This window comes from Enterobacter sp. C6 (assembly GCF_008122455.1).
GTDB classification, from domain to species: Bacteria; Pseudomonadota; Gammaproteobacteria; order Enterobacterales; family Enterobacteriaceae; genus Enterobacter; species Enterobacter pseudoroggenkampii.
In genome coordinates, this window is record NZ_QPFW01000246.1 from 1 (window position 1) to 94,665 (window position 94,665).

A 94,665-nucleotide genomic window follows, 5' to 3' on the forward strand; every position below is an offset into this window, starting at 1 on the left:
AAACAACCTGCGGATCGGCAGATTCAATTTTGATTACCGTTGGGGCCGGCGCGGGCGTTGCTGCTGTGGTTGTCGTTGTCTCGGTGGTGCTGGTTTTCGCTGGTGCCGGTTTTGTCACGGTGGTGACCGTCTGCTGAGGCGTGGATTGTAAAGCGCCGGTCTTCTGTGCCAGCGCGCGCAGGCGTTGAACGGAATCCATTACGTCCTTCGGCTGCGCGAGAAACGCATCGCCCAGATTTTGTACCCACGGCGGGTTTTCACCCATCAGGGACATGAGCTGAGGAAACGCGACCAGCGATTTTACGCTGGGATCCCAGGGCTGGCTGGCAACGGCCTGAATCGCGGCGTCCCCTTCCATTTTAGGGTTGTCTTTTGACCACTGCGCCGCCTGGATCACGTTGGCCGGGTAAGTCGAGGCCATCAGGATTTGCGACAGCAGGGCATCCGGGTAGAGCGCGATGGGGGCAACCCACTGATCGATTTGCGCGGCAGTATAGGTTGGTGCGGCGACAGGGGCGGGCGTTGGTGCTACCGGTACCGCCGGTGCCGCTGGTTGTTGTGCGACGGGGGCCGGCGCAACGGGTTCCGTTGCACGACTTTTGACAAACATGACGCCTGAGGCGGCAAGCAGCCCGGCACTGCACAGAAGGACGAGCAGATGTGGCTTAAAGGGCAACTTCATAAAATGACTCCAACGAGACAAGCGCTGTGCCGTGAGGCGTTACGGTTGGCGTGAGTATTATTCACCCGTCTTTTACTGTTTTGACTTTTATTGGGAAGCGTCCGGTACGTCCGGATAAAGATTGTGAGTATTTATTACACAATTATATGCGATGCGGGAAAAACCGAAGGGAATTCAGAAGGCCGCTCTTACGAGCGGCCAGCAGCTAGTTGCCGAGGTTGACGACAAACAGCACCGTGATGTCGGATATGTTCCAGCCACCGTGCAGCGCGGTTAGCAGTAAACCGGTCACAACGATCAGCGCAGTGATTCGCATCTCCATTGCGTGCGTTCCTGTAAAGGCTACGCGGGTTCATTCTTCACCGGGAAAGGCAGAACCAGGCAAGTTGGGATTGCCGCGTAGGTTACGGAACTGCTCCCGGGCCCGGTGACTGGTTGCTACACCAGCGAAGCAGGCCGAGAGGAAGAGTAATCGACTCAGTAGTCATTCTGAAGGCGAAAAATGAAGTGAAACGAATTTTCATTCGAAACAGGAAGGCGCTACGCAAAATTGACATAATGGCTTGCAAGCCAGCGGGGCGTGATGCAAAATTCATTGCGTTGGGGTTGCCGCAAATCTGCCAACACGGTGTGCTACCATCGCAAGGCAACAAATAAACCGCTATCAGGCGGTTTTTTTGTACCCAAAATTCGTCTTGTCTCCCCGCTACACCATGCTTAACGATTCAGCAAATTTTTTAATGTTGCTTTTTTGTAAACGGATTAACACTGTGCAGAAATCCTGCTATGCTGCCCGACGCGGTATCGGGCATTTACCCTACAAACTGCTGTCTCACAGGAGCGTGAAGAGAACGCCCGCCGCATATGACAATGAGAGCGAGGAGAACCGTCGTGCTAGAAGAATACCGTAAGCACGTAGCAGAACGTGCCGCCGAGGGAATTGTACCCAAACCTTTAGATGCAACCCAAATGGCCGCGCTCGTCGAGCTGCTGAAGAACCCGCCTAAGGGCGAAGAAGAATTCCTGTTAGATCTGCTGATCAACCGCGTACCGCCTGGCGTAGATGAAGCTGCCTACGTAAAAGCCGGATTCCTTGCTGCTATCGCCAAAGGCGAAGCCACCTCCCCACTGGTTACTCCTGAAAAAGCCATTGAACTGCTCGGCACCATGCAGGGTGGTTACAACATACATCCGCTGATTGACGCGCTGGATAACGACAAGCTGGCACCGATTGCCGCTAAAGCGCTCTCTTCCACGCTGCTGATGTTCGATAACTTCTACGATGTAGAAGAAAAAGCCAAAGCAGGCAACGTCTATGCGAAGCAGGTGATGCAGTCCTGGGCGGATGCCGAATGGTTCCTGAACCGTCCTGCGCTGGCTGAAAAAATCACCGTTACCGTCTTTAAAGTGACCGGTGAAACCAACACCGATGACCTCTCTCCGGCACCGGACGCGTGGTCTCGCCCGGATATTCCTCTGCACGCCCTGGCAATGCTGAAAAACGCCCGTGAAGGCATTGAGCCGGATCAGCCTGGCAGCGTTGGCCCGATCAAACAGATCGAAGCCCTGCAGAAAAAAGGGTTCCCGCTGGCCTACGTGGGTGACGTTGTAGGTACCGGTTCTTCCCGTAAGTCCGCCACTAACTCCGTGCTGTGGTTCATGGGTGATGACATCCCTCATGTGCCAAACAAACGCGGCGGCGGCCTGTGCCTTGGCGGCAAAATTGCACCGATCTTCTTCAACACCATGGAAGATGCGGGCGCCCTGCCGATCGAAGTGGATGTTTCTAACCTGAATATGGGCGACGTGATTGACGTTTACCCGTACAAAGGTGAAGTGCGTAACCATGAAACCAACGAGCTGCTGGCGAGCTTTGAGCTGAAAACCGACGTGCTGATCGACGAAGTGCGTGCCGGTGGCCGTATTCCGCTGATCATCGGCCGTGGCCTGACCACCAAAGCGCGTGAAGCGCTGGGTCTGCCGCACAGTGATGTATTCCGTCACGCGAAAGACGTGGCGGAAAGCAATCGCGGTTACTCTCTGGCGCAGAAAATGGTCGGTCGCGCCTGCGGCGTCGCCGGTGTTCGTCCTGGCGCATACTGCGAGCCGAAGATGACCTCCGTAGGTTCTCAGGACACCACTGGCCCAATGACCCGTGACGAACTGAAAGACCTGGCGTGCCTGGGCTTCTCTTCTGACCTGGTGATGCAGTCCTTCTGCCACACGGCGGCGTATCCGAAGCCGGTTGACGTGACCACGCACCACACGCTGCCAGACTTCATCATGAACCGCGGCGGCGTTTCCCTGCGTCCGGGCGACGGCGTAATTCACTCCTGGCTGAACCGCATGCTGCTGCCGGATACCGTGGGTACCGGCGGTGACTCCCATACCCGTTTCCCAATCGGTATCTCTTTCCCGGCGGGCTCCGGTCTGGTGGCGTTTGCTGCGGCGACGGGCGTGATGCCGCTGGATATGCCGGAATCGGTGCTGGTGCGCTTCAAGGGTAAAATGCAGCCGGGTATCACCCTGCGCGACCTGGTTCACGCGATCCCGCTGTATGCGATTAAACAGGGTCTGCTGACCGTTGAGAAGAAAGGGAAGAAAAACATCTTCTCTGGCCGTATCCTGGAAATCGAAGGTCTGCCGGATCTGAAGGTTGAGCAGGCGTTCGAGCTGACCGATGCCTCCGCTGAGCGTTCAGCTGCGGGCTGTACCATCAAGCTGAACAAAGAGCCGATTATTGAGTATCTGAACTCTAACATCGTGCTGCTGAAGTGGATGATCGCAGAAGGCTACGGCGACCGTCGTACGCTGGAGCGTCGTATCCAGGGCATGGAGAAATGGCTGGCCGATCCGCAGCTGCTGGAAGCTGATGCTGATGCAGAGTACGCGGCGGTGATCGACATCGATCTGGCGGATATCAAAGAGCCAATCCTGTGTGCACCGAACGATCCGGACGACGCGCGTCCGCTGTCTGAGGTTCAGGGCGAGAAGATCGACGAAGTGTTCATCGGATCCTGCATGACCAACATCGGCCACTTCCGTGCGGCCGGCAAGCTGCTGGATACCCACAAAGGCCAGCTGCCAACCCGTCTGTGGGTGGCGCCGCCAACCCGTATGGATGCGGCTCAGCTGACCGAAGAGGGCTACTACAGCGTGTTTGGTAAGAGCGGTGCGCGTATCGAAATTCCTGGCTGCTCCCTGTGCATGGGCAACCAGGCGCGCGTAGCCGACGGTGCGACGGTGGTTTCCACCTCTACCCGTAACTTCCCGAACCGTTTAGGTACCGGTGCGAACGTCTTCCTGGCCTCTGCGGAGCTGGCGGCGGTTGCGGCGCTGATTGGCAAACTGCCAACGCCGGAAGAGTACCAGACCTTTGTGGCTCAGGTGGATAAGACCGCGGTGGATACCTATCGCTACCTGAACTTCGACCAGCTCTCTCAGTATACCGAGAAGGCTGACGGGGTTATCTTCCAGACGGCGGTATAAACAGCAAAACCGTCTCTACGAGACGGTTTTTAGTGTTTGCACCCTCTCCCACGGGAGAGGGACGGGGTGAGGGCATCAGGCCGCAGGGTCTTGCTCTCACCTTTTTATTTTCATTCCTCCCACCTCTCACGCTTTTTTTCTTCCTCGCTGCTGCGATAATTACCTTAATGGCTTTGCAGAGGAAAACACTATGGATTACGAATTTCTGCGCGACATCACCGGAGTGGTGAAAGTGCGTATGTCGATGGGCCACGAAGCCGTTGGACACTGGTTTAACGAAGAGGTGAAAGAAAATCTCGCACTTCTTGATGAGGTTGAACAGGCGGCAAATACGGTGAAAGGCAGTGAACGCTCCTGGCAGCGCGCCGGTCATGAATACACGCTGTGGATGGACGGTGAAGAGGTCATGGTGCGCGCCAACCAGCTCGAGTTTTCAGGTGACGAGATGGAAGAGGGGATGAGCTACTACGACGAAGAGAGCCTGTCGATGTGCGGCGTAGAAGACTTCCTTCAGGTGGTGAATGCCTACCGCGAGTTTATGAAACAGCGGTAACTTCCCGAAGCGTCCCTGCTCCGGGCAACACTTACACGGCCGGAATATTACGGCCGTAGTAGATCTCGCGCATCTCTTTCCAGAGCAGGTCGGTAATCGCCTTACGCTCTTCTTCGCTCAAATCTTCCGGCTTCGTGTGGAACATATAGTGCTTAAGGTCGAATTCCTTAAGTAACATCTTGGTATGGAAGATGTTTTCCTGATACACGTTCACGTCCATCATGTCGTACAGCGATTTCATGTCTTCGGACATGAAGTTCTGAATAGAGTTGATTTCGTGGTCAATGAAGTGCTTCATGCCGTTGATATCACGAGTAAAACCGCGCACGCGGTAATCAATCGTGACGATATCCGATTCCAGCTGATGGATGAGATAGTTCAGCGCGTTGAGCGGGGAAATCACGCCGCAGGTCGACACTTCAATATCGGCGCGGAACGTACACAGCCCACCTTCCGGGTGACTCTCCGGGTAGGTATGGACGCAGATATGGCTTTTATCCAGGTGGGCAACAACCACTTCCGGCAGCGGGCCCGGATGTTCTGTTTTATCGATAAGCTTGGGATCGACCGGCTCTTCGCTGACCAGGATGGTCACGCTGGCGCCCTGGGGTTCATAATCCTGTCGGGCGATGTTCAGGATGTTGGCGCCGATAATGGAACAGGTTTCTGACAGGATCTCGGTCAGACGGTTGGCGTTGTAGAGTTCGTCGATATAGGCGATGTAACCATCGCGTTCTTCCGCTGTTTTGGCATAGCAGATATCGTAAATACAAAAACTCAGGCTTTTCGTCAGGTTGTTAAAGCCATGCAGTTTAAGCTTTTTCAATTAGTTCACCCCCTTAGTGGATAATGCGTCTTGCAGGTACTGCGGCAGAGCAAACGCTGCGGTATGAATAGCCGGATTGTAGTATCGGCACTGAAGACCGGCCTGGTGGAAGCGGGCCTGAATAATTTCGGTGGAGAGATGACGTAATACGTCGTTATCCGTCGCCCAGGCAAAGGTCATGATCCCGCCGTAGTACGTCGGAATAGCGGCCTGATAGAAGCTGACATCATCGAAATAGGTGCTGAGCTTACGATGGCTATCCAGCGCTTCATCCTGCTGCAGGAAGCAGACGCCATTTTGGGCGACGAAGATCCCGCCCGGGTTCAGGCAGCGCTTGCAGCCCTCGTAGAAGGAGGAGGTAAACAGTGACGCGCCGGGGCCGATAGGGTCGGTGCAGTCGGAGATGATCACGTCAAAGGTCTGCGAGGTCTGGTTAACGAAGTTAACGCCGTCGTCAATCACCAGGCTAAAGCGCGGATCGTCGTAGCTGCCGGCATTGTGGTTGGGCAGGTACTGGCGGCAGAAAGAGACGACGCCCGCATCGATTTCCACCATGGTGATGGTTTCAATGGAACGATGGCGGGAAACTTCACGCAGCATTGCGCCGTCGCCACCGCCGATAATCAGAACATGCTTCGCGTGGCCGTGCGCCAGCAGCGGGACGTGGGTCATCATCTCATGATAGATAAACTCATCTCGCTCGGTAGTTTGCACGACGCCGTCCAGCGCCATCACGCGGCCAAAGGCAGCATTCTCGAAGATGATCAGATCCTGGTGATCGGTTTTCTCATGATAGAGCACGTTATCAACGGCAAAGTACTGACCAAACTGGTCATGCAAGGTTTCATGCCACAACGTGTGGTCGGCCATAGCGAACTCCTCCTGTGTAAACATCCGTTACGCTCACAAAAATGAGCGAAACATGATAGCTAACTCTAACCGCGGTTGCACGGTCAGAGGTTCAACAGGGGGCGTCGGGAAGGTTATTTGACGTAGGCGAGCAGGCTGAGTGAGTCGCGAGCCAGCGCTTTGCATTTTTTGGCAGTGGGAATACCAATACCGCTTAGGTCGCGGTAGCTGTCTTCACCGAGCGCCTTCATGTCGAAGCTGTCGTAGTTGCTGAGATCCCACTGGTTCTGCTGGGCAAAAAAAACCAGCGCGCGGCGAATTTGCCCGTTGGGTAAATTCTGGTAGCCGCAATCATTTTTCAGGAATACAAAAACCGCCGTTAAATCGGCCATATCTTCCGCTTCATTTTCACTTAGCGCATAGCTGTTCGCACACATTGCCATCAGGCTACCGAACAAAATTGTCCTGAAAAACGTCTTCATTGCTTCTACCACTTCTTCACGGAAAATTAACGTTAGCATACTTGATGCCAGTGCGACGATCTTTATTATTGCCGCTTGACTTGACCTTCCGGTAAGGGGAGGGTTTATGCTCAAAAGATCGCCTGCTGGAAATAAGGAAATGAACATGCAACGTCGTGATTTTTTAAAATATTCCGTGGCGCTGGGTGCTGCCAGCGCATTGCCTCTCTGGAGCCGCGCGGTTTTCGCGGCTGACAGGCCTGCCTTACCCATCCCTGACTTGCTGACCGCGGATGCCCGTAGCCGTATCAAACTTGTTGTTCAGTCCGGCAACACGCTGTTCGGTGCGGACAACGCGACGACCTGGGGCTATAACGGCAATCTGCTCGGCCCGGCGCTACAGCTGCGCAAAGGGAAAGCGGTGACGGTGGATATCCACAACACGCTTGCCGAAGAGACGACGCTGCACTGGCACGGGCTGGAAGTGCCGGGTGAGGTAGACGGCGGGCCGCAGGGCGTCATCAAAGCGGGCGGCACGCGCAGCGTCACCTTTACGCCCGACCAGCGCGCGGCAACCTGCTGGTTCCATCCGCATCAGCATGGCAAAACGGGCCATCAGGTGGCGATGGGGCTGGCGGGACTGGTGCTGATTGAAGACGACGAGAGTCGCCTGCTGCGCCTGCCGAAACAGTGGGGCATCGACGACGTGCCGGTGATTGTGCAGGACAAGAAATTCACCGCGGACGGGCAAATTGACTACCAGCTGGACGTGATGAGCGCGGCGGTAGGCTGGTTTGGCGACACGCTGTTGACCAACGGCGCCATTTATCCTCAGCATGCCGCGCCGAAAGGCTGGCTGCGCCTGCGTCTGCTGAACGGCTGTAACGCGCGTTCACTCAACTTCGCCACCAGCGATAAGCGTCCGCTGTACGTAGTGGCAAGCGACGGTGGACTTCTGCCGGAGCCGGAAAAAGTAAGCGAACTGCCGATGCTGATGGGAGAACGCTTTGAGGTGCTGGTGGATATCAGCGACGGCAAGGCGTTTGATCTTGTGACCCTGCCGGTTAGCCAGATGGGGATGGCGGTCGCGCCGTTTGACAAGCCGCATCCGGTGCTGCGTATTCAGCCGTTACTGGTGACCGCTTCCGGCACGCTGCCTGATACGTTAACCACTCTGCCAGCACTCCCGTCGCTTGATGGGCTTACGCAGCGTAAGCTGCAGCTCTCCATGAACCCGATGCTCGATATGATGGGCATGCAGGCGCTGATGGCGAAATATGGCGATAAGGCGATGGCGGGGATGCATCACGGGCAGATGATGGGTCATATGAATATGGACCACGGCAAAATGGGCGGCATGGGGAACATGGATCACGGCGACCATGGCTTTGATTTCCACAACGCCAATATGATTAACGGCAAAGCGTTCGACATGAACACGCCGATGTTTGCTGCGACAAAGGGTCAGTTTGAGCGCTGGGTGATTTCGGGCGAAGGGGACATGATGCTGCATCCGTTCCACATTCACGGTACGCAGTTCCGCATTCTCTCAGAAAACGGTAAAGCGCCGGATGCGCATCGCGCGGGCTGGAAAGATACGGTGAGAGTGGAAGGCGGCGTCAGCGAGGTGCTGGTGAAGTTTGACCACGATGCGCCGAAGGAGTTTGCCTATATGGCGCACTGCCATCTGCTGGAGCATGAAGATACGGGGATGATGCTGGGCTTTACCGTATAAAAAAAGCCGGGTGGCGGCTTCGCCTTACCCGGCCTACATAAGGCACCCGTAGGCCCGGTAAGCGTAGCGCCACCGGGCTTTTCAGTTACTTGTTTTCGTCAGGCAGTGCATACGCGACAATATAGTCGCCCATCTTCGTGCCAAACGAACCGTGACCGCCCGCGGAGATGACAACGTACTGCTTGCCATTCACTTCATAGGTCATCGGGGTAGCCTGTCCGCCAGCCGGCAGACGGCCTTGCCACAGTTTCTCACCGTTGGTCATGTTGTACGCGCGCAGGTAGTTATCTGCGGTTGCCGCGATGAACAGCACGTTACCGGCGGTGGAAATTGGGCCACCCAGCATTGGCATACCCATATTGAACGGCACCGGAACCGGCATCGGGAACGGCATGCTGTCCTGCGGGGTACCAATACGTTTTTTCCACACGATCTGATTGGTTTTCAGATCCAGGCCGGAGATATAACCCCAGGCAGGCTGTTTACACGGCAGACCAAATGGTGACAGGAACGGGTTCAGCGTTACGCCGAACGGTACGCCATACTGCGGCTGAATACCGGCTTCGGTACCGCTCCCTTTCGCGTCTTTCGGCTGCTCCATTGGGTTGCCCGGACCGCGTGGGATCAGACGGGAAACGAACGGCAGCGCCATTGGGTTGGCAATCGCGACCTGACGGTTCGGGTCAACGGAGATCCCGCCCCACTCGAACATCCCCAGGTTACCCGGGAAGACCAGCGTGCCCTGCTCAGAAGGCGGCGTGAAGATGCCTTCATAGCGCAGCTGATGGAACATCACGCGGCACACCAGCTGGTCAAACATGGTGGCACCCCACATGTCTGCCCCGCTGAGGTCTTTCTTCGGACGGAAGCTCAGATCGGAGAACGGCTGGGTTTTGCTAACGTAATCGCCTTTCGCCGCGCCCTGCGGAACCGGTTTTTCCGGTGCCGGCACAACCAGCTTGCCGTTGCTGCGATCCAGAACGAAGATGTTGCCGGTCTTGGCCGGGGCGTAAATCACCGGAACGGTTTTGCCGTCAACGGTAATGTCCGCCAGCGTCGGCTGGGACGGCATATCCATATCCCACAGATCGTGGTGTACGGTCTGATAGCTCCAGGCCAGCTTACCGGTGGTCGCGTTCAGCGCCACGATAGCGCTGGCATAACGTTCCTGCTCCGGCGTGCGGTTACCGCCCCAGATATCTGGCGTAGTAACGCCCATCGGCAGGTAGACCAGGTCCAGCTTCGCGTCATACGCAGCCGGGGCCCAGGAGTTTGGCGAGTTAAAGGTAAAGGTGTGCTCGTCTGACGGGATCGCGTTTGGATCTTTCGCGCCCGGGTCGAAGGCCCACAGCAGTTTACCGGTATTCACGTCGAAACCGCGGATAACGCCGGAGGTTTCACGCGTGGAGAAGTTATCCGTTACCGAACCGGCAATCACGATGGTTTTATCGGTGATGATGGGCGGCGAGGTTGGCTCGTACAGACCCGGCGTGGTGTCCGGCATATTGGTCTGCAGATTCAGGATACCTTTGTTGGCAAAGGTTTCACACAGCTTGCCCGTTTCGGCATTGATGGCGAACAGACGACCATCGTTGACCGGCAGCATGATGCGGCGTGGACAGTCGGCAACCACTTCCGGGCTCGCGTTATCGGCGCGCGCTTCGTGATAAGAGACGCCGCGGCAGGTCACGTGCTGGAAGGACGGGTTGGAGTTCAGCTGCGGATCGAAGTGCCATTTCTCTTTACCGGTGGCCGCGTCGAGCGCGAACAGACGCTGGTGCGCCGTACACAGATAAAGCATATCGCCGACTTTAATTGGCGTCACTTCGTTGGTCAGTTCACCCGGATCGTTCGGCATCTTCAGGTCGCCGGTACGGAATACCCAGGCTTCTTTCAGGTTCTTAACGTTGTCCGCGTTGATCTGCTTCAGCGGAGAGTAACGCTGGCCTTCCTGATTACGACCATAGGCAGGCCAGTCGCCGTCCGCCACCTGCGAGATAGCCGCCGCAGGCGTCGATTCTGCGTTCAGCGTACCGTTGATCTCCTGCGGGTCGTTAAAACCGGCCCAGGTCAGAATGCCGCCGGTAATCAGCAGGGCAACAACCAGGCCCGCCACAGCACCGCTGGAAGGCACAATCAGGCGACGCCACACGAACGGCAGGATCAGCCAGATACCGAAGAAGACCAGGATGTCGCTGCGCGGCGTCAGCGCCCAGAAGTCAAAGCCGACTTCCCAGACGCCCCAGATCATGGTGGCAAGAAGGAGTGCGGCATACAGCCACAGTGCAGATTGTTTTCTACGCCAGAGCAGGACGGTTACGCCAAGCATAACCAGGCCCGCAATCGGGTAGTACCAGGAGCCGCCGATCGCGACCAGCCAGACGCCACCGATTAACAGATACAGCGCGCAGAAGGCTGCGAACGCCGCTGTTAATGTCACCAGTAGACGCGGCTGTTTAGAGTTTGTTTCAGCCATAGAAAGTGTACTCGTCAGTTTTTGTTAATAATTTGCTAGCAACTAATTATAGGTATTAACAAGTGTGATCGGAATCACAATATTTGCTTTTTATAACTCATACGCCAGGGTTATCCATTTGCTGATATAATAGCTGGCTTGCGTATCAGTGCTGGATATTAACTCATCCGTATTGAGAGATTTTCATCAAAATCATTTGGTTAGTAATATGAAACATACTGTTGAAGTGATGATCCCGGAAGCCGAGATCAAAGCGCGTATCGCCGAACTGGGTCGTCAAATCACCGAACATTACAAGGACAGCGGCAGCGAAATGGTGCTGGTCGGTCTGTTGCGCGGCTCTTTCATGTTCATGGCCGACCTGTGCCGTGAAGTGCATGTGCCCCATGAGGTCGATTTTATGACCGCCTCCAGCTACGGCAGCGGCATGTCCACCACCCGTGATGTGAAAATCCTGAAAGATCTGGATGAAGATATTCGTGGCAAAGATGTGTTGATCGTGGAAGACATCATCGACTCCGGCAACACGCTGTCAAAAGTGCGCGAGATCCTGAGCCTGCGTGAGCCAAAATCGCTGGCGATTTGCACCCTGCTGGATAAGCCTGACCGCCGTGAAGTGCAGGTGCCGGTAGAGTTTGTCGGTTTCTCTATCCCGGACGAGTTCGTCGTCGGTTACGGCATTGACTATGCGCAGCGCTATCGCCATCTGCCGTATGTTGGGAAAGTGGTATTGCTGGACGAGTAATTGCGGCCTGATGCCCTCACCCCGGCCCTCTCCCACAGGGAGAGGGAGAAAATCCCCGGCTTTATTTATGGTTCACATGCTTAAGCTGAAGGTTGGCAATTCCCGAACGGTAACGCTGCTCCAGCGTTTCCCGGTTGGTGGCGGTCACTTCCAGATTGCGCAGCAGACCGTCGTGAATGCCGTACGCCCAGCCGTGGATCGAGACCTTCTGCCCGCGTTTCCACGCCGATTGCATGATCGTTGAGTGGCCCAGGTTATACACCTGCTCCATCACGTTGAGTTCGCACAGGGTATCCATGCGACGCTCCTGCGGCATTTCGCCCAGCAGTGAGCTATGTTTGAACCAGATATCGCGGATGTGCAGCAGCCAGTTATCAATGAGCCCCAGTTCCGTGTTTTCAACCGCCGCCTGCACGCCGCCGCAGCCGTAGTGGCCGCAAATGATGATGTGCTCGACTTGCAGAACGTCAACGGCATACTGAACAACAGAAAGACAGTTGAGATCGGTGTGAATCACCAGGTTGGCAACGTTGCGGTGAACAAACAGTTCGCCGGGCTCGAGGCCGGTCAGGCGCTCCGCCGGTACGCGGCTGTCGGAGCATCCAATCCAGAGAAAGCGTGGGTTTTGCGCCTGCGCGAGTTTTCCAAAAAATCCGGGGTCTTCCTCCACCAGCATTTTTGACCATAGTGCATTGTTGCTGATGAGTGTATCTATGTTGTTCATGGAGGTTAGCGACCTGTAACCGAGTAATTGCGTTGCGCTACTATAGGGTAACCCGACTTTTAATGAAACCACACAACGTGTGTCAGAACGGAAGGTAAGTTAATTTCATGGCAATTGCACTGGAGCTTGAGCAGCTTAAAAAAACCTATCCGGGCGGCGTTCAGGCGCTGCGCGGAATAGATCTAAAAGTAGAGGCCGGTGATTTTTATGCGCTTCTGGGGCCGAACGGGGCGGGGAAATCGACCACCATTGGGATTATCAGCTCACTGGTCAATAAAACATCCGGCCGGGTGAGCGTCTTTGGTTACGACCTGCAAAAAGATGTGGTGAACGCCAAGCGCCAGCTGGGTCTGGTGCCGCAGGAGTTCAACTTCAACCCGTTTGAGACGGTGCAGCAGATCGTTGTTAACCAGGCGGGTTATTACGGCGTCGAGCGTAAAGAGGCCCTGGAGCGGAGCGAAAAGTACCTCAAGCAGCTCGACCTGTGGGAAAAGCGTAACGAACGCGCGCGGATGTTGTCCGGCGGGATGAAGCGCCGCCTGATGATTGCCCGCGCTCTGATGCACGAGCCAAAGCTGCTGATCCTCGATGAACCGACGGCGGGCGTCGATATTGAACTGCGTCGTTCTATGTGGGGCTTCCTGAAAGATCTCAACGACAAGGGAACCACCATTATTCTGACCACCCACTACCTTGAAGAGGCTGAAATGCTGTGCCGCAACATCGGCATCATTCAGCACGGCGAGCTGGTGGAAAACACCTCGATGAAGAACCTGCTCTCCAAGCTGAAATCAGAAACCTTCATTCTCGATCTGGCGGCAAAAAGTCCGCTGCCGAAGCTGGAAGGGTATCAGTATCGTCTTGTCGATACCTCGACGCTGGAAGTGGAAGTGCTGCGCGAGCAGGGCATCAACAGCGTGTTCTCACAGCTGAGCGCGCAGGGTATTCAGGTCTTAAGTATGCGTAACAAAGCGAATCGACTGGAAGAGCTGTTTGTCTCTCTGGTGCAGGATAAACAAGGAGACAAGGCATGACGCATCTTTACTGGGTCGCGCTGAAAAGCATCTGGGCGAAAGAGATTAACCGCTTCATGCGCATCTGGGTGCAAACCCTGGTGCCGCCGGTCATCACGATGACGCTCTATTTCATCATCTTCGGTAACCTGATTGGTTCCCGGATTGGTGAGATGCACGGCTTTACCTATATGCAGTTTATCGTGCCGGGCCTGATTATGATGGCGGTGATCACCAACGCCTATGCCAACGTGGCGTCGTCATTCTTCAGCGCCAAGTTCCAGCGCAACATCGAAGAGCTGCTGGTGGCGCCGGTACCGACGCACGTCATTATCGCCGGCTATGTCGGCGGCGGCGTGGCGCGCGGGCTGTGCGTGGGGATCTTGGTCACGGCGATTTCGCTGTTCTTCGTGCCGTTCCAGGTGCACTCCTGGCTGTTCGTCGCGCTGACGCTGCTCCTGACGGCGATCCTGTTCTCGCTGGCCGGTCTGCTGAACGCCGTGTTCGCCAAAACGTTTGACGACATCAGCCTGATCCCGACCTTCGTGCTGACGCCGCTGACCTATCTTGGCGGGGTGTTCTACTCCCTGACGCTGCTGCCACCGTTCTGGCAGGCGCTGTCGCACCTGAACCCGATTGTCTACATGATCAGCGGATTCCGCTTTGGCTTCCTCGGTATCACTGACGTGCCGCTGTTTACCACGGTGGCGGTGCTGGTGGTGTTCATCATCGCCTTCTACCTGCTGTGCTGGTATCTGATCCAGCGCGGACGCGGTCTGCGCAGCTAGCCCTCAGCCCGGCGACATTCTGTCTGCCGGGCACTTTCTTTGACAGTTATCACCGAAAGCTAACCTTCACTCCGCTAAACTACTTGCCTGCTAAGGAGAGAGTTATGCTGGGATGGGTTATCACCTGCCACGATGAACGGGCGCAGGACATGCTGGACAAGCTTGCAGCCAGATTTGGCCCGCTGGCACAGTGCCGGGCGGTAAATTACTGGCGCGGGTTGAGCACCAATATGCTGAGCCGCATGATGTGCGATGCCCTGCATGAAACGGACACCGGTGATGGCGTCATTTTTTTGACCGATAAATCGGGCGCGGCGCCTTACCGCGCAGCCGCTTTGCTGAGCCATAAGCATGATTGCTGTGAGGTGATCTCGGGCATCAGCCTTCCATTACTTGAAGCGATGTATCCGCAGCGTCAAACGTTAACCAGTGCCGGGTTCCGTAACGCTATCGTCGAGCAGGGCGCGCCGGACGTCAGCAGCTTGTGGCATCAGCAGCAAAAAAATCCTCCTTTCGTCCTGCTCCATGATCTGTATAAGAATTAAACGTTGGTATTGATGTCGCTTTTGCTACAATGGCATAAGTATTTCCGCTTCGAATAAGACCCCTCATGTTCACGCGTATTGTTTTTCTGTTGTTGATGTTCGTGTCCGGCACTTCTTCTGCCAGTTTATTAAGTCAGCAAAGAATGCCTGCTCAATATATGCAAACCACCGAAGATGCGGCGATTTGGGCGCAGGTCGGCAACAGCGTCATTAACGTCGGCAATGTGCGGGCAGGGCAGATCCTTGCGGTGGTACCTGCGGCGGCGGACTACTATGAATTCCGCTTCGGATTTGGCACGGGATTTATCGACAAGGGACACCTGGAGCCGGTGCAGGGTAAACAGCGCGTCGAGGATGGGCTGGGAGATCTAAATAAACCGCTGAGCAATCAAAACCTGATAACGTGGAAAGACACGCCCGTTTATAATGCCCCGAACAACGGTAGCGCACCCTTCGGCACCCTGAGCAGCAATCTGCGCTATCCGATCCTGAACAAGCTTAAAGACCGGCTGAATCAGACCTGGTTCCAGATCCGCATCGGCAACCGCCTGGCGTGGATCAGCAGCCTGGACGCGCAGGAAGATAATGGTATTCCGGTCATTACCTATCACCATATTTTGCGCGACGAGGAGAACACCCGTTTCCGCCATACCTCCACGACCACCAGCGTGCGGGCATTCAGCAACCAGATGACCTGGCTGCGCGATCAGGGCTATACCACACTGACGATGTACCAGCTGGAAGGGTATGTGCGTAACAAAATGAACCTGCCGGCGAAATCGGTGGTAATTACCTTCGACGACGGCCTGAAGTCCGTTAACCGCTATGCTTACCCGATCCTCAAAGCGTATGGCTTTAAGGCGACGGCGTTTATTATCTCCTCGCGCATCAAGCGCCATCCGCAAAAATGGGCGCCGAAATCCCTGCAGTTTATGAGCGTGTCGGAACTGGAGCAGATGCATGACGTTTTCGACTATCAGTCCCACACGCACTTCCTGCACCGCGTTGACGACAACCATCAGCCCATTCTACTGAGCCGCAGCTACCACAATATTTTATTTGATTTTAAGCGCTCGCGACGGGATCTGGCGCAGTTTAACCCGCACGTGCTTTACCTCTCGTATCCGTTCGGCGGCTACGACGATAAGGCGATTAAAGCTGCGAATGACGCCGGGTTTCATCTGGCGGTGACGACGGTACGAGGGAAGGTCAAACCGGGGGATAATCCGTTCTTACTGAAGCGACTGTATATCTTAAGAACGGATTCGCTGGAGACGATGTCGCGGCTGATCAGCAATCAGCCGCAGGGGTAGTTACAGGTAGTTGATCGTAAAGGTGGCGACAGCCCTAAAATTACCTGCCTTTAGCGGCGTGCCGTCTTTATACAAGTACGCCAAAAACGGCAGCGCATTACTTGCGCTGGTGCCAGCGTTAGGCAAGGGCACAAAGATGTAATCGGGTGAATTGGTAAAGGGGAGCGTGCCGCCCGACGGATTAGCATGAAACTCCTGTATAATTTCCACCCCAATACCTGCCGCCGCATTGGAGGTGAGCGTATTGAGTAGCAGAGGGTCCTGGCTACCGCTGCTCACCTTATTGGATGACATTTTGTACTCAATTGCCACCACGTTGCTACAGTTAAGCTCGAGATTGAACTCTTTATAGGGATAATAACCATCCCTCATGGTGGAGTACATGATTTCACCAAAATCCACGTTGTTCGTGCCGTTGTTCGCCGTGATGGCCTGGCAGGTGGCGCTGGCAATGGGGATGCTAAACGTCGACGGGGTTACTTCGAACCACCACGGCTGGTTATCACTGTCAGTATGGTTTCCGATGGCCATCCCACCAATTTTTTTCGCTTCCTTCGGCGTGATGAACGCGGCGTTATTAACGTTACCCACAAATCCAGCTGTCTGAACCAGCTTTATCTGCGCTTTCCAGTCTTGCTTCGGGGTGGATGCGTCTGTTGACAAATTTGCCCACTGTCCGAATGTCGCCTGAAACCATGCGCCTTCATTACCGGATGGGCTGTAAATCCTGACCGCGTAATAGATACCGGGGACGTTGGTCTCCCACATGGCGCCGTCAACGCCGCCGATGGCGTCATAGGTAATGTTGGACATATATTCTCCGTCATTACCTGCATCACATGCGGACCACAGCCCTGGAGAAAGGGTGGCCTCGTAAGGGCCGCCAATCTCTATCCCATCCGAGGGAAACTGGCCCTGAGGTACCGGATGAAAGTAGACTGGCACACCGGCCTGGGTATTGACGATAGTGGAGGTGCCGCCTTCGCCGCGAGAACCAAAATGGCATTCCCCCCAGGCATACCCCTGCGTCAGCAGCAGCGCGGCGGCTAAAAGTCCTTTAAAACGCATTAACGTATTCTCCCTGTTTCATTCAGTTATATGTCGCATTCACGACGACCCGGCTGGTGACTTTCCCTGCCGTTACCGGACCCGTGTTCTGCAGGCGGGCATAGAACGCGTAATCTTTTGCCAGGCTCCCTGCATCAACACTTATTGCTACTCTTGAGGAACCGTCAGATTCCAGCACGTTGGTATTAAACGCTTTTGAAAAAATAACCACGCCCGTATTTTCTGCCCCGTCTCCGCCTGCTGCAGTCGACGGGGTTTCATTAATAAATACCTGACGCGAACCAGCAGGCCACTGCTGGGTTTGCGGCTGGAAGCTGAAAATGACGGTGTTGATTGCCTCCTGATCGCCAGAGCAACCCTCTACTCTGACGTTGAATACCGTTCCGCTTGCGGCGTCCGTGGGTTGTAACCGTGTGCTACCATCCGGGGTGTAAAACCAACTTTTGCCGACCGTTGGAAGGTGAACTTTCCCGCCGTCGGGAATGGATACCTGACAGGTATTGTCAACAATGTTGGCATTAAACGTAACATCCATACCTGTCTCTTCAGACAGGCATGGGGCAGACCAGCTTCCGCTTATGAGTCCTGCCAGAATCAGTAACTTTCTCAGGACGTTAAGGTTTGTTTTTTTCATCATGGCGGTACTGCCCCTGCACGTAATTACTGATAGGTCACAACAAAGGTAACGGGAGCGCTGGCGTCGCCGGTTGTCACGTCTGCAATGGCTTTACCGCTGGCGATCACAATGCGCGCCGCCATATCGACATTGGTTGTTGCGCCGCTGATGGTAACGGTTTGTACCGGTTTGGTATTACAGCTCATCAGCGTTCCGTTTCCGGCCGTACCTTTCCAGACTTCAAAGCCTGTTGCATGTCCGGCGTCGAATGAATCGCCGGTTTTAGCATCGCCGGAACAGTTTCCACCTGCGCCTGCCGTCGCTTCTACGGTGGCGGATTTCACGCCGGCACAACCGCTAAAGACGATTTTGAACGGTTCGCTACGCGTCTGGGCAACGAGGTCGGATTTAAACACGTCGCCAAATGCCAGGGTGCTGATTGGCTGGCCGCCCGCGTTTTGGATCTGCGCGGTGCAGGTGCCTGCGCCGACGGTAGTGACGAAGGTTGCCGATACGCTTGGCGTGCCGGTAATGGCGTTAGCCCCCGCAGACCAGAGGCCAGCGGACACCGCCAGGGCAATGAATGCGGAATTCCAGTTAGTTTTCATGTTTGCGTTTCCTTTCGCTTATTCGTAGGTGAAGTTAAAAGTGGCAGTCGCACTGAACGCTCCGGTAGTGCCTAAGCCTGCCCGTGTTTCCCGCAGTTGGGCGACCAGCGCAACCTCGTGGGCGTTAATTTCACCAGGTGTCCAGACCAGACGCTCGCTATCGGTTTGTGAGTTGATAACGAACAGAGCGTCCGGCGCAGAAGCGCGTGCGATAGAGATGCCCGTATAGTCAGCACCACCGCTTGACTTTGCCACGGAGTTTTTAATCTGCGTAGGCGTATTACCTGACGGATCACCGGTAACAGTGGTTTTCAGCGCACTGAGGCTGGCCGGACACTCGGTAATTTTCAGTTTAAAATTCGTTGCTGCCTTGTCATTGGCGGCGGCGATGTCCGCCAGCGACGTTGTACCAGCCGCGCCAATCGTAATGGTATTGTTCAGATTGTCGCCGGTACCGCCTTCAATTTGCATATCGCAGGTGGTTTCACGCAACACCGCGGTAAAGGTAATGTCAAGGTTTGTACCTGCCGCCATTGCCTGTGAGCTCAGCGCCAGCGCCAGCAGCGCACCGGGGCGCAAAAGTGACTTAGCATATTTCATTAAAATAACTCCCTGTTATAAAAAGGTATTACATATGGCAAATCTGATTGTTCAGCAGGGTCGTCAGGCCGACCTTCTGAGCGGATGGCAGGATGCGATACGTTACGGTACAGGATGAATTGGCTTCATTGCCCCATACCACGCGCAGCGTACCGGTCTCTTCAATGCCACGAACGTAGGCTTGTCCAGCTTGGCCCACCGAGCCGACGGACAGCCCTTTTTCGTTCACGACATCGGCACCCAGCGGGATAAAACCGTTATCGGAGCGATGGAGATCGAGCAGCAGCGAGCGGCCCTGATCGGTTTCGAAATCGACGCGCACAATCGAACCGCTGCGCGGAACGGTGACGGTGCTGGTGTTTTTAACCTCTACGTCGGATTCCAGTTTCGAAATATCTATTCCAACGGTGTTTTCACGGTAGGCAGACAGGTAAGGCATGATGGCGTAGCCGGAGCTGCCGATCACCCCGTCACCCACGGACAGGCGCGCGCCTTTTGCTCCCGGCGCGCTGACCAGCGCCAGCGTGTCGGTATCTCCGATACTGCCCGGTGCCAGCGTAATGCCGCCGGAATGCATGAGCATCCCGCCGCTGTAGCTCAGGGAGTATTGCTGGCTGTTGTCGTCAGTGGCGGAGGCCGACAGGCTGAGCGGGCCGTAGGCGCTGTTATAGCTGCCGTAGCCGCCAATCTGACTGAGATCGCCCGTCTCTGAATGCGTGACGCCCGCATTGACGCTGTAGCTGAAGCGGTAATCATCTGTGTTGCCGTTCGCACTGGTGTTGTACGCGGTGTTATTTTTGAAGTCCGAGTTCACGCTCATGTTGACGCTATTGAAGCCGGCAGGGCGGTTGTTGCGCCCGAGCAGGTTTTCCAGCGGGATGTTCAGGTTCAGATAGATGCTGTCATCTTTCTCGCCGTATTCATCATAGCTACGCTGCAGCGAAATGCTGTAGCTTCCCAGCCAGAACGAGTTGTTATAACCCACGGAATATTGAGAAGTTGAGTCTGATTCTGTCCAGTAGTCCTGCCAGCTGCCGGTGACATACAGTGAGCCGTAGTCCTCTTTTCCGGAGGTGAGTGGCTGACTGATGTTAACCTGGATCTGGTTTTTCATACGCTGGAAGCTGTTATAGACATCTTCGCCGGTATGGTTCGGGTTACGCTCTCTGTCGCGGTATTTCACATCTTCCGCCAGCGAAGCGGCGTCGTTCAGCGTCAGGTAGTCCTCCGTGGAGAAGCGGTAGGCTGCAACGTTAAAGGAGGTACTGGTATCCTCAATGAGCTTATTCCATGAGAGACGGTAACTCTGCCCGGTCAGCGTGCCCAGACCATCCACATCGGCGTTGGAATGGGTGACATCCAGCGCGAATGCGCCGATGCCGGTATTCATGGCAATACCCAGCAGGCCAGACACGTAGCCAGTGTCCATATACTGGAAGCCTGCATAGCCGGTGAAAGCGTTGCTCAGACCATAATAGCCTGTGGCGTAGCCGACACGTGGCTTATCGCGCAGGCCGTTGTCATGCAGTTCACCCGCGCCGATATCCCAGCGGCTGTAGCCGGGACGCAGCAGTTGGCTTACCGAGGAGTAGGGAACGGAAAACGTTCGGGTGCTGCCGTCTGACTCTTCAATTGTGACCACCAGATCGCTACCGTAACCGGTCGTGCTCAGATCGTTGATTTCGAAAGCACCCGGCGGAACGGTGCTCTCATAAATTTTGTTACCGCTTTGGGTAATCGTCACTTTGGCGTTGCTTTTGGCGACGCCACGAATGGTTGGTGCATAAGTGGAAATACCGCCAGGCAACATGCGGTCATCGTTGTACATGCGCAGGCCGCGCAGGCTGAACGAGTTAAACGTATCGCCGCGCGTATACGAGTCGCCCATCAGCAACTGGGCGCGTAACGGGGTAATATCGCGCTGTAAATAGATATCCTGGCTGGAGTAGTCTGTACCATCGTCCTGATTCCAGTTAAGCGTGCCGCGCGAACGCAGACGCCATGGCCCCAGGTTCAGGCCATACTTCAGACCCGCATAGGCTGTGTCGCTTGAACCGTCATTGCCATCGGTGTGCCAGGCGTTGAGATCGTAGGAGACGATCCCCGCGTTGATCCCCTCTTCCCACAGGGAAGGGTCGACATAGCCGTTAGGGCGACGTTCAATAAAGATCTGCGGGACAACAAGCGCCAGCTCCTGTTTCCCCATGTCAAATTCCCATGATGAGCCCTGGAGCGCGCGGTTGATATCAATGCAGGTTTCCGCTTTTTCGTCATCGGCGTTTTCATCGGATGGCGTTTTAATGGCGTCGGCTTTAATGCCAATCTGCATTAATACCTTGGGTGTAAAGCAGGGCGTAGCCCGCGGTGTACCGTTATCTTTAAACGTGAACTCCGTGAGCAACTTTCTCTGACCATTCAGAATAATTTGCGTTTTAAAGGTACCCGCTACAACGGGGTTGCCTCTGGAAAAGCGGCTAACGTCGATATTGCTTCCTGTATTAAACAGGAATTGATCGTTGAATTCGACCTCCTGGCTTCCAGAGGCTGGCGCAGCGTTTTTTTCCTCTGCAAACGCAGAAGAAGTTTGAATGGCTGCACATATTGCAAGACAAAGCATTGAGCGGCGAAATAACATTGCTATCACTAATCCATTAGCTGCTAATAATCAAAATTTATTAAGCTTTAATTATTTTGTGGCTTAATTAACCGTAGCGTCGTGAACATCTGAACCACCGAAATCATTGATTGCGGTATAGGTGACTTTACTGACGCGCGCTGAACCGCTCTGTTTCAGGGGGTATGTCTGGCTGGCGAACGGTTCAACGTAGTGCGGTTCAACTTCAACTTTTTTGCCGTTAACCGTGGCGCTGATTTTGGCGACCGACACAAAGAATGGGGTGTCATTATGGGCAACCAGCGTGCTGTCCTTCTGGGACCATTTCAGCTGGCTTGCGGCAACTGCGGGATCGCCTTTCAGACCATCAGGGCGGAAGAACATTTTGATACGTGTGCGGAAGGCCAACTGGAGTACGTTATCGCTTTCCGTACCTTTGGCTTTCGGCGGCACTTCGAGCACGTTAAACCAGTACATGGTCTCTTTGTCCTGCGTCATGGCCTGACCAAGCCAGGTTATGCGGACTGTCTGCCCTTTTGACGGGTCGACGCGGGAGACAGGTGGCGTCACGATGAACGGCAGCTTCAGCTCCTGCGGGTTTGTTGAGTCGCGACCATCATCCAGCCATGTTTGCACCAGCAATGGCTTATTGCCACGGTTCTCCATATTTACCGTGACGTCTTTGGCAGACTGCGGATAGATGACGCGCGTGCCGGAGATGACGATATCCGCTAGCGCAGAGTGGGAAACAGAAAAAGCCGCACTGAAAAGAAGTGCGGATATACCGAGTTTAGAAAGGCGCATTTTATTCATCCATTAAAAAAAGGCGCCCACTCATCCGTGAGCGCATGCTATTAACTACGCGATTACTCGTAGCTCATGGTAAAGGTTGCGTTGCTGCTGACTTTACCAGCAGTGACTGGGTTAGTACCTGCAACCCAGTTCGCAGAAGGAACATAGGCAACACGGTATGCCAGAACGCCTTCACCGGCAGTCAGCGTCGCTTCCTGGGTGTTGTTGCCAGGCTGGCCTACTTTGATACGGTCAGAGTTGGTGGTGGAGTTGTTGAACAGCGCCAGAGAAACGTTGCTCGCGTGGCCTGCAACGGTGACATCTGCTTTCAGAGTACCGTTAGACAGTTCAGCGAACTGCTGAGAGGTAAAGGTTGCGGAGGCTTTGGTCAGCGTATCCGGGCACTGGCTCAGGTGCAGTTCGAACTCTTTAGCGCCAACACCTGCATCAATGGTGGTACCTTCAACGTCTGCTTTTTTCACCACTGGCATGGTGATAGTAACGTTGTTCGCGTCAACGCCGTTGTTGGAGGTGATCACACAGGTGGTATCAGTGACCGCACCGTCGAAGGTGATCAGACCAACGTCTTCAGCCATTGCAGAAACAGAACCCATTGCCATTACAGCAACTGCTGTAGCCAGAATTGTTTTCTTGAACATATTTAAAATATCCATTTATTAAATAAAATTATTCGTTATGTTTATGGTCATCTTCCATAAAGCTTGGATAATTTAATATTGTTTTTTTGATTGTGAGTAATTAATAATAATGAATGATGTTTTTAGGCGGAGTTAATTGACTTAATCTTTATTTTAATGATTTGCATGAGGGCATGCGACATTAGCGCTGTAAGAAAGACTTAAGCGATAATTTAATAATATTAAATTAACGTGTAAAAGATAATACGTTTATGTTTAACAGGCTTATCTTGTGAAATCAATGGTCGTTATAATAAAACACGGGGTAGCCCACAAAAGGCTACCCCGTGAATCATCAGGCCACCTGCACCGGAATCGCTTTCGCGAGGCGTTTCATCTCGTTGTCGCCTTCAAAGTAGGCCACTTTCGGCTGCCAGCGACGCGCTTCTTCGTCAGACATCATCACGAAGCTGGCGATGATCACGATATCGCCCACGTCAGCGCAGTGCGCCGCCGCCCCGTTGACGGAGATGATTTTAGACCCGCGCTCGGCGGCAATGGCGTAGGTTGAGAAACGCTTGCCGTTGTTCACGTTCCAGATATCAATCGCTTCGTTTTCGAGGATGCCCGCTGCGTCGAGAAAATCCTGATCGATGGCGCAGGAGCCTTCATAGTGCAGGTCGGCCTGGGTGACTTTCACACGGTGAAGCTTACCTTGCAGCATTTTGCGAATCATTACGTTTACCTTTAATTATCAAGGGCGAGAACTACGCCAGCTCAACCACTTTATTATCAATCAGACGAGCCTGGCCAAGCCATGCCGCTACCAGGATCACCGCACGTTTGCTGGTTTCCGTAAATTCCAGCAGCGTATCAGCATCACGAATTTGTACGTCGTCAGCGCGAAGACCTTTATCGTTCAGCGCCTGTTCGGCGAGGGCGACGATCTCTTCGACGGTCAACTCTTTTGCCAGAACCTGCTCCGCCATGGTGTTCATGACCTTGCTTAAGCCCGGCGCGATTTTACGCTGTTCGGCGGTCAGGTAGCCATTACGCGAGCTGAGCGCCAGTCCGTCTTTGGCACGTACAATCGGTACGCCGACAATCTCGATATCGTAACCCATATCCGCGACCATCTTGCGGATCAGCGCCAGCTGCTGGAAATCTTTCTCACCAAAACAGGCAACGTCCGGCTGCACCAGGTTGAACAACTTGCTGACGATGGTGGACACGCCGCGGAAATGACCCGGGCGGCTGGCGCCTTCGAGCATGGTGGAAATGCCCGGGACGTCAACGTAGGTTGCCTCTTCGGTACCCTGCGGATAAACATCCGCCGGTGCAGGTGAGAAGACGATATCCGCGTGGCGTTTTTTGAGCTTCTCGCAATCTTCCTGCAGGGTACGCGGGTAGCGCGCCAGATCGTCGGCGCGGTCAAACTGCATGGGGTTCACGAAGATACTGACCACCACGATATCTGCCCGCGCGCGGGCTTCGTCGACGAGCTTCATGTGGCCGTCATGCAGATTGCCCATGGTCGGGACCAGTGCGATACGTTTACCTTCCTGACGCGCGCGGCGGATATGCTGGCGCAGCAGCGGCAGGGTTTCAATGATTAGCACAACGAGACTCCTTAATGGAAACTGTGTTCTTCACCCGGGTAAACACCGGATTCAACGTCGGCAATATACTGCCTGACCGCAGCGCGCATGTCGCCCGCTTCGGCGAGGAAATTTTTAGCAAATTTCGGGATGTGTCCGCCGGTGATACCGAAGGCGTCGTGCATCACCAGAATCTGACCGTCGGTGACGTTGCCTGCACCAATACCAATCACCGGAATGGACAGCGCGTCGGTGATGCGTTTCGCCAGCTCAACCGGCACGCACTCCAGCACCAGCAGCTGGGCACCTGCGGCTTCCAGCGCCAGGGCATCATCCAGCAGCGTCTGAGCTGCATCGCCTCGGCCCTGCACCTTATAGCCGCCGAAGATATTCACGGATTGCGGCGTCAGGCCTAAATGACCACAGACCGGCACGGCGCGCTCGGTGAGCATCTTCACTGTATCAACCAGCCAGGCGCCGCCTTCAATTTTGACCATATTGGCACCGGCACGCATCACTGCCGCCGCGTTTTCGAATGCCTGTTCCGGCGTGGCATAGGCCATAAACGGCAGATCGGAAAGCAGCAGGCAGGCTGGGGCGCCACGGCGCACGGCGCGGGTATGGTAAGCGATATCCTCAACCGTCACCGGCAGGGTGGAATCATGTCCTTGTACCGTCATCCCTAACGAATCTCCGACCAGCATGACGTTGATCCCCTCTTCGGCAAACAGTTTGGCGAAGCTGTAGTCATACGCGGTGATGGTGGCGAAGCGTTTTTTTTCCTGTTTGCATTTCTGCAGTAAGGAGATGGTGGTTGGTTTCATACTGTTTCCTGATAGCCCAAAAGCGAATCTTTGCGCATTCTAACAGTAACATTCGAGGGAACAATGATTTTAGGTAAACGATTAGCCACAATTATTTTGAGGCTAACTGACAGGGGAACCCGATCACCAGCGAGCGGGTTTTTCCGCGTTGAGGTTGTCCAGAATGGACTTAAGTGAGGTGCCATCCGGGAAGATGAGATTGGGGGCGACTTCAAACAGCGGCCAGAGCATAAACCCGCGATTTTTCATATCGTAATGCGGAACGGTGAGACGTTCAGTGTTAATCGTCTCGTGACCAAACAGCATAATGTCGAGGTCCAGCGTGCGCGGTCCCCAACGTTCGGCTTTGCGTACGCGGCCCTGCTGCAGTTCGATGCGCTGGGTATTGTCCAGCAGCGCTTCTGGACCCAGTTCAGTCTCAAGCACCACGGCAGCGTTGAGATAATCGGGCTGATCCTGCGGCCCCAGCGGCGGCGTGCGGTAGAACGAGGAGACCGCCACGATCTTGCTTTGCGGAATCTCGCCCAGCGCCTGTACGGCAGCATTCACCTGCTCCAGCGGAGAGGCTAAATTGCTGCCGATGGCGATATACGCGAGGGTCATGCTGTCCCTTCACGACGCGGCGCGCGTTTGCGCGGACGACGATGACGGCGACGTGGTTCCGGCTCTTCATCCAGCCCGGTAAGCATATCTTTCTGCTCCGGCGGGGCGGAGACCTGGAATTCAGCCCACCACTGCGCCAGACGCTGCAGCTCCTGATTGCGTTCAATTTCTGCACGCAGCGACAGCAGATCGAAAGCGGCGCGGAATTTAGGATGCTCCATCAGCTTCCAGGCGCGTTTGCCCTGACGACGGGACATGCGCAGCTGAAGCTGCCAGATGTCGCGCACCAGGGTGGTAATACGTTTCGGAATGGCGAGCGTGCGGCAGCCTTCGTCCAGCACGTCGTTGGCAGCCAGCGCGAACGCATCGTAATAGGCGAGCCCGCTCTCCTGGGTAATACGCTGTGCCGTTTCCAGCAGCGGATACCAGAACATCGCGGCAAACAGGAACGCCGGATTGACGCGCATGTCGTTGCGAATGCGGGTATCGGTATTTTTCAGCACCTGCGCAATCATCCGCTCCATTGGGCTGTCACCGTTTTCGGTGAAGTAGCGGGTAATGGTCGGGAACAGCGGCTGGAACAGGTTGTATTCGCGCAGCAGATTATAGGTTTCAAAGCCGTGGCCGGCCTGCAGCAGCTTCAGCGCCTCTTCAAACAGGCGAGCAGGCGGCACGTCGTTAATCAGCGTTGCCAGACGCGGGATCGGCTCTGCCGTTTCCGGGCTGATGCGCATATCCAGCTTGGCGGCGAAACGCACGGCGCGCAGCATACGCACGGGATCTTCACGGTAGCGCGTTTCCGGCGTGCCGATCAGACGGATCAGACCTTCTTTCAGGTCCTGCATGCCGCCGACGTAATCGCGCACGGTGAAATCCGCCACGCTGTAATAAAGGCTATTGATGGTGAAGTCGCGACGCTGGGCATCTTCTTCGATTGATCCGAAGATATTGTCGCGCAGCAGCATACCGTTCTGGCCGCGCTGTGACGTCGTGCGATCGGACGCGCCCGCTTCATGGTGCCCGCGGAAGGTCGCCACTTCGATAATTTCCGGCCCAAACATCACGTGGGCAAGACGGAAACGGCGGCCAACGAGACGACAGTTACGGAATAATTTGCGCACCTGCTCAGGCGTGGCGCTGGTCGTCACGTCGAAATCTTTTGGTTTTTTGCCCAGCAGTAAATCACGCACTCCACCGCCCACGAGATAGGCCTCGTAGCCCGCTTTATTCAGACGATAGAGCACCTTGAGGGCATTTTCACTGATATCTTTGCGGGAAATAGTGTGCTGCTCACGCGGAATAACCGACATGTGTGGCTGTGCAATAGCATCGTTCGCCATGCTCTCTTCGCGGCTTAGCACTTTACGGCAAAAATTAGCGACTCGGGTAAAAATAGTACACCTCGTAGTGTGTTTTGTTATGAAAAAAGCGGCTAATCATAGCTCAGCGCAACGCATTTGAGAATGCTGGATTTTTGGCACTGCCGCGAGCGTCCAGTTGGCAACGGCCATTTTCAGCAGTTCGTCAATACGCAGATCCTGCCATTCGTTGGTTACATTCTGGTTGAGAAATCGCAGCGCGTCGATCAAAACAGGACGCGGATCGCCGTCTGGCAGGGCCGGGGCGTGGTTCTGCTTTGACAATTTAAAGCCTTGCGCATTGACCGCCAGCGGCAGATGAATGTAGTCCGGCGCCGTCCAGCCAAACTGGTGATACAGCGAGATTTGTCGCACGGTCGGCTCGACCAGATCCGCCCCGCGCACAATTTCCGTCACGCCCTGGAAATGATCGTCCACCACCACGGCCAGGTTATAGGCGAACAGGCCATCGCGACGGTGAATAATAAAATCCTCACGCGCCAGACGTTCATCGGCATGAATCTCACCGGAGAGTAAATCGGTAAAGCGCGTCACCGGGGAGCGCTGACTGATACGCACGGCGGCATTTTCCGGAGGAAGATTAAGCGTGCGGCAGTGGCCGTCATAGACGCCGCCTGCGCTCTGGATACGCGCGCGGGTGCAGGTGCAGTTATAGGAAAGCCCCTGTGCGCGAAGCCAGGCCAGACGTTCCCGATACGCCTCGTGACGTTTTGACTGCCACAGAACCTCATCATCCCAGTGAAGACCGTAATGTTCCAGCTGACGCAGAATCGTCTCTGCAGCACCGGGAACTTCACGCGGAGGGTCAATATCTTCAATGCGGACGAGCCATTTTCCCTGGCGGGCGTGAGCCTGCAGGTAGCTGCCGAGCGCGGCAATTAATGAGCCGAAGTGTAATTCACCGGAAGGAGATGGCGCGAAGCGCCCAATATAGTGTGATTCAGACATATCAACAGTAACAAGGCGGGAGAGACTCCCGCCTTTAGAGTGTGTAAACAGCGCTGGTATTAACCGGCCATCTGTTTTTCGCGGATTTCGGCCAGCGTTTTACAGTCGATGCACAGATCGGCGGTTGGACGCGCTTCCAGGCGACGAATACCGATTTCAACACCGCAGGATTCGCAGTAGCCAAAATCTTCGTCTTCGACTTTTTTCAGCGTTTTCTCGATCTTTTTGATCAGTTTGCGTTCGCGGTCACGGTTACGCAGTTCGAGGCTGAACTCTTCTTCCTGAGCGGCACGGTCTACCGGATCCGGGAAGTTAGCAGCTTCATCCTGCATATGAGTAACGGTGCGATCGACTTCATCCCTGAGTTGATTACGCCATGCTTCAAGAATACGCTTGAAGTGCGACAGCTGGGCTTCGTTCATATACTCTTCGCCCGGCTTCTCTTGATACGGCTCCACCCCAGCGATGGCGAGAATACTCAGGGACGATGTTTTACGGTTTTGCCCTTCTTGCATGTTGCTTCTCCTTAACACGCACTATCGATCCCCGTGTTGGGGGAAAAATCAGGTCGCTATAAATAGCAGATGCTTTTCCGGATGGCAATTATCTAAACGTAACACTTGACAAGCCTGTGAGGAAAAGCGTATTTGCGCACGCGGCCAGAACACTTAATCGTCAATCGTCTAATCCCTTATAAGACAATGGGAAGAGAGGATCTCAGAGTCATATTATCGGCAGAAAGTTCCGCTTTATAAGCGAAAACCTCTACCCCCTGCTTTTGTGCCTCATTCAACAATTGCGCGTATTTAGGATCAATATGGCGGGCAGGGGAGAAACGCTCAATGGCTGAATGCAACACCGCAAACAGCAATACGGCGCGTTTGCCCGCCGCCGCAACACTCATTAGCTCTCGCAGATGCTTCTGGCCACGTAGCGTTACCGCATCCGGGAAGTAGCCATTTTCCTGCTCCGCTAACGTCACTGATTTCACTTCAATATAGCACTCCGGCCTGTCTTCCGCCTGTAACATGAAGTCAATTCTGCTGCTTTCATCGCCATATTTCACTTCACTTTTATGCGTGCCATAACCGACCAGTTCAGGAATGGTGCCATGGGTCAGCGCTTCCTTAACCAGTTGATTTGCGCGCAGGGTGTTAACGCAAATAAATGCCCCATTTTGGGTTTCGGTCATTTCCCAGGTATGGGCATATTTGCGTTTAGTATTTTCTGATGTGGAATACCAGACCCTGTCACCCGGCGTCGCACAGCCCGTCATGGCTCCGGTATTGGGGCAGTGCAGGGTGAGCTGTACCCCTTCGGGGGTGATCACGTCGGCGAGGAAGCGTTTGTAGCGTTGGATAAGCGTAGCGTGCTGCAGGGGGGGACTAAACTTCATCAGAATTCCTTTCGGTGTTGCCCAGCGTCCAGCGCTGTAGCGGCGTATAGCGGGTGCGTCCCTGAGCAAAGACGGATTCGTAAAGCGCGAATCCGTTGACCGGAAAGGCCCAGTGAAAACCCGGCGGCGGGATAGCAACGGCCTGACCGGCATTGCGCAGCAGCGTGATATGTGGATGAAACGGCTGTGGGCTCTGATAACAGCCGCTGCGCGCCGCCTGCGCGCGCAGCATGTTCGCCAGCTGCAATAATCCGCGCGGTGGCTGGCGCGTGCCCAGCCAGACCACGCGCGAACGCAGCCACTGACCCGCGTCGTCGAGGTGCAGCGTAAATTCCGGCTGGGCAATACGCCCGGCCATTGCGGCTAACGCCCGCTGCTTTTCGGCACTGACGTCGCCCAAAAAGGCCAGCGTCAGGTGCAGATTGGCCGCCGCGACAGGGCGACCGGCTTCCGGCGGGAAGCGATCGGCGCGCCAGCGAACAATTTGACGCTGTATCGCGGTGGGCAATTCAATGGCAAAAAACAGCCGTTTCGACTCAGGCATACGGAGGACTCGGTAATGATATGCGCCGATGCTACAATGTACGCCGACTAATGTTAACCCTCTGGAGCTGTTAGTGTCCTCATTGCCGGTCGCCGTCGTTCTTCCTGACCTTCTCGCTGCCTTACATCATGCCCCGCAGGTTTTGCTGAATGCCCCGACGGGGGCGGGGAAGTCCACCTGGCTGCCGCTGCAGATTCTGAAAGACGGGAACATCAGCGGGAAAATTATCCTGCTGGAGCCGCGCAGGCTGGCCGCGCGCAACGTGGCGCAGCGTCTGGCGGAACTGCTGAATGAAAAACCGGGCGAAACGGTAGGTTACCGGATGCGCGCCGAGACCTGCGTGGGGCCGAGCACGCGCCTTGAGGTGGTCACCGAGGGTATTCTCACCCGCATGCTGCAAAACGATCCGGAGCTGACCGGCGTCGGGCTGGTGATCCTGGATGAATTCCACGAGCGCAGCCTGCAGGCGGATTTGGCCCTCGCGCTGTTGCTGGACGTTCAGCAGGGACTGCGTGACGATCTCCGGCTGCTGATTATGTCGGCCACGCTGGATAACGAGCGGCTACGGCAGGCGCTACCCGATGCACCGGTCATCAGCTCTGAAGGGCGGGCGTTTCCGGTAGAACGCCGCTATCAACCGCTTCCCTCCCACCAGCGTTTTGACGAGGCGGTCGCCATTGCTACCGCTGAGCTGCTGCGCCAGGAGCCCGGTTCCCTGCTGCTGTTTTTGCCGGGTGTCGGTGAGATCCAGCGCGTGCAGGAGCAGCTTTCTACACGCGTAGGCGGTGATGTGCTGCTTTGCCCGCTCTACGGCGCGCTGTCGCTCCAGGATCAGCGTAAAGCCGTCCTTCCGGCCCCGGTGGGGCAGCGCAAGGTGGTGCTGGCAACCAACATTGCTGAAACCAGTTTGACCATTGAAGGGATTCGCCTGGTGGTGGATAGCGCCCAGGAGAGGGTGGCAAGCTTTGACCCGCGCACCGGGCTGACTAAACTTCTGACGCAGCGCATTAGCCAGGCGTCGATGGTGCAGCGCGCGGGCCGCGCGGGGCGTCTTGAGCCGGGTATCTGCCTGCATTTGACCAGCGCGGAACAGGCTGAACGCGCTGCACAGCAAAGCACGCCGGAAATTTTACAAAGTGATTTGTCGGGCCTGGTGATGGATCTCCTTCAGTGGGGCTGCCCGGATCCTGGACAGCTTACCTGGCTTGATTCTCCGCCTGTCGTGAATCTCGCCGCTGCGCGCAACTTGCTGACCCAGCTTGGCGCGCTGGAAGGCGAACGTCTGACGGCGCGCGGCCAGAAAATGGCGGCACTGGGCAACGATCCGCGTCTGGCCGCAATGCTGGTGGCCGCGCTGAGGGACGATGAAATTGCCACGGCGGCTAAACTGGCGGCTATTCTTGAGGAGCCGCCGCGCGGAGGCAGCAGCGATCTGGGGCAGGCGTTTTCGCGCAGTCAGGGGAACTGGCAGCAGCGGGCGCAGCAGCTCGGTAAACGGCTTAACAGCCGCGGCGGCGTACCAGACAGTGAGAGTATTCCCCGGCTGCTGGCGCAGGCTTTCCCGGACAGGATTGCGCGTCGGCGCGGGCTGGACGGTCGCTACCAGCTGGCAAACGGCATGGGAGCGATGCTGGACAGCGATGATGCCCTGACACGTCACGAGTGGCTGATTGCGCCGCTCCTGCTGCAGGGGAGTCACTCCCCGGATGCGCGTATCCTGCAGGCGATTGCCATAGATATTGACGCCCTGACCCGTACCTGTCCGCATCTGCTTCAGCAATCGGACATCGTCGAGTGGGATGATGCCCAGGGCACGCTGAAGGCGTTTCGGCGTAGCCAGATTGGTAAACTGACCCTCGGGACGAAGCCGCTGGCGAAGCCGTCGGAAGACGAGCTTCATCAGGCTATGCTGAACGGCATTCGGGAAAAAGGGCTGAGCGTGCTGAACTGGACGCCGGAGGCTGAACAGTACCGCATTCGCCTGCTCTGCGCCGCAAAGTGGCTACCGGAACATGGCTGGCCAGCGGTGGATGACGAGACGCTGCTGGCTACGCTTGAACGCTGGCTACTGCCGCAGATGAGCGGCGTGCACTCTCTGCGCGCCCTTAAAGCGCTTGATGTTAAGACTGCGTTACAGAATTTACTGGACTGGTCATTGCGTCAACGTCTGGATAGTGAACTGCCAGGGCATTACACTGTGCCGACCGGAAGCCGGATTGCCATCCGTTATCATGAGGATAATCCGCCGGCGCTGGCGGTTCGGATGCAGGAGATGTTTGGTGAGGCCACCACGCCGTCTATTGCGGAAGGGCGTGTGCCGTTAGTGCTTGAGCTGCTGTCGCCTGCGCATCGTCCATTACAAATCACCCGAGATTTGGGGGCGTTCTGGGCGGGAAGCTACCGTGAAGTGCAAAAAGAGATGAAGGGGCGATACCCCAAACATGTCTGGCCGGACGATCCGGCGAATACGGCGCCGACGAGGCGGACGAAGAAATATTCCTGAAAGGGTTGTGCGGCCTGATGCCCTCACCCCGGCTCTCTCCCACAGGGAGAGGGAGAACTAATTTTGAGAGATTTCTTCTTTCACAGGCCTGTGAAAGAAAAGAAAATCTGGCCTTTGCGCCTGAAAGTTGCGGAGAAAAAGCATGGCGGGGAATGACCGCGAGCCAATAGGACGTAAGGGAAAACCAACGCGTCCGGCGAAAGAAAAGGTAAGCCGTCGTCGCCTCAGAGATGAGGACTATGACGATGACTATGAAGACGATTATGAGGATGAAGAACCGATGCCGCGTAATGGAAAAGGCAAAGGGCGTAAGCCTCGGGGCAAGCGCGGCTGGTTCTGGCTGCTGCTGAAGCTGTTCATTGTTTTTGTCGTGCTGATGGCGATTTACGGCGTGTATCTGGATCAGAAGATCCGCAGCCGTATCGACGGTAAAGTCTGGCAGTTACCTGCGGCAGTATATGGCCGTATGGTGAACCTTGAGCCAGATATGTCCATCACGAAGAACGAGATGGTTAAACTGCTCGAAGCCACCCAGTATCGTCAGGTGTCAAAAATGACGCGGCCTGGCGAATTTACCGTGCAGTCCAACAGCATTGAGATGATCCGTCGTCCGTTTGATTTCCCGGACAGCAAAGAGGGGCAGGTGCGCGCGCGTCTGACCTTTGACAGCGATCGTCTGGATACCATCGAGAACATGGATAACAACCGTCAGTTCGGTTTCTTCCGTCTCGATCCGCGTCTGATCACCATGCTTTCGTCAGCAAACGGCGAGCAGCGCCTGTTCGTGGCGCGTAACGGCTTCCCGGATCTGCTGGTCGATACCCTGCTGGCGACTGAAGACCGCCACTTCTACGAGCATGATGGCATCAGCCTCTACTCGATTGGTCGTGCGGTGTTGGCTAACCTGACTGCCGGCCGTACCGTACAGGGCGCGAGTACGCTGACCCAGCAGCTGGTGAAGAACCTGTTCCTCTCCAGCGAACGCTCTTACTGGCGTAAAGCGAACGAAGCCTACATGGCCGTGCTGATGGATGCGCGCTACAGCAAGGATCGCATCCTTGAGCTGTACATGAACGAGGTGTACCTCGGTCAGAGCGGCGATAACGAAATCCGCGGCTTCCCGCTGGCGAGCCTGTACTACTTTGGTCGTCCGGTGGAGGAGCTGAGCCTGGATCAGCAGGCGCTGCTGGTGGGCATGGTGAAAGGGGCGTCCATCTATAACCCGTGGCGTAACCCGAAACTGGCGCTGGAGCGTCGTAACCTGGTGCTGCGTCTGCTGCAACAACAGCAGGTGATTGATCAGGAGCTGTACGACATGCTGAGCGCACGTCCGCTTGGCGTTCAGCCGCGCGGCGGTGTGATTTCGCCTCAGCCTGCGTTTATGCAGCTGGTGCGTCAGGAGCTGCAAAGCAAGCTTGGCGATAAGGTCAAAGATCTCTCCGGCGTGAAGATCTTCACCACCTTTGACTCCGTGGCGCAGGATGCGGCAGAAAAAGCGGCGGTGGAAGGCATTCCGGCGCTGAAGAAACAGCGTAAGCTCTCCGATCTTGAAACCGCGATGGTAGTGGTTGATCGCAACTCCGGCGAAGTGCGTGCGATGGTGGGCGGTGCCGAGCCGCAGTTTGCAGGCTACAACCGTGCCATGCAGGCGCGTCGCTCGATCGGTTCTCTGGCAAAACCGGCGACCTATCTCACTGCCCTGAGTCAGCCAAACCAGTATCGTCTGAATACCTGGATTGCGGATGCGCCTATCTCCCTGCGCCAGCCTAACGGCCAGGTGTGGTCACCGCAGAACGATGATAAACAGTTCAGCGGTCAGGTGATGCTGGTGGATGCGTTAACGCGTTCCATGAACGTACCAACCGTTAACCTGGGCATGTCGCTGGGACTGCCAGCGATTGTCGACACCTGGCAAAAACTGGGCGTATCGAAAGATCAGCTGCACCCGGTGCCGGCAATGATCCTCGGCGCGCTTAACCTGACGCCGATCGAAGTCGCCCAGGCTTTCCAGACCATTGCCAGCGGGGGTAACCGCGCACCGCTGTCTGCCCTGCGTTCGGTGATTGCCGAAGATGGCTCCGTGCTGTATCAGAGCTTCCCGCAGGCAGAGCGTGCCGTTCCTGCTCAGGCCGCCTACATGACGCTGTGGACCATGCAGCAGGTGGTGCAGCGTGGTACCGGGCGTCAGCTGGGGGCGAAGTATCCGGGTCTGCATCTGGCGGGTAAAACCGGGACCACCAACAACAACGTTGATACCTGGTTTGCCGGTATTGATGGCCGCGAAGTGGTGATCACCTGGGTAGGCCGCGACAACAACCAGCCGACCAAACTGTACGGGGCGAGCGGGGCGATGTCGATTTACCAGCGCTATCTGGCCAATCAGTCACCGGTGCCGCTGAACCTCGTTGCACCGGAAGATATCGTGGATATGGGCGTGGACAGCTCCGGTAACTTTGTCTGCGGTGGCGGAATGCGTACCCTGCCGGTCTGGACAACCAACCCGGATTCCCTGTGCCAGCAGAGCCAGCCTGAACAGCCGACGGGCAACCCGTTCGATCAGTCTTCTCAGCCACAGCAGCCGCAGCAGCAACAGCCGCAGCAGCAGAATGAGAAGAAAGACAGCGATGGCGTAGCCGGCTGGATTAAGGACATGTTTGGCGGAAACTGATTAGTTTCCTGAATAAAAAAGCCGCTTAGTGATAAGCGGCTTTTTTTTGTCTTAACATTTATTCTTATTTTAATTTTAGTAAATGTCTAATTAAGAATTATTAATGCGTGATTTTTCTTTTTTTAATCAGTGCGTTGGTATCACTTTAAACTATTTTATTCGCCATCCTGCTGGACACGGTAAAGATTAATCTGATGTAATTAAGTTCGTGAATTTCACTTTCCTCATGGGATGTTCTTATTAATGGTTTTTCGGGGCTAAGTGACGTCCAATTTTAAATGGCATTCTGGCGAAAAGTATTTTTCCCAGGAATGGATTCCATTATAAACATATATAAGGATGTTGTTATGAATAAGATAATTATTTCTTCTTTATTGGCCGGAAGCATTATGGCGGCTTTGTCGCTGCCGGTCTTTGCAGCGAATGATTCAGGTACGGTAAATTTCGCCGGAAAAATTGTGGCGGATACCTGCGAGATCAATGTTGATGGTACGGGGACCAATGAATCCACCGTCACATTCGCAGATACTTATCCTTCAGATTTTGGCATCGACGGTCAGGTCGGGACGTCTAAAGCTTTTAAGATTGAAGTAAAAAAATGTGACCCGCTGGTCGCCAAACTGAACCTCAAGTTCAGCGGCACAACGACAGACGCCGCGTACAAGCGTTTGAAGAACGATCTCTCCGGCGCAGGCAACGCCACTAACGTTGGCATCATTGTCAGCAACGACAACGGCTCCAAAGGCGATGTGGTCTTCGACGGTTCAGTACCGGATGCGGGCACCGACGTGGCTAACGATCCGACCGGCGCAGCGGCTTCTGTCTTTAACTACACCGCGAAAGTGATTCAGGTCGGTGATGCCGCGCCAACCGCGGGTCATTACTCCTCCTCAGCCACATTTGAGGTTGTCTATCGCTAAGCAATTATTGGCAGCCTGAACGGCTGCCTCCTGGAACGCTGTATGAAGACGTTATTTAAATTGTTATGTGGTTGTTTAATTATCTCTTGCTTTTCAGTGCAGGCAAGCGTTGTTCTCGGTGGTACGCGAATTATTTATCCATCGAATAAATCTGAAGTACAAATCGCACTTAAAAATAAAGATCCTCATACGCGTTATCTGGTGCAAAGCTGGGTCAGTTATCCCAATGATGCAAAGGCTCCCTTTATTATTACGCCGCCTGTCTATAAGTTGCAGGAAAATCGTCAGACGCTATTACACGTTATTTTTACCGGCGATAAAAACAGCCTGCCGGCAGACCGCGAATCACTTTTTCTGGCGAATGTGAAATCCGTCTCTGCTCTGTCGCCCGATCTGAAAGAGAAAAACACGCTGCAGTTCGCGATGAAAACGCGCCTGAAGCTTTTCTGGCGTCCTGCTCAACTGAAGGAAACCGATGCCCTGGGAGCCTATGAAAAAATCACGTTCCATCGTCAGGGTGAGACGCTAATTGCAAACAACCCCACCCCTTTTTACGTCTCTTTTGGCGAACTGGCCGTTGGCGGGAAAAGTGTACCGGTGAAAGAGACCAAAACCACGCCGGGTGCCATTTCAATGATGGTTGCACCGTTTAGCAAGCAGAGTTTCGCGCTACCAAAAGCGGCAAATGGCGCGGTGACCTGGACGGCTATTAATGATTTCGGCGCCCAGACTCCTCTACGCAAGCAGGCTCTTTAAATCGATCATGTTGGTAAGTTATGTCGTCATCTTTACTTCACAAACAGGTACTGTCCGGGATCGCGCTGGCGCTGCTCGCCGCGATCCAGCCTGCAAGTGCGGATGACGAATTCAACCTGCGGATCCTTGAACTGGATACCCCTCTCGAAAATACCTCCACGCTCAAAAAATTCATCAATGATAATGGCTTACTTGCGGGGAGCTACCCCACGACGATTATGTGGGATCGGGACGTGCTGGATACACGTACGCTCACCTATGTGCTTTCTGACGACAAACAGCATCTGCTGCCGGAGCTGACCAAAGCGGACCTGCGCGAATACGGCGTGAAAGTTGACACGATCCCTGACTTAAAGGGTCTTGACGACGAGGCTTACGTTCGGGACATCTCTCATTTCATTGAAAATGCACGCTACGATTACGATCAGGATAACCAGACCCTGAAGCTGGTCATTCCGCAGATCTATCGCGATCGCGCCGCCGCCGGAGCGATTAACCCGAAATTCTGGGATGACGGCGCGCCTGCCGCCTGGACAAGCTATCAGCTCAGCGGCTCTCAGCAACACTATAGCTCGGGCAAAGCCTCTTCAACCTGGCTGGGTCTGGAGTCGGGGATGAATCTTGGCGCGTGGCGACTGCGTAATAACAGCACCTGGAGCGATGCTTCCGGCTGGGAGGCTATCGCCAGCACTTTACAGCGTGACATCAAAGCGTTGAAAAGCCAGCTTGAGATGGGGCAGACGTATACCAATGGCGAGCTTTTTGACAGCGTCCAGATGACCGGCGTGAAGCTGGAAACGGACACCGCTATGCTGCCCGTCAGCCAGCAAGGCTTTGCGCCCGTTGTGCGAGGTATTGCGAATAGCGACGCGAAAGTCACCATCAAGCAAAACGGCTATACCATCTATCAGACAAACGTCTCGCCAGGGCCTTTTGAGATCCGCGACTTGAGCCAGGTGACTTCCGGAGCCGATCTGGAAGTGACCGTCGAAGAGGCGGATGGCAGCGAGCATAGCTTCATTCAGGCCAGCGCGTCGGTGCCGGTGTTACAGCGAGAAGGTGGTTTTAAGTACTCGCTGGCAGCAGGGCGCTATCGCGGTAATGAAGGTGAAGATGAACCCATCTTTGCGCAAGGTACGGCTATCTATGGTCTGCCTTACGGCGTCACGGCCTATACCGGCGCGCTGGGGGCGTCACTGTATCATGCGCTGCTGCTGGGGCTTGGTGCCGACCTGAGGCACTTCGGCTCCGCATCTGTCGACTTCACCGCCGCGCGTACCGCGTTTGATGACGGGCTTGACGATGCCAGCGGTTTATCGTGGCGGGCCCAGTACTCCAAAGATATCCCTGACACGGATACGACCGTCACGCTTGCCAGCTACCGCTACTCTACCTCGGGGTTTTATACCTTTCAGGAAGCTATCGATCGGCGTGACGGCGAGATCGATGACGGCATTTATACCTATCGCAGAACCAACAACCGCCGTAGCCGCATGCAGCTAAACCTTTCCCAGCGTATTTCAGACTGGGGCTCGGCTTATCTCAACGGCTATCAGCAGGATTACTGGGATATGGACGGCCATGAGCGCAGCGTCAGCGCGGGGCTGAGCTCCAGCTGGCGCAATATCACCTGGTCGATAAGCTACAACCTGACCCGCACCCCGGACGCCAATACCGACCGGCAGATGGCGTTGACGGTCAACATTCCGTTCTCAAAGTGGCTGCCTGACTCCTGGGCAACCTACAGCGCTAACACCGCCAGCGGTGGGTTTGTTTCACATCAGGTCGGGCTCGGCGGCACCGCGCTGGAGGACAATAAGCTGAGCTACAACCTCCAGCAGAGCTATGCCAATCAGAATACCGGCTACGGCGGCAGCCTGTCCGGGCGTTACCGTGGCGCTTCCGGTGAGGTCGGGATGGGCTACAGCTACAGCGGTGATAATAGACAGTGGAACTACAGCGCGCAGGGGTCGATCGTTGCCCACGAGCATGGCGTGACGCTGGGGCAACCCGTACGCGACGCTTTTGCCATTGTGCACATTAAGGATGGCGATAACGTTAAAGTGCAAAACGGGCGCGGCATCTCTACAGACCGTTTTGGTAACGCCATAGTGCCCTCTATGACGGCCTATCGGCACAACGTCATCACCGTAAATACCCAGGATCGGGAAGATATTGATATCGATGCGGCAACGCTCGATCTCGTGCCGACGAAAGGGGCGGCTCTGCACGCGACCTTCGATGCTCGCGTTGGACGACGCGCGCTGGTGACCTTGCTCTACGCAGGTAAGCCCGTTCCGTTTGGGGCTGTGGTAGCGCTGGAGAGTACCACCGCCATCGTCGGGGATGACGGTGAGGTTTACCTCACGGGACTGTCCGGCAAAACAACGTTTAGCGTGCAGTGGGGGGAAGAAAACGTTCATCAGTGTCATGGAGAGCTGGATCTTCCCTCCCAGGGCTCAGCAGGGATCGTGAAAGCCACGGTCAACTGTCATTAAAAGAGGTATTTCATGAATCTACACTGTTCCATGAAAACGTTTTTCTTACCCGTGCTGATGTTGCTGGCGACCGCCTTTTTCCATTCAGCTCGAGCAGACTGTACTTTTAACGGCAGCTCTGGCGTGGATGCTGTGGTGACGTTTCAACTTCCGCCGGTGATTATTGTTGCTCCTGATACCCCGAAAGGCACAATCATTTACGATGACAGCGTTGAAAGTAAAGAAGTGGCCATAGACTGCATCGGTGAAGCGCAAATACGGCGAGGCTATCTCTCCTTGACGGAAAGCGATGCGCGTGAAGATGTTATGCCTGGCGTTTATCAAACTAATGTCCCGGGGATTGGAATTCGGGCCGCTTCCTCGAATGAGCAGTTACCAAACTATAATGACGAGGATCTTGTCAGGCCAATGCACTATATTGGCTCAACACATGGCTATTCGCATGGAGTATCTACCTTTCGCGCCACTGCGCAGCTGGTGGTAACGGGCGATATTCAGGAAGGATATCTCGATACCTCACGATTAACCTCAATGGATATCCTGGGGAACGCGGTGATCGGTGAAATGCGCTTTTCGCCCACCAGCGTTCGCATTACGACCAACACCTGTAACCTGGTCGACCGTAACATTTATGTGCCTCTTAAAACGGTTAACGTTCAGGATTTTGACGGGCAATACTCAGAGATACTTACCGACAGCAGTTTTAAGATTGAAATCACCGACTGTTCTGCGGGGACAAAGATCGATTATCAGTTCACCAGCGCAGGCTCAACGGGCGTGAAGAACGGCAATATCCTCGGCATCGCTGCCGGAGATTCCGCCGCCGCGGGTGTCGGCATCCAAATTCTTGATAAGAATAATACGGTGCTGCAGTTTGATCAGAACTACACGGCGATAACCAGTACGCAGGACAAGATCCCAGTTGAAATCCCTCTCAAGGCGCGCTACGTCAAAACGGGGGAGGTTAAAGCGGGCAAAGTCGATTCCGTCGCCACGTTCGAGGTATTTTACCGTTAACCCTCTCTGCCCGTTTTGGCGGGCTTTAGCGATCATTTCGCTATCCTTATTAACCCACTCTTTTCATCTGGTTAATTCTTAAACCCTTAAATCTTGTAGGGCTGCTTACTGCTTGCTATGCAACCCGCGTTTCGCATATTATTCTGGCGCTCATAATAATAATTCTCGTTTACGTTATCATTCACTTTTCCATCAGAGAAACATCATGGCGCTTTCCAATACTGCTCAGCCAATGAACACGTCGCTGCGTAAACTCGCGGTCGTCGTCGCCACAGCGGTTGCCGGCGTGTCCGCGTATGCTCATGCGGCCGAAACCCCGAAAAAAGAAGAAACTATCACGGTAACCGCAGCACCTGCGGCACAGGAAAGTGCCTGGGGACCGGCACCCACGATTGCGGCTAAACGCACCGCCACCGCGACCAAGACCGATACCCCGATTGAGAAAACCCCGCAGTCTATTTCTGTCGTCACCCGTGAAGAGATGGACATGAAGCAGCCGGGGACGGTTAAACAGGCGCTGGCCTATACGCCGAGCGTGTTCGCAACGCGCGGTGCGTCAACAACGTATGATGTTGTTTCTATTCGTGGGTTCACCACCTCCAGTACCGTGAATACCAACCAGTATCTGGACGGGATGAAGCTGCAGGGTGATAACTATTCTGAAGCGTCCATGGATCCGTATTTCCTTGAGCGCGTCGAGCTGCTGCGCGGCCCTACGTCCGTTTTGTACGGTAAAAGTCACCCGGGCGGCGTGGTCAGCATGGTCAGCAAGCGGCCAACCACCGAGCCACTGAAAGAAATTCAGTTCAAAATGGGTACCGATAACCTGTGGCAGACCGGGTTTGATTTCAGCGATGCGATTGATGATGACGGCGTGTGGTCATACCGTCTGACCGGTCTGGGGCGCAGCGAAAATGCGCAGCAGGAAATGGTTAAGTCCACCCGCTACGCCATTGCACCTGCTTTCAGCTGGCGTCCTGACGATAAAACCGATTTTACTTTCCTGAGCAACTTCCAGAGCGATCCGGATGCAGGCTATTACGGCTGGCTGCCGCGGGAAGGTACCGTTGTGCCTTACTACGACGCCAACGGCAACGCGCACAAGCTGCCGACCGATTTCAACGAAGGTGACGAAGACAACAAGATCTCCCGTCGCCAGAAAATGGTGGGCTACAGCTTCTCCCATCAGTTTGATGACACCTTTACCGTGCGTCAAAACCTGCGCTACACCAAAATCAATACGCTTTACCGTTCCGTTTACGGTAACGGCTATATTGCACCGGCTCAGATCAGCCGCGCGTACGTGCGCTCTGATGAGGACCTCAACTCGTTCACGGTCGATACCCAGCTGCAGTCCAAATTTGCGACCGGTGCAGTGGATCATACTCTGTTAACGGGCGTCGATTACCTGCGCATGCGTAACGATATTGATGCAGATTACGGCAGCGCTGACCCTATCAGCATGACGAATCCGCAGCACAACAATGCCAATATCAACGTGAACTTCCCGTATGCCGTGCTCAATCGTCAGGAGCAAACGGGCCTGTACGCGCAGGATCAGGCTGAGTGGGATAAGTGGGTACTGACCCTGGGTGGACGCTATGATTTTGCCAAAACGTCCACACTGACGCGTTCCTCCGACACGACGGCTGAAATCAACGATCGGGCATTCACCTGGCGCGGCGGGATCAACTACCTGTTTGATAACGGTATTACGCCGTACTTCAGCTATAGCGAATCCTTCGAGCCTATTTCCGGCGCAACCCAGGGCGGCAAACCGTTCGATCCGGCTCGCGGCAAGCAGTATGAAGCGGGCGTGAAGTATGTACCGAAAGATCTGCCTGTTGTGGTCACCGCTGCTGTGTATCAGCTGACCAAAAACAACAACCTGACGGCCGATCCTGCGAACCCGACCAGCGGCTTTAGCGTACAGGGCGGTGAAATTCGCTCTCGCGGTTTCGAACTGGAAGCGAAAGCGGCAGTGTCTGCCAACGTGAACGTGACGGCTTCCTATAGCTTTACTGATGCGGAATACACGCACGATACCTGGTATGAAGGCCGTCGTCCGGCGGAAGTGCCGCGTAACATGGCGTCTCTGTGGGCAGATTACACCTTCCACGAGACGGCGTTGAGCGGTCTGACGGTAGGGGCTGGCACCCGTTACATCGGTAACACCGTGTCCTACTACTCTGCCTCGTCGCCAAAAGCCTACCAGTCGTTCAACGTCGCGGGCTACGCACTGGCTGACGCGACCGTGAAATACGACCTGGCACGCTTTGGACTGCCTGGCTCGTCTGTCGGCGTCAACGTGAACAACATCTTCGATCGTGAATACGTCTCCAGCTGCTACAGCGAATATGCATGCTACTGGGGCGCAGGACGTCAGGTTGTTGCTACCGCGACCTTCCGCTTCTAATCTCTGTCCGGGCACGGTTCGCCGTGCCCTTTTTATTTAAGTTGGCTGATATGCAGGATAATCAAACGCAACCCGATACCACCTTCACGCTCAACCATCTCTCCTTTCGCGTACCTGGGCGCACCTTACTGCATCCGCTCTCTTTGACGTTCCCCGCCGGTAAAGTCACTGGCCTGATTGGTCACAACGGTTCCGGTAAATCCACGCTGCTCAAGATGCTGGGGCGCCATCAGCCGCCTTCAGAAGGCGATATTCTGCTGGATGACCAACCGCTGGAGAGCTGGAGCAGTAAAGCCTTTGCCCGCAAAGTAGCCTATCTGCCGCAGCAGCTGCCGCAGGCGGAGGGGATGACGGTGCGAGAGCTGGTGGCGATTGGGCGTTATCCTTGGCACGGCGCGCTTGGGCGCTTCGGCGTGGCCGACAGAGAGAAAGTGGAAGAGGCGATTGCGCTGGTCGGGCTAAAACCGCTGGCGCACCGTCTGGTGGATAGCCTGTCCGGAGGCGAACGTCAGCGCGCGTGGATTGCGATGCTGGTGGCGCAGGACAGCCGCTGCCTGCTGCTGGATGAACCGACCTCTGCGCTGGATATTGCGCATCAGGTCGACGTCCTGGCGCTGGTGCATCGCTTGAGCCAGCAGCGCGGTCTGACGGTCATTGCGGTTCTGCACGATATCAACATGGCCGCGCGTTATTGTGACTACCTCGTCGCGCTGCGCGGGGGCGAGATGATTGCCCAGGGTACATCCGCAGAGCTGATGCGCAGCGAAACGCTGGAACATATTTACGGTATTCCGATGGGTATTCTGCCTCACCCGGCCGGGGCTGCACCGGTGAGCTTTGTCTACTGATGCTCGATAACACACGCATTAGCCGCCGTCGCCTGCTGACGGCGATGGCGCTCTCACCGCTGCTGTTAAAAATGAATACGGCGCGTGCTGCCGCCGTCGATCCGCACCGCATTGTCGCTCTGGAGTGGCTGCCGGTCGAGCTGATGATGGCGCTCGGCGTCACGCCCTACGGCGTGGCGGACATTCCTAACTATAACCTCTGGGTGAACGAGCCGAAGCTGCCGGACTCGGTGATCGACATCGGCCTGCGGACGGAGCCAAACCTCGAGCTGCTCACCCAGATGAAACCCTCGTTCATGTTCTGGTCAGCGGGCTACGGTCCGTCAGAGGAGACCATGGCGCGCATCGCGCCCGGTCGTGGATTCGCCTTCAGTGACGGTAAAAAACCGCTGGCCATGGCGAAAAATTCGATTAACGAGATGGCGCGTTTCCTCAACCGCGAGGTCGAGGCCAAAAAACATCTCGACGAATTTGATGCCCTGATCGACTCCCTGAAGCCCCGATTTGCTCACCGGGGCGATCGTCCGCTGCTGATGGTGACGCTGCTGGATGCCCGCCATATGCTGGTTTTCGGTAAAAACTGCCTCTTCCAGGAAGTGCTCGACAGCTTCGGCATTCGTAATGCCTGGGAAGGGGAGATGACGTTCTGGGGCAGTACCGCCGTGGGTATCGATCGTCTGGCGGCGTTTCGCGACGTGGATGTGCTGTGCTTCGATCACGGCAACGAGCGCGCCATGCAGACCCTGATGGCGACGCCGCTCTGGCAGGCGATGCCGTTTGTGCGTGAGCAGCGCTTCCAGCGCGCCCCGGCGGTCTGGTTCTACGGCGCGACGCTGTCGGCCATGCATTTTGCCCGCGTGCTGGATAACGCGCTGGGAGGTAAAGCATGAGTACGCGTATCGCCCGCTTCCCGGCGCTGCTGCTATCCCTGCTTTTTCTGGTTGCGCTGGTATTAACCGGGTTCAACCTCTCGACGGCGTTACCCCGCACGCAGTGGGGGGCCGCGCTGGCCTCGCCGGATATCGATAATATTCAGCAGATGCTGTTCCACTACAGCCTGCTGCCGCGTCTGGCGATCTCCCTGTTAGTCGGCGCCGGTTTAGGGCTGGTGGGCGTGCTGTTCCAGCAGGTTTTGCGTAACCCGCTGGCAGAGCCAACCACGCTCGGCGTCGCGACCGGCGCACAGCTTGGGATCACCATTACCACGCTGTGGGCGCTGCCGGGTGCGTTAACCTCGCAGTTTGCGGCACTCGCGGGGGCGTGCGTGGTAGGTGCGCTGGTCTTTGGCGTGGCCTGGGGCAAGCGTCTTTCGCCGGTAACGCTTATCCTGGCCGGGCTGGTGGTGAGCCTCTACTGTGGGGCGATCAACCAACTGCTGGTGCTGTTCCACCACGATCAGCTGCAAAGCATGTTCCTGTGGAGCACCGGCACGCTGACCCAGACCGACTGGAGCGTGGTGCAGCGCCTGTGGCCGCAGCTGGCTGGCGGTGTTGTGCTGACGCTGCTGCTCCTGCGTCCTCTTACGCTCATGGGGCTGGATGATGGCGTGGCGCGTAACCTGGGGCTGGCGCTGTCGCTGGCTCGCCTGGCGGCGCTGACGCTGGCAATTGTATTGAGCGCCCTGCTGGTGAACGCGGTCGGCATCATCGGGTTTATCGGCCTGTTTGCGCCGCTGCTGGCGAAAATGCTCGGGGCGCGTCGTTTACTGACGCGTCTGATGCTGGCGCCGCTGATTGGAGCGCTGATCCTCTGGCTTTCCGATCAGCTTATTCTCTGGCTGGCGCAGGTCTGGCGGGAAGTCTCCACCGGCTCTGTGACCGCGCTTATCGGGGCGCCGCTGCTGCTGTGGCTGCTCCCGCGGCTGCGCAGCATGAGTGCACCGGCGATGGACGCGGGCGATAAAGTCTACGCTGAACGTCGGTCGGTGCTGTGGTTTAGCCTTGCCGGTCTGGCGGTGCTGATTATCGCCTCGTTCGCGGCGCTCTCATTTGGACGCGATGCCGCGGGCTGGCACTGGGCAACGGGTGATTTGCTCAATGAACTGCTGCAGTGGCGCTGGCCGCGTATCGTCGCTGCGCTGATCGCCGGGGTGATGCTGGCGGTGGCGGGGTGCATCATTCAGCGTCTGACCGGCAACCCGATGGCGAGCCCGGAAGTGCTTGGGATCAGCTCTGGCGCCGCCTTTGGCGTGGTGCTGATGCTGTTCTTCGTGCCGGGCAATGCGTTTGGCTGGCTGATGCCTGCCGGCAGTATCGGCGCGGCAGCCACGCTGATGATTATCCTGATAGCCGCCGGTCGCGGTGGGTTTTCACCGCACCGCATGCTGCTGGCCGGGATGGCGCTCGGCACCGCGTTTACGATGTTGCTGATGATGCTGCAGGCCAGCGGCGATCCGCGTATGGCGAAGATACTGACCTGGATTTCCGGCTCGACCTACAACGCCACCGGAAGCCAGGTGGTCTGGTCCGGGATGGTGATGCTCGTGCTGCTGGCGATGGTGCCGCTGTGCCGCCGCTGGATGACCATTCTGCCGCTCGGCGGCGAAACCGCGCGTGCGGTGGGGATGGCGCTGACCCCAGCGCGTGTCGCGCTGCTGCTGCTGGCGGCGTGCCTGACGGCGACGGCAACCCTGACGATTGGACCGCTGAGTTTTGTGGGGTTAATGGCGCCGCACATTGCCAGAATGATGGGCTTCCGCAGAACGATGCCGCATATCGTCATGTCGGCCCTGACGGGTGGGGTGATGCTGGTGTTTGCAGACTGGTGCGGAAGAATGGTGCTGTTCCCGTATCAGATCCCGGCGGGTCTGCTGTCGACCTTTATCGGTGCGCCGTACTTTATTTATCTGTTGAGAAAGCAGAGCCGGTAGTCAGGTGCGGCCTGATGCCCTCACCCCAGCCCTCTCCCACAGGGAGAGGGAGAACATCGTAGGCCGGGTAAGCGTTAGCGTCACCCGGCAATGACCTTAGAGCTTCGCAAACACCTTACGCGCCGCGTCGATGGTGTTATTGATATCTTCTTCGCTGTGGGCCACGGACATAAAGCCCGCTTCGAACGCGGACGGTGCCAGGTACACGCCTTCTTCCAGCATCAGGTGGAAGAAGCGCTTGAAGCGCTCAACGTCGCACTTCACCACGTCCTGATAGCAGGTCACGGTTTTTGCATCGGTGAAGAAGATCCCGAACATGCCGCCCACGTGGTTAACGACCAGCGGAATACCGGCTTCCTCTGCCGCTTCAAGCAGCCCGCTTGTCAGCTGCGTCGTCAGGTCGGTCAGGGTTTCGTGAATGCCAGGCTGGGCCACTTCGGTCAGGCAGGCAAAGCCCGCGGCCATGGCGATGGGGTTACCGGAGAGCGTGCCCGCCTGGTAAACCGGACCGGTTGGCGCCAGGGCTTCCATCACGTCCTTACGACCACCGAATGCGCCGACCGGCATGCCGCCGCCGATGATTTTACCGAGGCAGGTCAGGTCCGGCTCAACGCCGTAGTAAGACTGGGCACCCGCCAGCGCTACGCGGAAGCCGGTCATCACTTCATCGATGATCAGCAGCGCGCCGAATTCGTCGCACAGGGCGCGCAGGCCCGGCAGGAACTCAGGCTGCGGTGGGATGCAGTTCATGTTGCCCGCAACCGGCTCAACGATGATGCAGGCGATCTCCTGCGGATACTGCTCGAACGCCGCGCGAACGGTAGCAAGATCGTTGTAGGTGCAGGTCAGAGTATGCTTCGCGAAATCTGCTGGTACGCCAGGTGAGTTTGGCTGGCCGAGCGTCAGCGCGCCGGAACCGGCTTTCACCAGCAGGCAGTCCGCATGGCCGTGGTAGCAGCCTTCGAATTTGATGATTTTATCGCGACCGGTAAAACCGCGCGCCAGGCGGATGGCGCTCATGGTGGCTTCGGTACCGGAGTTCACCATACGCACCATGTCCATGGTAGGCACCAGTTCGGTCACCAGCTCCGCCATTTTCACTTCCATTTCGGTTGGCGCACCGAAACTCAGGCCGCGCTGGGCAGCTTCAATCACCGCATTACGAATGGCCGGGTGGTTGTGCCCCAGCACCATCGGGCCCCAGGAGCCGACATAATCGATATAGGCTTTGCCATCGACATCATACAGATACGCGCCGTCAGCACGTTCGATAAACAGCGGCGTACCGCCAACGCCGGTGAAGGCGCGTACAGGTGAGTTCACGCCACCCGGAATAAGCTCGCGGGCTGCACTGTAGAGGTTTTCAGACTTGCTCATGGCGTCGTTCCTGGTTCGTATAAAATGATTAAGCCCACTATTCTAAGTGATTCGGGGAAGGTTATGAAATTTTTAGCCGGGTAATGCTTTAAGATTTGTTAAGTAATTTTCAGGAGACGGTGGGGCAGTCTCTGGTAAAATCCTCGCGGCTTTTTGTATGACGAATAAGAACAGGACATGAAATCAGATTCTCCGTCTTTTGAAGAACAACAGTTTACGCGTGCCCGGCACCGGGTCAGTATTCGGCGGCTGCTCAATCGCGATAAAACGCCGCTGGCGATCCTGCTGGCCGCTGCCGTGGTGGGGACTCTCGCGGGGCTGATTGGCGTGGCGTTTGAAAAAGCGGTTAATGCCGTACTCAACTGGCGAGTGGGCACCGTGGCCGGTTTCGCCGATAGCGAATGGCTGGTCTGGGTTTGGGCATTCGGGCTGTCTGCGCTGTTTGCCATGGTGGGGTATTTTCTGGTGCGTAAATTCGCGCCGGAGGCGGGCGGGTCTGGCATCCCGGAAATTGAAGGTGCACTGGAGGAGCTGCGTCCGGTGCGCTGGTGGCGGGTGATTCCGGTTAAATTCATCGGCGGCATGGGTACGCTGGGCGCAGGCATGGTACTTGGCCGGGAAGGGCCCACGGTACAGCTGGGGGGGAACGTCGGCCGCATGGTGGGCGATCTGTTTCGGATGCGAAGCGCCGAAGCGCGCCATACGCTGCTGGCTACCGGTGCGGCGGCGGGGCTGTCGGCGGCGTTTAACGCGCCGCTGGCGGGCATTTTGTTCATTATAGAAGAGATGCGCGCGCAGTTTCGCTACAACCTGATCTCCATTAAAGCGGTGTTTACCGGCGTCATTATGTCGAGCATCGTCTTTCGCCTCTTTAACGGCGAAGGGGCGGTCATTGAGGTGGGTAAACTGACCAACGCGCCGGTCAACACCCTGTGGCTTTACCTGATCCTCGGCATGATTTTTGGCGTGGTGGGGCCGCTGTTTAACACCTTTATCCTGCGCGCTCAGGATATGTTCCAGCGCATTCACGGCGGGAACACCACGAAATGGGTGCTGATGGGCGGTCTGCTGGGTGGAATCTGCGGCGTGCTCGGGTTTATCGAGCCGAATGCCGCTGGCGGCGGGTTCGGGCTGATCCCCATTGCGGCGGCGGGGAATTTCAGCGTGGGTCTGCTGCTGTTTATGTTTATCTCCCGCGTCATCACGACGGTACTCTGTTTTTCCTCCGGCGCGCCCGGCGGGATATTTGCCCCGATGCTGGCGCTGGGGACCTTGCTGGGCACCGCGTTTGGAATGGCGGCTGAAGTGGGTTTTCCCGCCTATCATCTTGACGCCGGGACCTTTGCCATCGCCGGAATGGGAGCGCTGCTGGCCGCATCCCTGCGTGCGCCGTTGACCGGGATCGTGCTGGTGCTGGAGATGACGGACAATTACCAGCTCATTTTGCCAATGATCATTACCTGTCTCGGCGCGACACTATTAGCCCAGTTCCTGGGTGGAAAGCCGCTATACTCCACCATCCTTGCGCGTACTCTGGCAAAACAAGAGGCGGAACGGGCCGCAGCGCAGAATACTTGAATGAATTACCAGGGTATTAGATAATGACACAAAGAATTGGGTGAATTTTACCCAATCGCAGTAGCAGTATTCATGGGAGCATATGATGAGTGATGATGTAGCGTTGCCGCTGGAATTTACCGAAGCAGCAGCCAACAAAGTGAAAACCCTGATTGCAGACGAAGACAATCCGGATCTGAAACTGCGCGTCTATATTACCGGTGGCGGCTGCAGCGGCTTCCAGTATGGTTTTACCTTTGACGATCAGGTTAACGATGGCGATATGACTATCGAGAAACAGGGCGTTGCGCTGGTGGTTGACCCGATGAGCCTGCAATATCTGGTGGGCGGTTCGGTGGATTACACCGAAGGTCTGGAAGGTTCGCGCTTTGTGGTGACCAACCCGAACGCAACAAGCACCTGCGGGTGTGGTTCTTCGTTCAGTATTTAAGAGGGTGCGGGCTGATGCCCTCACCCCCGGCCCTCTCCCACAGGGAGAGGGAGAAAAGACTAAAAACGGTAACCGTCAGGTTACCGTTTTGCTTTTACCGGTCATCCAGCGCAAACGTCGGCAGCTTCAGGTGCCAGCGTATCGCCGCTAAACGTATCACCAGCGTCACGACCATCCCCAGCATCGCGGCGTTTTCCAGCGGAAGTGCAAACGTGTAGTACGCGGTCGCGTGGACAATGCCCCCCGCGATACAGGCCGTCGCGTAAATTTCAGTACGCAGGATCATCGGTACTTCACGCGCCAGAATGTCGCGAATGATCCCACCGCCCACGCCGGTTAATACGCCCATACAGATTGCCACCATTGGACCAGTACCCGCATTAAACGCCTTATTGACGCCAATACCGACAAACACGGCCAGACCGACGGCATCCAGTACCGGCAATATCCATTTGGGTAATCTGCGGGGCTGGCGAACCAGCACAATGGTTAACAGACAGGTGACCATCGCGACCACCAGATCGGTAGGATCTTTCACCCAAAACACCGGGCCATTCGCCAGCGCCATATCGCGGATAGTCCCGCCGCCGACGGCGGTCACGACCCCAAGCACCAGCACGCCAAACGGATCCATGCGTAGTTTTCCGGCGAGCAGGACGCCGGAGATAGCAAAAACGGCTGTGCCAAGAATATCCAGCCAATAAACGAGCATCGTTAAATCCTCGAAAAGGGTCTTATGTTAGTGACTCTCTGCCAGCGCGGCACAGAGCTGTTTTGCGGCGAGGATAATACGCGGGCTGGCGCGTTCAAACCAGTCGCTGTTAAGGGGAATTACCGGTATTTTTAGCTGCCGTTGCCAGAATTGTTCAATTTTGGGAATTTCGCTCGCATTTCCGACCACGACGATAGCCTGCGGCTGGCGCGCCAGGACCTGTTCACGGCTAACCTGGGGCCACGGCACCCGGCTGGCTGCAAAGATGTTTTCACCGCCACAGACTTCCAGCACCTGGTTCTGAATCGACCCTTTTCCGGTGGTGAACAGCGGTTGGCTGCCAAACTGCAGGAAGATGCGCTTTTTAACAGGGGTATCGTATCGGGATTTCAGCGCGGCATAGTCGCTCAGCATCTGTTTCGCCGCCGCCTCGGCTTTTTTGGGCGTAGGGCTATAGGGTGCCAGGGCGCGTAGCGCCTGAGCGACTTGCTCAATGCTGACGGCATCAATCCACATCACTTTTATGCCAAGTGAGGTGAGCTGGTTGATCTGCCGCTCGGCGTTACCGCCGCGCCAGGCCAGCACGAGATCCGGTTTAAGCGCCACGATGCGCTCAAGGTTCATCCCTTGCCAGGTGGCGACTTGTTCAATTCCCGCGGCCTGCGGCGGATAATCCGAATAGCTACTCACGCCAACGGGCGTGATCCCGGCGGCAAACGCCAGTTCCGTATTTGCGGGAGAGAGTGTAATCACGCGCGGTACAGCATAGAGCCACAGCGGTGCGAGAAGAAGCAGGGCGGCCAGCGCCCTGACGGTATGTTTAGCCACGTGCCAGATTCTGCACCAGGCGTTCCACCATCACGGTGGACTGTTTTGCCGCAACGGTCAGGAACTCGTCGAAGCTGATGTGAGACTGCTGGTCTGCCACGTCAGAGATGGCGCGAACCACCACGAACGGTACGCTGAAGTTATGGCAAACGTGCGCAATCGCGGTCGCTTCCATCTCAACGGCAACCGCCTGAGGGAAGTTATGACGGATTTTCGCCAGCCCAACGGAGCCGTTGATGAACGCATCACCGCTGACAATCAGACCGCGTACCGCGTTGAGGTTGAGTTCTGCGATGCAGGTCTCCGCCGCCGCAATCAGTTTGTCGTCAGCTTTAAAAGCAGCAGGGCAGCCCGGGAGCTGACCGTACTCGTAACCGAACGCGGTGACGTCGGCATCGTGGTAGCGCGCTTCGTCGGAGACAACGATATCACCCACCTTCAGCGTCGGCGCCAGGCCGCCCGCAGAGCCGGTATTAACGATCACGTCCGGCTTGCAGCGCTCAAGCAGCAGGGTTGCACCCAGCGCAGCTGCCACTTTACCGATGCCTGATTTCAGCAGAGCCACGTCAACACCGTTCAGCTGGCCGGTGTAGATCTCACAACCACCAAGAGAGAGGGTCTGACGGTTCTCAATTTTGTCACGCAGCAGCGTAACTTCTTCTTCCATTGCACCAATAATGCCGATTTTCATAGATTTACTCGCGATGTGCCTTGTTAAGATGCATAGTCTATCATGCGGTTAAGGGGAAACGCATTCTCACGCGGGGGAGCACATGGCACCAATCGATTTTCGCACCAAAATTAACTGGCACCGACGTTTCCGTTCGCCGCAGGGCGACAAGAGCGAACATGAGATCCTGCGTATCTTCGAAAGCGATCGCGGGCGGATCATTAACTCGCCCGCTATCCGCCGTCTGCAGCAAAAGACCCAGGTCTTTCCGCTTGAGCGTAACGCCGCGGTGCGCACGCGCTTAACCCACTCCATGGAGGTGCAGCAGGTCGGGCGCTACATTGCCAAAGAGATTTTGAGCCGTCTCAAAGAGCAGCGCTTACTGGAAACCTATGGTCTGGACGAGCTGACGGGGCCTTTTGAGAGCATCGTTGAGATGGCCTGCCTGATGCATGACATCGGCAACCCGCCTTTCGGCCACTTTGGTGAGGCGGCGATCAATGACTGGTTTAAGCAGCGGCTTTACCCTTCGGATGCGGTAAGCCAGCCGCTGAGCGACGACCGCTGTATCGTACGCGATTTACGCCTGCGTGAAGGCGAAGAGGGGCTGAACGATCTGCGACGCAAAGTGCGCCAGGATTTGTGTCACTTTGAGGGCAACGCGCAGGGGATCCGGCTGGTCCACTCCCTGATGCGCATGAACCTGACCTGGGCACAGGTCGGCTGCATTCTGAAATATACCCGCCCCGCGTGGTGGATGGGAGATACGCCCGCGTCCCACAGCTATTTAATGAAAAAACCGGGCTATTACCTTTCCGAAGAGGCCTATATTGAACGGCTACGTAAAGAACTTTCATTGACGCCAAACGGCCGCTTTCCATTGACCTGGATTATGGAAGCCGCCGATGATATTTCCTATTGCGTGGCCGATCTGGAAGATGCCGTTGAGAAAAGAATCTTCAGCGTTGAGGAGCTTTATCAGCATCTTTATGCGGCCTGGGGTATCCATGAAAAAGGCTCGCTGTTTGCGCAGGTGGTCGAAAATGCCTGGGAAAAATCGCGCTCAAATACATTAAGCCGTAGTACAGAAGACCAGTTCTTTATGTATTTGCGGGTCAATACATTAAATAAACTGGTGCCGTATGCGGCGTCGCGCTTTATTGATAATTTACCGCTTATCTTCAGCGGGGAATTCAACCACGCGCTGCTGGAAGATGACAGCAGTTTCAGTCAACTCCTTGAGCTTTATAAACATGTGGCGATGCGGCATGTATTTAGCCATCCGGATGTCGAGCAGTTAGAGCTGCAGGGTTATCGGGTAATCAGTGGGTTACTGGAAATTTATTCCCCGTTGCTCCAGCTGTCGGTCGACGAGTTCAGCGAGCTGGTGGAACACGAGCGCGTGCGCAGAATACCTATCGAATCGCGGCTTTATCAGAAACTCTCTACCCGGCATCGTCTGGCGTATGTCGAAGCAATAGGCAAGCTGGATCGCCACTCTTCCCAATGGCCGGTGATGGAATATTATTATCGCTGCCGTCTTATCCAGGACTATATCAGCGGCATGACGGATTTGTATGCCTGGGATGAATACCGCAAGCTGATGGCGGTGGAATAACGCCGGAGTTTTGTAAAGACGGCCAATAAATTTTTACCTTTTCCATAAACTTATCGCCGGAACTAAGCGGTATAAAACGAATCTGAGTTACACAGCAATTTTGCGTTACCTGTAAATCGAGATTGAGAAACATGAAAAAAACCACATTAGCAATGAGTGCACTGGCTCTGAGTTTAGGTTTAGCGCTGTCTCCTCTGACTGCTACTGCAGCCGAGACCGCGTCGTCGGCAGCAACCGCGCAGCAGATGCCAAGCCTGGCACCGATGCTCGAAAAAGTGATGCCATCGGTGGTGAGTATTAACGTTGAGGGCAGTACGACCGTCAATACGCCGCGTATGCCGCGTAACTTCCAGCAGTTCTTTGGCGACAACTCGCCGTTCTGCCAGGACGGTTCGCCATTCCAGAGTTCACCGTTCTGTCAGGGCGGCGGCGCAGGGGATGACAGCCAGGGCGGCGCCCAGCAGCAGAAATTCATGGCGCTTGGCTCGGGGGTGATTATTGATGCGGCGAAAGGCTATGTCGTCACTAACAACCACGTTGTCGATAACGCGAACAGCATTAAGGTGCAGCTGAGCGATGGCCGCAAGTTCGACGCGAAAGTGGTGGGTAAAGACCCGCGCTCCGACATCGCGCTGATCCAGATCCAGGATCCGAAAAACCTGACGGCGATTAAAATTGCCGACTCCGACGCGCTGCGCGTGGGCGACTATACCGTGGCGATCGGTAACCCGTTCGGTCTGGGTGAAACCGTGACCTCGGGTATCGTCTCTGCGCTGGGCCGTAGCGGCCTCAATGCCGAGAACTATGAAAACTTCATCCAGACGGATGCGGCGATCAACCGCGGTAACTCCGGCGGTGCGCTGGTGAACCTGAACGGTGAGCTGATCGGTATCAACACCGCGATCCTGGCACCGGACGGCGGCAACATTGGGATCGGCTTTGCTATCCCAAGTAACATGGTGAAAAACCTGACCGCGCAGATGGTGCAGTATGGCCAGGTGAAACGCGGCGAGCTGGGTATCCTCGGGACTGAGCTGAACTCCGAACTGGCTAAGGCGATGAAAGTTGACGCCCAGCGCGGGGCATTCGTCAGCCAGGTGATGCCGAACTCCTCCGCGGCGAAAGCGGGCATTAAAGCGGGGGATGTGATCACCTCCCTGAACGGTAAGCCGATCAGCAGCTTTGCCGCCCTGCGTGCCGAAGTGGGCTCAATGCCGATTGGCAGCAAAGTGACCCTCGGCCTGCTGCGCGACGGTAAGCCGGTTAACGTGAGCCTGGAGCTGCAGCAGAGCAGCCAGAATCAGGTGGATTCCAGCACTATCTTCAGCGGCATTGAAGGTGCCGAGATGAGCAATAAAGGCGCAGACAAAGGCGTGGTGGTGAACAACGTGAAAGCGAATTCACCGGCAGCCCGTATCGGCCTGAAAAAAGGCGATGTGATCATGGGCGCTAACCAGCAGCCGGTGAAAAACATAGCTGAACTGCGCAAGATCCTCGACAGCAAGCCTTCCGTGCTGGCGCTGAATATCCAGCGTGGTGATACTTCGCTTTATCTGCTGATGCAGTAATCCTTTGAAGCCCCTGTTCGCAGGGGCTTTTTCGTTTCTGTGATTCTTGCCACAACTCCATACATCTCCCTTTCTCTTTGTGCATTCGCACAATGCAGCCGTCGCTGAACTTCCCTATGCTTGAGCTCTGCTCACGGGAGGGTTTTATGGCTGGCTGGCATCTTGATACCAAAATGGCGCAGGATATCGTGGCGCGCACCATGCGCATCATTGATACCAATATCAACGTGATGGATGCCCGCGGGCGCATTATTGGCAGCGGCGATCGCGAGCGTATTGGGGAATTGCACGAAGGCGCGCTGCTGGTGCTTTCCCAGGGGCGGGTCGTGGATATCGACGATGCGGTAGCGAAACACCTGCACGGCGTCCGTCAGGGTATCAATTTACCGCTGCGCCTTGAAGGCGAGATTGTGGGGGTCATCGGCCTGACCGGCGAGCCCGAGTCACTGCGAAAATACGGTGAGCTGGTCTGTATGACGGCAGAGATGATGCTGGAGCAGTCGCGCCTGATGCACCTGCTTGCCCAGGACAGCCGCCTGCGTGAAGAGCTGGTGATGAACCTTATTCAGGCGGAAGAGCACACGCCCGCGCTCAGCGAATGGGCGCAGCGTCTGGGGATCGATCTGAACCAGCCGCGCGTGGTGGCGGTGATTGAGGTCGATAGCGGCCAGCTGGGCGTAGACAGCGCGATGGCCGAGCTGCAGCAGCTGCAAAATGCGCTGGCGACGCCGGAGCGCGATAACCTGGTGGCGATCGTTTCTCTGACGGAAATGGTGGTACTCAAACCGGCGCTCAACGCGTTCGGCCGCTGGGATGCGGAAGATCATCGTCGTCGCGTGGAGCTGTTGATCTCCCGGATGAAGGAGAATGGTCAGCTGCGTTTTCGCGTTGCGCTGGGCAACTACTTTACCGGGCCGGGCAGCATCGCCCGCTCCTGGCGTACCGCGCGCACCACCATGATGGTGGGCAAGCAGCGGATGCCGGAGAGCCGCAGCTATTTCTATCAGGACCTGATGCTGCCGGTGCTGCTCGACAGCCTGCGCGGGGGCTGGCAGGCCAATGAGCTGGCACGGCCATTAGCGCGTCTGAAAGCCATGGACAATAACGGCCTGCTGCGCCGGACGCTGCAGGCGTGGTTCCGTCATAACGTGCAGCCGCTGGCGACGTCAAAAGCGCTGTTTATTCACCGCAATACCCTGGAGTATCGGTTAAACCGAATTTCAGAACTGACGGGGCTGGATCTGGGGAATTTCGACGACAGGCTGCTGCTGTATGTGGCGCTGCAGCTGGATGAACAGCGATAAGGGGTTCACCCTCTCCCTGTGGGAGAGGGCCGGGGTGAGGGCATCAGGCCGCACTCAACTTATTTGTTGCGGGTTAACTTCTCAAGATCCGCTTCAATCTCGCTGATCTTATTGGTCACAACGCTTTCAAGGTGACGCAGATCGTCAAGGATCTTACGCTTGAGATCGACTTCGGTGCGGTCGCGCTGGCAGATCTGATCGAGTTCATCGATCACATAGCGCAGGTTAGGGCTGATTTCCTGTACTTCTTTGTATCCCTGTCCTACACCGTCAGCAACAACGGTCTTACGCTGGCGTGGGTATTTAAACTTCACGCTTTTGGCGAAAAACTCTCCTTTGTCCTTGTGAAAATAGATTTTCAAAATATCGTTGTTGGCTTCCTGGCGGAGGCTGTAACGATCAATTTCATCAGGATTGGTAATGCCCAGACTTTTCAGATTATCGTACATAGCGGTACCCTTGATCTCAACATAACCTTTGAATAATTAACGAAAAAATCTATTTTCGCCACCCTCAGATATAAAAAAAGCGGGGTTGCCCCCGCTTTTTGTTATACCCGATTAATCGATGGTGCGCAGCAACTCGTTGATGCCCACTTTACCGCGCGTTTTCGCATCCACTTTCTTCACGATAACCGCACAGTACAGGCTGTATTTGCCATCTTTTGACGGCAGATTGCCGGACACCACGACGGAGCCCGCCGGAACGCGACCGTAATGCACTTCGCCGGTTTCACGATCGTAAATACGGGTGCTCTGGCCGATGTAAACGCCCATGGAGATCACGGAGCCTTCTTCAACGATCACCCCTTCAACCACTTCAGAGCGCGCGCCGATGAAGCAGTTGTCTTCGATGATGGTCGGGTTAGCCTGCAGTGGCTCCAGAACACCACCGATGCCCACGCCGCCGGACAGGTGAACGTTTTTACCGATCTGCGCGCAGGAACCGACCGTCGCCCAGGTGTCAACCATGGTGCCTTCGTCAACGTAGGCACCGATGTTCACGTAGGATGGCATCAGCACGGTATTACGTGCGATGAAAGCGCCCTGACGCACTGCCGCAGGTGGCACCACGCGGAAGCCTTCTTTCTGGAAACGCGCTTCGTCGTAGTCAGCGAATTTCATAGGGACTTTATCGAAGTAGCGGCTTTCAGCTCCGTCGATAACCTGGTTATCGTTGATACGGAAAGAGAGCAGCACGGCTTTCTTCAGCCATTGATGAGTGACCCACTGACCGTCGATTTTTTCTGCCACGCGCAGCGCGCCGGAATCCAGCAGGGAAATCACCTGGTTTACCGCTTCACGGGTCACGGTATCCACATTTGCCGGGGTAATCTCGGCGCGACGCTCAAAAGCGGACTCAATAACGTTCTGTAACTGCTGCATTGTTTACTCTTTCCATTTCACTAAAAAACATATCACCCTTTATCGTTTGGATTGAGGGCTGCTGTCAACCGTTGTTGCACTTCAAGCTGCAGGTCATTATTAAGGGCACGCCGGTCCGCTGTCGCGATTATAAATAAATCTTCTACTCGCTCGCCAATCGTTGTAATTCGGGCGCCATGGAGCGAAATTCCCAGATCGGCAAAAACCTGGCCGACGCGGGCGAGCAGCCCCGGCTGGTCGAGCGCGATCAGCTCCAGGAACGATTTACGGTCGGTGTGGGTCGGCAGGAAGTTGACCTCGGTATCGACGGTAAAGTGGCGCAATTTCGCCGGCTGGCGACGCGGCTGCGGGGGCTGCCAGCTGCGCTGGGTAATCGCCTGTTCCAGACCAAAACGTATCCCTTCATGCCTGTCCGACGACAGCGGGCTGCCGTCCGGCTCCAGCACGATAAAGGTGTCCATTGCCATGCCGTCGCGGGTGGTGAAAATCTGCGCGTCGTGAACGCTCAGGTTTCGCCTGTCCAGCTCGGCGCAGACCGCAGCAAACAGATAAGGTCGGTCCGGGCTCCAGATGAAAATCTCCGTTCCGCCGCGGGTGGCCTGAGGGCTCAGCAGAATCATTGGCTGGGACAGGTCGTGCTTCAGCAGGTGCCGCGCGTGCCACGCAAGCTGGTTTGGGCTGTGGCGGACAAAATAGTTGGCACGGCAGCGGGCCCATATCTGGTGTAGCGCCTCTTCATCAATGTTATCCATCCGCAGCAGCGCCAGCGCCTGCAGCTGGTGATGACGCACGCGCTCGCGCATGTCCGGGGTGTTTTGCATCCCGCGACGCAGCTGTTTTTCGGTAGCGAAGTACAGCTCGCGCAGCAGGCTCTGCTTCCAGCTGTTCCACAGCGTTTCGTTGGTGGCGCAGATATCGGCCACCGTCAGGCAGACCAGATAGCGCAGACGGTTTTCCGTCTGAACCGCTTCCGCGAACTGCTTGATCACCTCAGGATCCTGAATGTCACGACGCTGCGCGGTAACCGACATCAGAAGATGATGGCGTACCAGCCAGGCCACCAGCTGCGTTTCACGTGAGTTCAGGCCGTGCAGCTCGGCAAATTTCAGTACGTCCTGTGCACCCAGCACCGAATGATCGCCGCCGCGACCTTTGGCGATATCGTGGAACAGGGCAGCAATCAGGATCAGTTCCGGGTGGGTCAGGCGCGGCCATAGCTCCACGCACAGCGGATGGCGGGAGCGCGTCTCTTCTTTTGCAAAGCTTTCCAGCTTGAGCATCACGCGGATCGTGTGTTCATCCACCGTGTAGGCGTGGAACAGATCGAACTGCATCTGTCCGACAATGTGCGACCACTGCGGCATATAGGCCCACAGCACGCTGTGGCGGTGCATCGGCAGCAGCCCACGGCTGACGGCGCCCGGGTGGCGGAGCATGCTCAGGAACAGCGAGCGCGCTTCCGGGATATAGCACAGCGGCTCCGTCAGATGACGGCGCGCATGGCGCAGATGGCGCAGGGTGGTGGAGTAGATCCCGGTGATGCTGCTGTTGCGCACCATGGTATAGAACATCCGCAGAATCGCTTCCGGCTCGCGGATGAACAGCGTTTCGTCGCGCAGATCGATAAGCGTGCCGCGCAGCTGGAATTCGTCATCAATCGGGCGCGGTTTTTCGTCCGCCGTCAGGGCCAGAATGGCCTCGTCGAACAGCTGTAACAGCATCTGGTTCAGCTCGGTCACCCGGCGGGTGACGCGGAAGAAATCCTTCATCATGTGCTCAACCGGCTCGTTGCCTTCGCCCTGATAATTCAGGCGCTGAGCCACGCTGAGCTGGCGGTCAAACAGCAGACGGTTATCGTAGCGGGTGACTTCCAGATGCAGGGCAAATCGAATGCGCCACAGCAAGTGCAGGCACTCGTTCAGCTCGTTACGCTCTGCCTCGGTTAAGAAGCCGAAGCCGACCATCTCGTCCATCGAGGTGGCGCCAAAATGGCGGCGAGCGACCCACTGCAGGGTATGGATGTCGCGCAGGCCGCCGGGGCTGCTTTTAATATCGGGCTCAAGATTATAGCTGGTGCCGTGGTAGCGCTGGTGGCGCTGGTTTTGCTCCTCGACCTTCGCGGCGAAGAACTTTTCTGACGGCCAGAAGCCGTCGCTGAAGATGTGCTTTTGCAGCTCCAGAAACAGCGCGACGTCGCCAATCAGCAGGCGGGTTTCAATCAGGTTGGTGGCGACGGTCAAGTCCGATAACCCTTCCAGCAGACACTCTTCCAGGGTGCGCACGCTGTGGCCGACTTCCAGCTTCACGTCCCAGAGGAGCGTCAGCAGTTCGCCAATTTTTTGCGCCTGTTCGTCCGGCAGCTTTTTGCGGCTTAAGATCAGGAGATCGATATCGGAAAGCGGATGCAGCTCACCGCGGCCATAGCCCCCGACGGCAACCAGAGCAACATCACTGATTTGCCCAAACCCGTAATCGATCCACAGGCGCTGCAGCAGCTGGTCGATAAATTCGGTGCGCGCTTCAATGAGCTGCTCGGCCGACACGCCTGCGTCGAACGCGCTGCCCAGCCAGCGATGGAAAACATCCATATGGGCTTTAATATGCGCGCAGGTCAGCTCGTGCGACGGCCAGACGCCCGGGTTATCGGGCTGGTCGGGAAGGGTGGGAAGGGCTGTGTTAGCATACTGTTCGGGTAAAAGATTACTCATCGTGCGCCACCCATAAGAAAAAGCTATAGCCATTAAAAAAGCCGGCATTTGCCGGCTTTTTTATCATTCGTCGTGCGTCAGTATCGCCGGGATGGTGTCATCCTTGCGCAACGTCATAATTTCGCAGCCGTTGTCTGTTACCACAATAGTATGCTCGTACTGCGCAGACAAGCTTCTGTCTTTGGTTTTCACCGTCCAGCCGTCTTTCATGGTACGGATGCGGTAGTCACCCGCGTTGACCATCGGCTCAATGGTAAAGGTCATGCCTTTTTGCAGCACCACGCCGCCGTCATCTGCATCATAGTGCAGGACCTGCGGTTCTTCATGGAAGACGCGACCAATGCCGTGACCGCAGTACTCGCGCACCACGGAGAAACCTTCTGCTTCCACAAACTTCTGGATTGCCGCACCGATGGTACGCAGGCGAATACCCGGTTTAACCATTTTCAGTGCCAGGTAGAGGCTCTCTTGCGTCACTTTGCACAGACGCTCGCCAAGAATAGTCGGCTTGCCAACGATGAACATTTTTGAGGTGTCACCGTGGTACTCGTCTTTAATGACGGTCACGTCAATGTTGACGATGTCGCCATCTTTCAGCAGTTTTTCATCGTCCGGAATGCCGTGACACACCACTTCATTAATAGAGATGCAGACGGATTTCGGGAAACCGTGGTAGCCGAGGCAGGCGGAAACCGCGTGCTGCTCGTTCACGATATAGTCGTTACAGATGCGGTCCAGTTCACCGGTGCTGACGCCCGGCTTTACGAACGGCTCGATCATTTCCAGCACTTCCGCGGCCAGACGACCGGCGACGCGCATCTTTTCAATTTCTTCAGGTGTCTTAATAGAGATAGCCATGTAATCTGTCCATCGGTGTCGATTTTTTCGACAATACTAGTCTAAGTGTCGTCAATGGTATCAGTCAGGCACACCCCGTGCCAAATTGAGAATCATTAACAGCACACTCCGCCAACAACTGTTGGTTTCTGGTCGTGTTTTGTGGTATAAAGCGCGCCGGACTTCCGATCCATCTCAGATACACAGGCTGGACGGAAGCGACAAATCTCACTTTGTGTAACAACACACACGTATCGGCACATATTCCGGGGTGCCCTTTGGGGTCGGTAATATGGGATACGTGGAGGCATAACCCCAACTTTCAATATAGAGGTTTTAAACATGGCAACTGTTTCCATGCGCGACATGCTCAAGGCTGGTGTTCACTTTGGTCACCAGACACGTTACTGGAACCCGAAAATGAAGCCTTTCATCTTCGGCGCGCGTAACAAAGTTCACATCATCAACCTTGAGAAAACTGTACCAATGTTCAACGAAGCCCTGGCTGAGCTGAACAAGATCTCTTCCCGTAAAGGTAAGATTCTGTTCGTTGGTACTAAGCGCGCTGCAAGCGAAGCTGTGAAAGATGCTGCTAACAGCTGCGACCAGTTCTTCGTGAACCATCGCTGGTTGGGCGGCATGCTGACCAACTGGAAAACTGTTCGTCAGTCCATCAAACGCCTGAAAGATCTGGAAACCCAGTCTCAGGACGGTACTTTCGACAAGCTGACTAAGAAAGAAGCGCTGATGCGCACTCGTGAACTGGACAAGCTGGAAAACAGCCTGGGCGGTATCAAAGATATGGGCGGCCTGCCAGACGCGCTGTTCGTAATCGATGCAGACCACGAGCACATCGCAATCAAAGAAGCTAACAACCTGGGTATCCCGGTATTCGCTATCGTTGATACCAACTCCGATCCGGACGGTGTTGACTTCGTTATCCCGGGTAACGACGACGCAATCCGTGCTGTTAGCCTGTACCTGAGCGCTGTAGCTGCTACCGTTCGTGAAGGCCGTTCCCAGGATCTGGCTTCTCAGGCGGAAGAAAGCTTCGTAGAAGCTGAATAATAAGGTTTTACCCCTTATTAGTACCGTGTATGAATAGGGGCCCATTACCGGCCCCTTTTTTCAATTTACACTGTTTGGCCCCCGGCCGGGCAGTTCACATCTCCCGAGGATTTAAGAATGGCTGAAATTACCGCATCCCTGGTAAAAGAGCTGCGCGAGCGTACTGGCGCAGGCATGATGGATTGCAAAAAAGCGCTGACTGAAGCGAACGGCGACATCGAGCTGGCAATCGAAAACATGCGTAAATCCGGTGCGATCAAAGCAGCTAAAAAAGCAGGCAACGTTGCTGCTGACGGCGTGATCATCACTAAAATCGACGGCACCTACGGCATCATTCTGGAAGTTAACTGCCAGACTGACTTCGTTGCTAAAGATGGTGGTTTCCAGGCATTTGCTAACAAAGTTCTGGACGCAGCTGTTGCTGGCAAAATCACTGACGTTGAAGTTCTGAAAGCACAGTTCGAAGAAGAACGTGTTGCGCTGGTTGCTAAAATCGGTGAGAACATCAACATCCGTCGCGTTGCTTCTCTGGAAGGCGACGTTCTGGGCTCTTACCAGCACGGTGCACGTATCGGTGTTCTGGTTGCGGCTAAAGGCGCTGACGAAGAGCTGGTTAAACAGCTGGCTATGCACATCGCTGCAAGCAAACCAGAATTCGTTAAGCCAGAAGACGTGTCTGCTGAAGTGGTAGAAAAAGAGTACCAGGTTCAGCTGGACATCGCGATGCAGTCTGGTAAACCAAAAGAAATCGCAGAGAAAATGGTTGAAGGCCGCATGAAGAAATTCACCGGCGAAGTTTCTCTGACTGGCCAGCCATTCGTTATGGATCCAAGCAAGTCTGTTGCGCAGCTGCTGAAAGAGCACAACGCTGACGTAACTGGCTTCATCCGCTTCGAAGTGGGCGAAGGCATCGAGAAAGTTGAGACTGACTTCGCAGCAGAAGTTGCTGCAATGTCCAAGCAGTCTTAATGATTGAAAAGGAGCCGCCTGAGGGCGGCTTCTTTTTGTCACCCGTCACAGGAAATCAGACAGGCTCCAGTATCGCTGTGCTGATTTGCGGCATATCATGTCGCCAGAATTAACCCCCATCTTAATCGTTGACAGTCTCAGGAAAGAAACATGGCTACCAATGCAAAACCCGTGTACAAACGCATTCTGCTTAAGCTGAGTGGCGAAGCGCTGCAGGGATCGGAAGGCTTCGGTATTGACGCAAGCATCCTTGATCGCATGGCACAGGAAATCAAAGAACTGGTCGAACTGGGTATCCAGGTTGGCGTGGTCATTGGCGGTGGCAACCTTTTCCGTGGTGCTGGTCTGGCGAAAGCGGGGATGAACCGCGTAGTGGGCGACCACATGGGTATGCTGGCAACCGTGATGAATGGCCTGGCAATGCGTGATGCGCTCCATCGCGCCTATGTGAATGCCCGCCTGATGTCCGCGATTCCCCTGAATGGCGTTTGCGATAATTACAGCTGGGCAGAAGCTATCAGCCTGCTGCGCAATAACCGCGTGGTGATCCTCTCCGCCGGTACGGGTAACCCGTTCTTTACAACCGATTCCGCTGCCTGCCTGCGCGGTATCGAGATCGAAGCCGATGTGGTACTGAAAGCGACCAAAGTAGACGGCGTGTTTACTGCCGACCCGGCAAAAGATCCTTCTGCCACCATGTACGATCAGCTGAGCTACAGCGAAGTGCTGGATAAAGAGCTGAAAGTGATGGATCTTGCCGCCTTCACGCTGGCTCGCGACCACAAACTGCCGATCCGTGTCTTCAACATGAACAAGCCTGGCGCACTGCGTCGCGTGGTCATGGGCGAAAAAGAAGGCACTTTGATCACGGAATAATTTCCGTTGACGATAAATACAGGTAAGATTCCGCTTTATTTTGTAGTGGTATCTTACCCGGGCGCGCCTTTGGCGTTGTCATGAATTAAACGCGACTATACTTAGCACACCTGTAGCGCTGTGCTGGCGGATAGTCTGCCTGAGACAAGTTTTCAAGGATTCGTAACGTGATTAACGACATCAGAAAAGATGCTGAAGTACGCATGGAAAAATGCGTAGAAGCGTTCAAAACCCAAATCAGCAAAATCCGTACTGGCCGTGCTTCCCCAAGCCTGCTGGATGGCATCATCGTAGAATACTACGGTACGCCAACCCCTCTGCGTCAGCTGGCGAGCGTCACGGTAGAAGATACCCGTACGCTGAAAATCAACGTGTTCGATCGTTCTATGAGCCCGGCCGTTGAGAAAGCGATCATGGCCTCTGACCTCGGACTGAACCCAAGCTCTGCGGGTTCTGACATCCGCGTTCCACTGCCTCCACTGACGGAAGAGCGTCGTAAAGATCTGATCAAAGTGGTTCGTGGCGAAGCTGAGCAGGGTCGTGTATCCGTGCGTAACGTCCGTCGCGATGCGAACGATAAAGTAAAAGCGCTGCTGAAAGAAAAAGAGATCAGTGAAGATGACGATCGTCGTTCTCAGGACGACATTCAGAAAATGACCGACGCTGCCATCAAGAAAATTGATGCGGCGCTGGCAGATAAAGAAGCGGAACTGATGCAGTTCTGATTTCTGTCGTACACTGATAAACGCCGTTCAGAGGGACTTTGGGTCTTGCTGGCGGCGTTTTGCTTTTATCTGGTCTAACTTTTTTCGGGCATCTCATGAAGCATTTAACACTCCTTGGCTCAACCGGCTCTATCGGTTGCAGCACTCTCGACGTCGTTCGCCATAATCCTGAACTCTACACCGTGACAGCGCTGGTGGCCGGTAAGAATGTGCAGCGAATGGTCGAGCAGTGCCAGGAGTTTGCGCCCCGCTATGCGGTGATGGATGACGAAGAGAGCGCGCGTCTGCTGAAAGCACAGCTGCTTGAACAGGGCTGTCGAACCGAGGTGCTGAGTGGCCAACAGGCGGCCTGCGAGATGGCGGCGCTGGATGAGGTGGATCAGGTGATGGCGGCCATCGTCGGGGCGGCAGGGTTATTGCCTACGCTTGCCGCGATTGATGCCGGGAAGGATGTGCTGCTGGCCAATAAAGAGTCGCTGGTCACCTGTGGACGCCTGTTTATGGATGCGGTGAAGCAGCGCGGCGCGCGTCTTTTGCCGGTCGACAGCGAGCACAACGCGATTTTTCAGAGTTTACCGCAACCTTTTCAACAGAACCTGGGGTACGCTGACCTGGAGCAGAATGGCGTGGTGTCTATTCTGCTTACCGGGTCTGGTGGCCCGTTCCGTGAAACGCCACTGTCTGAACTGCGCGCCATGACGCCGGATCAGGCGTGCCGTCATCCGAACTGGTCGATGGGGCGTAAAATCTCCGTTGACTCTGCCACCATGATGAACAAAGGTCTGGAATACATTGAAGCGCGCTGGCTGTTTAATGCGTCAGCGAAACAGATGGAAGTACTGATTCACCCGCAATCGGTGATTCACTCGATGGTGCGTTATCAGGATGGCAGCGTGCTGGCACAGCTGGGCGAGCCGGACATGCGTACGCCGATTGCCCATTCCATGGCGTGGCCAAATCGAGTGAAATCCGGCGTGAAGCCGCTTGATTTCTGCAAGCTAAGTTCCCTGACGTTCAGTGAACCGGACTATGACCGCTATCCTTGTCTGAAGCTTGCGATGAATGCCTTTGACCAGGGGCAGGCGGCGACGACGGCACTTAATGCAGCCAATGAAATTACCGTTGAGGCATTTCTGAATCAGCAAATTCGTTTTACCGATATCGCGTCGTTAAATTTATCGGTACTGGAGATGATGGATTTGCGTGAACCACAAAGCGTGGAAGAGGTGCTGGCGGTGGATGCAGCTGCGCGTAATATTGCGCGTCAACAGGTGACACGTCTCGCAAGCTGGTGATAAAGCAACCACTAGTCGTCGTGCTATTTGTTAGCGTTGGGCTTCAGTGATATAGTCTGCGCCACCTGATCGCAGGTATTTGACTTAATGTGGTCAGGTGAGCCGTGGTTTGACACGGCTTTTTTATGTATAGGCTTCAGTATTCCTGAGTACCGTTAAATCCTTTTCAGGGACAAAAAACGCGTTATGTTGTCTGCGAATCAACCAATAAGCGAAAATTTGCCAGCTCATGGCTGCCGTCATGTAGCAATCATTATGGATGGCAATGGCCGCTGGGCGAAAAGACAAGGGAAGATACGAGCCTTTGGGCATAAAGCGGGGGCGAAATCCGTTCGTCGCGCCGTTTCTTTTGCCGCCAACAACGGCATTGATGCGTTAACGCTCTATGCTTTTAGCAGTGAAAACTGGAATCGACCTTTGCAGGAAGTGACTGCGTTGATGGAATTGTTTGTGTGGGCGCTAGACAGCGAAGTAAAAAGCCTGCACCGCCACAACGTCCGCCTGCGTATCATTGGCGATACCAGTCGTTTTAACTCACGTTTGCAGGAACGGATTCGTAAAGCAGAAGCGCTGACGGAAAATAATACCGGTCTGACGCTGAATATCGCGGCGAATTACGGCGGACGCTGGGATATTATCCAGGGCGTTCGGCATCTGGCCGAACAGGTTCAGGAAGGGCTGTTGAGACCCGACCAAATTGATGAAGAGGCGCTGAGCAAGCAAATCTGCATGAATGAACAGGCGCCTGTGGATTTGGTAATTAGGACAGGGGGGGAACATCGCATAAGTAACTTTTTGATATGGCAAATTGCCTATGCCGAACTTTACTTTACGGATGTTCTTTGGCCCGATTTTGATGAACAAGACTTTGAAGGTGCGCTGCATGCCTTTGCCAATCGAGAGCGTCGTTTCGGCGGCACCGAGCCTGGTGGCGACAAAGCCTGATGGGGGTAGCTTTTGCTGAAGTATCGCCTGATTTCCGCTTTTGTATTAATACCCATTGTCATTGCGGCGCTGTTTTTACTGCCCCCGGTGGGATTCGCTATTGTCACGCTGGTGGTGTGCATGCTCGCCGCGTGGGAATGGGGACAGTTTAGCGGCTTTACCTCGCGCACTCAGCGGGTATGGCTCGCGGTACTTTGTGGCTTTATCCTGGCCATAATGCTGTTTACGTTGCCTGAATATCACCATGATATTCATCAGCCCCTGGTTGCCGGCTCCTTGTGGATATCGTTGGTCTGGTGGGTTGCCGCGTTGTTGCTGGTTCTTTTTTATCCAGGCTCCGCGGCATTATGGCGTAATTCAAAAGTGCTACGACTGATTTTTGGTTTGCTCACCATTATTCCTTTTTTCTGGGGTATGGTTGCGCTGCGCGCCTGGCACTACGACGAAAACCACTACAGCGGTGCGATCTGGCTGCTTTATGTGATGATTCTCGTCTGGGGGGCTGACTCCGGGGCCTATATGTTTGGTAAACTGTTTGGCAAACATAAGCTGGCGCCGAAGGTTTCTCCGGGCAAAACCTGGCAAGGATTCATCGGCGGCCTGTTTACGGCAGCGATCATCTCCTGGGGCTACGGCGTCTGGGCGAATCTTGAAGTGGCACCGTCAATACTGCTGGTGTGCTCGATTTTTGCTGCGCTTGCCTCCGTGCTCGGTGATTTAACCGAAAGTATGTTTAAGCGTGAAGCAGGGATTAAGGACAGCGGACACCTGATTCCAGGGCATGGCGGTATACTGGATCGCATTGATAGCCTGACAGCGGCTGTTCCAGTGTTTGCATGTTTGCTTTTACTGGTATTCGGGACGATTTAACGGAAGGTTTTATGCTGAGCATTCTCTGGAATCTGGCGGCGTTCATAGTTGCACTGGGTGTACTGATTACCGTGCATGAATTTGGCCATTTCTGGGTTGCTCGCCGCTGTGGCGTGCGCGTAGAGCGGTTTTCCATCGGTTTTGGCAAATCACTCTGGACGCGCACCGACCGCCACGGCACGGAATTTGTCATCGCCCTTATCCCACTGGGCGGCTACGTCAAAATGCTCGACGAACGCGTCGAGCCTGTCGCACCTGAGCTGCGACACAGCGCTTTCAACAATAAAACCGTTGGACAACGCGCCGCCATCATTGCTGCCGGACCGGTAGCCAACTTCATTTTTGCGATTTTCGCTTACTGGCTGGTGTTTATCATCGGCGTCCCGGGCGTGCGTCCAGTGGTGGGAGAAATTGCTCCCAACTCCATCGCGGCGAGTGCGCAAATTACATCCGGGATGGAACTTAAAGCGATTGATGGCATCGAAACCCCTGATTGGGATGCCGTGCGACTGCAGTTGGTTGCCAAAATTGGCGATCCGCAGACCACCATCAGCGTATCGCCGTTTGGTTCCGATGCGCGTCAGGACAAAGTGCTCGATTTACGTCACTGGCGTTTCGAGCCAGACAAAGAAGATCCCGTCGCTGCGCTGGGTATTCGTCCACGCGGTGCGCAGATCGAGCCGGTATTAGCCGAAGTACAGGCAAATTCGGCGGCGAGCAAAGCGGGTTTGCAAGCGGGCGACAGGATCGTTAAAGTCGATGGTCAACCATTAACAGAGTGGATGACCTTTGTTACTCTGGTGCGCGATAATCCGGGAACGTCTCTCGCGCTGGAAGTTGAAAGGCAAGGCAGTCCGCTTTCGCTGACGCTGATCCCGGATACGAAGTCGGTCGGCAAAAAGGCAGAAGGGTTTGCAGGCGTTGTGCCAAAAGTGATCCCGCTGCCAGATGAGTACAAGACAATACGCCAGTATGGGCCGTTCAGCGCCATCCTTGAAGCCACGGATAAAACATGGCAACTGATGAAGCTGACGGTCAACATGTTGGGGAAATTGATAACCGGTGATGTGAAACTGAACAACCTCAGTGGGCCAATTTCGATTGCCCAGGGGGCTGGGATGTCAGCGGAGTTCGGGGTGATTTACTATCTCATGTTCCTCGCGCTCATTAGCGTGAACCTTGGGATAATCAACCTGTTCCCGCTTCCCGTTTTAGACGGGGGTCATCTGCTGTTTTTAGCGATTGAAAAGCTAAAAGGCGGACCGGTATCCGAGCGAGTTCAAGACTTTAGTTATCGCATTGGCTCGATTTTGCTGGTGCTGTTAATGGGGCTTGCACTTTTCAATGATTTCTCTCGGTTGTAAGAGAGTGTTAGGAAGAACGCATAATAACGATGGCGATGAAAAAGTTGCTCATAGCGTCGCTGCTGTTTAGCAGCGCCACCGTATACGGTGCTGACGGGTTCGTAGTGAAAGACATTCATTTCGAAGGCCTCCAGCGTGTCGCCGTTGGTGCGGCCCTCCTCAGTATGCCTGTACGCCCCGGCGATACGGTTAATGATGATGATATCAGTAACACCATCCGTGCTCTGTTTGCCACCGGCAACTTCGAGGATGTCCGCGTCCTGCGCGATGGTGATACGCTGCTGGTACAGGTAAAAGAACGTCCAACGATCGCCAGTATCACTTTCTCCGGTAACAAGTCGGTGAAAGATGACATGCTCAAGCAAAACCTTGAAGCATCCGGTGTTCGTGTGGGGGAATCCCTGGACCGCACAACCCTTTCAGACATTGAAAAAGGTCTGGAAGACTTCTACTACAGCGTCGGTAAATACAGTGCCAGCGTGAAAGCGGTTGTCACTCCGCTGCCGCGCAACCGTGTTGACCTGAAGCTAGTCTTCCAGGAAGGTGTTTCTGCGAAGATCCAGCAGATCAACATTGTCGGCAACCACGCGTTCAGCACCGACGAACTGATCTCCACCTTCCAGCTGCGTGATGAAGTGCCATGGTGGAACGTGGTAGGCGATCGCAAATACCAGAAACAGAAACTGGCGGGCGACCTTGAAACCCTGCGCAGCTACTATCTCGATCGTGGCTATGCGCGTTTCAACATCGACTCGACTCAGGTAAGCCTGACGCCGGACAAGAAAGGGATCTACATTACGGTCAACATCACTGAAGGCGAGCAGTACAAGCTTTCGGGTGTTGAGGTGAGTGGTAACCTGGCGGGGCATTCTGCTGAAATCGAATCGCTGACCAAAATTCAGCCAGGCGACCTGTATAGCGGTTCCAAGGTAACCAAAATGGAAGACAGCATTAAGAAGCTGCTCGGCCGCTATGGTTATGCCTATCCGCGCGTACAGACTCAGCCTGAAATCAATGACGCGGATAAAACCGTTAAGCTGCACGTGAATGTTGACGCGGGCAACCGTTTCTACGTGCGTAAGATCCGCTTCGTCGGTAACGACACCTCCAAAGATTCCGTTCTGCGTCGCGAAATGCGTCAGATGGAAGGCGCATGGTTGGGTAGCGACCTCGTTGATCAGGGTAAAGAGCGTCTGAACCGTCTGGGCTATTTTGAAACGGTGGATACCGATACCCAGCGCGTACCGGGCAGCCCGGATCAGGTTGATGTTGTTTATAAAGTGAAAGAGCGCAACACCGGTAGCTTCAACTTCGGTGTGGGCTACGGTACCGAGAGCGGCGTCAGCTTCCAGGTCGGCGTGCAGCAGGATAACTGGCTGGGTACGGGTTACTCTGTCGGGATTAACGGCACCAAAAACGACTACCAGACCTACTCTGAGTTCTCTGTAACGAACCCATACTTCACCGTTGACGGTGTGAGCCTGGGCGGTCGTATCTTCTATAACGACTTTAAAGCAGACGATGCGGATCTGTCTTCTTACACCAACAAGAGTTACGGTGTGGACGGTACGCTTGGCTTCCCGGTTAACGAATACAACACCCTGCGTGCGGGCTTAGGTTACGTGCATAACGACCTGTCCAATATGCAACCGCAGGTGGCGATGTGGCGTTACCTGGACTCCATTGGTCAGTCAACCAGCAAAACTGGTCATGACAATGGCTTCGCTGCGGATGACTTCACCTTTAACTACGGCTGGACCTACAACCGTCTTGACCGTGGTTACTTCCCAACGGAAGGTTCTCGCGTCAACCTGAACGGTAAAGTGACCGTGCCGGGCTCCGATAACGAGTTCTATAAGGTCACGCTGGATACCGCGTCCTACTTCCCGATCGATGACGATCATAAGTGGGTGGTTCTGGGTCGTACCCGCTGGGGCTACGGCGACGGTTTAGGCGGCAAAGAACTGCCGTTCTATGAAAACTTCTATGCCGGTGGTTCCAGTACCGTTCGTGGCTTCCAGTCCAACAACATTGGTCCGAAAGCGGTTTACTACGGCGGGAACGACAAAGATAACTGTGATAAGTCTTCCTCTTCGGAAGTCTGTAGCTCTAATGATGCGGTGGGCGGTAACGCCATGGCCGTTGCCAGCCTGGAGTTCATCACGCCAACGCCGTTTATCAGCGATAAATATGCGAACTCGGTCCGTACGTCCTTCTTCTGGGATGCCGGTACCGTATGGGATACCAACTGGCAGAATACTGCCCAGATGCGCGCAGAAGGCATTCCTGACTACAGCGATCCGAGCAATATTCGCATGTCTGCCGGTATCGCATTACAATGGATGTCACCGCTGGGACCGTTGGTCTTCTCTTACGCCCAGCCGTTTAAGAAATATGATGGAGATAAGTCGGAGCAATTCCAGTTTAACATTGGTAAAACCTGGTAATAATCCGCTGCAAAGGAATGCGTTGGCAGTGTAGCGCTGACAACTGGCGATCGGTAACACGGTCGCCTTGCCACGCAAAGAACGGTACCTTCTGGTGCCAATGGGATGGTAAGGAGTTAATTGTGAAAAAGTGGTTATTAGCTGCAGGTCTCGGTTTAGCGATGGCAACTTCTGCTCAGGCAGCAGACAAAATTGCAATCGTCAACATGGGTAATTTGTTCCAGCAGGTTGCACAGAAAACAGGTGTTTCTGCGACTCTGGAAAACGAATTCAAAGGCCGTGCAAGCGAACTGCAGGGTATGGAAAACGATCTTCAGTCCAAAATGCAGCGTCTGCAGCGTGATGGTTCTACCATGAAGGCAAGCGACCGCAGCAAGCTGGAAAAAGACGTAATGGCTCAGCGCCAGGCGTTCTCTCAGAAAGCGCAGGCTTTCGAGCAGGATCGTCAGCGTCGTTCTAACGAAGAACGCGGCAAGCTGGTGACTCGCATTCAGACCGCTGTTAAAGCAGTGGCTGCCGATCAGAGCATCGATCTGGTTGTTGATGCGAACGCCGTCGCTTTCAACAGCAAAGATGTTAAAGACATCACTGCTGATGTTCTGAAACAGGTTAAATAAGTAATGCCTTCAATTCGACTGGCTGATTTAGCTCAGCAGTTGGATGCAGAATTACACGGTGATGGCGATATCGTCATCACCGCTGTTGCGTCCATGCAATCTGCTAAAGCTGGCACGATTACCTTCATGGTAAGCCCTAAGTACCGTGAGCAACTGGCTCAATGCCAGGCGTCAGCTGTTGTACTGACGCAGGACGATCTTCCATTTGCCACTGTAAGCGCGCTGGTAGTGAAAAACCCCTACCTGACGTATGCACGCATGGCTCAAATTCTTGATACCACGCCGCAACCGGCCCAGAACATTGCTGCCAGCGCAGCGATTGATGCGACGGCCAGGCTGGGTAACAACGTCGCCGTTGGGGCGAATGCGGTTATCGAATCCGGCGTTGTGCTGGGCGATAACGTCGTCATTGGCCCAGGCTGCTTCGTTGGGAAAAATACGAAAATCGGCGCAGGGACCCGTTTGTGGGCCAATGTGTCCGTTTATCATGACGTTGAAATTGGCGAAAACTGCCTCGTCCAGTCCAGCACCGTGATTGGTTCTGATGGCTTTGGTTACGCTAACGATCGCGGTAACTGGGTGAAGATCCCACAGCTTGGTCGCGTTATTATTGGCGATCGCGTGGAGATCGGCGCCTGTACCACCATTGACCGTGGCGCGCTTGACGACACGATCATTGGCAATGGTGTTATCATCGATAACCAGTGCCAGATTGCGCATAACGTTGTGATTGGCGACAATACCGCGGTTGCGGGTGGCGTCATCATGGCGGGCAGCCTGAAAATTGGCCGTTATTGCATGATTGGCGGTGCGAGCGTGATTAATGGCCATATGGAAATCTGCGACAAGGTGACCGTGACGGGAATGGGCATGGTAATGCGTCCTATCACTGAACCTGGCGTTTATTCCTCAGGCATTCCGCTACAGCCCAACAAGGTATGGCGTAAAACAGCAGCTCTGGTGATGAACATTGATGATATGAGCAAGCGCCTCAAGTCTCTTGAGCGTAAGATCGATCAACAAGACTAAGCGTCATCCGTTTAACGCTATTTTTCCCGGCCTGTCGGCTTTCTAATAAACCGGCAGGCCGTGTTATTATTGTTATCAGTACATTTTGACAGGAAGAGTATTTTGACTACTGACACTCATACTCTGCATATTGAAGAGATTTTAGAACTTCTGCCGCACCGCTACCCGTTTCTGCTGGTAGACCGCGTGCTGGATTTTGAAGAAGGTCGTTTTCTGCGCGCAGTGAAAAATGTTTCCGTGAACGAGCCGTTCTTCCAGGGGCACTTCCCTGGTAAGCCTATCTTCCCGGGTGTGTTGATTCTGGAAGCGATGGCTCAGGCTACCGGTATTCTGGCGTTTAAAAGCGTCGGTAAACTGGAGCCAGGTGAGCTGTATTACTTCGCGGGTATTGATGAAGCGCGCTTTAAGCGCCCTGTCGTGCCTGGTGATCAGATGATCATGGAAGTCACTTTTGAAAAAACGCGTCGTGGCCTGACTCGCTTCAAAGGCGTAGCACTGGTTGACGGCAAAGTTGTTTGCGAAGCGACGATGATGTGTGCTCGTAGCCGGGAGTCCTGATACGTGATTGATAAATCCGCCTTTATTCATCCTACCGCGATTGTGGAAACCGGTGCCATCATTGGTGCTAACGTCCACATTGGCCCGTTTTGTATTGTTGGACCCCATGTCGAAATTGGTGAGGGTACAGTACTGAAATCTCACGTTGTCGTGAATGGTCATACGACCATTGGCTGCAATAACGAGATCTATCAGTTCGCCTCCATCGGCGAAGTTAACCAGGATCTGAAATATGCTGGTGAGTCGACCCGTCTGGAAATTGGCGATCGTAACCGTATTCGCGAAAGCGTCACCATTCATCGTGGAACAGTACAGGGTGGTGGGTTGACGAAGGTGGGCAGCGATAACCTGTTTATGGTTAATGCGCATATCGCGCACGACTGTACCGTGGGTGACCGCTGTATTCTTGCCAACAACGCAACGCTGGCAGGACACGTATCGGTTGATGACTTCGCAATTATTGGCGGCATGACCGCAGTCCATCAGTTCTGCATCATTGGTGCGCACGTGATGGTTGGCGGCTGCTCCGGTGTGGCGCAGGACGTCCCACCGTATGTGATTGCGCAGGGCAACCATGCCACGCCGTTTGGCGTGAACATCGAAGGCCTCAAGCGTCGTGGTTTTAGCCGCGAAGCGATTACTGCCATCCGCAACGCGTACAAACTGCTGTACCGTAGCGGTAAAACGCTGGAAGAGGCGAAGCCGGAAATTGCCGAGCTGGCGAATAAGCACCCGGAAGTGAACGCGTTCATGGAATTCTTTGACCGTTCAACAAGGGGTCTGATTCGTTAATGGTCGACAGTCGTCCGCTTACGATAGCCCTGGTCGCCGGAGAAACCTCCGGCGATATTCTTGGTGCAGGTCTCATCCGCGCGCTTAAGGCGCGTGTACCCAACGCTCGCTTTGTCGGCGTTGCTGGCCCGCTGATGCAGGCCGAAGGCTGTGAAGCCTGGTATGAAATGGAAGAGCTGGCCGTGATGGGCATCGTTGAGGTGCTGGGACGGCTCCGCCGTTTGCTGCACATTCGTGCCGATCTCACCCGCCGTTTTACCGAACTCAAACCCGATGTGTTTGTCGGTATCGATGCACCTGATTTCAACATTACCCTCGAAGGGAATCTGAAAAAGCAGGGCATAAAAACCATTCACTACGTCAGTCCGTCCGTCTGGGCGTGGCGACAGAAACGCGTTTTCAAAATTGGACGGTCCACCAACCTGGTGCTGGCTTTTCTGCCTTTCGAAAAAGCGTTTTACGACAGATTTAATGTTCCGTGCCGTTTTATCGGTCATACCATGGCGGATGCGATGCCATTGGATCCGGATAAAAACGCGGCGCGCGACGTGCTGGGCATCCCCCATGATGTGCATTGTCTGGCACTGCTGCCAGGCAGCCGTGGTGCAGAAGTGGAGATGCTGAGCGCCGATTTCCTCAAAACAGCGCAAATTCTTCGCCAGAGCTATCCCGACCTTGAAGTGGTTGTTCCGCTGGTGAATGCCAAACGCCGCGAGCAGTTTGAGCGCATCAAAGCGGAAGTCGCCCCGGATCTCCACGTCCGTCTTCTGGACGGCAAAGGGCGAGAAGCGATGTATGCGAGCGATGCCGCACTGCTGGCTTCCGGCACGGCGGCGCTGGAATGTATGCTGGCGAAATGCCCGATGGTGGTCGGTTACCGCATGAAGCCGTTCACCTTCTGGCTGGCAAAACGTCTGGTGAAAACGGATTATGTCTCCCTGCCAAACCTGCTTGCCGGGCGCGAACTGGTGAAAGAGCTATTGCAGGATGAGTGCCAGCCGCAGGCGCTTGCCGATGCACTGCTGCCGCTGCTGGCAAACGGCAAGACCAGCCACCAGATGCACGACACCTTCCGCGAACTGCATCAACTGATCCGCTGTAATGCTGATGAGCAAGCGGCTGATGCGGTGCTGGAGCTAGCAAAATGATGGAATTTGTTTATCCTCACACCCACCTTGTGGCGGGCGTGGATGAAGTGGGTCGTGGTCCGTTAGTGGGGGCTGTGGTGACCGCCGCGGTGATCCTCGATCCGGCTCGGCCGATCGTCGGGCTGAACGACTCAAAAAAATTGTCTGAAAAGCGCCGGCTGGCGCTGTTTAGTGAGATTCAGGAGAAAGCGCTGGCCTGGAGCCTGGGGCGCGCTGAACCGCATGAGATAGACGAGCTGAATATTTTGCACGCCACGATGCTGGCGATGCAGCGTGCGGTAGCGGGGCTGAAAATCGCCCCTGAATATGTCCTGATTGACGGCAACCGCTGTCCGGCACTACCCATGCCTTCAATGGCGGTCGTCAAAGGCGATAGCCGGGTCGCAGAAATCAGCGCAGCTTCTATTATTGCCAAAGTGACGCGCGACGCTGAAATGGCCGCGCTGGACCTCACTTACCCTCAGTATGGTTTCGCCCAGCATAAGGGGTATCCCACACCTTTCCATCTGGAAAGGCTGGCTGAACATGGCGCAACCGAACATCACCGGCGCAGCTTTGGCCCGGTGAAACGCGCGCTGGGACGGGTGTCCTGAATCAATACGCAAGCAATTAAGTAACGCGGAATCTGAAGATGGCTGAACCACGTTTCGTACACCTGCGGGTGCATAGCGACTACTCCATGATCGATGGGCTGGCGAAGACCGGGCCGCTGGTGAAAAAGGCGGCCTCCCTTGGCATGCCCGCGCTGGCGATCACCGATTTTACCAACCTGTGTGGCCTGGTGAAGTTCTACGGAACGGCGCATGGCGTGGGGATGAAGCCCATCGTTGGCGCAGATTTTCATGTGCAGAGCGATCTCATCGGCGATGAAATGACGCAAATCTCCGTGCTGGCGATGAACAACACGGGCTATCAAAACCTCACTCTGCTTATCTCAAAAGCCTACCAGCGTGGATACGGTGCGCAGGGGCCGTGGATCGACCGTGACTGGCTGGCTGAGCTGAACGAAGGGCTGCTGCTGATCTCCGGCGGCCGTATGGGCGATGTCGGCAAATGCCTGCTGCGCGGCAATAGCGCGCTGGTGGATCAATGCCTCTCGTTCTATGAAGAGTATTTCCCGGATCGTTATTATCTGGAGCTGATCCGCACCGGCCGTCAGGACGAAGAGAACTATCTTCATGCCGCTGTGGCACTTGCAGAAGAGCGTGGGTTGCCTGTGGTGGCTACCAACGATGTGCGGTTCCTTGAGCCGGGGGATTTTGACGCGCACGAAATTCGCGTGGCGATCCACGATGGCTTCACGCTGGACGATCCTAAACGACCGCGCAACTACTCATCGCAGCAGTACATGCGCAGCGAAGAGGAGATGTGTGAGCTCTTCTCCGATATCCCGGAAGCGCTGGAAAACAGCGTAGAGATTGCCAAGCGCTGTAACGTTACCGTCCGACTTGGCGAGTACTTCCTGCCGCAGTTCCCGACAGGAGACATGACCACGGAAGATTTCCTGGTCGCAAAATCAAAAGAAGGTCTGGAAGAGCGTCTGGAGTTTCTGTTCCCGGATGAGGCCGTTCGCAAAGAGAAGCGGCCGCCGTACGATGAACGCCTGGACATTGAACTCCAGGTGATCAACCAGATGGGCTTCCCGGGCTACTTCCTGATCGTCATGGAGTTTATCCAGTGGTCGAAGGATAACGGCGTACCGGTCGGACCGGGCCGAGGCTCCGGTGCTGGGTCGCTTGTGGCCTATGCGCTTAAAATTACCGACCTCGATCCGCTGGAATTCGACCTGCTGTTCGAACGTTTCCTTAACCCGGAACGTGTTTCCATGCCCGACTTTGACGTCGACTTCTGCATGGAGAAACGTGACCAGGTGATCGAGCACGTCGCCGATATGTACGGCCGTGATGCGGTATCGCAGATTATTACGTTCGGTACGATGGCGGCGAAAGCGGTTATCCGTGACGTCGGCCGCGTGCTGGGCCACCCGTACGGGTTTGTCGATCGCATCTCTAAACTGGTACCGCCCGATCCGGGCATGACGCTGGCAAAAGCCTTTGAGGCTGAACCACAGCTGCCGGAAATCTACGAAGCGGACGAAGAAGTCAAAGCGCTGATCGACATGGCGCGCAAGCTGGAAGGCGTCACGCGTAACGCCGGTAAGCATGCGGGGGGCGTAGTTATCGCCCCGACCAAAATTACCGACTTTGCGCCGCTCTACTGCGACGAAGCGGGTCAGCACCCGGTTACCCAGTTCGATAAGAACGACGTAGAATACGCCGGGCTGGTGAAGTTCGACTTCCTTGGTCTGCGTACGTTGACCATCATTAACTGGGCGCTGGAGATGATCAACGCCCGCCGCGAGAAGAACGGCGAGCCGCCGTTGGATATCGCGGCCATCCCGCTGGATGACAAGAAAAGTTTCGACATGCTGCAGCGCTCGGAGACCACCGCCGTCTTCCAGCTGGAATCGCGCGGCATGAAAGATCTGATTAAGCGCCTGCAGCCCGACTGCTTCGAAGATATGATCGCACTGGTAGCCCTGTTCCGTCCGGGCCCGCTGCAGTCAGGGATGGTAGATAACTTTATCGACCGTAAGCACGGGCGCGAAGAGATTTCCTACCCGGACGTTCAGTGGCAGCACGAAAGCCTGAAGCCGGTGCTGGAGCCCACCTACGGCATCATCCTGTACCAGGAACAGGTTATGCAGATCGCCCAGGTGCTTTCCGGCTATACCCTCGGCGGCGCGGACATGCTGCGTCGTGCGATGGGTAAGAAAAAGCCGGAAGAGATGGCCAAGCAGCGAGGCACTTTCGAAGAAGGCGCGAGAAAAAACGGCGTTGATGGTGAACTGGCGATTAAGATCTTTGACCTGGTTGAGAAATTCGCCGGGTACGGATTTAACAAATCCCACTCCGCCGCCTATGCTTTGGTGTCGTACCAAACGCTGTGGCTGAAAGCGCACTATCCTGCTGAATTTATGGCGGCGGTAATGACGGCCGATATGGATAACACCGAGAAGGTGGTGGGCCTGGTGGACGAGTGCTGGCGCATGGGGCTTAAGATCCTGCCGCCGGACATTAACTCAGGGCTCTACCACTTCCACGTCAATGACGACGGGGAGATCGTTTACGGGATCGGCGCGATCAAAGGCGTGGGTGAAGGTCCGATCGAGGCGATCATCGAAGCGCGTAACAACGGCGGGTATTTCCGCGAGCTGTTCGATCTTTGCGCCCGCACCGATACCAAAAAACTGAACCGTCGCGTGCTGGAAAAACTGATCATGTCCGGCGCGTTTGACCGGCTGGGGCCGCACCGCGCCGCGCTGATGAATTCCCTCGGCGATGCGCTGAAAGCGGCGGATCAGCATGCAAAAGCGGAAGCCATTGGTCAGGCGGATATGTTCGGGGTGCTGGCGGAAGAGCCGGAGCAGATCGAGCAATCTTACTCCAACTGCCAGCCGTGGCCTGAACAGGTGGTACTGGATGGGGAGCGTGAGACGTTAGGCTTGTACCTGACGGGGCACCCGATCAACCAGTACATCAAAGAAATTGAGCGCTATGTCGGCGGCCACAGGCTTAAAGACATGCATCCGACAGAACGTGGTAAAATCACCACGGCTGCGGGGCTCGTGATTGCTGCAAGGGTTATGGTCACCAAGCGCGGCAATCGTATCGGCATCTGTACGTTGGATGACCGTTCCGGGCGTCTGGAGGTGATGTTGTTCACCGACGCGCTGGATAAATACCAGCAATTGCTGGAAAAAGACCGCATACTTATCGTCAGCGGACAGGTCAGCTTTGATGACTTCAGTGGGGGGCTTAAAATGACCGCCCGCGAAGTGATGGACATTGACGAAGCCCGGGAAAAATATGCTCGCGGGCTTGCTATCTCGCTGACGGACAGGCAAATTGATGACCAGCTTTTAAACCGACTCCGTCAGTCTCTGGAACCCCACCGCTCGGGGACAATTCCAGTACATCTCTACTATCAGAGGGCGGATGCACGCGCGCGGTTGCGCTTTGGTGCAACGTGGCGTGTCTCTCCGAGCGATCGTTTACTGAACGATCTCCGTGGCCTCATTGGTTCGGAGCAGGTGGAACTGGAGTTTGACTAATACAGGAATACTATGAGTCTGAATTTCCTTGATTTCGAACAGCCGATTGCTGAGCTGGAAGCGAAAATCGATTCTCTGACAGCGGTAAGCCGTCAGGATGAAAAACTGGATATTAACATCGACGAAGAAGTGCATCGTCTGCGCGAGAAAAGCGTAGAGCTGACGCGCAAAATCTTTGCCGATCTCGGCGCATGGCAGGTGGCCCAGCTGGCTCGCCATCCACAGCGTCCGTACACCCTGGATTATGTCCGCCTGGCGTTTGACGAATTTGACGAACTGGCAGGCGATCGCGCATACGCTGACGATAAAGCTATCGTTGGCGGTATCGCGCGTCTGGACGGACGCCCGGTGATGATCATTGGTCATCAGAAAGGCCGTGAAACCAAAGAGAAAATCCGTCGTAACTTTGGTATGCCAGCCCCAGAAGGCTACCGCAAAGCCCTGCGTCTGATGGAGATGGCTGAGCGTTTCAACATGCCAATCATCACCTTCATCGATACCCCGGGTGCATACCCTGGCGTGGGCGCGGAAGAGCGCGGTCAGTCTGAAGCCATCGCGCGCAACCTGCGCGAGATGTCTCGTCTGAAGGTGCCAGTCATCTGTACCGTTATCGGCGAGGGTGGTTCCGGCGGTGCGCTGGCGATTGGCGTGGGCGATAAAGTGAATATGCTGCAGTACAGCACCTATTCCGTTATCTCCCCGGAAGGCTGCGCGTCCATTCTGTGGAAAAGCGCCGACAAAGCGCCGCTGGCTGCAGAAGCAATGGGCATCATTGCGCCACGCCTGAAAGAGCTTAAGCTGATCGATTCCATCATCCCGGAACCGCTGGGTGGTGCACATCGTAAGCCGGAAGTGATGGCGGCTTCTCTGAAAGCGCAGCTGCTGGCTGACCTGGCGGATCTGGACGTGCTGAGCAAAGAGGATCTGCTCAACCGCCGTTACCAGCGTCTGATGACCTACGGTTACGCGTAAGCTTCACAATTATCTGAAAAGCCGCACACTGTTGCGGCTTTTTTTATACCTGCGGTTTAGCCGGACTATGCTTAGCTAATGTTTTTTAAGGAGGAAGCCCATGAATATCATTGCCATTATGGGGCCGCACGGCGTCTTTTATAAAGATGAGCCGATTAAGGAGCTGGAGCAATCCCTGCAGTCGCGCGGGTATCAGCTAATCTGGCCGCACAACAGCGCCGACCTGCTGAAGTTCATCGAGCATAACCCGCGTATCTGCGGCGTGATCTTCGACTGGGATGAATATGATCTCGAACTGTGCAGCGACATCAACAAGCTGAACGAATACCTCCCGCTGTATGCGTTTATTAATACCCACTCCACCATGGACGTCAGCGCCAATGATATGCGTATGGCGCTGTGGTTCTTTGAATATTCCCTCGGCGTGGCGGACGATATTGCGACCCGAATTCAGCAATACACGAATGAATATCTCGATAACATTACGCCACCGTTTACCCGGGCGCTTTTCACCTACGTAAAGGAGGGGAAATATACCTTCTGTACGCCGGGTCATATGGCGGGTACGGCTTATCAAAAAAGCCCGGTGGGCTGCCTGTTCTATGATTTCTTTGGTGGCAACACGCTGAAAGCGGACGTGTCGATTTCAGTCACCGAATTAGGCTCTCTGCTGGATCACACCGGCCCGCATCTGGAAGCCGAAGAGTATATCGCCCGCACCTTTGGCGCAGAGCAGAGCTATATGGTGACCAACGGCACCTCGACCTCGAATAAAATCGTCGGGATGTACGCCGCGCCTGCTGGCAGCACCCTGCTGATTGACCGTAACTGCCATAAATCGCTGGCTCACCTGCTGATGATGAGCGACGTCGTACCGCTTTGGCTATCACCCACGCGTAACGCGCTCGGTATACTTGGCGGTATTCCGCGCCGGGAGTTCACCCATGAAGCCATTGAAAGCAAGGTCGCGGCAGTGCCTGGCGCGAGTTGGCCTGTCCATGCGGTGATCACCAACTCGACCTATGACGGTCTGCTGTACAATACAGACTGGATCAAAAAGGCGCTGGACGTGCCGTCTATCCACTTTGATTCCGCATGGGTACCGTACACCAACTTCCACCCGATATACGCGGGTAAAAGCGGCATGAGTGGTGAACGCGTGCCGGGTAAAGTATTCTTTGAAACGCAGTCGACGCACAAAATGCTGGCAGCATTTTCCCAGGCTTCGCTTATCCACATCAAAGGTGAGTACGACGAAGACACGTTCAACGAAGCCTTTATGATGCACACTACCACCTCACCGAGCTATCCGCTGGTGGCCTCCATTGAAACGGCCGCGGCGATGCTGCGCGGCAACCCGGGCAAACGTCTCATCAACCGTTCGGTGGAGCGCGCGCTGCATTTCCGCAAAGAGGTTCAGCGGCTGAAAGATGAAGCCGACGGCTGGTTCTTTGATATCTGGCAGCCGGAAGAGATTGATGAGGCGGAGTGCTGGCCCGTCTCGCCCGGCGAAGACTGGCATGGTTTCCGGGATGCCGATAGCGACCATATGTTCCTCGACCCGGTAAAAGTGACGATCCTGACGCCGGGCATGGATGAGCAGGGCAAGATGAGCGAGGAAGGTATTCCGGCCGCGCTGGTCGCGAAATTCCTTGATGAACGTGGCGTGGTGGTAGAGAAGACCGGGCCCTATAACCTGCTGTTCCTGTTCAGTATTGGTATTGATAAAACCCGGGCGATGGGGCTGTTGCGCGGTCTGATGGAGTTCAAGCGCGCCTACGATCTCAACCTGCGGGTGAAGAACATGCTGCCGGATCTCTATGCGGAGGATCCCGACTTCTACCGTAATATGCGCATTCAGGATCTGGCCCAGGGGATCCATAGATTGATCCGTCAGCACGATCTGCCGCGTCTGATGCTTCAGGCGTTCGATGTCTTACCGGAGATGAAATTAACCCCGCACAAGGCTTGGCAGCGCCAGGTGAAAGGGGAGGTCGAAACCGTTGAGCTGGAAAATCTGGTCGGGCGCGTATCGGCCAACATGATCCTGCCTTACCCGCCGGGCGTTCCGCTCCTGATGCCAGGAGAGATGATTACCGAGGAGAGTCGGGCCGTGCTCGATTTCCTGCTGATGCTCTGTTCGGTAGGGCGTCACTATCCCGGTTTTGAGACGGATATTCACGGTGCGAAGCGCGATGAGAACGGCGTTTACTGGGTGCGAGTCCTAAAATAAGGGTGACCGCTTGCAAGGTGCGGGTTTTCGGTTGTAACGTTCAGGCATCATAAAAAGGAGAAGCTATGCTGGGTTTAAAAGCTGTTCATCATATTGCGATCATTGCGACCGATTACGCGAAAAGTAAGGCCTTCTACTGCGACATTCTGGGCTTTACGCTCATGAGCGAGGCCTACCGCGAAGAGCGCGACTCCTGGAAGGGCGATCTGGCGTTAAACGGGCAATATGTGATTGAACTGTTCTCTTTCCCTTTTCCGCCTGCGCGTCCGTCCCGTCCGGAGGCCTGTGGCCTGCGCCATCTTGCCTTCAGCGTCGATGATCTTGATAGCGCAGTCAAACATCTGGAAGCGCACGGCGTGACGTGTGAAGCGATCCGCGTCGATCCGTTCACCGACAAGCGCTTTACCTTTTTCAACGACCCGGACGGCCTGCCGCTGGAGCTTTATCAGCAGTAATCTTCGTCCTGTGTGATAATGCCCGCTCAGTTCGGGCATTTTTTATGTGTAATTCCCTATGACCTTACCCGCTATCGCACACGCCGTTTCACCGTACCGCCAGCTGCTGGTGGGGTTTAGCGGTGGCCTGGATTCCACCGTTCTGCTCCATCGTCTTAAACGCTGGCGCGACCGGGAGCCTGACGTCCAGCTTCGGGCGATGCATATTCACCACGGATTAAGTCCTCACGCAGAGGAGTGGGTGGCGCACTGCGAAGCCTTGTGTGCGGCCTGGGCTATCCCGCTCATCGTCGAGCGCGTCACGCTTGCGGAGGAAGGGCTGGGCATCGAGGCGCAGGCGCGTAAAGCCCGATATGCCGCGTTTGCCGGGGCGTTACGTTCTGGAGAAGCGCTGGTCACGGCCCAGCACCTGGACGATCAGTGTGAAACCTTTCTGCTGGCGCTTAAGCGGGGCAGCGGACCGGCGGGGCTGTCAGCCATGCCGGCGCGTTCTGCATTTGCCGGCACAATGTTACTGCGTCCGCTACTCGGCGAGACGCGTGCCTCGCTTGAGGCCTGGGCGCGAGAACATCAGCTGATCTGGATTGAAGATGAGAGCAACCAGGATGACGGCTATGACCGTAACTTTCTGCGTCTGCGCGTCCTCCCGCTGTTGGGCGAGCGCTGGCCCCATTTCGCCGACGCGACGGCAAGAAGCGCCATGCTGTGTGCCGAACAGGAATCGCTGCTGGACGAGCTGTTGAGCGACGAGCTGGCTGAACTGATTTCTAAAGACGGAGCGCTGGCCATTGCACCGCTGACAGCGATGAGTCCGGTGCGTCGCGCCGCGCTGATACGACGCTGGCTGGCCTCTCATCACGCTGCGATGCCGTCGCGGGCGATGCTGAGCCGCATCTGGGACGAAGTCGCGCTGGCGCGGGATGATGCTTCCCCGTGCGTCCACCTGAACGGTTTTGACGTAAGACGCTATAAAGGGGAACTCTGGTGGATAAAATCCACGCCATCACTGACCGATGTGGTGCTCGACTGGCTTTCACCTGACGCACCGCTGGTATTGCCCTGTGAGGCAGGACGCGTCTCTCTCCTGCCGTCTGGTCATGTGAGGTTGCCGAAGCCCGGTGAACCGGTCACCGTGCGCTTTAAGGCTGGCGGAATGCTGCATATCGTCGGGCGCAACGGGGGGCGGAAGCTGAAGAAAATATGGCAGGAGTGTAACGTGCCGCCGTGGCTGCGCGACACCACGCCACTGCTGTTCTACGGTGAAACGCTTATCGCTGCGGCAGGAGTTTTCATCACGGAAGAGGGGTGGTCAGAAGAGGGTGCCAGGTTTGAGTGGCAGAAAGCGTAACGGGCAGCCAGGCTGCCCGTTAGTGTCATCAGGATTCGCTCACCACGACGGTGCCGATTTGCGGGTGGCTGAAGCTGGCTATTTTATCCAGACGCAGCTCACGCGTCGCACCGGCATCTTCCACTATCAGGTATTCCACGTTCTTACGTGAAACCAGATCGTTGGCTTTCGCTTTCAACACTTCGCCATCTTTTAGCTCCAGCGTCAGTAATAAATGATGCTGGCAGGCGAGTTCGAGGTTGTCATAGTCATCACAATTGATGGGTTGATAAGTATCATTCATCGACATAATCGCTCACCAGTAAATTCGCCGCAGCATACGCTGCTTTTTCCCTGACCGACTCTGAAAGGCTCTCATCAGAGGCCACTTCATTAAGCACTTTCAATACACAGCCCAACGCATCCGGGACATACCCCAGATCTCCGCTGGCGATTTCCGCATACCGTTTGCGAATTAACTCACAATAATTATTCACATCCCCTCCCGCCAGCGCACTGACTTACTGTGAGATATCATTAAGCCTACGAAGATAAACTCGGTTTAGCAAGGTGACTATACCATACTCATTTAAGCAATATCAGCGCCTTGATAGCGGTGTATTTAACACCCCATAACAGCCTTTTGCCGCGGTTTTCGCTACAATGGGCGCCTGATTCGAATGGAGTTCTCTCATGGCGCTGAAAGCGACAATTTATAAAGCAGTGGTCAATGTGGCCGATCTGGATCGCAACCAGTTCCTGGACGCCTCGCTGACGCTGGCACGCCACCCCTCCGAAACCCAGGAGCGCATGATGCTGCGCCTGCTGGCGTGGATAAAGTATGCCGACGAGCGTCTGCAGTTTACCCGTGGGTTAAGCGCAGAAGACGAGCCTGAAGCCTGGCTGCGCAACGATCATCTGGGTATCGATTTGTGGATCGAACTCGGACTGCCGGACGAGCGCCGAATTAAGAAGGCCTGCACCCAGTCCGCTGAAGTGGCCTTATTCGCGTATAATCAGCGCGCTGCGGAGATCTGGTGGCAGCAAAACAAGAGCAAGTGCGGACAGTTTAAAAATCTTACGGTCTGGTATCTGGATGATGAGCAGCTGGCGCAGCTGAGCGAGTTTGCCAGCCGGACCATGGTATTGCAGGCGACGATTCAGGACGGTGCAATCTGGCTTTCTGATTCTCAGAATAATCTGGAAATTCATTTGACGGCGTGGCAACCGGCCTCATGATCGTCTTGTCCCGAAGCGTCAGCATTCCTGACAACGAGCTGGAGATCGCCGCCATCCGTGCACAGGGGGCCGGTGGGCAGCACGTCAACAAGGCGTCGACGGCTATCCATTTGCGTTTTGACATTCGGGCCTCAAGCCTGCCAGAGTATTATAAAGAAAGTCTGCTTGCCGCCAGCCACCACCTGATCACCAGCGATGGTGTGATTGTGATTAAAGCCCAGGAGTACCGTAGCCAGGAGCTCAACCGGGAAGCGGCGATAGCCAGGCTGGTGGCGGTCATCAAAGAGTTAACGGCAGTACAAAAAAGCCGCCGGGCAACGCGGCCAACCCGCGCATCGAAAGAGCGTCGTTTGTCCTCGAAGGCCCAAAAATCCACAGTGAAAGCACTACGCGGTAAAGTTCGTCGCCCGACAGAGTGACGAAAGGGAACACACTTTTCATAAGGAATTCATTGTGAAAAAAGCATTATGGTCAGCGCTGGCAGTGAGTACGCTGTTTGCGCTTTTCGGGTGTAACAACCGCTCCGAAACGCAGGTTTTACAACCCACGCAAACGGAAGAATTAAAACCGATGCAGCAGAGCTGGCGTGGCGTATTGCCTTGCGCGGACTGTGAAGGCATTGAAACGTCCCTGTTCCTGCAAAAAGACGGCACCTGGGTAATGAACCAGCGCTATCAGGGTGCGAAAGAACCTTCTTCTTTTGCGACTTATGGAACATGGGCACGTACGGCGGAGAAGCTGGTCCTGACCGATACCACCGGTGAGAAAACCTGGTTCCGCCCTAAAGGTGACAGCATGGAGATGCTCGACCGCGAAGGTAACCCAATTCAATCCCAGTTAAACTACACGCTGGCCCCGGTGAAAGCGGCTCTGCCCGCGACGCCGATGGCAATGCGCGGGATGTACTTCTATATGGCGGATGCGGCGATCTTTACCGACTGCGCAACCGGCAAGAAGGTCAGCGTGGCAAACAATGCGCAGCTTGAACGCGATTACGCTGTGGCGCGCGGCAATGACAGCAAACCGGTATTGCTGACGGTGGACGGTCACTTTACGCTGGAGCCAAACCCGGATAGCGGAGAGATGGTGAAAACGCTGGTGGCGGATAAAGACGCGAAGTTTATTGCGGGCAAAGACTGTAACAGCAAGTAAGCTGACGTAGCGCCATTAAAAAACCCCGCCTGAGCGGGGTTTTTTGTTTAGCCTTTGATGGCCTTCACCAGGTAATCAAGAATGTCGCCGGTCTTGATCATCTGTTTTTCGCCGCTGCGACGGTATTTGTATTCAATCTCGTCGCTGTCGAGGTTACGGTCGCCGATAACGACGGTGTGTGGGATGCCGATCAGTTCCATATCGGCAAACATCACGCCCGGACGCTCTTTACGGTCATCCATCAGCACTTCGATACCCTGAGCGCGCAGCTCGGCATACAGCTTCTCGGCCAGCTCCTGCACGCGGTAAGACTTGTGCATGTTCATTGGCAGAATAGCGACCTGGAACGGCGCGATATTGTCCGGCCAGACGATGCCGCGCTCGTCGTAGTTCTGCTCAATGGCGGCAGCTACCACGCGCGTCACTCCGATACCGTAGCAACCCATGGTCAGGATCTGGTTACGGCCATCTTCACCCTGAACGGCGGCGTTCAGCGCGCGCGAGTATTTATCGCCCAGCTGGAAGATGTGACCCACTTCGATACCGCGCTTGATCATCAGGGTACCCTGGCCGTCCGGGCTTGGGTCGCCTGCGACCACGTTACGGATGTCAGCTACTTCCGGCGTCGCCACATCGCGATCCCAGTTGATGCCGAAGAAGTGTTTACCGTCGATGTTCGCACCGGCGGAGAAGTCGCTCATCGCGGCTACCGTACGGTCAATAACAACCGGAACCGGCAGATTGACTGGACCCAGTGAACCTGGACCCGCATTCACCACGGCGCGGATTTCCGCTTCCGTTGCGAACGTCAGCGGGCTGGCGACCTGCGGCAGCTTCTCGGCTTTCACTTCGTTCAGCTCGTGATCGCCACGCACCAGCAGGGCAACCAGCGGGTAAGCGCTCCCTTCGGTGGATTTCACCAGCAGGGTCTTAACGGTTTTTTCAACTGGCAGGTTGAACTGCTCAACCAGCTCGGCGATGGTTTTCGCGTTTGGCGTATCAACCAGCGTCATCTCTTGCGTTGCAGCAGCACGTGGTTCTTTTGGTGCCAGCGCTTCTGCAAATTCGATGTTCGCCGCGTAGTCTGAAGAGTCAGAGAAGATCACATCGTCTTCACCGCTCTGCGCCAGTACCTGGAACTCATGGGATGCGCTACCGCCGATGGAGCCGGTATCAGCCTGCACAGCACGGAAATCCAGACCCATGCGGGAGAAGATTTTGCTGTATGCCGCGTACATTGCGTCGTACGTCTCTTGCAGTGATTCCTGAGAGGTATGGAAAGAGTAGGCATCTTTCATCAGGAATTCGCGAGAGCGCATGACGCCGAAGCGTGGGCGAACTTCGTCACGGAACTTGGTCTGGATCTGGAAGAAGTTCAGTGGCAGCTGTTTGTAAGAGCTCAGCTCATTACGAATCAGGTCGGTAATGACTTCTTCATGCGTTGGGCCGAGAACGAACGGACGCTCGCCGCGATCGACGAAGCGCAGCAGTTCAGGGCCATATTGTTCCCAACGGCCACTCTCCTGCCACAGGTCAGCGGGCTGAACCACAGGCATGGACACCTCGATAGCACCGGCGTTGTTCATCTCTTCACGCACGATGTTTTCGACTTTTTTCAGGACGCGCACGCCGGTCGGCAGCCAGGTGTATAACCCGGAGGCCAGCTTGCGGATCATCCCGGCGCGCAGCATCAGCTGATGGCTGATCACTTCGGCGTCGGCAGGCGTCTCCTTCAGAGTGGAGAGCAGATATTGGCTAGTACGCATGTTGTTACGGTTCCATTTCGACGATTGGAACAGGCTGAAACACCAGCCTGACACAAAAAAAGTGGTTTAGTTTACCAGTGTGGCAAAGATGCCAAAAGAGAGGAGAACAAAATTACCTGGGTTCAAGGGCAAACACTTCAAAACCTGCCCCAGTGACGCGCCAGCGAACGTTAAAATCAAGCAGCCAGACGGCGTATGATTTTCCTGCTTCCTCTTCTTTACGGTAGGCTGGACGCGGGTCCTGTGCCAGAACTTCGGTGATGAAATCCCGTAAGCGAGGATAGCGTTTCTCCAGTTGACCGAGCTGCGCGGTTATCTCAGGCGTAAAATAAACAGGCATGTACGCCTGCGGTGCGTCCTGAGCATAACTTGCACGCGCGTCCGGGAGGGCTTCGGCGAAGGGCAAATAGGGTTTGATGTCGATAACCGGCGTGCCGTCGACCAGATCCAGGCTACCTAACTCCAGTATCACCCGATCTTTCTGGCAGCGTATGCCTTTCAGTTCAACCAGCGACATGCCAACCGGATTTGGGCGGAAGGTCGAGCGCGTTGCAAACACGCCCATTCGCGCATTTCCGCCAAGACGAGGAGGGCGCACGGTAGGACGCCAGCCGCCTTCCATCGTCTGGTGAAACACGAACACCACCCATAAATGGCTGAAAGCCTCGAGCCCGCGTACCGCATCGGCCAGATTGTAAGGCGCAATCAGGTGAAGCTCACCGCGTCCGCTGGTGACAAGACCGGGCTGGCGGGGGACGGCGAACTTCTCTTTATAGGGAGAGTGGATAACGCCTATCTGCTCGAACTGAAATGCACTCATTTCGCCGTGATGTTCAACGCAGAACCGATGCAAACCGCCTGACGGTAGCAACCCGGCGTGCCGCTGGTGACTTCGCAGCTGTGCAGCAGGACCGCGTTAGCTTTCATTTTTGCGGCATTGATCTGCATGCGTTTACGCGCTGTCGGAATATTCGGTGGTGAGTCCTGATTGGTCGCCTGACAGGAATCGCCGCTTACTTCGCCCAGTTCACGGAACGGTTTACCGACGAGTTCGTCCGCTTTCGTGATAATGCGAACTGGCGCAGGGCGAACCACTTTTGGTTTCGCAGGCTCTGTTTTTGGCGGGGTTGCCGTGCTTTGAACGGGTTCAACGGGAGATCTGCTTAGCATTGAACAGCCGCTCAGCATGAGTGCTAAAAGACAGATCGGTAAAGCACGCATAATATTTCCTCAATGGATAATCAAAACGTCAGATATTGAATCAGTTGACTGCACAAATGACAAGACGGGCATAAGCCCGTCCTGATGATATTACACTGAGGTGAGATTACCAGCCTTTAACAGCGCCACCGTTAAACACTTTGTTGGCTTCCTGGTAAACTTCATCAGACTGATAAGCCTGAACGAATTTCTTCACGTTTTCCGCGTCTTTATTGTCTTCGCGAGTCACGATCAGGTTAACGTACGGGGAATCTTTATCTTCAACGAAGATACCGTCTTTGGCTGGCGTCAGGCCAATCTGGCTGGCGTAAGTGGTGTTGATAACGGCCAGGGCAATTTGGGCATCGTCCAGAGAACGTGGCAGCTGAGGCGCTTCCAGTTCAACAATTTTCAGATTTTTCGGGTTCTCGGTGACATCCAGAACGGTTGGCAGCAGGCCAACACCGTCTTTCAGTTTGATCAGACCCACTTTCTGCAGCAGCAGCAGGGAACGACCAAGGTTGGTTGGGTCGTTAGGCACGGCTACCTGAGAGCCCGGCTGCAGTTCGTCCAGCGATTTAATTTTCTTAGAGTAACCGGCAATTGGATAAACGAAGGTGTTACCGACACCCACTAGTTTATAGCCACGATCTTTGATCTGCTGGTCCAGGTATGGCTTATGCTGGAAGGCGTTCGCGTCGATATCGCCTTTGCTCAGCGCTTCGTTCGGCAGAACGTAATCGTTGAAGGTCACCAGCTCAACGTCCAGGCCATATTTCTCTTTTGCCACTTTCTGAGCAACTTCAGCAACCTGCTGTTCTGCACCCACGATAACGCCCACTTTAATGTGGTTTGGATCCTTTTCGTCCTGACCGCAACCCACCAGTGCCAGAGAGCCGATCAGCGCGCCTACTGCTGCAAAGGTCTTTAATTTAAACGCCATGTTTTATCCTTAACTCGTAGAGTTTGTGTTGTGTGTAACGTTATTTGTGAGTAACGGTCCGGACGATGCGATCGCCAGAGAACTGGATTAAGTAAACCAGAACAACCAGCAATACCAGAACGGTATTCATCACGGTAGCGTTATATCCAATATAGCCGTACTGGTAACCAATCTGACCTAAACCGCCCGCGCCAACTGCACCACCCATTGCCGAATAACCGACCAGGGTGATGAGCGTGATGGTTGCCGCATTCACCAGGCCTGGCAGTGCTTCCGGGAGCAGGACTTTGCGCACGATCTGCATCGGTGTTGCGCCCATCGCGCGGGAAGCTTCGATCAAACCGGTTGGAATTTCCAGCAGGGCGTTTTCCACCATACGGGCGATAAACGGCGCAGCCCCTACGGTCAGCGGAACGATCGCTGCCTGCAGACCGATAGACGTTCCGACGATCACGCGGGTAAACGGAATCATCCACACCAGCAGAATAATGAAGGGGATAGAACGGAAGATGTTCACCAGCGCAGAGAGCGTACGGTACAGTTTCGCGTTCTCAATGATTTGACCCGGACGCGTTACGTACAGCAATACGCCGACCGGCAGGCCAATCACAAAACCAAAGAAGCCAGAGACAAAGGTCATTGCCAGCGTTTCCCAAACGCCGCGAACCAGCAGCCACATCATCGGCTCAGACATAACCCAGTACCTCTACTTTTACATGGTGTTCTTGCAGCCAGGCAATCGCGGCCTGGGTTTCTTCTTGTGTGCCGTGCATTTCTGTCAGCATGATGCCGAACTTCACGCCACCGGCGTAATCCATCTGCGCGCTGATGATGTTGTTGTTCACGTTAAAGCGACGCGCGGTTTCGGAAAGCAGGGGAGCGTCAACGGACTGACCGGTGAACTCCATGCGCAGCATCGGGACGCTGTCTGCGGTGGATTCGGTTTTCAAACGCTCCAGATAGTCTTCCGGAATATCGAGATGCAGGGTGGACTGGATGAACTGCTGTGCCAGCGGCGTCTTCGGATGCGAGAACACTTCACTTACTGTGTCCTGCTCGATCAGTTCACCATTGCTGATGACCGCCACGCAGTCGCAGATGCGTTTCACCACGTCCATCTCGTGCGTAATAAGGAGGATCGTCAGGCCCAGGCGACGGTTAATGTCTTTCAGCAGTTCCAGAATCGAACGCGTGGTGGCCGGATCCAGTGCGCTGGTGGCTTCATCACACAGCAGTACCTTAGGATTGCTTGCCAGCGCGCGGGCAATGGCCACACGCTGTTTTTGCCCACCGGACAGATTTGCCGGGTAGCTATCATGTTTATCGCCCAGACCCACGAGGTCGAGCAGCTCGGTGACGCGACGCTTCACTTCTTCTTTCGGCGTGTTATCCAGCTCAAGCGGTAAGGCAACATTGCCGAACACGGTGCGGGAGGCCAGCAGGTTAAAGTGCTGGAAAATCATGCCAATCTGACGACGCGCTTTGGTGAGTTCTTTTTCTGAAAGGGCGGTAAGTTCCTGGCCGCCAACTTCTACGCTGCCCTGGGTTGGGCGCTCAAGCAGGTTAACACAACGGATCAGCGTGCTTTTACCTGCACCCGATGCGCCAATGACGCCATAAATTTGACCAGCAGGAACATGCAGACTGACGTTGTTCAGCGCCTGAATGGTTCGGTTCCCCTGCTGGAACACTTTGGTGATATTGGAAAGTTTAATCATTAGATTATTTTTATCGTATGTAAGTTAGCCGTGGCATTTTCTTCTGCCAGATACGGGTGATGACCGTAAACAAAACGGATGTTAAGGCATCCAGACGTCTAAATCAATCCAACTCTGTATGATGAGCACTTTATTGCGCTGCGATTCATGAGATACTAGTCGAACATGCCTTTTTCAGGAGCAAACCGGTGGCAAAATCAGTACCCGCAATTTTTCTCGATCGTGACGGCACTATTAATGTGGATCACGGTTATGTCCATGAGATTGATGAGTTCGAGTTTATCGAGGGCGTAATAGATGCCATGCGCCAGCTGAAAGAGATGGGCTATGCGCTGGTAGTTGTAACGAACCAGTCCGGTATTGCACGCGGTAAATTCACCGAAGCGCAGTTCGAGACGCTGACGGAATGGATGGACTGGTCGCTGGCCGACCGCGGCGTGGATCTCGACGGCATCTATTATTGTCCGCACCACCCGCAGGGAACGGTAGAAGCGTATCGCCAGACCTGCGACTGCCGTAAGCCGCATCCGGGGATGTTCATCTCTGCGCAGGAGTTCCTGCACATTGATATGTCTGCTTCTTATATGGTGGGCGATAAACTGGAAGATATGCAGGCAGCAGCAGCAGCGGGTGTAGGGACCAAAATATTAGTCCGCACCGGTAAGCCAGTAACGCCAGAAGCAGAAAATGCAGCGGATTGGGTGATTAATAGTCTGGCCGATCTGCCAAAAGAGATTAAAAAGCACCATAAATAGCCTTTTTGGCGAAAAGATGAGCGGTTGAAATAAAAATGCATTTTTCCGCTTGTCATTCCTCGGCGGCCCCCTATAATGCGCCTCCATCGACACGGCGGATGTGAATCACTTCACAAACAACCCGGTCGGTTGAAGAGAAAAAATCCTGAAA

At 55.3% G+C, this 94,665-nt stretch carries 85 protein-coding genes; 47 read left to right on the plus strand and 38 right to left on the minus strand.

Going from position 1 to position 94,665, the window contains the following annotated elements:
* Positions 1 to 682: DUF3300 domain-containing protein (locus DOU50_RS19630; RefSeq protein WP_148769976.1), on the minus strand; the 682-nt coding region annotated here is incomplete at its 3' end.
* Positions 683 to 1,573: 891 nt separating this feature from the next.
* On the opposite strand from DOU50_RS19630, the gene acnB reads away from it, so the two are divergent.
* Both acnB and yacL read left to right on the plus strand, forming a co-directional pair.
* Complete coding sequence (gene acnB / locus DOU50_RS19635) at positions 1,574 to 4,171, plus strand: bifunctional aconitate hydratase 2/2-methylisocitrate dehydratase (RefSeq protein ID WP_032645211.1); 2,598 nt, start codon at positions 1,574 to 1,576, stop codon at positions 4,169 to 4,171.
* 190 nt (positions 4,172 to 4,361) lie between these two features.
* Positions 4,362 to 4,724 (plus strand): protein YacL, encoded by a 363-nt coding sequence (gene yacL / locus DOU50_RS19640; RefSeq protein WP_032649783.1) that lies wholly within the window; start codon positions 4,362 to 4,364, stop codon positions 4,722 to 4,724.
* Between the two features lie 31 nt (positions 4,725 to 4,755).
* Here the strand turns inward: yacL and speD are convergent, their stop codons facing one another.
* The 3 genes from speD to DOU50_RS19655 all read right to left on the minus strand — a co-directional run bounded on the left by speD (position 4,756) and on the right by DOU50_RS19655 (position 6,881).
* Positions 4,756 to 5,550 carry an adenosylmethionine decarboxylase gene (speD, locus tag DOU50_RS19645; RefSeq protein WP_032649781.1) on the minus strand — a complete coding sequence of 265 codons (795 nt, stop codon included), beginning with the start codon at positions 5,548 to 5,550 and terminating at the stop codon, positions 4,756 to 4,758.
* On the minus strand, positions 5,551 to 6,420 hold the full coding sequence (gene speE / locus DOU50_RS19650; protein ID WP_148769978.1) for a polyamine aminopropyltransferase: 870 nt from the start codon (positions 6,418 to 6,420) through the stop codon (positions 5,551 to 5,553).
* A gap of 113 nt (positions 6,421 to 6,533) precedes the next feature.
* The gene (locus DOU50_RS19655) at positions 6,534 to 6,881 is read right to left on the minus strand and encodes a YacC family pilotin-like protein (protein WP_014882582.1); all 348 of its coding nucleotides are present in this window, start codon (positions 6,879 to 6,881) and stop codon (positions 6,534 to 6,536) included.
* Between the two features lie 145 nt (positions 6,882 to 7,026).
* Here DOU50_RS19655 and cueO point away from each other — a divergent pair, with 145 nt between their 5' ends.
* The gene (cueO, locus tag DOU50_RS19660) at positions 7,027 to 8,595 is read left to right on the plus strand and encodes a multicopper oxidase CueO (RefSeq protein ID WP_148769980.1); all 1,569 of its coding nucleotides are present in this window, start codon (positions 7,027 to 7,029) and stop codon (positions 8,593 to 8,595) included.
* Positions 8,596 to 8,680: 85 nt separating this feature from the next.
* Here the strand turns inward: cueO and DOU50_RS19665 are convergent, their stop codons facing one another.
* Positions 8,681 to 11,071, minus strand: coding sequence for a glucose/quinate/shikimate family membrane-bound PQQ-dependent dehydrogenase (locus DOU50_RS19665; RefSeq protein ID WP_148769982.1), 2,391 nt, complete (start codon positions 11,069 to 11,071; stop codon positions 8,681 to 8,683).
* Between the two features lie 208 nt (positions 11,072 to 11,279).
* Between DOU50_RS19665 and hpt the strand changes: the two genes are divergently transcribed.
* Positions 11,280 to 11,816: a hypoxanthine phosphoribosyltransferase gene (gene hpt, locus DOU50_RS19670; RefSeq protein ID WP_008501948.1), complete on the plus strand. Its 537-nt coding sequence runs from the start codon at positions 11,280 to 11,282 to the stop codon at positions 11,814 to 11,816.
* 61 nt (positions 11,817 to 11,877) lie between these two features.
* On the opposite strand, the gene can is transcribed toward hpt, so the two are convergent.
* Positions 11,878 to 12,540: a carbonate dehydratase gene (gene can, locus DOU50_RS19675; protein WP_008501947.1), complete on the minus strand. Its 663-nt coding sequence runs from the start codon at positions 12,538 to 12,540 to the stop codon at positions 11,878 to 11,880.
* A 107-nt stretch (positions 12,541 to 12,647) separates the two neighbouring features.
* Between can and DOU50_RS19680 the strand changes: the two genes are divergently transcribed.
* The 4 genes from DOU50_RS19680 (at position 12,648) to DOU50_RS19695 (ending at position 16,199) form a co-directional block, all read left to right on the plus strand.
* Positions 12,648 to 13,574: an ABC transporter ATP-binding protein gene (locus tag DOU50_RS19680; protein ID WP_008501946.1), complete on the plus strand. Its 927-nt coding sequence runs from the start codon at positions 12,648 to 12,650 to the stop codon at positions 13,572 to 13,574.
* Positions 13,571 to 14,341 carry an ABC transporter permease gene (locus DOU50_RS19685; RefSeq protein ID WP_023334536.1) on the plus strand — a complete coding sequence of 257 codons (771 nt, stop codon included), beginning with the start codon at positions 13,571 to 13,573 and terminating at the stop codon, positions 14,339 to 14,341. The genes DOU50_RS19680 and DOU50_RS19685 overlap by 4 nt, the downstream gene beginning before the upstream one ends.
* Before the next feature lie 104 nt (positions 14,342 to 14,445).
* The gene (locus DOU50_RS19690; RefSeq protein WP_032649773.1) at positions 14,446 to 14,886 is read left to right on the plus strand and encodes a PTS sugar transporter subunit IIA; all 441 of its coding nucleotides are present in this window, start codon (positions 14,446 to 14,448) and stop codon (positions 14,884 to 14,886) included.
* A gap of 65 nt (positions 14,887 to 14,951) precedes the next feature.
* A complete protein-coding gene (locus tag DOU50_RS19695; protein ID WP_061715956.1) occupies positions 14,952 to 16,199 on the plus strand; it encodes a polysaccharide deacetylase family protein in 1,248 nt (415 codons plus the stop codon).
* Here the strand turns inward: DOU50_RS19695 and DOU50_RS19700 are convergent, their stop codons facing one another.
* From DOU50_RS19700 to thpR, 16 genes are all read right to left on the minus strand, one after another.
* A complete protein-coding gene (locus DOU50_RS19700; RefSeq protein WP_148769985.1) occupies positions 16,200 to 17,267 on the minus strand; it encodes a fimbrial protein in 1,068 nt (355 codons plus the stop codon).
* 22 nt (positions 17,268 to 17,289) lie between these two features.
* Complete coding sequence (locus tag DOU50_RS19705; protein ID WP_228117540.1) at positions 17,290 to 17,904, minus strand: fimbrial-like protein; 615 nt, start codon at positions 17,902 to 17,904, stop codon at positions 17,290 to 17,292.
* Between the two features lie 23 nt (positions 17,905 to 17,927).
* Positions 17,928 to 18,491, minus strand: coding sequence for a fimbrial protein (locus DOU50_RS19710; RefSeq protein WP_148769987.1), 564 nt, complete (start codon positions 18,489 to 18,491; stop codon positions 17,928 to 17,930).
* Positions 18,492 to 18,509: 18 nt separating this feature from the next.
* Positions 18,510 to 19,091 (minus strand): fimbrial protein, encoded by a 582-nt coding sequence (locus DOU50_RS19715; RefSeq protein WP_148769989.1) that lies wholly within the window; start codon positions 19,089 to 19,091, stop codon positions 18,510 to 18,512.
* Positions 19,092 to 19,119: 28 nt separating this feature from the next.
* Entirely contained in the window at positions 19,120 to 21,726 is a 2,607-nt protein-coding gene (locus tag DOU50_RS19720) for an outer membrane usher protein (RefSeq protein ID WP_148769991.1), read from the minus strand.
* Between the two features lie 63 nt (positions 21,727 to 21,789).
* The gene (locus DOU50_RS19725) at positions 21,790 to 22,509 is read right to left on the minus strand and encodes a fimbrial chaperone (RefSeq protein WP_416202960.1); all 720 of its coding nucleotides are present in this window, start codon (positions 22,507 to 22,509) and stop codon (positions 21,790 to 21,792) included.
* Positions 22,510 to 22,571: 62 nt separating this feature from the next.
* Positions 22,572 to 23,117 carry a fimbrial protein gene (locus DOU50_RS19730; RefSeq protein WP_416202961.1) on the minus strand — a complete coding sequence of 182 codons (546 nt, stop codon included), beginning with the start codon at positions 23,115 to 23,117 and terminating at the stop codon, positions 22,572 to 22,574.
* Between the two features lie 373 nt (positions 23,118 to 23,490).
* The gene (gene panD / locus DOU50_RS19735; protein WP_063145164.1) at positions 23,491 to 23,871 is read right to left on the minus strand and encodes an aspartate 1-decarboxylase; all 381 of its coding nucleotides are present in this window, start codon (positions 23,869 to 23,871) and stop codon (positions 23,491 to 23,493) included.
* Between the two features lie 31 nt (positions 23,872 to 23,902).
* Complete coding sequence (panC, locus tag DOU50_RS19740; protein ID WP_024907496.1) at positions 23,903 to 24,754, minus strand: pantoate--beta-alanine ligase; 852 nt, start codon at positions 24,752 to 24,754, stop codon at positions 23,903 to 23,905.
* Positions 24,755 to 24,765: 11 nt separating this feature from the next.
* Positions 24,766 to 25,557 carry a 3-methyl-2-oxobutanoate hydroxymethyltransferase gene (gene panB / locus DOU50_RS19745; protein WP_008501941.1) on the minus strand — a complete coding sequence of 264 codons (792 nt, stop codon included), beginning with the start codon at positions 25,555 to 25,557 and terminating at the stop codon, positions 24,766 to 24,768.
* A gap of 123 nt (positions 25,558 to 25,680) precedes the next feature.
* The gene (gene folK / locus DOU50_RS19750; protein ID WP_148769997.1) at positions 25,681 to 26,160 is read right to left on the minus strand and encodes a 2-amino-4-hydroxy-6-hydroxymethyldihydropteridine diphosphokinase; all 480 of its coding nucleotides are present in this window, start codon (positions 26,158 to 26,160) and stop codon (positions 25,681 to 25,683) included.
* Positions 26,157 to 27,554 carry a polynucleotide adenylyltransferase PcnB gene (gene pcnB, locus DOU50_RS19755; protein WP_073961632.1) on the minus strand — a complete coding sequence of 466 codons (1,398 nt, stop codon included), beginning with the start codon at positions 27,552 to 27,554 and terminating at the stop codon, positions 26,157 to 26,159. Before pcnB ends, folK begins: the two co-directional genes overlap by 4 nt.
* Positions 27,555 to 27,596: 42 nt before the next feature.
* Positions 27,597 to 28,487, minus strand: coding sequence for a tRNA glutamyl-Q(34) synthetase GluQRS (gene gluQRS / locus DOU50_RS19760; protein ID WP_024907499.1), 891 nt, complete (start codon positions 28,485 to 28,487; stop codon positions 27,597 to 27,599).
* A 59-nt stretch (positions 28,488 to 28,546) separates the two neighbouring features.
* Complete coding sequence (dksA, locus tag DOU50_RS19765) at positions 28,547 to 29,002, minus strand: RNA polymerase-binding protein DksA (protein WP_001155232.1); 456 nt, start codon at positions 29,000 to 29,002, stop codon at positions 28,547 to 28,549.
* Positions 29,003 to 29,178: 176 nt separating this feature from the next.
* Complete coding sequence (gene sfsA, locus DOU50_RS19770; RefSeq protein ID WP_032649756.1) at positions 29,179 to 29,883, minus strand: DNA/RNA nuclease SfsA; 705 nt, start codon at positions 29,881 to 29,883, stop codon at positions 29,179 to 29,181.
* Positions 29,873 to 30,427, minus strand: a complete 555-nt coding sequence (gene thpR / locus DOU50_RS19775) for an RNA 2',3'-cyclic phosphodiesterase (RefSeq protein ID WP_148769999.1) — start codon at positions 30,425 to 30,427, stop codon at positions 29,873 to 29,875. Before thpR ends, sfsA begins: the two co-directional genes overlap by 11 nt.
* 73 nt (positions 30,428 to 30,500) lie before the next feature.
* Here thpR and hrpB point away from each other — a divergent pair, with 73 nt between their 5' ends.
* The 10 genes from hrpB (at position 30,501) to fhuB (ending at position 46,922) form a co-directional block, all read left to right on the plus strand.
* Entirely contained in the window at positions 30,501 to 32,930 is a 2,430-nt protein-coding gene (hrpB, locus tag DOU50_RS19780) for an ATP-dependent helicase HrpB (protein ID WP_148770001.1), read from the plus strand.
* Between the two features lie 142 nt (positions 32,931 to 33,072).
* Positions 33,073 to 35,598: a bifunctional glycosyl transferase/transpeptidase gene (mrcB, locus tag DOU50_RS19785; RefSeq protein WP_148770003.1), complete on the plus strand. Its 2,526-nt coding sequence runs from the start codon at positions 33,073 to 33,075 to the stop codon at positions 35,596 to 35,598.
* A 347-nt stretch (positions 35,599 to 35,945) separates the two neighbouring features.
* Positions 35,946 to 36,518, plus strand: coding sequence for a fimbrial protein (locus tag DOU50_RS19790; RefSeq protein WP_175557801.1), 573 nt, complete (start codon positions 35,946 to 35,948; stop codon positions 36,516 to 36,518).
* A 42-nt stretch (positions 36,519 to 36,560) separates the two neighbouring features.
* Entirely contained in the window at positions 36,561 to 37,274 is a 714-nt protein-coding gene (locus tag DOU50_RS19795) for a molecular chaperone (protein WP_048990247.1), read from the plus strand.
* 20 nt (positions 37,275 to 37,294) lie between these two features.
* Positions 37,295 to 39,772 carry a fimbria/pilus outer membrane usher protein gene (locus DOU50_RS19800; protein WP_048990249.1) on the plus strand — a complete coding sequence of 826 codons (2,478 nt, stop codon included), beginning with the start codon at positions 37,295 to 37,297 and terminating at the stop codon, positions 39,770 to 39,772.
* A gap of 12 nt (positions 39,773 to 39,784) precedes the next feature.
* Complete coding sequence (locus tag DOU50_RS19805) at positions 39,785 to 40,789, plus strand: fimbrial protein (RefSeq protein ID WP_148770005.1); 1,005 nt, start codon at positions 39,785 to 39,787, stop codon at positions 40,787 to 40,789.
* A 205-nt stretch (positions 40,790 to 40,994) separates the two neighbouring features.
* Positions 40,995 to 43,205 carry a ferrichrome porin FhuA gene (gene fhuA, locus DOU50_RS19810; protein WP_048990251.1) on the plus strand — a complete coding sequence of 737 codons (2,211 nt, stop codon included), beginning with the start codon at positions 40,995 to 40,997 and terminating at the stop codon, positions 43,203 to 43,205.
* A gap of 50 nt (positions 43,206 to 43,255) precedes the next feature.
* Positions 43,256 to 44,053, plus strand: coding sequence for a Fe3+-hydroxamate ABC transporter ATP-binding protein FhuC (gene fhuC, locus DOU50_RS19815; RefSeq protein ID WP_148770007.1), 798 nt, complete (start codon positions 43,256 to 43,258; stop codon positions 44,051 to 44,053).
* Entirely contained in the window at positions 44,053 to 44,943 is an 891-nt protein-coding gene (fhuD, locus tag DOU50_RS19820; RefSeq protein ID WP_032649740.1) for a Fe(3+)-hydroxamate ABC transporter substrate-binding protein FhuD, read from the plus strand. The genes fhuC and fhuD overlap by 1 nt, the downstream gene beginning before the upstream one ends.
* Positions 44,940 to 46,922: a Fe(3+)-hydroxamate ABC transporter permease FhuB gene (gene fhuB, locus DOU50_RS19825; protein ID WP_148770009.1), complete on the plus strand. Its 1,983-nt coding sequence runs from the start codon at positions 44,940 to 44,942 to the stop codon at positions 46,920 to 46,922. Before fhuD ends, fhuB begins: the two co-directional genes overlap by 4 nt.
* A gap of 96 nt (positions 46,923 to 47,018) precedes the next feature.
* Here fhuB and hemL read toward each other — a convergent pair whose 3' ends face one another.
* Positions 47,019 to 48,299: a glutamate-1-semialdehyde 2,1-aminomutase gene (hemL, locus tag DOU50_RS19830; RefSeq protein WP_148770011.1), complete on the minus strand. Its 1,281-nt coding sequence runs from the start codon at positions 48,297 to 48,299 to the stop codon at positions 47,019 to 47,021.
* 177 nt (positions 48,300 to 48,476) lie between these two features.
* On the opposite strand from hemL, the gene clcA reads away from it, so the two are divergent.
* Both clcA and erpA read left to right on the plus strand, forming a co-directional pair.
* On the plus strand, positions 48,477 to 49,877 hold the full coding sequence (gene clcA, locus DOU50_RS19835) for a H(+)/Cl(-) exchange transporter ClcA (RefSeq protein ID WP_061715948.1): 1,401 nt from the start codon (positions 48,477 to 48,479) through the stop codon (positions 49,875 to 49,877).
* 85 nt (positions 49,878 to 49,962) lie between these two features.
* Positions 49,963 to 50,307, plus strand: coding sequence for an iron-sulfur cluster insertion protein ErpA (erpA, locus tag DOU50_RS19840; protein ID WP_013095643.1), 345 nt, complete (start codon positions 49,963 to 49,965; stop codon positions 50,305 to 50,307).
* 94 nt (positions 50,308 to 50,401) lie between these two features.
* Here the strand turns inward: erpA and DOU50_RS19845 are convergent, their stop codons facing one another.
* Genes DOU50_RS19845 through mtnN form a run of 3 tightly spaced genes read right to left on the minus strand, consistent with a single transcriptional unit; the run spans position 50,402 to position 52,538 of the window.
* Complete coding sequence (locus tag DOU50_RS19845) at positions 50,402 to 51,019, minus strand: TRIC cation channel family protein (protein WP_024907514.1); 618 nt, start codon at positions 51,017 to 51,019, stop codon at positions 50,402 to 50,404.
* 27 nt (positions 51,020 to 51,046) lie between these two features.
* On the minus strand, positions 51,047 to 51,847 hold the full coding sequence (btuF, locus tag DOU50_RS19850) for a vitamin B12 ABC transporter substrate-binding protein BtuF (RefSeq protein ID WP_061715947.1): 801 nt from the start codon (positions 51,845 to 51,847) through the stop codon (positions 51,047 to 51,049).
* Positions 51,840 to 52,538 carry a 5'-methylthioadenosine/S-adenosylhomocysteine nucleosidase gene (gene mtnN / locus DOU50_RS19855; RefSeq protein WP_024907516.1) on the minus strand — a complete coding sequence of 233 codons (699 nt, stop codon included), beginning with the start codon at positions 52,536 to 52,538 and terminating at the stop codon, positions 51,840 to 51,842. Before mtnN ends, btuF begins: the two co-directional genes overlap by 8 nt.
* An 82-nt stretch (positions 52,539 to 52,620) precedes the next feature.
* On the opposite strand from mtnN, the gene dgt reads away from it, so the two are divergent.
* From dgt to cdaR, 3 genes are all read left to right on the plus strand, one after another.
* Positions 52,621 to 54,135, plus strand: coding sequence for a dGTPase (dgt, locus tag DOU50_RS19860; protein WP_148770013.1), 1,515 nt, complete (start codon positions 52,621 to 52,623; stop codon positions 54,133 to 54,135).
* 131 nt (positions 54,136 to 54,266) lie between these two features.
* Complete coding sequence (degP, locus tag DOU50_RS19865; RefSeq protein ID WP_090418991.1) at positions 54,267 to 55,703, plus strand: serine endoprotease DegP; 1,437 nt, start codon at positions 54,267 to 54,269, stop codon at positions 55,701 to 55,703.
* A gap of 146 nt (positions 55,704 to 55,849) precedes the next feature.
* Positions 55,850 to 57,007, plus strand: coding sequence for a DNA-binding transcriptional regulator CdaR (cdaR, locus tag DOU50_RS19870; RefSeq protein ID WP_023334570.1), 1,158 nt, complete (start codon positions 55,850 to 55,852; stop codon positions 57,005 to 57,007).
* A gap of 59 nt (positions 57,008 to 57,066) precedes the next feature.
* Here cdaR and DOU50_RS19875 read toward each other — a convergent pair whose 3' ends face one another.
* The 4 genes from DOU50_RS19875 to map all read right to left on the minus strand — a co-directional run bounded on the left by DOU50_RS19875 (position 57,067) and on the right by map (position 61,958).
* On the minus strand, positions 57,067 to 57,456 hold the full coding sequence (locus DOU50_RS19875; RefSeq protein WP_008501916.1) for a DUF3461 family protein: 390 nt from the start codon (positions 57,454 to 57,456) through the stop codon (positions 57,067 to 57,069).
* A gap of 111 nt (positions 57,457 to 57,567) precedes the next feature.
* Positions 57,568 to 58,392 (minus strand): 2,3,4,5-tetrahydropyridine-2,6-dicarboxylate N-succinyltransferase, encoded by an 825-nt coding sequence (dapD, locus tag DOU50_RS19880; RefSeq protein ID WP_008501915.1) that lies wholly within the window; start codon positions 58,390 to 58,392, stop codon positions 57,568 to 57,570.
* A gap of 32 nt (positions 58,393 to 58,424) precedes the next feature.
* Entirely contained in the window at positions 58,425 to 61,100 is a 2,676-nt protein-coding gene (gene glnD / locus DOU50_RS19885) for a bifunctional uridylyltransferase/uridylyl-removing protein GlnD (RefSeq protein WP_148770015.1), read from the minus strand.
* 63 nt (positions 61,101 to 61,163) lie between these two features.
* Complete coding sequence (gene map, locus DOU50_RS19890; RefSeq protein WP_023310454.1) at positions 61,164 to 61,958, minus strand: type I methionyl aminopeptidase; 795 nt, start codon at positions 61,956 to 61,958, stop codon at positions 61,164 to 61,166.
* Positions 61,959 to 62,279: 321 nt separating this feature from the next.
* On the opposite strand from map, the gene rpsB reads away from it, so the two are divergent.
* From rpsB to tilS, 20 genes are all read left to right on the plus strand, one after another.
* The gene (gene rpsB, locus DOU50_RS19895) at positions 62,280 to 63,005 is read left to right on the plus strand and encodes a 30S ribosomal protein S2 (RefSeq protein ID WP_003856207.1); all 726 of its coding nucleotides are present in this window, start codon (positions 62,280 to 62,282) and stop codon (positions 63,003 to 63,005) included.
* A gap of 117 nt (positions 63,006 to 63,122) precedes the next feature.
* Positions 63,123 to 63,974 carry a translation elongation factor Ts gene (tsf, locus tag DOU50_RS19900; protein WP_014830708.1) on the plus strand — a complete coding sequence of 284 codons (852 nt, stop codon included), beginning with the start codon at positions 63,123 to 63,125 and terminating at the stop codon, positions 63,972 to 63,974.
* 150 nt (positions 63,975 to 64,124) lie between these two features.
* Positions 64,125 to 64,850: a UMP kinase gene (gene pyrH, locus DOU50_RS19905; protein ID WP_008501910.1), complete on the plus strand. Its 726-nt coding sequence runs from the start codon at positions 64,125 to 64,127 to the stop codon at positions 64,848 to 64,850.
* Positions 64,851 to 65,017: 167 nt separating this feature from the next.
* The gene (gene frr, locus DOU50_RS19910) at positions 65,018 to 65,575 is read left to right on the plus strand and encodes a ribosome recycling factor (protein WP_014882629.1); all 558 of its coding nucleotides are present in this window, start codon (positions 65,018 to 65,020) and stop codon (positions 65,573 to 65,575) included.
* A gap of 95 nt (positions 65,576 to 65,670) precedes the next feature.
* Positions 65,671 to 66,870, plus strand: a complete 1,200-nt coding sequence (ispC, locus tag DOU50_RS19915) for a 1-deoxy-D-xylulose-5-phosphate reductoisomerase (RefSeq protein ID WP_148770017.1) — start codon at positions 65,671 to 65,673, stop codon at positions 66,868 to 66,870.
* Between the two features lie 186 nt (positions 66,871 to 67,056).
* Positions 67,057 to 67,815 (plus strand): (2E,6E)-farnesyl-diphosphate-specific ditrans,polycis-undecaprenyl-diphosphate synthase, encoded by a 759-nt coding sequence (ispU, locus tag DOU50_RS19920; protein ID WP_024907522.1) that lies wholly within the window; start codon positions 67,057 to 67,059, stop codon positions 67,813 to 67,815.
* A 12-nt stretch (positions 67,816 to 67,827) separates the two neighbouring features.
* A complete protein-coding gene (cdsA, locus tag DOU50_RS19925; protein ID WP_024907523.1) occupies positions 67,828 to 68,685 on the plus strand; it encodes a phosphatidate cytidylyltransferase in 858 nt (285 codons plus the stop codon).
* Positions 68,686 to 68,696: 11 nt separating this feature from the next.
* Complete coding sequence (gene rseP, locus DOU50_RS19930) at positions 68,697 to 70,049, plus strand: sigma E protease regulator RseP (protein ID WP_024907524.1); 1,353 nt, start codon at positions 68,697 to 68,699, stop codon at positions 70,047 to 70,049.
* Positions 70,050 to 70,078: 29 nt separating this feature from the next.
* Positions 70,079 to 72,496, plus strand: a complete 2,418-nt coding sequence (gene bamA / locus DOU50_RS19935; RefSeq protein WP_024907525.1) for an outer membrane protein assembly factor BamA — start codon at positions 70,079 to 70,081, stop codon at positions 72,494 to 72,496.
* Positions 72,497 to 72,618: 122 nt separating this feature from the next.
* Positions 72,619 to 73,113 carry a molecular chaperone Skp gene (skp, locus tag DOU50_RS19940; RefSeq protein ID WP_008501902.1) on the plus strand — a complete coding sequence of 165 codons (495 nt, stop codon included), beginning with the start codon at positions 72,619 to 72,621 and terminating at the stop codon, positions 73,111 to 73,113.
* Between the two features lie 3 nt (positions 73,114 to 73,116).
* The gene (lpxD, locus tag DOU50_RS19945) at positions 73,117 to 74,142 is read left to right on the plus strand and encodes a UDP-3-O-(3-hydroxymyristoyl)glucosamine N-acyltransferase (protein ID WP_032644136.1); all 1,026 of its coding nucleotides are present in this window, start codon (positions 73,117 to 73,119) and stop codon (positions 74,140 to 74,142) included.
* 102 nt (positions 74,143 to 74,244) lie between these two features.
* Positions 74,245 to 74,700: a 3-hydroxyacyl-ACP dehydratase FabZ gene (fabZ, locus tag DOU50_RS19950; protein WP_010426706.1), complete on the plus strand. Its 456-nt coding sequence runs from the start codon at positions 74,245 to 74,247 to the stop codon at positions 74,698 to 74,700.
* 3 nt (positions 74,701 to 74,703) lie between these two features.
* Positions 74,704 to 75,492 carry an acyl-ACP--UDP-N-acetylglucosamine O-acyltransferase gene (gene lpxA, locus DOU50_RS19955; RefSeq protein ID WP_023310462.1) on the plus strand — a complete coding sequence of 263 codons (789 nt, stop codon included), beginning with the start codon at positions 74,704 to 74,706 and terminating at the stop codon, positions 75,490 to 75,492.
* The gene (gene lpxB, locus DOU50_RS19960) at positions 75,492 to 76,640 is read left to right on the plus strand and encodes a lipid-A-disaccharide synthase (RefSeq protein WP_024907527.1); all 1,149 of its coding nucleotides are present in this window, start codon (positions 75,492 to 75,494) and stop codon (positions 76,638 to 76,640) included. The genes lpxA and lpxB overlap by 1 nt, the downstream gene beginning before the upstream one ends.
* On the plus strand, positions 76,637 to 77,233 hold the full coding sequence (gene rnhB / locus DOU50_RS19965) for a ribonuclease HII (protein WP_045907841.1): 597 nt from the start codon (positions 76,637 to 76,639) through the stop codon (positions 77,231 to 77,233). Before lpxB ends, rnhB begins: the two co-directional genes overlap by 4 nt.
* 38 nt (positions 77,234 to 77,271) lie before the next feature.
* Entirely contained in the window at positions 77,272 to 80,754 is a 3,483-nt protein-coding gene (gene dnaE, locus DOU50_RS19970; RefSeq protein WP_148770019.1) for a DNA polymerase III subunit alpha, read from the plus strand.
* 12 nt (positions 80,755 to 80,766) lie between these two features.
* The gene (gene accA, locus DOU50_RS19975; RefSeq protein WP_008501895.1) at positions 80,767 to 81,726 is read left to right on the plus strand and encodes an acetyl-CoA carboxylase carboxyl transferase subunit alpha; all 960 of its coding nucleotides are present in this window, start codon (positions 80,767 to 80,769) and stop codon (positions 81,724 to 81,726) included.
* Between the two features lie 100 nt (positions 81,727 to 81,826).
* A complete protein-coding gene (locus tag DOU50_RS19980; RefSeq protein ID WP_148770021.1) occupies positions 81,827 to 83,959 on the plus strand; it encodes a lysine decarboxylase LdcC in 2,133 nt (710 codons plus the stop codon).
* A 65-nt stretch (positions 83,960 to 84,024) separates the two neighbouring features.
* Positions 84,025 to 84,414 carry a VOC family protein gene (locus DOU50_RS19985; RefSeq protein ID WP_023334583.1) on the plus strand — a complete coding sequence of 130 codons (390 nt, stop codon included), beginning with the start codon at positions 84,025 to 84,027 and terminating at the stop codon, positions 84,412 to 84,414.
* A gap of 58 nt (positions 84,415 to 84,472) precedes the next feature.
* A complete protein-coding gene (tilS, locus tag DOU50_RS19990) occupies positions 84,473 to 85,762 on the plus strand; it encodes a tRNA lysidine(34) synthetase TilS (protein WP_148770023.1) in 1,290 nt (429 codons plus the stop codon).
* A gap of 28 nt (positions 85,763 to 85,790) precedes the next feature.
* Here tilS and rof read toward each other — a convergent pair whose 3' ends face one another.
* Entirely contained in the window at positions 85,791 to 86,051 is a 261-nt protein-coding gene (gene rof, locus DOU50_RS19995; RefSeq protein WP_024907532.1) for a Rho-binding antiterminator, read from the minus strand.
* The gene (locus tag DOU50_RS20000) at positions 86,038 to 86,238 is read right to left on the minus strand and encodes a YaeP family protein (protein ID WP_008501889.1); all 201 of its coding nucleotides are present in this window, start codon (positions 86,236 to 86,238) and stop codon (positions 86,038 to 86,040) included. The genes rof and DOU50_RS20000 overlap by 14 nt, the downstream gene beginning before the upstream one ends.
* A gap of 196 nt (positions 86,239 to 86,434) precedes the next feature.
* Between DOU50_RS20000 and DOU50_RS20005 the strand changes: the two genes are divergently transcribed.
* From DOU50_RS20005 to nlpE, 3 genes are read left to right on the plus strand one after another with little or no spacing between them, the layout of a single operon-like run.
* A complete protein-coding gene (locus DOU50_RS20005; RefSeq protein WP_023310470.1) occupies positions 86,435 to 86,980 on the plus strand; it encodes a YaeQ family protein in 546 nt (181 codons plus the stop codon).
* The gene (arfB, locus tag DOU50_RS20010) at positions 86,977 to 87,399 is read left to right on the plus strand and encodes an alternative ribosome rescue aminoacyl-tRNA hydrolase ArfB (RefSeq protein ID WP_148770029.1); all 423 of its coding nucleotides are present in this window, start codon (positions 86,977 to 86,979) and stop codon (positions 87,397 to 87,399) included. The genes DOU50_RS20005 and arfB overlap by 4 nt, the downstream gene beginning before the upstream one ends.
* A 34-nt stretch (positions 87,400 to 87,433) precedes the next feature.
* Positions 87,434 to 88,132: an envelope stress response activation lipoprotein NlpE gene (gene nlpE / locus DOU50_RS20015; RefSeq protein ID WP_032649717.1), complete on the plus strand. Its 699-nt coding sequence runs from the start codon at positions 87,434 to 87,436 to the stop codon at positions 88,130 to 88,132.
* Between the two features lie 47 nt (positions 88,133 to 88,179).
* Here the strand turns inward: nlpE and proS are convergent, their stop codons facing one another.
* The 6 genes from proS to metN form a co-directional block, all read right to left on the minus strand.
* Positions 88,180 to 89,898, minus strand: a complete 1,719-nt coding sequence (gene proS, locus DOU50_RS20020) for a proline--tRNA ligase (protein WP_048990392.1) — start codon at positions 89,896 to 89,898, stop codon at positions 88,180 to 88,182.
* A 112-nt stretch (positions 89,899 to 90,010) separates the two neighbouring features.
* Positions 90,011 to 90,718 (minus strand): tRNA (N6-threonylcarbamoyladenosine(37)-N6)-methyltransferase TrmO, encoded by a 708-nt coding sequence (gene tsaA / locus DOU50_RS20025; protein ID WP_148770025.1) that lies wholly within the window; start codon positions 90,716 to 90,718, stop codon positions 90,011 to 90,013.
* Positions 90,715 to 91,119, minus strand: a complete 405-nt coding sequence (gene rcsF, locus DOU50_RS20030; protein WP_032649711.1) for an Rcs stress response system protein RcsF — start codon at positions 91,117 to 91,119, stop codon at positions 90,715 to 90,717. Before rcsF ends, tsaA begins: the two co-directional genes overlap by 4 nt.
* A gap of 106 nt (positions 91,120 to 91,225) precedes the next feature.
* Complete coding sequence (gene metQ / locus DOU50_RS20035) at positions 91,226 to 92,041, minus strand: methionine ABC transporter substrate-binding lipoprotein MetQ (RefSeq protein ID WP_014168729.1); 816 nt, start codon at positions 92,039 to 92,041, stop codon at positions 91,226 to 91,228.
* 40 nt (positions 92,042 to 92,081) lie between these two features.
* Positions 92,082 to 92,735, minus strand: coding sequence for a methionine ABC transporter permease MetI (locus DOU50_RS20040; protein ID WP_014168730.1), 654 nt, complete (start codon positions 92,733 to 92,735; stop codon positions 92,082 to 92,084).
* Positions 92,728 to 93,759, minus strand: a complete 1,032-nt coding sequence (gene metN, locus DOU50_RS20045; protein ID WP_048990396.1) for a methionine ABC transporter ATP-binding protein MetN — start codon at positions 93,757 to 93,759, stop codon at positions 92,728 to 92,730. Before metN ends, DOU50_RS20040 begins: the two co-directional genes overlap by 8 nt.
* A gap of 188 nt (positions 93,760 to 93,947) precedes the next feature.
* Here metN and gmhB point away from each other — a divergent pair, with 188 nt between their 5' ends.
* On the plus strand, positions 93,948 to 94,514 hold the full coding sequence (gene gmhB, locus DOU50_RS20050; RefSeq protein ID WP_090418968.1) for a D-glycero-beta-D-manno-heptose 1,7-bisphosphate 7-phosphatase: 567 nt from the start codon (positions 93,948 to 93,950) through the stop codon (positions 94,512 to 94,514).
* Positions 94,515 to 94,665: the final 151 nt, after the last annotated feature.

Coding starts and splice junctions, on each gene's coding strand:
- yacL (WP_032649783.1), top strand. CDS start 4,362: ATGGATTACGAATTTCTGCGCGACATCACCGGAGTGGTGAAAGTGCGT.
- speE (WP_148769978.1), bottom strand. CDS start 6,420: ATGGCCGACCACACGTTGTGGCATGAAACCTTGCATGACCAGTTTGGT.
- DOU50_RS19655 (WP_014882582.1), bottom strand. CDS start 6,881: ATGAAGACGTTTTTCAGGACAATTTTGTTCGGTAGCCTGATGGCAATG.
- cueO (WP_148769980.1), top strand. CDS start 7,027: ATGCAACGTCGTGATTTTTTAAAATATTCCGTGGCGCTGGGTGCTGCC.
- DOU50_RS19665 (WP_148769982.1), bottom strand. CDS start 11,071: ATGGCTGAAACAAACTCTAAACAGCCGCGTCTACTGGTGACATTAACA.
- hpt (WP_008501948.1), top strand. CDS start 11,280: ATGAAACATACTGTTGAAGTGATGATCCCGGAAGCCGAGATCAAAGCG.
- can (WP_008501947.1), bottom strand. CDS start 12,540: ATGAACAACATAGATACACTCATCAGCAACAATGCACTATGGTCAAAA.
- DOU50_RS19680 (WP_008501946.1), top strand. CDS start 12,648: ATGGCAATTGCACTGGAGCTTGAGCAGCTTAAAAAAACCTATCCGGGC.
- DOU50_RS19685 (WP_023334536.1), top strand. CDS start 13,571: ATGACGCATCTTTACTGGGTCGCGCTGAAAAGCATCTGGGCGAAAGAG.
- DOU50_RS19690 (WP_032649773.1), top strand. CDS start 14,446: ATGCTGGGATGGGTTATCACCTGCCACGATGAACGGGCGCAGGACATG.
- DOU50_RS19695 (WP_061715956.1), top strand. CDS start 14,952: ATGTTCACGCGTATTGTTTTTCTGTTGTTGATGTTCGTGTCCGGCACT.
- DOU50_RS19700 (WP_148769985.1), bottom strand. CDS start 17,267: ATGCGTTTTAAAGGACTTTTAGCCGCCGCGCTGCTGCTGACGCAGGGG.
- DOU50_RS19705 (WP_228117540.1), bottom strand. CDS start 17,904: ATGATGAAAAAAACAAACCTTAACGTCCTGAGAAAGTTACTGATTCTG.
- DOU50_RS19710 (WP_148769987.1), bottom strand. CDS start 18,491: ATGAAAACTAACTGGAATTCCGCATTCATTGCCCTGGCGGTGTCCGCT.
- DOU50_RS19715 (WP_148769989.1), bottom strand. CDS start 19,091: ATGAAATATGCTAAGTCACTTTTGCGCCCCGGTGCGCTGCTGGCGCTG.
- DOU50_RS19720 (WP_148769991.1), bottom strand. CDS start 21,726: ATGTTATTTCGCCGCTCAATGCTTTGTCTTGCAATATGTGCAGCCATT.
- DOU50_RS19725 (WP_416202960.1), bottom strand. CDS start 22,509: ATGCGCCTTTCTAAACTCGGTATATCCGCACTTCTTTTCAGTGCGGCT.
- DOU50_RS19730 (WP_416202961.1), bottom strand. CDS start 23,117: ATGGCAATGGGTTCTGTTTCTGCAATGGCTGAAGACGTTGGTCTGATC.
- panD (WP_063145164.1), bottom strand. CDS start 23,871: ATGATTCGCAAAATGCTGCAAGGTAAGCTTCACCGTGTGAAAGTCACC.
- panB (WP_008501941.1), bottom strand. CDS start 25,557: ATGAAACCAACCACCATCTCCTTACTGCAGAAATGCAAACAGGAAAAA.
- folK (WP_148769997.1), bottom strand. CDS start 26,160: ATGACCCTCGCGTATATCGCCATCGGCAGCAATTTAGCCTCTCCGCTG.
- gluQRS (WP_024907499.1), bottom strand. CDS start 28,487: ATGTCTGAATCACACTATATTGGGCGCTTCGCGCCATCTCCTTCCGGT.
- dksA (WP_001155232.1), bottom strand. CDS start 29,002: ATGCAAGAAGGGCAAAACCGTAAAACATCGTCCCTGAGTATTCTCGCC.
- sfsA (WP_032649756.1), bottom strand. CDS start 29,883: ATGAAGTTTAGTCCCCCCCTGCAGCACGCTACGCTTATCCAACGCTAC.
- thpR (WP_148769999.1), bottom strand. CDS start 30,427: ATGCCTGAGTCGAAACGGCTGTTTTTTGCCATTGAATTGCCCACCGCG.
- mrcB (WP_148770003.1), top strand. CDS start 33,073: ATGGCGGGGAATGACCGCGAGCCAATAGGACGTAAGGGAAAACCAACG.
- DOU50_RS19790 (WP_175557801.1), top strand. CDS start 35,946: ATGAATAAGATAATTATTTCTTCTTTATTGGCCGGAAGCATTATGGCG.
- DOU50_RS19795 (WP_048990247.1), top strand. CDS start 36,561: ATGAAGACGTTATTTAAATTGTTATGTGGTTGTTTAATTATCTCTTGC.
- DOU50_RS19800 (WP_048990249.1), top strand. CDS start 37,295: ATGTCGTCATCTTTACTTCACAAACAGGTACTGTCCGGGATCGCGCTG.
- DOU50_RS19805 (WP_148770005.1), top strand. CDS start 39,785: ATGAATCTACACTGTTCCATGAAAACGTTTTTCTTACCCGTGCTGATG.
- fhuA (WP_048990251.1), top strand. CDS start 40,995: ATGGCGCTTTCCAATACTGCTCAGCCAATGAACACGTCGCTGCGTAAA.
- fhuC (WP_148770007.1), top strand. CDS start 43,256: ATGCAGGATAATCAAACGCAACCCGATACCACCTTCACGCTCAACCAT.
- fhuD (WP_032649740.1), top strand. CDS start 44,053: ATGCTCGATAACACACGCATTAGCCGCCGTCGCCTGCTGACGGCGATG.
- fhuB (WP_148770009.1), top strand. CDS start 44,940: ATGAGTACGCGTATCGCCCGCTTCCCGGCGCTGCTGCTATCCCTGCTT.
- hemL (WP_148770011.1), bottom strand. CDS start 48,299: ATGAGCAAGTCTGAAAACCTCTACAGTGCAGCCCGCGAGCTTATTCCG.
- clcA (WP_061715948.1), top strand. CDS start 48,477: ATGAAATCAGATTCTCCGTCTTTTGAAGAACAACAGTTTACGCGTGCC.
- erpA (WP_013095643.1), top strand. CDS start 49,963: ATGAGTGATGATGTAGCGTTGCCGCTGGAATTTACCGAAGCAGCAGCC.
- DOU50_RS19845 (WP_024907514.1), bottom strand. CDS start 51,019: ATGCTCGTTTATTGGCTGGATATTCTTGGCACAGCCGTTTTTGCTATC.
- mtnN (WP_024907516.1), bottom strand. CDS start 52,538: ATGAAAATCGGCATTATTGGTGCAATGGAAGAAGAAGTTACGCTGCTG.
- dgt (WP_148770013.1), top strand. CDS start 52,621: ATGGCACCAATCGATTTTCGCACCAAAATTAACTGGCACCGACGTTTC.
- degP (WP_090418991.1), top strand. CDS start 54,267: ATGAAAAAAACCACATTAGCAATGAGTGCACTGGCTCTGAGTTTAGGT.
- cdaR (WP_023334570.1), top strand. CDS start 55,850: ATGGCTGGCTGGCATCTTGATACCAAAATGGCGCAGGATATCGTGGCG.
- DOU50_RS19875 (WP_008501916.1), bottom strand. CDS start 57,456: ATGTACGATAATCTGAAAAGTCTGGGCATTACCAATCCTGATGAAATT.
- dapD (WP_008501915.1), bottom strand. CDS start 58,392: ATGCAGCAGTTACAGAACGTTATTGAGTCCGCTTTTGAGCGTCGCGCC.
- glnD (WP_148770015.1), bottom strand. CDS start 61,100: ATGAGTAATCTTTTACCCGAACAGTATGCTAACACAGCCCTTCCCACC.
- map (WP_023310454.1), bottom strand. CDS start 61,958: ATGGCTATCTCTATTAAGACACCTGAAGAAATTGAAAAGATGCGCGTC.
- rpsB (WP_003856207.1), top strand. CDS start 62,280: ATGGCAACTGTTTCCATGCGCGACATGCTCAAGGCTGGTGTTCACTTT.
- tsf (WP_014830708.1), top strand. CDS start 63,123: ATGGCTGAAATTACCGCATCCCTGGTAAAAGAGCTGCGCGAGCGTACT.
- pyrH (WP_008501910.1), top strand. CDS start 64,125: ATGGCTACCAATGCAAAACCCGTGTACAAACGCATTCTGCTTAAGCTG.
- ispC (WP_148770017.1), top strand. CDS start 65,671: ATGAAGCATTTAACACTCCTTGGCTCAACCGGCTCTATCGGTTGCAGC.
- ispU (WP_024907522.1), top strand. CDS start 67,057: ATGTTGTCTGCGAATCAACCAATAAGCGAAAATTTGCCAGCTCATGGC.
- rseP (WP_024907524.1), top strand. CDS start 68,697: ATGCTGAGCATTCTCTGGAATCTGGCGGCGTTCATAGTTGCACTGGGT.
- bamA (WP_024907525.1), top strand. CDS start 70,079: ATGGCGATGAAAAAGTTGCTCATAGCGTCGCTGCTGTTTAGCAGCGCC.
- lpxD (WP_032644136.1), top strand. CDS start 73,117: ATGCCTTCAATTCGACTGGCTGATTTAGCTCAGCAGTTGGATGCAGAA.
- lpxB (WP_024907527.1), top strand. CDS start 75,492: ATGGTCGACAGTCGTCCGCTTACGATAGCCCTGGTCGCCGGAGAAACC.
- rnhB (WP_045907841.1), top strand. CDS start 76,637: ATGATGGAATTTGTTTATCCTCACACCCACCTTGTGGCGGGCGTGGAT.
- dnaE (WP_148770019.1), top strand. CDS start 77,272: ATGGCTGAACCACGTTTCGTACACCTGCGGGTGCATAGCGACTACTCC.
- accA (WP_008501895.1), top strand. CDS start 80,767: ATGAGTCTGAATTTCCTTGATTTCGAACAGCCGATTGCTGAGCTGGAA.
- DOU50_RS19980 (WP_148770021.1), top strand. CDS start 81,827: ATGAATATCATTGCCATTATGGGGCCGCACGGCGTCTTTTATAAAGAT.
- DOU50_RS19985 (WP_023334583.1), top strand. CDS start 84,025: ATGCTGGGTTTAAAAGCTGTTCATCATATTGCGATCATTGCGACCGAT.
- tilS (WP_148770023.1), top strand. CDS start 84,473: ATGACCTTACCCGCTATCGCACACGCCGTTTCACCGTACCGCCAGCTG.
- rof (WP_024907532.1), bottom strand. CDS start 86,051: ATGTCGATGAATGATACTTATCAACCCATCAATTGTGATGACTATGAC.
- DOU50_RS20005 (WP_023310470.1), top strand. CDS start 86,435: ATGGCGCTGAAAGCGACAATTTATAAAGCAGTGGTCAATGTGGCCGAT.
- arfB (WP_148770029.1), top strand. CDS start 86,977: ATGATCGTCTTGTCCCGAAGCGTCAGCATTCCTGACAACGAGCTGGAG.
- proS (WP_048990392.1), bottom strand. CDS start 89,898: ATGCGTACTAGCCAATATCTGCTCTCCACTCTGAAGGAGACGCCTGCC.
- tsaA (WP_148770025.1), bottom strand. CDS start 90,718: ATGAGTGCATTTCAGTTCGAGCAGATAGGCGTTATCCACTCTCCCTAT.
- rcsF (WP_032649711.1), bottom strand. CDS start 91,119: ATGCGTGCTTTACCGATCTGTCTTTTAGCACTCATGCTGAGCGGCTGT.
- metQ (WP_014168729.1), bottom strand. CDS start 92,041: ATGGCGTTTAAATTAAAGACCTTTGCAGCAGTAGGCGCGCTGATCGGC.
- DOU50_RS20040 (WP_014168730.1), bottom strand. CDS start 92,735: ATGTCTGAGCCGATGATGTGGCTGCTGGTTCGCGGCGTTTGGGAAACG.
- metN (WP_048990396.1), bottom strand. CDS start 93,759: ATGATTAAACTTTCCAATATCACCAAAGTGTTCCAGCAGGGGAACCGA.